We start from the raw sequence: 115343 nt of genomic DNA on the forward strand, positions 1-115343 counted from the left end.
GCTTGTATTTTGTGGACCTTATCCCCAGAAACGATTAAATGTTTTAAGGTGTCAATGATAGGAAGACCAGCTCCCACATTGGTCTCAAAAAGAAAAGGAGCATTGTATTTTTTGGAAAGGGACTTGAGTTCCTTATAAAAATCAAAATCTGATGAGCAGGCTATCTTATTGCATGTGACCACCGAAATACTGTTTTTTAGGTATTCGGGATAGGTCAATGCTATGGAATCGCTGGCCGTGTTATCAACAAAAACACTGTTTCTATAATTCAATTCCTTGATTTTTTCAAAGAACTGACCGGTATCCGCAGGAGCACCACTTGACAAAAGCTCAGGCCATTTTTTTAGAGATATCCCTTCTTCATCAAAAAACATGGTCCTCGAATTGCTTATTGCTATGACCCTTAGGTTCAACTTGAGTTCTTTTTTGATGTAGTTTCGTTGTTGTTTTATCTGCTCAAGAAATCGGGAGCCTACATTGCCAACGCCCATAACAAAAAGATTGAGCTGCTTAATGTTTTCCTCGAAAAATCGCTCATGTAGAGAGTTGAGCGCCTTTTTTACATCAGTCTTTTCAATGACCGCTGAAATGTTCCGCTCGGATGCACCTTGGGCAATGGCCCTGATGTTAACATTGTTTTTTCCTAGTGTGCTGAACATTTTTCCACTCAACCCCTGGTGACTTTTCATATTTTCTCCTACCAGGGCCACAATGGCCAGATCTTTCTCCACTTGAACAGGTTTAAGTTTACGGATGGAAATTTCGTAGGCAAAGGCAGCGTTCAAGGCCTCTTCTGCTCTTTCCGCGTCCTCTTCGGATATTCCAACACAGATGGAATGTTCTGAAGAGGCTTGTGTAATAAGAACAATACTGATGCCTCCAAGAGCCAAGGTTTCAAAAAAACGTTTGGAGATACCAGGAATGCCCACCATCCCCGGACCTTCCAGAGAGATTAAAGTGATTTTGTCCACATGGCTAATGCCACGAACGGATTTTCCAGTGCCGTTGGCACTTGCTGAAATATGGGTGCCAGTATCTTGAGGTGCAAACGTATTTTTAATTACAATCGGAATTCCTTTATCCAAAACAGGTTGAATCGTAGGAGGATAAAGCACTTTTGCCCCGAAGTGGGACAGTTCCATTGCTTCTTCATAACTGATGTGTGAAACACTTTTGGCCTGCTTTACCAATTTTGGGTTCGCTGTAAACATACCACTTACATCAGTCCAAATTTCTAGAACTTCAGCGTTCAAGGCAGCGGCATAGATTGCCGCCGAATAATCGGAACCGCCTCTTCCCAATGTTGTGGAATCTCCAAATAATGAGGAAGCTACAAAACCAGGCAATATGGTAATTGATTGGGAACTTTTTTCAAAGTATTGGCTACAGTTTTGATTGGTTTCTGAAAAATTCACAGAGGCTTTACCAAAATTTTTGTCTGTAACGATAAGTTCGCGACTGTCTTTAAAAGTTGCATCAAGATTCTGTGATTTAAGATATTCAGAAATAATAAAGGCGGAAAGCAATTCCCCATAGCTTACAATCTTATCTGAAAGTTTAGGAGTGAGTTCACCGATAAGGAAGGACCCCTCCAGCAACGTTTCCAATACGTTTAGGTCACTTTTCACCTTACTAAGAATGGCACTTTGTTTCTGTATGGGAATCAATTCTTTTATTGCGGCGATATGCCTGCTTTCAATTTCTTCTAAGCCTTTTTTATAGGACTCATCTTGATTGGCGGCGAACTCTGAAATATTGAGCAATAGATCTGTGATTCCGCCAAAAGCCGATACGACAACAGCTTGCCTACTTGCTTTGTTGTTTTCTAGGATATCTTTTACTCTTTGTATGTTTTCTGGACTGGCAACGGAAGTGCCACCAAATTTTAGAACTCTCATGTTTTATTTGAATTGGATGAATAAAAAGGTGGTAAGGACGGAAATAAAGAATAGACTACCCCAAAGGGGTGGTAGTAGTGAAGAAAAATCCGTTCGTTTTAATCATCTGTCGTTGCAGTCTATCAGTTTGCGGATAATACAAAATCAGGGTAAATGTAGTACTTTTGAGTGCTTCATCAAATCGTTCCAAAATTTTTGCGGAATCTATACTTTTAATCGCTTTTTATTGCTAAATGAAAATTTTATCGTCAGAACAAATCTACGAAGCTGATAAATTCACGATCAAAAAACAGGGTATTACGAGTGATGCCCTGATGGAAAGAGCGGCCTTAAAGATTTTTGAATGGCTCCATGGAAGACTGCAGGGTGCGCAGGTAAAAATTCATGTTTTTTGTGGAATAGGCAACAACGGCGGTGATGGAATGGTCCTATCGAGGCATTTGTTTGAACATGGGTACAACTTTCAGACCTATGTAGTGGACTTCAGTGAAAAACGCTCCAAAGACTTCCTATTGAATTTAGAAAGGCTAAAGGACCGTAAAATATGGCCCAGTTTTCTTGAGGCAAAGAGTCAGCTACCCCAGATTGGAATGGATGATATTGTGGTGGATGCCATTTTTGGAATAGGGCTGAACCGGCAGCCCGATAAATGGGTGGCTAACCTAATAAAACATATCAATACTTCACCAGCTTTTGTTATCTCAGTTGATGTTCCGTCTGGCTTACCCTCACAAAAAGTATCTTGGAAGTTCACCTCCGTGATAAAAGCAAACCACGTATTGAGCTTTCAGGTTCCAAAACTGGTATTTCTATTGCCGGAAACTGGCAAGTACTTGGATACCTGGGAGATTTTGAATATAGATTTAGATTCGGACTTTATCAGCGGTTTAGAGTCAAATTATTTTTTGACCCAAAGATCCAACCTTGTATCGATTTATAAGCCTAGAACGAAATTTTCCCATAAGGGAACTTATGGTCACGCCGTTATCATCGGAGGAAGCCATGGCAAGATAGGAGCGGTTCAATTGGCAGGAAGAGCTTGTTTACGGTCAGGAAGTGGCTTGGTAAGCATGTTTGTGCCTGGTTGTGGATATAACGCGTTACAATCCTCCTTTCCCGAAGCCATGATATTGACTGATACCGCAATGGATCATATCACTGAAATCGAAATTCCATTTACTGCGAGTGCCATTGGCATTGGGATGGGACTTGGCACCTTTAAGAAAACCGTGGTAGCTTTCGGCGAATTCCTTCAGAAAGCAAAACAGCCTTTGGTGATTGATGCGGACGGCATAAATATTTTGGCAAAACATCAGGAAATGCTTAAGCAGCTGCCCGAGAATTCCATATTGACACCTCACCCAAAAGAGTTGGAGCGTTTGATAGGAAGTTGGGACGATGACTTTGATAAGTTGGATAAGGCAAATGCCTTTTCAATGAAGCATGGTGTCATTTTAGTGTTGAAGGGAGCAAATAGTCTTATTGTGGATGGGGAGAAAGGCTATTTTAATACCTCAGGAAATCCCGGTCTGGCCACGGCTGGCAGTGGGGACGTACTTACCGGAATTATCACAGGATTTTTATCACAAGGGTATAACAGCTTAGAAGCCTCCATTTTTGGAGTTTACCTTCATGGATTAGCCGCAGACATCAAAGCGTCCGAAATAGGGTTTGAAGCTTTGATTGCTTCGGATATTATAGAGAATTTGGGAAAGGCCTTTGTGGAATTATTGAGGCCAAAACCTCCGCAAAACAAAAAGGAAACTTAGTTTTTATTTTTCTTCTTTTTGCTGTTTTTTAGACGCTTTTTTATCCAAGTGAGTGCATTGTCAAACTCGATAAAGAACTCCATGTTCTTTTTGTAGAAAAGCTTTTCTATTTTGAAATTGTGCATGTCAATTTCTTTTTTGGAAACGATGGCAAAAGCCTTTAGGTTTTCCATCCCACGCAAATAATTGTAGATGGTGGGATCTACCGCATAGGAATTCTTTCTCAGGCTGATGTAGCCGAAGTTTTTCTCCCTAAAGTGTATTTCTGAAATCCCGATGATCTGGTAGGCTCGCTCAAGTGTAAGCGTAGTGCCCTCATCGAAAGTGGAAACCATATAGTCATCATAGACTTGTACGGTTCCAATGTCCAACTGATACTCACGTACCACGATGGCATTTTTCCTATACGCAATTCTCATTCCCCGAAATTATAGTGTCTCATTACGAATGTATGTGCAAACGGCATTCACCAGAAAAAATATAGATTAACAGCGTAAATATCGTTTGTACGGTAGTTTTTGGGCTGGGCGCAAAAAAAAGCCGGCATTCACCGGCTTATATAAATTCGCTAAGAAATTCTATTGTTCCGTTTTGGGAGATTTTTCAGGTTTTTGGATTTTGATGGTGAGTTCATCTTTTTTCTCATCCAAGTCCATAAAAATACTGTCGCCTTCCTCCAATTTGGAGTTTACGATTTCCTCGGCCAGGGTGTCCTCAATATATTTTTGGATGGCCCTTTTCAATGGTCGTGCCCCATATTGCTTATCGAAACCTTTTTCGGCAATATAATCCTTGGCCTTTTCAGAAAGGCTCAGGTCATAACCAATATCCTTGATTCGATTGAACAACTTATCCAATTCGATATCAATGATTTTATGGATATCCTCGCGCTCTAAAGAATTAAAGACAACAACGTCATCTATTCTGTTGAGGAATTCGGGAGCAAACGCTTTTTTTAGTGCATTTTCAATCACACTTTTTTGATGACTATCGGCCTGGGCTTTTTTCGCAGCGGTTCCGAAGCCGACACCCTGCCCAAAGTCTTTTATTTGGCGGGCCCCAATATTGGAAGTCATGATGATTATGGTGTTCCTAAAATCAATTTTTCTACCTAAACTATCCGTTAGGTAACCATCGTCCAATACTTGCAACAGCATATTGAACACATCGGGATGGGCTTTTTCGACCTCATCCAGCAAGATTACGGAATAGGGCTTTCTTCTAACCTTTTCGGTCAGTTGTCCACCTTCTTCATATCCTACATAACCCGGAGGTGCCCCAACCAACCTTGAGATGGCAAACTTTTCCATGTATTCGCTCATATCGATTCGGATAAGTGCATCCTCGGAATCGAAAAGCTCTTTGGCCAATATTTTGGCCAATTGGGTCTTACCAACACCGGTTTGTCCCAAGAAAATGAAAGAGCCAATAGGTTTATTAGGGTCTTTTAGACCTGCCCTATTTCGTTGAATGGCCTTGGCCACTTTGGACACGGCTTCATCTTGCCCAATGACAAACCCTTTAATTAAATCGGGCAATTCAGCAAGTTTGTTGCTTTCCGTTTGCGCTATTCTATTAACAGGGATTCCACTCATCATGGAAACCACATCGGCCACATTATCCTCGCTTACGGTTTCACGGTGCATTTTACTTTCCTCTTCCCATCTTTCCTGGGCGGTCATTAACTCTTTTTCAAGACGCTTTTCATCATCCCGAAGCTTGGCAGCTTCCTCGTATTTCTGCTTTTTGACCACGCTGTTCTTAAGCTCGCGAACTTCTTCCAATTGGGTTTCAAGCTCCAAGATTTGCTTGGGTACATCCATATTCACAATATGCACCCTTGACCCAGCTTCATCCAAGGCATCAATGGCCTTGTCTGGAAGGAATCGGTCGGTCATATATCGATTGGTAAGTTTTACACAGGCTAAAATGGCCTCGTCTGTATAGTTCACATTGTGGTGATCCTCATACTTACCTTTAATATTCATAAGAATTTCGATGGTTTCCTCAACTGTGGTTGGTTCTACCATCACCTTTTGGAAACGACGCTCCAATGCACCATCTTTCTCGATGTATTGGCGATATTCATCCAAGGTGGTTGCTCCAATACATTGAATCTCACCCCGGGCCAATGCCGGTTTGAACATATTGGAGGCATCCAAACTTCCTGTGGCGCCTCCGGCGCCGACAATGGTATGAATCTCATCAATGAACAAAATGATATCGTCATTTTTCTCAAGCTCGTTCATCACCGCCTTCATCCGCTCTTCAAACTGGCCACGATATTTGGTTCCTGCCACAAGTGAGGCAAGGTCTAAAGTAACCACACGTTTGTTGTACAGAATTCTTGAGACTTTCTTATTGATGATTCGTAAGGCCAACCCTTCAGCAATGGCACTTTTACCCACTCCCGGTTCTCCAATAAGCAAGGGATTGTTCTTTTTTCTTCTACTCAAAATTTGGGATACCCGCTCAATCTCTTTTTCTCTACCTACAACAGGGTCCAATTTATTTTCTTCCGCCAAACGGGTTAGGTCACGGCCAAAATTGTCAAGGACCGGGGTCTTGGATTTTTTACTTCCCTTTTGGGAAGAGCTTGAGCCAAAACCACTGTCCTTCGTATCCCCGGCATCTTCGGGATCACTTGGGAAAGACTCCGAACGCGGAGTATCCAAATAATCATCATCGCTGGTAATCATCGATTTGAATTGTTCTTTTACATTATCGTAATCCACTTTTAGCTTATGCAATAGCTTAGTTGTCGGGTCGTTTTCATTTCTGAGAATGCACAACAATAGATGGGCTGTATTTATAGAAGAGCTCTGAAACAACTTCGCTTCTAAAAAAGTGGTCTTCAGTGCACGTTCTGCTTGTCTTGTAAGGTGTAGGTTCTTTTTGTCTTTTTGGGTGGTGCCTGTATTTGGATTAGCCGGACTTAGAATTTCCACTTTTCTTCTCAAATGGTCCAAATCCACATCAAGGGCATCCAAAATATTAATGGCTTTGCCATTTCCATCGCGCAAAAGACCAAGCATTAAATGTTCCGTTCCAATAAAATCATGCCCTAACCTGAGGGCCTCCTCCTTACTATATGCTATAACGTCTTTTACTCTAGGGGAAAAATTATCATCCATACGCTACCTTATTCAGCATTTAAAATTAATAAATCTATCCTTACGGTGTCCAAATACCGTACCCATATTCGATAAATATGAATTAAAAGTCGAAATAAAGCATCAATCCTCTATAGTTTAACATAGTTTTTAAACCATTTACCGCACCCTTATGGTGTTGATAATTTTTTTAATAAAGTACTTGCCTATTGTATTGAAAGGGTCGATTTTCCGTATATTGCCACGATGTTTTAACCTGTAAAAAGCAATAAGATTTTAGCATGGCGGAAGGAGAAAAGTTAATTCCTATCAACATTGAGGATGAGATGAAATCTGCCTACATTGATTACTCAATGTCGGTCATTGTGTCACGTGCTCTGCCAGATGTCAGAGACGGACTAAAACCTGTTCACAGACGTGTGTTGTATGGCATGCATGAACTGGGCGTTCGGTCTACAAGTGCCCATAAGAAATCTGCACGTATTGTAGGGGAGGTTTTGGGTAAGTACCACCCGCATGGGGACACCTCCGTTTACGACACTATGGTGCGTATGGCCCAGGAATGGAGTTTAAGGTACATGCTCATCGATGGCCAAGGAAACTTTGGTTCGGTGGATGGCGATAGTCCAGCGGCAATGCGTTATACGGAGGCACGAATGCGTAAAATTGCTGATGAAATGTTGGCGGACATCGATAAGGATACCGTTGACCATCAGTTAAACTTTGATGATTCACTTGAAGAACCTACCGTTCTTCCTACCCGTGTTCCCAATCTTTTAGTGAACGGGGCTTCTGGTATTGCTGTGGGTATGGCAACCAACATGCCGCCGCACAATCTTTCAGAGGTTGTGGATGGTACCGTGGCTTACATTGAGAACAACGATATCGATATTGATGAGTTGATGACCCATGTTAAGGCCCCGGATTTCCCTACAGGAGGAATCATTTATGGCTATGATGGCGTAAAGGAAGCTTTTCATACCGGTAGGGGACGTGTGGTGATGAGGGCCAAGGCCACTTTTGAAGAAGTGCAGGGTCGCGAATGCATTATTGTTACTGAAATACCATATCAGGTCAACAAGGCGGACATGATTAAAAAGACCGCCGACCTCATCAATGATAAGAAGGTTGAAGGCATCTCCACCATTAGAGATGAATCTGACCGAAAGGGAATGCGCATAGTCTATATTCTGAAGCGGGATGCCATTCCAAATATCGTATTAAACACACTTTATAAATACACGGCACTTCAATCCTCCTTCAGTGTCAACAACATTGCCTTGGTAAATGGAAGGCCAAAGCTTCTCAACCTAAAGGAAATTATTGGCCATTTTGTGGACCACCGGCATGAGGTAGTAGTCCGCAGGACGAAATTTGAACTGAAAAAGGCGGAGGACCGTGCCCACATATTGGAGGGGCTCATTATTGCTTCTGACAACATTGACGAGGTTATCGAGATTATTAGAGCTTCTTCAAATGTTGATGAGGCCCGGAGCAATTTGATGGAACGCTTCAAATTAACTGAGGTGCAGGCCAAGGCCATTGTGGAAATGCGATTGCGACAGCTAACCGGCCTTGAACAAGACAAGCTTCGTGAAGAGTATGACGAATTGAAAAAGACCATTGAGGATCTAAAGGATATTTTGGCCAAAAAAGAACGCCGAATGGAGATCATCAAAGAGGAGCTTCAAGAAGTAAAAGACAAGTATGGTGACGCTAGAAGGTCTGAGATCAATTTTGCTGGCGGAGATTTGAGCATAGAGGATATGATTCCAGATGAGCAGGTGGTCATAACCATCTCGCATGCGGGATACATCAAAAGAACTTCGCTTTCAGAGTACAAAACCCAGAACAGGGGCGGGGTAGGACAAAAAGCCTCCTCGACCCGTAATGAGGATTTCTTGGAACACCTTTTCGTGGGAACAAACCATCAGTATATGTTGTTCTTCACCCAAAAAGGAAAATGTTTCTGGATGCGGGTCTATGAAATTCCCGAGGGCAGTAGAACATCCAAAGGAAGGGCCATCCAGAATCTTATCAACATTGCACAGGATGACAAGGTTAAAGCCTTTATATGTACCCGTGATCTTAAGGATGAGGATTATGTGAACAACCATTATGTAATCATGGCAACCAAAAAGGGCACGGTGAAGAAGACCTCTTTGGAACAGTATTCCCGACCTAGACAAAATGGAATCAACGCCATCAATATACGAGAGGAGGATGAGCTGCTCGAGGCCAAGTTGACCACTGGAACAAGTCAAATATTACTTGGGCTAAAATCGGGTAAGGCGATACGATTTGAAGAGAGTAAGACCCGTCCTATGGGTAGAAATGCCTCAGGGGTACGAGGAATTACCCTAGCCAGTGAGGAAGATGAGGTTATCGGTATGGTTTCGGTCCATAACTTTGAGGACGATATTCTGGTGGTCTCAGAGAATGGTTATGGTAAACGAAGTACAATTGATGATTATCGAATTACAAACCGAGGAGGGAAAGGAGTTAAGACCATTTCCATAACTGATAAGACCGGTGGATTAGTGGCGATAAAGAACGTTTCTGATTCTGATGATTTGATGATTATCAATAAATCGGGAATTGCCATTCGAATGAGCGTCGAGGATTTGAGAGTTATGGGAAGAGCTACCCAAGGCGTAAAGGTCATTAACCTAAAAGGAAATGATTCTATTGCTGCGGTGGCCAAAGTCATGAAAGACGAAGATGCTGTGGATGAGACAGATATCAGGAATATTGAGGTGAACGGTGAAGATGGTACGGATTTTGAATCCCCTGAGGGTGAAACAAAAGAATAATCAGTAAACACTAATATTAATTGCACTACAATGAAGACTAAAGTTTTATTATTAATCGCTATAGGAATATCCGCAATTGGATTTTCCCAGAAGAGTGAAATCAAGGCGGCAGAAAAGGCGCTGAAGAGTGGGGATGCCGCTTCTGCGAAGGCAGCTTTGGATGGAGCCGCTTCGTTAATTGATGGCGCCGATGCAAGAACCCAGGCGCAGTATTATGCGGTAAGCGGAAACGTTTATTATGATATGGCCAAAAAGGGAGATACCGAGGCATTTCAACCTGCAATTGACGCTTACAATAAAGTAATAGCTATTGAAGAAGCCGGTGGTAAGGAAAAATATACTACGGTGGCAGCCCAACAACTATCACAAATGACAGCCGACTTGGTAAATGCGGCTGTAGAGGATAACAATAACAAGAAGTTTGATGATGCAGCTGAAAAGTTGTATTTAGGCTACAAGTTAAGTCCAAAAGATACGATTTATCTCTACTACGCGGCAAGCAGCGCTGTAAACGGTCAGAACTACGACAAGGCCTTGGAGTACTACCACGAACTGAAAGATATAGGTTACGATGGGAGCGGTGTAAAATACAGCGCCGTTAATATAAGCAGTGGTGAAGTAGAGGAAATGGACAAGAATACCCGCGACCTTTATGTAAAGGCAGGTACACATAACGATCCTAAAGAAGAAAGAACACCGTCCAAAAAGCCGGAGGTGGTTAAAAACATTGCCTTAATTTATCAACAACTTGGTCAAAACGACAAGGCACTTGCAGCCTATGCAGATGCCCGTGCGGTAGATCCAGATGACGTTAATTTGGTACTTGGCGAGGCCAATTTACATTATGCGATAGGGGATAAGGATAAGTTCAAGGAATTGATGTCCATTGCTTCTAACATGGCTCCTGATAACCCAGATTTATTGTATAACATTGGTGTTATCAATATGGAGCAAGGGAATATGGAAGATGCCAGGGCAGCTTATAGAAAAGCTTTGGAGGTCGACCCCGGTTATATCAATGCGCTGCTGAACCTATCTACCACTTATGTGAATGAAGGTAACGGACTTATTGACGAGATGAACAGTTTGGGTAATTCTCGAGCTGATATTGCACGATATGATGAGTTGAAGCGGAAAAAGGATGACCTGTTCGTAGAGGGTGCGAAGGTATTGGAGAAAGCTCTTGAGAGCAACCCCGACAATCAAAGTGTTCTTACCCAATTGAAGAATATTTATGGAGCACTGGGTGACAACGAAAATTTCATGAGAGTTAAAAAGCTATTGGAACAATAGAAAAGATTCAGCCAATGAAAAAAGCCCCGGTTCACCGGGGCTTTTTTTATATGACCTTTTTTATAACCCTAAGTTGATGCGAGTACAATTTGTTGTCCGTGTTAAAAATTCCGGTGTGGTCCAGACGATCAATTCGAACCTCCCCAAAACAATGGATGATATAATTATCTTCTAAAATGATGCCCACATGATTGATGATTCCTTCGCTATTGTCGAAAAAAGCTAAATCTCCGGGCTCACTTTCCTCAATAAAACTTAAAGCCTCGCCCTGCTTGGCCTGTTCTTCGGCTTCTCTTTTTAATTGATAGCCATTAATACGATAAACTTGTTGAACGAATCCCGAGCTATCGATACCAAAAGGGGTTCTACCTCCTCTTAAGTATGGTGCCTTTAAATAAAGCAGGGCAACATCCACCAATTTGGATTTTGGTAGTATACCCTCCATTGCGTTCCCCTCAAAGGTATGTTCCAAGCTTTTGGTGCTTGTGACCACAGAACCCAAAAGAACCGGCATTAGCATATGATTGTTTATGCAGATATGCGAAATAATTTCAGAGGCATATTTTAAGTTTTGGGCTCCATCAAGTGCTTCAAATTCTTTTTCGGGGATTTTGAGAATCTGAATATTGCGCACCCATCCTTCATAGCCATCATAGCTCAGTCGAATTCTGCTCCACTTCTTCCTACCTTCCAAAATCTTGAAATGCTCCCCATATAAAACCTGAGAACTCATTTCACTAGCATCATCGGGTGCTATTCTAAGAGCAACAACGTTTTGCGGACAAACTCCGTATTGCATGAATTAAGGAGGCTTTTGAGGTTAGTGTCTTTCCAAGACAATTGCAGATGCTCCGCCACCACCGTTGCAAATGGCAGCTGCTCCCAATTTGGCTTTGTTTTGTATTAGGACATTCAATAATGTGATGGTAATTCGTGCTCCCGAACATCCTAAAGGATGGCCTAACGATACAGCACCCCCATTTACATTTACATTGTTGTCTGATAGCTCCAATAGCTTCATATTGGCCAAGCCCACAACTGAAAACGCTTCATTAAATTCAAAAAAATCAATATCGCCAATTGCAACACCCGCTCGGTCCAAAGCTTTTGGCAGGGCTTTGGCGGGGGCCGTTGTGAACCATTTGGGTTCATGTGCCGCATCCGCGTATCCTTTTATGGTCGCCAAAGGAGTTAACTGAAGTTCCTTGGCTTTTTCTTCGCTCATCAACACAACTGCAGCAGCACCGTCGTTTATGGTGGAGGCGTTGGCAGCTGTTACTGTTCCCTCTTTAGTAAAGGCCGGTCGCAAAGCAGGAATTTTATCCATCTTCACGTTTTTATACTCCTCATCTTCGGAGACTACAATTGGCTCGCCCCTGCGCTGAGGGACTTCAACAGGTACCACTTCATCCGCGAATTTACCTTCGGCCCAAGCTTTTGCCGATCTCTCATAGGACTGGATGGCAAAGGTATCTTGCTCCTCCCTTGAAAAATTGTATTTATCTGCACAGGCATCTGCACAAACACCCATGGCATTTTGGTCATAAACATCCACCAGACCATCTTTTTGCATTCCATCTTCCATGGAGGCTGGGCCAAATTTCAATCCTCGTCGCATGTAGGCATAATGGGGAATCAAACTCATGTTTTCCATACCTCCGGCAACCACAATGGAATTTTCACCCAGTGCGATGGATTGTGCGCCCTGCATAATGGCCTTCATTCCTGAGGCGCAAACTTTGTTCACAGTGGTGCACGGAACCGTATCGGGTATTCCAGCATAAATGGCCGCCTGACGTGCAGGAGCTTGTCCAGTACCAGCTTGAACCACATTGCCCATCAATACCTCTTCTACCATTTCTGGCTTTAATCCAATTTTTGAAAGAGCGCCTTTAATGGCAATCGACCCAAGTTTAGGGGCAGGAATTGTTGATAAAGCACCCATAAAACTTCCTATCGGAGTTCTGACTGCAGCTACAATTACGACTTTGTTCATAGTTTGATATTTAACGCTGCAAATTACTAAATTTAAATGCAAAGCCCTGCACTGAAACTCTTCATACCTTCTTATTTATATTTTCTATTTTTGGCTTTTACCACTTCACGATGGGGAACACTTTGGATAATGTTTATAAATACCAATCACTAGCATACAAGTATTTTCTGTATCTCGCTTCCGTAGTACTGATTGTGTTCTTTTTTCCAAAAGGAGGCAAGTTCAAATATGAATTTCAAAAAGGGAAACCTTGGCAATATGAAAACCTTTACGCCCCAATAGACTTTTCTTTAAAAAAAACGGCGGAAGAACTGGAGGAGGAGCGAAAATCCATAGAGGACAACAAGACCAATTTTTATAGTTATGATGCCACAGTTCCTGCGGAGATAAAGCAATCCATTGAAGCGGAGCTCTCTCAAATTTTTGGGCAAAGAGAAATCGGTAGATCTACCCAAAACAGAATTAGAAATTCGGCTCTAGGTGCAATAGACAGTATTTACGCTTTTGGCATATTTCAGGAATCTCCCAGCTCTGATGCTATTTTTTTGGTAAAGAACAATGAAGCTCTGACCTTGGGCTCCAATAGCTACACCAATCTCAGCGATGCCAAGCAAAAGACTCGGGCTTTGTTGAATTCAACCAATTTTCAAAGGGATATTCCTTTGGCCAGCATACTGACACGGCTTTTGGAGCCCAATGTTTTTTATGACAAAGCTCTCACCGATAAAGCTTTGGCCGATGAATTGTCCAGAATTTCATTGACTAGGGGTGAGGTTTCAGAAGGCACACAGATCATAGCCAAAGGGGAAGTTGTGGAGGGGGACAATCACAAAATGCTATTTTCCCTTAAGGAAGAGTACGAATCTGAGCTCTGGAGAGGGGACAATTACTTTTACATTCTTTTGGGATATACCATTTTGGTGGCTTTGGTACTGATGATGCTCTTTTTGTTTATCAAGCGCTATCGCCCTGAAATTTTTAAGAACAACAACAAGCTCACCTTTATCTTCTTCAATATTTTATTAATGGTTTTGGCAACAACCTTAATGGTCAAAAACCAGGAGAGCTATGTATATGTGGTCCCACTTTGTATCCTTCCACTTATTCTTAAAAACTTTTTTGATGCGCGACTTGGTTTATTTGTCCACGTGCTTACCGTTCTTATTTTGGGCTTTGTCGTACCCAACAGTTTTGAATATATTTTTCTTCAGATTATCGCTGGAATCGTGACTATTTTAACAGCTTCGGAATTATATAAAAGGGCCAATCTTTTTATTTCCGTAGGGCAGATTACACTTATCTACATCCTTGGGTATTTTGCCTTTCATATCATCCACGAAGGTAATTTGGAAAGTATTGAGTGGATTCTCTTCGGAATTTTTGTATTGAACGGACTTTTGACCTTGTTTGCACAACCGCTGATTTACATCTACGAGAAAATCTTTGGATTGATTTCCGACGTGTCGCTTCTGGAACTATCAGATACCAACTCAAAGCTCTTAAAAGAGCTATCCAATAAAGCACCGGGAACTTTTCATCATTCTTTGCAGGTAGCAAATTTGGCGGAAGCGGCCGCCAATGAGATAGGTGCCAATGCCATGTTGGTTCGTGTTGGGGCGCTGTATCACGATATCGGTAAAATGAACAACCCCGCATACTTTACTGAAAATCAAACAACCAATATTAATCCACATGACGATTTGCCACCGAAGGAAAGTGCAAAAATCATCATTGACCACGTAATTGAAGGCATAGAAACTGCAAGGAAAAACAAGCTTCCCGACCGCGTTATAGACTTTATTAGAACCCATCATGGGACGACATTAGTCTTTTACTTTTTCAAAAAACAACAAGAACTTGAGGCATCGGTAAATGAAGAAGATTTTCGATATCCAGGTCCGATACCGTTTTCAAAAGAAACAGCAATATTGATGATGTCCGATGCGGTAGAGGCGGCATCAAAAAGCCTTAAGAATCCAACGTATCAATTGATTGATGGTTTTGTGGAGAAAATTGTGGAAGGGCAAATGCAGGCCAATCAGTTTGTAAATGCCAACATTACACTGAAAGAGATTGAAATTGTAAAAAAGGTGCTCAAGCGCAAACTCACCAATATTTACCACCTTAGGGTGGAATACCCCGAGTAGCAGCAAATCCCTATGGCTACCACTTTATTTTCATGTTAATAAAACTACAAACTCTTTGTGGTTTTGCGCTGTGACTACTATCTTTTAAAGAAAATTCAACCGATAATTCTCGAAAAATCAGTGCTATGAAAAAGACATCTCCTTTTCTTTCGAACGCTATCTTGTTATCTTTTTTACTTCTGTGCACAACTATGATGGCCCAAAAGCATGGCCCAAATTCTGAAGAAGATTTTGGGAACGACTTTAATTTCCAGCAAACAGCGCTTGACTCGTTATTGCTATGGCAAGAACAGGTGGTTCTCCATACGAACAAGGAGTTGGTATTGCCCAAGGATTTTATCTTTTTTAAGGCCTATGTGCTAACGGGCCCAAAGCATGTGAGGGTTAGTAGCAGTGCTGTCCTAAAGGTTGAACTATTGGACGCCAAGGGGAACTTGGTAAAAAGCCAGTATCATAAAATTGAGGAAGGCACCAGCAATGGCTCATTTGAAATTCCAAAAAAATTAAGGGAAGGAGACTACTACTTTAGAGCCTACACGCGATGGATGCTGAACTATGGCCCAGACTATTTTGCTACAAAAAAAGTAAGGATTGGTTCACTCCGTGATCAGGTCAAAACTACATTGATTGTTGATGAAAAGGCCCTTATTTTTCCTGAAGGAGGGAATTTGGTTTCTGGACTGAACAATAGAGTTGCGGTTAAATTAGATGATTTTGATCACCGGGATTTGCCTGTGGTCAATTCCAATAATGAGGAGGTAGCTTTTGTAAAGCACTATGGAAATGGTCTTGGCACTTTTTTGATCAAGCCAAAAAAGGGTGAGCAATATGCAATCAAAATCAGCGAAAATCAAAAGATTCCACTACCGGAGTTACAGGATATGGGATATACCATTCAAATGAACAATTTGAATAGCGAAAGTCTATTGGTTAGAATAGAAGCTTCTTCCGAATTGAAAGGTGAGTCATTGGTTCTTAAAGGCAAAGCTGGAGGTGTAAGCTATTTTGAAAAGAATGTTGACTTTAATGATCGCAATGTACTTGAAATCACTATTCCAAAGGAAAATATTCCAAAAGGGATAGGCTATTTGCAATTGGAGGATGAGTTTGGACAAATTTGGGCAAAACGACCCTTGTACCATGAAGGTAAAGAGCTTCAAATTCGATTGGAAGGCACTTCACAGGAGGGAGAAAAAAGTATTTTGGAGGTGAAAGTGACCGATACAGAAGGTAATCCGGTGCTAACAGAACTTTCAGTTGCTTTGGGAGCCCAGAGGAGAATCGACAAGGGCAACAAGGGAATCTCGTCATCGGGGATGAGCCTTCGAAACCAGAGGTATCTTAACGATTTATTGGTGCTCACCGGGCAGTCTTCTAAACTTTTTGTTGGAAATGTGACCAATGAACTGCCCTCAGAGATTCGCTATGATTTTCAAAATGGGTTGGATTTTTATGGACAAGCCTACGATTTGGACAAATCCTTGTTGATGAATTCAAAAATTCAGGTATTGATTTTGACGGAGGATGAGGCTATTGCCCAAGAAGTAGAGACCAACTCAGAGGGATTGTTTAAATTATCTGGACTCTCAATTGATGGAGAGGTAAAAATAGTGTTCAGAACCGTTGGGGAGGAAAGCAAAACAAAATTGGTTCAGGTGATTCCCTTTGAGTATGAAACTCCTCCCTTGTTCAAATCCAACCGGGAAAATGTTATCACCAGGGTTGACAACCGAAAGGCCAAGCAATCGAATCAAAGAAAGAAAGCGGTTGATTTCTTGTCGGGAGATAAAACAGAAGATGAACTCATAGCTTTAGATGGGGTTACTTTGATTGAGAAAAAGGGATATCAAAAGTTAACACCTTCCATATACAACCTCGAACCCAGCAGGGTGATGTTTCAAGATTATGAAAAACCCAAAACCATTCCACAACTCTTTTTGGGAATAGCTGGGGTTTATGTTACCGGTCTTGGGGATTTGAATCCAGAAGTAACCTTGTTACAGGCTGCCGGGGTAGGACCCGTACTTTGGGTTTTGGATGGTATGCCTTTGATTCAGCCGACATCATTGGTAGATATCATTAATCTGGTGAATTATCGCGATGTGGAAAGAATTGAAATTTTTTATGGGGCCAAGGCAGCCATTTATGGAACCCGGGCGGCCGGTGGAGCAATAATCATATACACGCGAAATGGATCAGATGAGAACCATATCGCACGAAAGTTGGCTCAACTGAGCTATGAAGGGTATCATAATTCCATGGATTTTGAAGCGTATGAGCAAACTGTTCCCAAGAAAATTCTCAAAGCAGAAGGTATTCCTACAACAGTTTACTGGAATCCTGTGTTAAAGACGGATGAAAATGGTAAGGCCTTCATTCAATTTGATACCCCTAAGGACATTGATACCTATTATCTTGATGTGCGGGGTATAACCGAGGACGGAAAAAGGGGAGCAGTGAAAACGGTTTGGTCCTTCTGAAAACCTGTAAATCATAATTGACAATCTACTATTAGTCCATTTGGTTTAGGGCTAGGGCCATACGCTCTTTGGATTTTTTTTACGATATGAGACCGCGCAAATAAATCAAAAAATAGTTGCGATCTTACGAATGAAAAGGTACATTTGCATCCGCATTTTCAGAATGTAAGTTCTTAAGATTGTTAGGAGAGGTGCCGGAGTGGTAACGGAGCAGATTGCTAATCTGTCGGCGGGTAACTGTCGCCTGGGTTCGAGTCCCAGTCTCTCCGCTTTTTTTCTCTTTTTCGGGGTGTAGCGTAGCCCGGTTATCGCGCCTGCTTTGGGAGCAGGAGGTCGCAGGTTCGAATCCTGCCACCCCGACCAAATTTATAAACCCTTGATAATCAATTATTTATCAAGGGTTTATTTTTTAGTTTCATCGCAAAAAAGATTCCATTTGGCACTATTTAACACCATTTGGCGCTAAATCCAAGTTTGGAGGTGTCCAAATCGGGAGTCCTTTCAGGGCACTTATTTTTGGTGTATATTGTGTAGAAATTTAAGCAGCTATTTGGCTTTCGTCTGTAAAACAAAATATATGAGCAGCCGAGCCACGTTATCAATAAATTTCTTTCCAAGAAAGCGGAAAAAAGATTCCGAGAAATCCACTATTTATTGTCGAATCACGGTAAATGGGGAACGTCTGGAGTTCAGCCTCCAGCGGAAACTTCAATGCCATCTATGGGATAATGCCCGTAAAAGGGGAATGGGGCGTTCAAGCCTTGTGAAATCACTGAACAGCTATTTGGACCAAGTGTATTTTGGGCTCCTTGAGGCGCATCGGGAATTGCTCAGGGAAGGGGAGAGGGTAACCCCATTGGCCATTAAATCACGTTATATGCATACTGGGGAGAATGGCAAGACCCTGAAGGACCTTATTGGCTATCACAACGGAACCATGCACACCTCCATAAAGGCCGGGACTAGAAAGAACTATTATAGCACGGAAAGGTGCATCGACCTATTTCTCAAAGAAGAACATAAATTACGCGACATACCACTTAGGGAACTTGATTACAAGTTTATCCTGGACTTTGAGCAATACTTGAGAAAATACAGACCATCCACCAAGAGCATATGCAACAACAATGGGGCCATGAAGCATATGGAGCGGTTGAAGAAGATATCAAGGCTGGGGGTAAGGCTCGGTTGGTTGGAAAGCGACCCGTTTTCGAATTTTAAGCTCAGGTTTGAAAGGGCCAACAGTGATTTCCTCACTGAAGAAGAGCTCGAACGTATCGAGAAGAAAAACTTTGGATTGGAGAGCATCGACAGAACCAAGGACATATTCATGTTCGCCTGTTATACCGGTCTATCCTATATCGATGTCAAGACCCTGACCGAGAACAGTTTGATTAGGGATATGGATGGGAATTACTGGTTATATCTGGACAGGGCAAAAACGGGAGAAAGCCTCAACATCCCATTACTTCCGGAGGCTCAGGACATCATTCAGAAGTATAACGGTGCAAATAGAGGCAATAAAGGCTTGTTTCCCATGCAGAGCAACCTAAAAGATGAACTCAAACCTGAAACTGATCAGTAGGGCCTGCAAAATTGATAAGCGAGTGACCTTTCATACCGCCAGACATACTTTTGCCACCACGTTGACCCTGTCAAATGGGGTGCCCATAGAGACCGTATCAAAATTATTGGGCCATTCGAAGATCAAGACGACCCAGGTCTATGCCAAAGTGTTGGACAAAAAGGTAGTGAACGATATAAGAAAATTGAGGAAAAGGCTTAAAGAGAAAAGACAGGACAGAAACAGGTAAAATCTTAATTGATCAATTCTTTTAGTTCATCTATTAATTCTCCAATGTTCTCCTGGATTATTGTCCACATGATTTCGTAATCAATTCCAAAGTATTCGTGAATGATTCGATTCCTGAATCCAGTAATCCTTTGCCATTCAATTTGTGGATGTGCACTTTGAAAGTCTGGGTCTATTCTGTTGGCCGCCTCTCCAATAATCTCAAAGTTGCGGGCGACCGCATCGATGACCATTTCATCGTCCAAAAATGATTCGTAATTAAGGTCAGAGGTATATTTCAAGATTTTTTCTGCTCCCTCAAGCATATCCAATAGTAAAAGGGAGTTATCTCTTTTAGACATAGATTAAATCTTGTTCAATTGATTTAAGGTATCTTTTTTTGATTCCCTTTTTTGAAACAAGGTCAACTTTTACCCCAAACAATTTTTCCAACTCATTGGCAAGATCGATAAATCGAACCCCAATCCTATCGTTGAATTCCACCAGAATATCCAAATCACTGCCTTCATCTTCCTCATTTCTGGCAAATGAACCAAAGATGGCCAAAGACTTAATATGGTAGGAATGGAATAAATTACTCCTATTGCCTTCCAATGTCGATTTTATCTCACTGAGTGATTTCATAATACTAAGTTAATCAAAAAACCTGCCAGTGTTATATTTTTCAATTTGCACCCAGTTTTCAATTGGTTTTAGTCAAGGATTTTAGAATAGTTACTTTCCCATAAATATGAGCCCAGTCAAGTGGTTAAACTTCTCTTAATAATGTAATTTCTCGGGTGGTTTTGCGTCAAATATACCGTGTAAATAGGGGTGCAAGTTGCATCCATCACAACCTAAGGAAAAAAGAAGTAAAGATGAAAGATACAAAGAGAAATAGTAATAAGAGCAGCGGAATTATCGATAGGTTACTTAACCGCCATGAAAGCTGGAGGAATTACCGAAGGCATACAGGACTAAAATTAATACGCTTTTCTTAAAAGCAACAAGTATTTAAAAAGGAGGGCTTTGGCCCTCTTTTAGTTTTACATTGCTTATTTAAACTTTTTGATTTTATTTCTAAGCTTTTTTATGACTATCCCATGAGGTGTAGTTCTACCTTCAAGACTGTCTTTTCTACTTCTTTTTAGAGCTAATTTCACTTCTACCTCTTTGATCGTTTTCATCGTTTTTTTGAACTTTGAATTAACTCAGTTCTTGGTTATGTGTTGGTAAGTTCTAGGCAATTAATTATTGTCCTTTTTTATCATGCCCAACTTTGAAATTGTATATGAATTATCTTCAAAATGGATTTCATTTTTAACCAAACTTCATCAACGATATTAAAATGACGCGTATTATCCATGTTTTTTAATTCTAGGAAACCGTACATTGTGAGTCCTCTTGTTTGAGCTATTTCTTTACTCAGGTAATTAATAATATTCGCATTTTCTAATTCAAAATACTTCTTTATTCTCTTACTTGGTTCTTGTTTATGCAACTCTTCTTCAAAGGATAAAATATATTCGTTGAGAGCGACTTCATTACCATTTTCAAGTCTAATTATCATTTGATTCGGCTCTATTTTGGACAATTCAGTATTTCTATCAACATAATCAAATTCAATATTTGATATTTTTGGTCTTTTACGTTTTATTTTAAAATTTAGGACCATTTCAGCTATAGGGAAGTTGGTTTCTTTTGCTTCCGTTTCATCTAACTCTCTTAGTTCAACAAGACCTATGTTTTTCTGTTTAGCGAAGGATTTTCCATCTTCCGTATATCCTCTTTTTGAAACTATTACTCCCTTATCTATGTTAGTGTCATCGATAATTGAAGCAACTTTCATTACAACATCTTTGTTTATCTTTTTCTCCCAGTATTTACATTCGATTGCTGTCTGATAATCATGAATTCCATCACTATGAGTCGTCAAAACATCTATTTGATGAGAAACGTTTGAGTTCCCTTTTACTTTAAAAGACTTTCCATATCCAATTATCTTTACTCCAGCTTCTCTCCCTAATTCTTCATAGATATACTTAGTAATATTTTCGTATTCTTTCCAATCCATTCTAATACCACCAGTTCTTTTTGAAGTTTAATGCTTTCTGACTGTTTACAGTCAACATAGGAATATAGTTCTTAATGTCTACATATCTCCTGTTTGCTAAACTAATTTAAGCAAATACTAAAGGGAAATAAGGGGAGCTTTACAATCGTTTAATTATACTTTTGGGTCGACGTAATATTCGCGAAGTACCATAAAAGATTGGTTTTATGGGAAAAATGAAATTGTCATTTTAAAAGATAGTCAATATTCGGTGCTCCGCTGTTGGAACGGAATCCCTTTGAAACTATTTGGTTAAGACAACTTTCTCATGAAAATAACAACACTATAACTGCCATTATGAAATTCTTCAATAGTTCTGAAGCTCTCCTAATAACCAACTGGTTTTATAAAAGAATGGTTCATTGGAACCATAATCTGGCTATTTTCACTTTTCCATCAACTTTGATAACAGCTGCACTGACAAAAACTACAAAAATTATTGCTCCCAGAACGACCAATGTAGGGGATAGTGAGTGATAAAAGAATCTACTTAGCCCAAATCCCGTAATACTGCCATAGAGCACCACAGAGTGCAATACATAAATGGGTAAGGTATTTTGTCCGATTCTTAAGAGCGGCTTGTTTTTAAAGAAGTGGCGAAACAGCATAAATAAAGCGAAAACAAATAACACAATTCCTAAGCGGGCAAAGAGAAAAGCATTTTGTAAAGCGTCTTGAAAAAATTGTAATCCGGTCAATTCTTTAATGTCTCTAATGATTTCATAGGAATTGGCAACCAAAACAAATCCCATACAAACAATGGTAATAATTGCATACCTGTAAAAATTGGGTCTTTTATGGTAGTTCGCGAATATTACGGCTAAAAAGCTCCCGAAGGAAACAAACCCAAACCATGGTGCTATTGTAAAGACCGAACCATTCGCCTTTGTAAAATAGTTGGAGAAAAAATCGGGAATTAAAGAATAATCCCATTGTTCGTAACTGGATTTGAAAGCAAACAACAGGATTGTCATAGAACACAAAAACAATGAAAAAACTGTTTTTTTTAGTTTGAAGAAAACCAGATAGACCACTAAGATCAATATGATGGACAAACCAAGACATTGAAGGACATGTACTATGTCATAAGAGTTATTGATGGATCCTTTATATACACTGGAGAGGCGAATTTGCAACAAATATCCTATGACCATCAACTGAACACCTCTTACAAAACCTTTCTTAACGCGAGGGTTGGAAAAGCCTTGATGATAATCCCTAACTAGTAAGAAAGTAAAGATGAAGCCTGAAACGGTAAAAAACAAGGGCGCGGTAATCCCACGCAAATAACTCCATATAGAAAAAATCAGATTACCCTTGTCCCGATATACGTCAGCCAATAGCGCTGCCACGAAATGACCTTGTAACATCATTAAAATTGCCCCGGTTCTAATGGCGTCTATGAAATAAAGTCTTTCTGTTTCCTCCTTTTTTTTCATAGTAGTCTTTCAAGTTCTTATAGACTAAATGCGTTTGAGGACGAAGCTACATTTATTATCCCCAATACAATAATAGAATCAATAAAAGATTAATCTTGAAAAACCTCGAAGAGGTCAACCCAGGCCATGTGGATAGGGCTTAATAGTGAAGGTTTTCAAGATAGGAGTCTCTTCCAAATACTGTGTTGTCTTAATTGACATGGTAATAGGACTAATCAATAAAGAGGAATGGATTCCTTTAAGATGTTCATTTTTCTAACCAAAATAATCCAGAAATCCGTTAATAGAATCCAATTTTTCTTGGTTTCCATTCTTAGATATACTACAAAAGAAATATGGTTGCATTCCACCCACATTTTCGAATGAATTTGAATCGGTATTAAAAAGCCAGGCACTTGGCTTGGCTTAATCATCAATCAAAAAACGAAACTTGGAAACTATCCTAGTTCCCTAAATTCCTCTATGGTAAAGAAGTCTTGGTCGGTGTTGTCGATAAAGTAAATGCCCTCTTTTTCAAATAACTGTAGGGAATTATCCTCCACCTTGATCGCAAAGCCTTTGTCAGTAGCAACAACCTTGAGCCTCAAGAATTCATTCTTGAGGCTCTAAGTCCACTAAAAATACTTGACTTTATCCACCAATCGGCATCAAGGGATGTACTTCGATGGTAGTTCGGATATCGTTGAAAATCGGATTCTTCTTTGCGATGGCCACGGCTTGGTCCATGTCTTTTGCATTGATATGAAAAAAACCGGCAACGAGTTCCTTGCTTTCATTGAACGGGCCATCCTTTAAAGTATCGTTGCTGCCCGTAACGACCCTACTACCTGTCTTTTCTACTGGATTTGCAGCCTTAATAACCCCATCTTTCATAAGCTCACCTATGTAGGCTCCGCCATGTTCCATATGTGCCTGTAATTCTTCAGGAGATAGGTCTGTCCAAACGCAACCATCTGTTTTGATGATCAATAAAAATTCTTTCATTATATATTTCATTTATAGTTTCTAATTGTGCATTCCACTATCTTCATAACAATTTGGAAATCAGTATAGGGACACACTTTTCTCAGTTTTTAAAATTGAAGTTTTCAAGTCGCTTTTTCAATGTTTCTTTTTCAATCTTCAATGGCGCCAATTCAATGGCTTTCTCCATCATGGCTACCGCTTGTTTGTTCCTTTTCAGTTTAAAGAGAAATTCACCGAATATGGAATAGTAAAGATGATGGGATCGTATCGCTTTGTGATTTTTAATGTTCTCCAATTCTTCGATTCCTTTTTCTATAGAATGTACTTTTGATATGATAATGGCACGATTCATTAAAACGATAGGCGAGTTTTCTATTTGAAGCAACTTATCGTAAAGCGTCAAGACGCTCTTCCAGTTGGTGGATTCAAAATCTTTGGCCATGCAATAGTAAGCAGAAACGGAAGCCATCAGGTGGTACTTTGAAACGTACTTATGGTGTGATTTACCCAGGTTCACAAACCCTTTTTCCATAATGTTCAGGTCCCATAATCTCCTATCTTGATCCTCCAATCTTACTATTTGCCCATTGGCGTCCTGCCTTGCGTTGAATCTTGAGGTATTTAACTGCATCAATGCCTTAAGGGCATAAACATTGGCTTTTTCAGCGACAAAATCTGTGTTCAATAAAATGTCGGTAAGGCGGATGGCCTCTTCGCACAGTTCCCTACGGATGATTGATTTGCCTTTTGAAGCGCTGTAGCCCTCGTTGAATATCAAATAAATGGTTTCCAAGACGGTCTCCAACCTTTCATTGATATCCATTTTAGAAGGCACATCAAAAGAAATGTTGTCATCCCTTATCTTCTTTCGTGCCCGTACCAGACGTTTGTTAACACTTTCTGGACTCGTAAAAAATGCTTTGGCTATTTCTGAAATGCTAAATCCGCAAAGCGTTTTTAATGTCAATGCAATTTGGGAATCTATTGACAAGAGGGGATTGCAGCATAAAAACATCATTCGAAGTTGGTCATCTTCAATATTTTTTGGTGAAAATATTTCATCAACCAAAATTTCTTCCCTTGGTATCGGCCTATGGTGTTTTGAGGATATATAGGCCTGCTTTATTTTTTCCCTCTTCAATATATTCAACGCCTTATTCTTGGCCACACGATATAGCCAGGCGTTGGGATTATCGGGAATGCCCCGGTAGGTCCAGGTACTGATGGCCGCTATAATCGTCTCCTGCACCAGATCTTCGGCCAAGTTGAGTTTTTCAGCACCAAAATACCTTGTTAAAACCGATATCATTTTTCCAGACTCGTGCCTAAAGAAATGCTCAATAAGGCTATTGATTTTTTCTTGGTTTTTCATTTTACAGAACCTCGGAGAATAACCATCTCGAAGCGGTTATTTCGTTTTGTGGCCTTATACCCAATCAATTACTATTTTCCATCAGTTTTTTTATATGGGAATCATTGGGATATTCTTTCAGGAACATGTTTCCCAGTAACATGGCCGGTCTGGTATGGCCCGACTCATACATGGCCATTATGTAAAGCCTCCTCATGTCTCTATGGTCACTGTTCCACATGGGTACCATACCCCTAGGGTCGAGTAACACATTTTCAATTTGATATTCTGACTCTCCAGTTATGGTCTCTTTGCTTTCTGTTCCCGAGGAAACATGTTTATAATTATTTCCTTGTGTATCAGTGATTTCGATTTCGATGGGGTAGTCGACCGTTCCGGCTTTGACCAAATCAAAGGTATACCTCCATATACTGTCATGGGCTTCATTTTTCAGCCCTGTTATGTTATATTCAATTATGGCGTTTCCCTTATTCCATTGATCTATGAACCTGCTTGCACCCTCCCATCCCCCTTGGACCAAAATGTTCTTAAAGTCTGGTTCATAAAAGGTCTTGTCACCAAACTCTTGAAGGATTTTCTTTTGGACCTTCAGAAAGGCATCAATTCCGATTTGATTGGCAATCAGATACAGTCCGGTCGCAGCTTTACCATGGGAGATATAACTGTTATAATCAAATTCCAAATTTTGTTGTGCCGCACTGTTCAATCCAAGCTCTTGTTCATAATTCGATACTACTGCGACCAAGTATCTCTTGAGCATTTTGGATTGTGAGGAAGGGTCTGTCCACAGTCTTTCGAACGGAATGTTTCGTTTTTCGGAGACGTAGAGTTGGTCAATCCAGATACCATTCGCCAACATTAAATGCCCCAAATTATCCTGGGCATCGGTCTGAACATGATAACCCCAATAGTAGTGGCCCAATTCATGTGATGTTATCCACTGGAGGAAGGCTTCAGATAAATTTCCCCTATGAATATAAAACATATTTTCAGATGGAAAACCGCCCCTCCATCTAGGATGCCCCATAGCGATACCTAAGTACTTTTTGGGAAAGAAACCATATTTTTTGGTAAACCAGTCAATGGCATCAACTACAACATCGGCTACCGTTTCATATTGTTTCTGATATTTTGGGTCACAGATATAGGTCAACTCCACCTCATCAACCGTGACGGTCTTTTTAATAAAGTTCTTCCCCACATTTAGCGCAAAATATTCTATGTTTTCCGCAAAATGGAATGTGGTAATGGAGCCGTTGTCCTTTGATTCCCCATCCCTTTTCCGGCCAGATGTCAATACGGTGATGTTGTCAGGATAGGTAAGCTCTAAGCCGAAGTCTTTTTGAAAGTTCCGACTTTTATCAATATAGATATCTGGATACCATGAATTGTTGCTATTATTGGATGGAAATACTGCATAGCCCATAGACTTGGTCCAACTTTTGGCATGGGCCAAGTCTATGCCGTATTCAATGGTCAACTTTCTTGTTCCTTTTGGAACGGAGAGCCAACCGTTACCTTTTTGCAGCACCACACCTTGGTCATCAATTACCAATTTAGAAACCTTGATGGCTGAACCAAGGGAATCTTTTCCGGCAGCATCTAAGAACAGTTCAATATCTGCCCCTTTTGTATCGCCAATAAATTCAATTTCAAATTTGGCCTCCAATTGAAGTTCGCTGTTGATCTCGGCATTGAGTTTGTATGTGATGTTTTGGGCACATATAGATTGATATGCACAGCCAATCGATAGGATTATGATGTTCAATATTTTCATTGTTCTAAAGTGGTTTTTCATAAAGTCAGAACTGTTCTGAAGTATATTTTAACCCAAAAAATGATACAGCGTATTTTTGATTGTATGGTCATATCTCATTGTTCAAAATGACCGTACCCGGAAACTTTCAAGATCTGGTAAGGGTCTTTGATTTCCAAAAGATCTACAATCGCCCGTTCTTTGTCAATAGTGTTTTGGTAGTATCCCTTAGCAATTTTATACCCTATGAAATAAGATAAATCTGAAGGCCACCCAATAGCTTTCTTTTTAGCATCCACACCGGCTATCCAGTTTTTGTGGTTTGTTATTTCAAGATTTTGTTTGAATTCTTCCCAGATTTCCCTTTCATATTTTTCACCATATATTCTGTAATCCAGCTCCACGTTGGGTGGTCCTAAAACAAGTTCGGTAAGAAAGTCGGCGCCACCCTCCATAATGGTGGCTCCCAATAAACTTCTGTGTGAGGTATTTTGATAGGTATGCATGAGCTCATGAATTAAAACAAAAGACAGGAAATCCACTCCTTTTGTTATGGACTGCCTATAATCTGGTAAGGTATGTACAGGGGTATTTTCATCAACCACGTTTTCAAGCCCAATTAGCGAACCATTCATACTTACCGTTCCAAAAGATGTGTGGCAGCCCATAAGAAAATAAGTATCCGCAAATGTGGCTTTGGGGATAAGTTGCTGTACTTTTTTTAGATGATTTGGATAGCTAGAAAGTGTATTTAAGGCCTTTTTATTTGCCTCTCTAATGCCATCATAATAAGGACGATGAGTTTCTACAAACTCGGTAAATTGATCGATACCGCCCTGTCTCATTTTAAGGAATGTGAAATCTTGAAGTCCTTTGGAACCCTTTATAAAGTACTCCTTCAAATAAATCTCCCGCTTCTCGCCAAGACTGTCCTTGACCTTGGCCAAATCATAGGCCCTCCAAAAATTGTCGATGTCAGACGTCACTATTTTGATATCATCAATGTTACCGTGGGTATCTCTATAGTGTTTTTCATTTTTTCGAATGGCAGTTTTCAACTTTTCCCAATCCGCATGCTCAGCCAACCCATTAAATGGTGGTGTCTGCATTTGACTGAAATCGCGAAAACCCTTATCTACTATTCTGAATGAAAGATTCATCGCCCCATCCAACAAGTTCAATTGCATGCTGTGATATATGGCCTCGGAAAAGGCCTGTCTGGGTTCAAAACCATATTCCGCAGCTTTAACGAAATTGTTGATTGCCCCTAAGGTGTCCTTCTTTTTTAAATGCTCCTTTGCGGTTTCATAAGCTTCAAATGCTTTATCAAAATCCACACGATTTTTACTAGTGTGATTTGGTTTGACATCTTTCTTGCAAGATGCCGTAAAAAGGACAAGTAGGATCGCGATGTAGAATATTGATTTTCTGTTTTTAAGGTGTATCATAATTATATCGGCTGGGTTTAAACAAAAAAATGAGAACGGCACAATGAAATTTTAGAAATTTGGCCAACCTTAAATTGATAATATTCAGTTGTGGACGCTTTACTCTCAATTGATACTATTTCTTTATTGATAATGACAAATAAGTTGTTTAAATAGGGACACCAAATTTTATTAAAGGTTACATCCCGATAAATGTTCCTATGGATTCACTGAAAATCAGTCCTTCTGCGAAATGTGATTTGAAGAAAACAATTTGAGGTTTTGCTGTATCCCTTAAGTGGGGACTACATCCTTACAAAGAAAATCTAAATTCACTTTGTAAATTATTACATTCTTCTTTACGTAGTTATTGTGTAGTTTTCCCTAAAAAAGATAAGACTTCAATGGTTGGTTTATTTCTGCCTTTTTGAGTTGAGAGTTACTTATAATGATTCACCAGATTTTGAAAAAAAATCCCTTAATACCTTCGTTTTAAGAGACTTTGGATATTTTAAGGAGTAACAAACGTTTGTTTCAAAGCTCCTTGAACAAGGTATCGACATTTGTTCATTCTAAGCATTTCTTTTTAAGCAAATGGTTAAATGCCTACTTTAGTTAGTAAACCAACCGCTATGAAAACTTTGCGACTATTTTTCCTTTCCCTATTTAGTTGTTTCATTTTAAAAATCCAGGCGCAGGAAAATAAAACACTTGATAGCATCCTACAAGCATATCAAAAACAACCCAACGACACAACAAAAGTATTTCTAGGTAATCTGCTATGCAAAGAACTAACGTATACCTCCCCCCAGGAGGCCTACAGATATGCCAATGAAATGGTCAGTATTTCCAAAGAGTTGGACTACAAACAGGGGATGGCCATGGGTAACTATGCACTTGGACTGTATTTTCGCAATCGCCACCAGATTGACTCTGCTGAATATTCCTTCAAAAAATCCCTTCAATTCTATACCGAAAACAATGATATCCGTGGTGCTATGTCAAACAACACGCAATTGGCCGATCTTAACATTCAAAAAACCGATTACGTGCAGGCGATGTCCTATCTTGACCAGAACATTGAATTATACGATAATAGGGCATTTCTTCCCAATGTTAAAAAGTCTGATTTTAAGTATATAGGAAGTACCTACCATACAATTTCCACGGTATATTACAACAAAGGATTGCTTCAACTATCGTTGAAACACCAATTAAGAGCGCTAAAACTATATAAGAAATATGCGGAGGAAATTTATGTTGCCGATGCATTGAATGGTCTTGGAACCCTTGAAAGCGATCTTGGGAATACAGCCCAAGCAATAAGGTACTATGAACAGGCATTGAAGATTTATCAAAAATTGGGAGATGTAAACTTTACTTGTTTAACCCTAGAGAATCTGGGAAATAGCTTAAAAACCCTCGGCAGACATACAGAAGCATTTGACAGTTATTTTAAAGCCTTGAAAATTAGCAAGGAAAATAAATATTCGTTATCGGAAGCAACCATTCATAATGGACTTGGCAGGAACTATTTGGCGGTGGATGACACTAAAAATGCGCTCAAGCATTTTGAACAATCATTACAATTGTTCAAAGAAATGAAATATCCAGCCGCTATCCAGTATACGTACTCTGGATTTGGGGAATTTTATTATAAGACCAATGATCCAGAATCATCTGTTTTTTACTTTACAAAAGGAATAGTCATAGCCGACTCCACTCAGTCTATAAAAAGCGCACTGCACTTGTACAAAAAGAGGTCCGAATCCTTTCAAGAAATTGGAAAATATAAAGAAGGACTTGATGATTATATGATGTACAGTGCATTAAAGGACAGTGTTTTCAATGAAACCAAGTCTCAGCAAATAGAGGAACTCCGAATTATTTACGATACTGAAAAAAAAGAACAGGAAATTGCTCTTTTGGAACAAAAAGCGGAAATAAGCAATCTGCAAAAACTACTCTTAAGATTGGGGCTTGGTCTGTCATTGTTCATTTTTGGACTGGGCTACTATGCACTGCGCCAAAAAATGAAGCGCAATAAACTGGAAAAAGAACATGTAGATGCACAGCTAGCCTTTAAAAAGAAGGAATTGACCACCCAAGCGCTTCTTTTGGCCAAGAAGAATGAAACCTTGGAAAGCTTAAAACAAAAAGCCGAAGAAATAAAATCTGCAAAAGACAAAAAAGGCATCTCTCAACTCGTTAATACCATCAATTTTGATTTGCAAGATGATAACAATTGGGAAAATTTTGCACGTTATTTTGAAGAAGTGCATAGAGATTTCAACACTACTATTAAATCAAAATTTCCTGATGTTAGCTCTAATGAACTCCGTTTAATGGCACTTTTAAAAATGAACCTTTCCACTAAAGAAATAGCCAATATCCTCAATATATCCCACGAAGGTGTAAGAAAGGCCTACTACCGATTACGTAAAAAATTGGGCTTAACCCCAGACGAATCGCTTAGAGATTTTGTGATTACCCTATAAGTAAGCTTGGTCGACTGTCCCTATTTTGGCTCACTTTTTTTAAAGGTGTCCTCATTTTGTCCGCACGACTTTTTTTAATCCTCAAATTTGGTGCTCTAGGTTTGTAGTGCCATCAGAATTCTATATGGAATCCTGGCAATCGTTTTGTGGTCTTGCTCGGTTTGGTACTGCAGACCAGTACCGGGCAGGTCGCACAAAACTGATTTAAAGTTTAATCCACAAAACAAAACGTGATGAAAACAACAAACAGATTATCAATTGGATTTTTTCTTGTTGCGATCATTCTTACAGGTTTAGCCTGCAGTAAGGATGATTCCACTGATGATGAAGCTACCGATCCGGAAATATCCGGTCCCGAAGGAGAAATTGAATATTATCCAGGAATTTCAACAAACGATATCGAGGAATACAAAGGAGATATTGGTTTAGTGTTCGATACCCGAAGATTTAAACAAAAAGGGTATAACACCCATAATGCGAAAATAACCGTTGATGCAACTCATAACAGTTTTTCCAAAACCATTGGTATCAATGAATATACCAACATTGCACAGTTATCTTTTAAGATAGACTCTTTAACTCAAGAAGCCTCTTCGGAGCTCAAAGAAGGGGTTCGTGTAGAATTGGAGATTCACAGCGATGACATGGGCAGTGTTATGTATTCTGAAGTTTATCCAAAATTATCTTTCAAAGAAAATGGTACCAGGGTTGATGTAGGCCCAGAGGATATTGAAGATACAAATGATTGGAACTCTTTTGGAAGTGACACCTCGTATTTTTTAAATTTATTTAAATATGACGGTTCCACTGGTCCTGGTGTCGTTCAAGCTACAGATCAACAGGGTGAAGCATTGGACATATTTACCGAAAAAGATTTGGCCATTAGTACAAAACTCAGTCAACAATTCAGGTTTCAGGCGCATCCAACTAAAGCGGACACTTATTATATCTTTTCGGCGAAGTCAAATAATTATATAGGTGTTTTACCTAATCCAGATCCTTTTAAACCTAAAACTTTTTTCTCCTATAGTCTTAGAGAATCCAATCTAAAGTACCCCCTATCTCCGGAAGAACTTACGCGTTCCGCATCGGATGCGCTTTCCAGTTTTGAATTTGTCATCAAAAAGGTTGAAAGGGGAAAGTATTTGATCTATAGTAACGGTTTTGACCTGAAATTTCAGATAAAGGAACCTACTCTGTTTAATCCTGGTGGTGGGTTTAGCCTAGGCCCTTTTACAGAGCTTTCCACAAAACAAACCGCATATTTTAGAATTTTATCCATGAACATTGATTGGGACATCCGACCAAACGGAATAATTCAGGAAAAACCCATACTCCCTCCGGCAACAACAAAATTTGCCTTTAATAGCACTCTTGTGAACTGCACTTCAAGTACCATAAGTACTGAGGCAGGGCGTGAAGAAAAATTGACCGTAAAAAGCACCGTAGGATTTGAAGAAACATTATCTGTTTATACCACGGAAACTTCCCGAACCCCTTTATCGATTGGATTGGAGGCCGGGGCAACCTTTTTTGGGGTTCCCGGTTTGTTTTCAGATTTATTTTCAGTAGATATGGAAACATCTTTGCAGATAGGCTCTGAAGCAACATATTCTGAGCAAATGGAAAAAAGTAAGGAAGAAACTTATTTTTCAAAACGTGAAATACCCGTTTTGCCAGGAAAAGCATCTTTGGTGTATGACAGTTATCAAACGTACTCCAATATTGAAATTCCGTTTGTGCAACGTTTTACAATAACAGGAAAGGATAAGACAAGTAATACTTTGCTCAGTGGAAAAGAATTAGAGACACAAATCAGTATAAGTCCGTTTGATGGAGTTGTCACAAATATCGAGGATAATTTTATAGAAGTAAGTATCAGAGGCACATCTTTCATAGAGAATGTCGCAGATAGTTTTAGTGTTGCTCGCGAGGTGTCTTGGGATTGTGAAAACTAAAACACAAACATTAGTTAAAAGCAAAAGCCCTGACAAGTTCATCAAGGCTTTTCGATTGTTCAAATTTCACCTGCGGAAGGTGCTTTAAGCAATCCAATAAAACGGCAGATTGATAGGACTATTTGGAAGTTACGATTGATTACTTTAAAACGTTCTTTTTATGGGACAATTGATAGTTTACAAATAACAGCTTTTAATATTTTTCACGGTAGTGTCCAAGTTCAAGTGACTTGAGTATTCGTGCTGCCGCCTCAGGGGTAATGTCCCGTTGCGGACTGGCCAACATTTCATAGCCTACCATAAATTTTTTTACTGTGGCAGAACGAAGAAGGGGCGGGTAAAATGACATATGTATATGCCATTCCGGATGCTCATTGCCATCGGTTGGCGACTGATGAATCCCTGCTGAATATGGAAAAGACACCCCAAAGAGGTTGTCGTACATTATTGTTAGTCTTTTGTAGGCATCTGAAAGTGACGTTCTTTCGTTTTCAGTCAACCCAAGAATGTTGGTGATATGTCGTTTGCTGATGATCATGGCTTCAAAGGGCCAAATAGCCCAGAAAGGAACTAGTCCTACAAAGTGTTCATTCTCAAAAAGTATTCGCTCTTTAATTAAAAGCTCTTTCTCTACATAATCCTGTAGCAAAGACCTTTTGTATTTTTCGAAATATTTCAGCAAATGTTTTCCTTTCTTTTTGGGGTTATCAGGAATGGATTCTTGTGCCCAAATCTGTCCATGGGGATGCGGGTTTGAACAGCCCATCATTTCCCCTTTGTTTTCGAAGATTTGTACGTGGTTTATAAAATCGAGACTTCCCAGCTCCAGATATTCTTTTACCCAGAGGTCAATCACTTTTTTGATTGACGCAAGGTCCATTTCGGGTATGGTAAGATTATGGCGAGGCGAAAAACAGATGACTTTGCATAGACCGCGCTCGCTTTTTGCGACAAACAACGAATCCTCTTCCTTACTTCCGGTCGGAATTTCTGGGAGCAAGGCAGAAAAGTCATTAACGAAGGAAAAGGTGTCCTGATAATCGGGATTTTGTATTCCGTTGGCCCGCGTATTGCCCGGGCAGAGAAAACATTTCGAATCATACCGTGGTCTTGAAGACTCGGTAACCTCCTCTACCTGCCCTTGCCAAGGTCTCTTTGACCGATGTGGTGATACCTGCACCCATTCACCGGTCAGTGGATTATATCTACGATGTGGGTGGTTTTCAAGATTGAATTGTTCCATATGGCCCTTGGTTTATAAGATGAGTGCCGTTTTGTAAACTCACTTTATAACACTCCAACTTTATTTTAAATTCTTCAAAATAGGCTTCTTCAAATTGTTCGATTACATCGTTGATGTGGGCTTCTTTCACAAGATTTATGGTACAGCCTCCAAAACCCCCTCCCATCATTCGCGCTCCAGCTATAAAGTTGTTCTTACGTGCCAATGCGACAAGAAAATCCAATTCTTCACAACTTACCTCATACTTTTCAGATAGTCCTTTGTGGGACTTGAATAAAAGAGACCCCAAGTACTGTATGTCCCCTTCAGTAAGCGCTGAACTTGCTTCAAGAACCCGGTTGTTTTCCTCAATCACATACATGCAGCGTTCAAAAATTACTTCTAAAAATTGCCCTTTCGATTGCTCCAACATTTTAATACTGACATCTCTCAGACCTTTCACTTCAGGGTGTTTTTTTTGCAAGGCTCTGATTCCTGTCTCACATTCCAATCTACGTTGGTTATATTGGGATTCCGCCAGAGAATGCTTCACCTTTGAATTGCACAGAAGAATCTGGTAACCTTCAATGGCCCACGGAAAATATTTATAGCCCAAAGACCTGCAATCCAGTTGGATCACATGAGCCTTCCTTCCCATGACACTTGCAAATTGGTCCATAATGCCGCAGCGAACACCTACAAAGCTATGTTCGGCTTGTTGTCCGGCTTTGATTATCTGTAACTTCTTTAGTTTTAATTTGAAAAGATGATTCAATGCGAATCCAACACCACTTTCCAATGCGGCGGAGGAGGACAATCCGGCACCGATAGGGATATCGCCTCCAAAAACCACATCAAATCCTAAAATGTTACACTTGACCTTTTGTATTTCATTGACCACCCCTAAAATATAATTTGCCCATGGTATGGAAATCGGTCGGATTTCATCCAAATCTACCACGGCTTCCTCCTTCAAATCCAACGAATACATTCTAATAATGTTCCGATGATTTTTGGCAAAGGCCATATAAATTCCTTTATCAATTGCACCGGGCATAACAAATCCGCCAGTATAATCGGTATGTTCACCGATCAGATTGATTCTACCTGGAGAAAATAACAATGCAAAGCGTCTTCCATAGTGTTCTTTGAACGTATTTTGTATTCGCTGTATAAGTTCTTTTTGATACTGCATTCCAACTATTGTGCAAAGTATATATAAATGAAAATGACAAGAGCGGATATGGATATGCCTATAGTGGTAACATATTTCCAAGGTGATATTTCAACATCACCGGTATAGTTTTGCTCGAAAGCTATTTTTCTTGGATAAAATCTCCCGATGGTCAACATGATTATTACGTTTAGCACAAATAAAAATGCCATGACATGCAAAAAATGTGGGAATTGGTCCTGCATAATCGTACTGTCAAGAACAACATAGGCTAGGTATAACAATGCTCCGGAAATTATAGCAATTTTGGCCGCAATAGCCGGTACTCTTTTGGTAAGATATCCCACGACGATGATGGTCAAAATGGGAATACTGTAGCAACCGTTAACCTGTTGAAGATAGCCGTAGAGTCCTTCAGGAGCGTTGGCAATAAAGGGAGCTATAAGCATTGCAAGAAGAGCCAGAAAAACACCGAAAACCTTACCAGCCTTTACAGTTTGAAGTTCTGATGCCTTTTTGTTGATATACTCTTTGTAGATATCAATTCCAAAGAGGGTGACCGAGCTATTGAGTGCACTATTAAAAGAACTCAATATGGCCCCAAACAGAACGGCGGCAAAGAACCCTACAAAAGACAAGGGCAACACTTTGCTGACCAAAGCTGGGTAGGCTTCATCTGGGTTTACCAATGTATCACCAAACATATGGAAGGCGATTATCCCGGGAAGCACGACAATCAATGGACCCAAAATCTTTATAAAAGAGGCCAAGAGCAATCCTTTTTGACCTTCTTTCAAGTTTTTTGCACCGAGAGCTCTTTGGATGATTGCCTGGTTTGTACCCCAGTAGAACAATTGGACCAGCATCAAACCCGTAAAAATAGTACCGAAAGGCACCGAGGCCTCGCTTGAACCTATGGAATTGAATTTTTCTGAATGCTCTTTAAACAATATTGACAGCCCGTTGCCAACATTCCCATCTCCAATTTCCAGTAGTCCGTAGATGGGAATCAAGATGCCCCCCACGAGTAGTCCAATGGCATTGATGGTATCTGACACCGCAACGGCTTTTAGTCCACCAAAGATGGCATAAAGTGAGCCTACTATACCGATGCCGAATACACATATCCAAATGGAGGCGGTTTTTGATACATTCAATAACTGAGGCACATCAAACATGGTGCTGATGGCCAAGGAACCTGAGTAGAGAACTATCGGTAAAAGAACTACGACATAGCCAGTCAAGAATAGTCCAGAGGTAATTGCTTTTGTAGTCTTATCGTATCTCCTTTCCAGAAATTGTGGCACTGTGGTGATTCCGCCCTTCAAGTATCTTGGAAGGAGGAAAACGGCGGTGATTACCATGGCTATGGCAGCAAGGGTTTCCCAGGCCATTACCAAAATGCCTTCTGTGAATGCTTGGCCGTTCAGCCCTACTATTTGTTCGGTTGAGAGATTAGTCAAAAGCAAAGAACCAGCAATTACAACTCCCGTAAGGCTTCTACCTCCTAGGAAATAACCATCCGAAGACTTTTCATCCGTTTTTAGAGTAGAAATGTAGGAAATAACACCTACCAGCAATGTGAAACCCAAAAAGGAAACTATACCCATAATTGTTTTTGTTAGATCCGCTGTCGTATTTTCATTTTGAATTAATGGGTGGGGCTATTCGCCCATTGATGCCGCCATTTTCTATCGGTTTGATAAAGAACCCATAACTGTAGTCTTTCGCAGGCACCCTAAATTCCTCATGAGACAAAGCATTCATGGACCAGCTGTCATCACCTCCCACTCCCATCTGCAACAAATCAATATTCAACGTAATATAATTTTCGGGTTTGAGATCGTAGGTATGCAATGCTTCATCTATGTTTTTGGTAGAGTAGGGCCATGCACTTACGCTAAGGTTGGTTTTAATACCTCCCACATATAGGCCCTTCCCCTGACTGTTGGAAAGTGTGAACCAGCGGACATCGGTTTTGTTTCCACTCTCTTGAGGTCTTATATATGATTGATAATCTTTTGAAACAGATTCGGAATAAAACCCAACAGCTGCTCCCAGATTTCGATCGCTATAATTTTCGTGTGGACCTCTTCCAAACCATTGAAAACGGTCCAAACCCTTGGCCACTTGAACCTGCATTCCGTACTTGGGAAGTATGGGAAGATTGGCATCTTTTTCCACTTTGCATAAATTTTCAATTCGTATAGTACCATCTGCGAAGATGCTATATTTTACATCCAAAGTTAGTTTTGATTGGGCCAACAAATAGGAAACATAAATAACATGGTGTTGGTCATTGATTTTATCATGCTTAAAGGATATCAACTCGCTAATTTCACTAGCCTCTTTCCAGATGGAAAGCTTTTTTGGCGTTCTGCCTCCGCCGCGGTCATTGTCTGTAGTGGGCCGCCAAAAATGGGGGATCATTCCTCCGACAATCATTGAGGAACCCTTATAGGTGTAAGAAACAAGTTCGCCTGTTTTTTGGTTGAAGGATACTGAAAAGGTATCGGTCGATAAAGTAATTTCCGTATCGGTCCTATTGACCTTGATAGGAGTCATTTTTTCAATTGAAGCGTCTTGTAACTCTATTTCGTAAGGAAGTTTGAACTGTTCCCATGCTACTTCGTGTTTTTCAGGTGCCCATGAGGTCCTGTCCTTCAGGTGAAAGGAAACTTTTAGATAATAGTCCTTCCCCGCTTTTACCTTTGGGTTTTTGATAGGTAGTTCGATTTCCATTGAAGCTTTAGGGGCTATGTCAAGGCTACTTATTTCTCCTGATTGGATGGTGGTGCCATCTTCTTGCACTTTCCAAATTAGTTCGAAGGCGTCAAGGTTGGTAAAATGATGTCTATTCCGGACTTGAATTATTCCTTCCCCGAGATTAACATCAATGACTTCTATGGACTGAAATATTTTTTTGCATTCCCAAAGTGCTGGTTGGGGGGTACGGTCTGGATTTACAATACCGTTCAAACAAAAGTTTTTATCGTTGATTTTGGTATCACCCATATCACCACCGTAAGCATAGTAAGGCATTCCATCTTTGGTCTTTTGTAGCAAACCCTGGTCCACCCAATCCCAAATATAACCACCGATCATCCGTTTGTTGGCGCGGATTGCATCCCAAAACTTGAATAAATTTCCGGTGGAATTTCCCATGGAATGTGCATATTCACACCAGATTACTGCCCTATGGTCATCTTGTAAATTGGCCATTTCGATCATAGGGTCTATGGGTATGTACATCCTGCTCATCATATCCACATAATCAGGGTCTTTTAAGAATTCCTTTCCTGAATGGTTCAAGGTCTGCGCCCCTTCGTAGTGTACAAAACGGGTATTGTCATAATTCTTTATCCACCCAGCCATAGCTTGATGGTTTGGGCCGGACCCCGATTCATTGCCCAATGACCAAAAAATGATGGACGGATGGTTTTTATCGCGTTCGACCATTCTTGTGGCCCTTTCCAAAAAAGCGCTTCCCCATTCCGATTGATTGCTAAGAAATCCTCCAAGTTGATGGGTTTCCAAATTGGCCTCATCCATGACATAGATGCCGTATTCATCGCATAGCTCGTACCACCTAGGGTCATTTGGATAATGCGAAGTTCGAACGGCATTGATGTTGAACTGCTTCATGGTTAGGACATCTTTAAGCATCAAATCCTCATCCACGACCTTACCATTTACAGGGTCATGATCATGTCTGTTGACCCCGTAGAGCAATACCGAAACGCCGTTGACAAACAACTCACCGTCCTTTAATTCAACCTTCCGGAAGCCAATTTTTGTACTTCGATATTCCTTCACTGAACCCACACTATCCTTAAGGTAAAAGACCAAGGTGTATAGATTGGGATGCTCAGCACTCCACTTTTTTGGGTTCGGTATTTTCGTTTCCAACAAGCCAAATTTTGGCTTTCCACGCTGGTTATAATATTCGCGGATTATTTCTTTTAGAGGCTTGGTAAGACTTTGGTCCAGAACGGGATTCCCTTCATCATCAAAAAGCTGAGCTTCAAGTTGCCAACCGTCTATGTTTTGTTCGTTAAAAACTTTGATTTTTGGACGGATCTGTAATGTTGCATCCTGATATTCTTCGTCCAGTTCGGTCTTTACAAAGAAGTCGTAGAGTTGCACTTTGGGTGAAGCGGTTATAAAAACATCCCTTTGAATACCACTGAGACGCCAATGGTCCTGATCTTCAAGGTAGACTCCATCACTCCATCGGTAAACCTGCACCGCTAGTTGGTTTTCACCTTCTTTGATATAAGGTGTAATGTCAAATTCTGATGAGAGCATGCTATCTTGACCATATCCTACATGTTTTCCATTTACCCAGACGTGAAATGCCGAACTTACCCCTCCAAATTGAAGTGAAATCTGCATTTCTTTCCAGTCTTCGGGAATCTCAAAAGTTGTACGATAGCTTCCAGTGGGGTTATTATCATCCGGCACTAATGGCGGATTTACAGGAGTGAAAGGATATCTGATGTTCGTGTAAATGGCCGTGCCATAACCTTGCAACTCCCAATTGGAGGGTACTGGTATTGAATTCCAGTCTGAATCGTCAAAGTCTTTTCGAAAGAAGTTTTTTGGGGCCTTTTCTGGGATAGGAGCCCAAGAAAATTTCCAATTTCCATTCAATGATTTATAGCGTTTTGATTCTTTTCTAAAGGCCTTGAGTGCTGCCTCTTCGTTTTCGTAGGAGACAGAGGTTGCTCTTGAGGGCAATCTATTGATTGAAGTGATTGTTGGGTCTTCGTAATAGTTGTTTTGAGACTGCTGAAAGCCAAATGTTGAAAAAGTCAGAAAGAAAATGCTTAAAAATGCAAGAGGTCTGCAAGTATAACTAGATTGATATTGATTCATAAAAATAAAGATACCTACGTATTAATGAATACTTATCCTGTACTCTCCTGTATTCATTTAAATCCTTCTTTCTGGAATAGTTTGCTGAAAATTAAATACAAAGCTCCACAGCATAACCAAGCGGGTAGTGTAACGAAGGAAAGAAACACATCAAATGTTTTCGATATGGTATAGAATATTCCGAAGCTGATGCCCCACGCCAATAGTACAGATATGTTGAAGGGCACTTTTGCCAACTCTGCATAAAAAGGCTGAATTCCAAATCGCTTTGCGAAAAAATGTTCAAACACAATTACCGCCCCAAAAGGAGCTAGGATAAAACCATAAAGTGCAACAAAGCCCAAAAGCTTCATAGCAAAGGCTGGAAAGATTCCAGCAATGGTTGCCACGGTTCCGGCTATAATGGTTACCCAGAAGGTCGAAACCTTGGGAATGATGGCTTGAAAGGCCAAACCGGCTCTATAAATAGTTGGGTTGGCCGTGGTCCAACCAGCAAGTACTACCGCAATGATCCCAAAGAAACCGATGGCATTATATGCCAATGGTCCCGGGGCGACTGGAGGCGCTTCATTGTTTGTAAGAAACCCTTGTGCCTCAGGTGATTTTAAGTAAACTGCATATAGCAAGGCTGCGGCAATCCAAGCCATGTAATGGCCCACGTACATTCCAGCCGCTGTGGTCCAACCTGAGCTTGGTTTTTTGGCAAATCGAAATACAGAAAGGTCGCTCATTCCAATATGCATGGCCGCATTACAAAACCAGGACCACAAGACTACATGCCAAAAAGTATATTTTATTTGTCCGGGAAACGGTTCTCCACCTTCACCCCAAATATTCCAAAAGTCTGAAAAGTTTTTTACCCCAAGTTGCCCTAAGGCAACAATTCCGCAAGCAACAAACGCAATTACAATAATGGGTGACATCCAATTGGCAGCTTTTGAAACCGTACTATATCCTTTTCCAGCGATAATAGAGATAACTGCACCTACCAAAACCACGATGATGATCCAAGTAGGCCCATTGGGCATAGTATCGGTTAGCTTTGGCATTTCAATATCCAATGGAACACCCACTGCCGTAGCGGAAACCGTAATCATTGCACCTGCGAGAAAACAAAAAAGAATTCCATTGGCAAGATTGTAGCCTATGACTAGTTTTTTACCACAAATTTTTTCTAGTTGATAATAGAGGGTCAATCGATGTTTTACTGCAATTTCTGCAGTGAGGAAACGCCAACTGAGAACAGCCAAAATGTTTCCAATTAGCAGGCCTACAATAAGGTCAAAGGCGCTAACGCCGGCAGTAAGAAATAATGGTCCGATCATAAACTCGGTACCTGCCGCATGCTCTCCCGCATACATGCCCAAGAAACTCTTCCATCCTTTCCATTTGTTCGATGGAACTGGTGTTCTTTCGAATTCGCCCCCTACAACCTCCTCAACCTCCTCTTCTATATTAAATTGACTCATATGTTTGTGCTAAGTTCCATGGACTGGTTGAATTCTTTGTTTTGTTTTTGTTCATGAATTGATCAAATACTTTGGAAAATCCTCTACCTTCTCACAGCATAATTGCTCCATTACCTGTTGAAGTTGAGTTTTTAGAATAGCAATGGTATGATCCCCACCCCGCTTTCCAAGTGCCGCTACTCCATACATAAAGGATCTTCCCAAAAAGGTAAATTGTGCCCCACTTGACAGGGCCCTTGCCACATCCGGACCGGAGCGTATCCCACTGTCCATCATTACTGTTATTTGATTGCTGTACTTAGATGCGATTCGGGTCAATGGTTTTATGGAGGCTTCACCTGCGTCCAACTGTCGTCCCCCGTGGTTGGAAACAATAATGCCATCCAACCCCAAACGAACAGCCTTTTCGGCATCTTCCGCATTGGCCACACCTTTCAAAACTATTTTGCCTTTCCATAAATCACGTATGGGCTTAATGCGTTCCTCATTGAGTCTTCCATTAAAGGTTTGGTCCATAAATTGTCCCAACTGCCTTAAATCCAGATTTTTGGGCATATAGGGTGTCAAGGTTTCAAAATTGGGTTGACCAACTTTTAAGGTCTCCAATGCCCATGCCGGCTTTGAGAGTATTTGTAAGATGTTTTTAAATGACATACTGGGTGGCATTGCCAGTCCGTTGCGGATGTCCCTTGGTCTGTATCCAAAGGTGGGAACGTCGCATAGCAATACCAACACGGGGTAGCCCGAACTTTCAGCACGCCTTAGAATGTCATCACGGAGTTCATTTTTAGCGGGATGGTACAATTGGAACCAAGCTTTACCCTCAGTTAGTTCTCCTATACGTTCTATGCTGCTGGTAGTCACTGTGCTCAAAATAAATGGAATATTGTGCTCAAACGCCGCCTTTGCGAGTATTTCTGGGGAGTTGGGCCACATCAAACCCTGCAAGCCCACTGGCGCTATCCCAAACGGAGCATCATATTCAACCCCGAACAACTTGGTCTTCATATCAGATTGAGTATGGTGGGCCAAATAACTTGGACGCAATGTTACTTCTCTAAGCTGCGCCGTGTTTTGATATAGATTAACATCTTCGTTGCACCCACCGTCCAAATATTCAAAAGCGAATCTTGGAATTCGTTTTTTGGCTTTTGCCCTAAGGTCTTCTATAGAGGGATATTTTTTATTGTAATTCCAGGTCATGGAAAATTTTTGTTGGTTTTTAACTATCGGTAAAAGCTTGTAATGGCATTAGTTTTTTCATTAGGTAATGGTCCTTGAAGAAACTCTTGTCCAACCGTTGGTTGCCCAGTACCATGGCCGCGCCCAAGGCCGAACCTAGGGGAGATTGGGTAGTACGGACTTTATAGTGCTCAAAGTGATGGGCCAAGAGCTTCACAAAAATGTCATTGTCCGTAAAACCACCATCGATATATATTTTTTTGATTTTGGTATTTCCGATTGCCCTTTCAATGGTTTCAAATTGAAGTACCAGAAGTTCGATCATCAATTGGTGGTAAGCCTCCTCATAGGTGGCAAACTTGCTTAAGTCTGTCTTTTCAACATATTCACGTTTGAGCTTAATTCCCTCAAACCTAAAAAAGGGGCCTTTGAAGGTTTGAAGTTTTTGATAGAGACCCATTTCAAATTTGATCTGTCGATGGTATCCCTCTGGTTTTTTATAATACTCGTTGAGGTGTTTAGTTTGTGCTTTGTACTCATTACCCATAAAAAAGCGTGAGGCCCTAACGGGGTTGCCATCTATGCGCATGTAGGCCAGACAATTCTGTTCAAGATCCTCTTCGGTCAAAGCATCTTCGGTAAAAGGATTCATTACAATTGACCATGTACCTGTTGAAAGTAGTAGAAAGGGTCTCCTTTCCGCCAAAAGATAGGGTAGAAGCGCCGATGAACTATCATGGATGCCCACGCCAATTATTAGTGGTTTGCCTTTATAATTGAGATTGATGCTGGTTTGTGTTGAAACAATTGGTGGAAGTAGTTGGTCGATGCCTTCGGCATAAACCCAATGGTGATAGTCTTGTTTTTGAAAATTCCACAAGTTTGTATGGCAGCCTATGCTGGTGTATTCGCTTAAAGGAATCCCTGTGAATAAATAAGAAAGATATTGGGGGAGGTGAAGGGAATACTTGATTTTTTTGAAAACTTCCGGTTTGGACCTCTTTAACCAAAACAGTTGTAGCCCAGAATTAAGCATGCCGGATTGTGGTGAAGCTGTTTCCAAGGCCACTTCGGAAGGCTTTCCGTACAGTATGTAGAACTCGTCCAATATTTGCTGGGGAATGGGCTTAAGATAATTGTACAGAGGGGTAAGCACTTTTCCATGCTTGTCCAAATGTACCAGACTGGCACCATAGGAGGAGAAATTGATACCTGATATGGCGTACTCTTCTTTGTCTAGGATTCTATCAAACAAATCGATGATCCAAGTTTGTAAGGCCGGAAGGTCTTCCGTGGGAACACCATCTTCATCCATAACCTCTTCAATTTGGATGTATTCTTTATACACTTCTTGATAGTTGGCATCAAAAAGAAAGAATTTCTTGTTGGTTTTACCAATATCAAATACGGCTGTTACCTTTTTGCTCGTCATGATGAAACCTTAAAGTCCGGAAGCTACGGTGTATGAACCCCTTTCCTTGATCAACTGACCACGAAGGTTCAACGCCCTATAGGTGAGAAGGGGCTCCAAGGCAGCGTTTGAAAGTAACCTAGCCTCTCGAATAAGTGGCCTTACATCAGTTCGGAAGGCATCCTGTAGAATTTCTTGGCTTAGCGTTACATCCTGTTGCCTTTGGGCTTCCCGCAGGCCGTTTTGGTCAACCAAAAGTGCTTGAACATACGCAATTTGGATGGCCTCAAGCGATTGCAAGAGGTCTTCCAACGGATCTTTGATGTTATGGCTGGCATCAATCATCCAGGCAGGTATCGGATTGTTGGAATTATTTTCCATTCCATAAACCAGTTCATTCCAAATCAAAAAAAGCGAATAGGGTTTTACAGAACCTACTGTAAGATCATCATCACCATATTTGCTGTCGTTAAAATGGAATCCACCAAGCTTACCCTTCATCATCAAGGTGGCCACAATTTGTTCGATATTCGTATTGGGTAGATGGTGCCCGAGATCAATCAAGGTGTACGCCCGATCTCCACAGGCCTCGGCCAGCATTAGGGAGGTGCCCCAATCTTGAATCACCGTACTATAAAAATTGGGTTCGTAAGGTTTATATTCGACAAAGAGTTTCCAGTCATCGGGCATGGACTTATAAATATGTTGTAAGCTATCTTGTGTGTTTTGCAAGGCTTCCTGGAAATTGTGTTGCCCGGGAAAATTACTTCCATCGGCTAACCATACGGTTAGACTTTTGGAACCTAGTTTCTTTCCGATATCAATAACCTCAAGGTTGTGCTGAATGGCAAGTTCCCGCACAGCGGAATCTGTATTGCACAAAGAACCAAACCGATAACTTTTCTTCATGTTCGGCTGGTCTTGGAAAGTGTTGGAGTTGACCGCGTCAAATTCAATACCCAAAGAAGCGGCCAATTCTTTGATCGCTTTTACATCTCCAGGCACATCCCATGGAATGTGCAAGGAAATTGCCCCCGCCGTATTGGTCAGAGCATGGATTAGACCGACATCACTTATTTTATCTTCCAGAGAAGCGGGTTCACCTTGATATGAAAATCTTCCAAAACGGGTTCCTCCAGCGCCCAACGCCCAACTTGGAATGGCCACTTGTAGTTCCTGTACTTTTTCAATAATTTGCTTTATGTCAACTCCTCTTTTTTCAAGCTTATCCGCAAGAAAATGGTACTCTGGCTCGTGGGTCTTGATAAACCTGCGATTCTGCTCGTTCAATATTTCAGCGTTCAACTTCATTTCTTTATTGCATATAGGCCAGGAATGTCGCTTGTTTTAAAGGTACGACATCCATGGATTTTGGTTCTGGCAAAACCCTTACCGTACAAATGCATTAGCCATTCCACCATCAACATTTATGGTGTTGCCCGTACTTTTATCCAATATGGCTACCAAGGAAAATACAGCATTGGCTACATCTTCCGGCAAAATAATCTCGTTCAATAAATTACGCTTTGCATAATGCGTTGGCAGTTCTTCCACAGAAACCCCATAGGCTTTTGCCCTTCCTTCGGCCCATTCGCCTTCCCATATTTTGCTTCCAACGATAACTCCATCGGGGTTTACGGTATTCACCCGTATTTTGTCAGCTCCGAGTTCGGCGGCCAAAAGTCGGGTCATGTGTTGTTGGGCTGCTTTTGCTGTTCCGTATCCTACATTATTGGGGCCAGCCACCAATCCATTTTTACTTGCAATATTGACTAGGTTTCCCCCTAAACCCTGTTTTTTCATGATATCAGCGCCGTACTGAGCCAGTAAAAACTGTCCTTTGACCAGTACATCTTGCAAAAGTTGCCAATCTTTTTTGGTAGTTTCTGCCAAAGGCTTAGAGATGGCCAAACCAGCAGAGTGAACCACAATGTCAACACCGCCAAAGTTCAAGCAGGTTAAGTTAAAGGTCTCTTCAATAGAGGTAGCATCCGTGACGTCACAAATGGTCTGTACGGCCTCATCTATGCTCATCGACTTTGTCGTTTCTTCCAGAGCTTCTTGGTTTACGTCGGTTATGACCACATTAGCTCCCTCGGCTACCAATTTTTCGGCGATGGCCTTTCCTATGCCGCCCGTAGCTCCCGTTATGACAGCTACTTTTCTAGAAAGCGGCCTTTCTTTGGGCATTCGTTGCAACTTGGCTTCTTCCAATAACCAATATTCAATATCAAAAGCCTCTTGCCGTGGAAGTGCCACGTAGGTTGAAATGGCCTCTGCACCTCGCATCACATTGATTGCATTGATATAAAATTCACTGGCAACACGTGCTGTTTGTTTGTTTTTGGCAAAAGTGAACATGCCAACTCCAGGATAAATGATGACCACTGGATTTGGGTCCCGCATGGCCGGACTGTTGTCGCGTTTACAACTTTCATAATAGCCTTTATAATCACTGCGATATGCTTCAAACTGGGGCTCAAGCTTTCCGATTATGTGATCAAAATTGTTGAGATTTTCTTCCTTATCCAAGGACAAAACCAAGGGCTTGATTTTGGTGCGAAGAAAATGATCGGGGCACGAAGTGCCAAGTGGAGCAAGCTTTTCAAGGTCATTGCTATTGATGAACTCCAGCACCCTATCTTCATCCGTAAAATGACCTATCATTATATTTTCACTGGAGCAAAGACCCCTTAAAATAGGTGCTAATTTGGTGGCCTGAGCTTTACGTTGTTCTGAAGGGAGACTATCAATTTTTTGTCCACCAAACACTTGTCCATTTTTCTTAATGTGTTCTTTAATATATTCTGAGGCCATCTCAATAACTTCAAGGCTGTTTACATAACATTCATAAGAAGTATCTCCCCAGGTAAAGAGACCATGACTCTCCAACACAATCCCCCTAATACCAGGATTTTCATTCAGGCACTTTTCAAGTTGTAGTCCCAAATCAAAACCAGGTCGTTGCCAAGGTACCCAGCCCATGGTATCACCCCATATCTCTTGGGTGATTTTTTTGCTGTCCTTAGTGGCGGCAATGGCAATCAGGGCGTCGGGATGTAGATGATCGATATGTTTGAATGGAAGGAGTCCGTGTAACGGAGTATCAATGGAAGGTGCTTTACTGTTCAAATCAAATAGGCAATGGTTGAACAACGCTACCATCTCATCTTCATGGTTCGGACCACGGTATACGTTCTTTAGATTTCTGAGTCTTTCAGTATAGAGCCCTGCAATGCCTTGTCGGGTCAGCGTACCAATATCTCCTCCAGAACCTTTAACCCACATCACTTCTACAGATTTGTCGGTCAATGGGTCTTTTTCGATGGTCTTACAGCTTGTGTTTCCACCCCCATAGTTGGTAATGCGTAAATCGGCACCTAGGATATTGGATCGATATAAAAAAAGGGCCACTTCATCATTTTCTAACGAAACGGCCTTTGTATCATCCCATAAATAATCGACATGATTATATGTTCTTGTTTGCATAGTTTTGAAGTGTTTTATACCACTTTCAAGACGAAAATAGAACAAGCGATGGGTTTAGGCATCCTGTACTATACTGTCTCGTCAAGATACTTAAAACTTATGAATCTACTTTTTATTAATACTTTTGAATGCCTATATTTTCTAAGGTAAACGTGATTAGTTTTGTGAACGATGGCCATGAATAGTATCGAGTATATAAAAGTGGATGTGAATTCCAGGATTCCAAAATACAAACAGATTGTGGACTCCGTTATGGATGCCATTGGAAAGGGTCTTTTGGAAAAAGGGGAGAAGATTCCTTCCATAAATGAGGTGAGTGAGGAGTGTTTGCTTTCGCGTGATACGGTTGAAAAAGCCTATGGTATTCTTAGAAGGCAAAACATCATTGAATCAGTAAAGGGAAAGGGGTACTATGTGGCAAGGGCCGATTTTTCTTCGAAGATTAAAGTGCTGTTCCTCATTAATAAATTGAGCACTTACAAAATGAGAATCTTCAACTCCTTTGTGCAGACATTGGGATCAAAAGCCCAAGTCGATTTGTTTATCTATCACTGTGAACCTTCGGTCTTCAAGGATATATTGGCAAAAAGGGCCAAGGAGTACGATCAGTTTGTAATCATGCCCCATTTTAAAAATGAGCATTTGCAACATATGGGATGCACTGGGGAGATTTTAGAAGTCATTCGAAAAATTCCCGAAGAAAGACTGATTATCCTAGACAGAAATATTCTTAGCCTCTCCATGAAGGCAGGACGCATCTATCAAGATTTTTCTGAGGATATTTACGTTGCTTTGTCCAAAGGACTGGACAAGGTAAAGAAGTACCAGAAAATCATTCTTGTCTATCCATCAAAGTCGGTATATCCATACCCTAAGGGAATTGTCTCAGGATTTATTAAGTTTTGTGCCGAACATGCCATTGATTATGAGGTTCTTGATGAAATCTATGATAGTATGGAATTACAACTGCACGACCTTTTTATCATCATAGAGGAAGCCGATTTGGTAAACCTGGTCAAGCAACTGAGAGACCGGCATTATAAATTTGGGGAGGATATTGGTATCATCTCCTATAACGACACACCACTGAAGGAACTTTTGGGGATTACCGTAATCAGTACCGACTTTACAAAGATGGGAACTGAGGCTGCTGAAATGATATTGCAGGACAAAAAGATTACCCAAAAAAATGACTTCAATCTTATAGATAGGCATTCTGTATAATTCTTTCTTGCCATTACAAACCACAGAAAGGTCTTTCTGGATTCCCATTGTTACCTAAACAAATTACCCCACAGTACAGTACAGGATGGATAGTTTTTTTCTAGGTTATATTATTGTTAAGTATTGAGGAATGCGCATTGAAACCTGTAAGTTTTTGATTACATGAAAATTTTTTAGGCGTATTTCCGGTTTTTTTTCAAAAAAATTCAAACGACTAAACAAAACTAAGCATGAAAAAAAAGCTAATTGGGAAAGCCGTTTCTAAGCATCTTTCCTTTCTTTTGGTGCTTTTGGCACTGGTCCTCAATGGTTTTTCAGCTATTAGCCAAGACAGGGTCATAACGGGCACCGTAACCGCTGAAACCGGAGAACCATTGCCGGGTGCCACAGTTATTGTCACAGGGACTTCCATCGGTGTCCAAACAGATTTTGACGGGAATTACTCCATTACCGTGCCTAGTGGTGTTACGGTCCTAGTCTTTTCTTTTGTGGGCTATGTGGAAAGAGAGATTCCGATAGCAGGCCAAACCATTATCAATGTGGCACTACAAGAAAGCCAAACTCAGTTAGATGAGGTAGTGGTCATAGGTTATGGTACCAGAAGCAGAGAAGATTTGACCGGAGCCGTATCTACAATACAGACGGAGACAATCGCGGAGTTACCTGTAACCACTTTTGAACAGGCCCTTTCAGGACAGGTTTCAGGGGTGCAATTAAGGCAAAATGGTGCTCCGGGCGGAGGACCGGAAATCTTGATACGGGGTGTTGCCTCTACTGGGGATAACAACGCTCCTTTATACGTAGTTGATGGTATTCCCTTGGGGAATGTCAACAGTCAACGTGATAATTTTGTGCTCAGTTCCATAGATCCCAATAGTATTGAATCCATTAGTGTACTTAAGGATGCTTCTGCAAAGGCCATCTATGGTTCGCGTGCTTCCAATGGGGTGGTGATCATTACAACCAAACGGGGCAAAATAGGCAAACCTACCATTACTTTCGGTACGTCTACAGGTTTTCAGACCATTCCTGAATTTGAACAACCCAATGTATTGAATGCGGAAGAATTACGACGATACAGAATAGAATTATTCGAAGACAGGCTTTTTGCTTTAGGTGCTTTGGGACAAAGCGAGATAGCGGATTTAGACCGTTTGATTACTTTGGGCGATTTGGGAGAAGGTACCAATTGGTTTGATGAGATTACCCGAAGCGCTCCCATTACAGAATACAATATTGGCATCAACGGCGGTACGGAAAATGTGCGCTACAATATTTCAACGAACTACACCAACCAAGATGGTACATTGATCAACACCAATTTCAAAAGATATAGCATCAGGGCAAACATCGATTTCAATGTAACGGACAATATTCGATTTGGTTTGAACCTGGCACCCACACAAACCGTCGCGACAGGGGGTAGAACGGATGCTGGAGGAGATAACTTCAACATTTTTGCGGCGGTACCGTTATCACGGTGGACAGACCCTTCGGCACCCGTCTTTGACGAGAATGGTGAGTTGACCAACGTAGCTTTGGGTGATGTGATTCCATTTTATAATGTGAATCCAGTCTATTTGTTGACCGCCAGGGAAGACAATCGACGTACCAATCAAGTATTGGCAGGGTCATTCGTGGAGGTTGATATTTTGGAAGGGCTGACCGCTAAAACCTTTGGATCCATCCAATACACCGATAGAAGAAATACCTTCTTTGAGCCTTCTGATTTTCCGGGTTCGGGTAATACGACCCCTAATCTTTTGGGTACCCGTCAAGCACGAGCGGGCATCGATGAATTGACCAACTTCAATTGGATTTGGGAAAACACCTTGAGCTATTCTACCACCATAGCCGATGACCACAGGATTGATGTTTTGGCAGGTTTTAACATGGAAAATAGGCGGTTTGATAATACCATTATTAGGGCGGTAAATATTATCGACGAATCAATTCGAATTCCGGATTCTGACAACGTTGATCCTGAGAATCCTAACAATTTTACGGGTCGAGGTGCCGCTGGAGAAAACAGCTTGGTCTCCCTTATCGGTAGATTGGATTATGCTTACAAGAACAGATATTATGTTACAGGAACTATACGTAGGGATGGCTCCTCACGGTTCGGTGCGAATACCCGATACGGTAATTTTCCATCTGTGGCCGCAGCATGGCGAATTTCAAACGAACCTTTTTGGGAAGGGATAAAAAGTACGGTGTCAGAATTCAAGCTTGAGGGAGGTTACGGTATCAGTGGTAGCAATGCCAATATCGGAAACTTTCAAGCGCAGGGAAGAATTAACCCCTCTGATCCCAATACACCTAATCCTGACTATGTTTTTGGAGGAAATAATGCTCCAGGTAGTGCTGTTACTGCCCTGCCCAATTCCTTGTTGACCTGGGAAGAGGCCAAGGAACTTAATCTGGGTCTGGACCTCGGATTTTTAAATGACAAAATATTCTTGGGTATCGATTACTATGATATTGAAACAGAAGGCTTTCTTTCTGGACTTCCGTTACCAAGAACCTCGGGTTTCAGCGAAATCTTGACCAATTTGGGAAGCATCGAAAATAAGGGTTTTGAAGTCGAACTTCGCTTAAACAATGTATTCGGTGGTAAGGATTTTCAATGGGATGCCAACTTCAATTTTACCCGAAATCGTAGCAAGGTGCTCGATCTTGCCGCTGAAGCAGGATTTATCAGACGGGGTGCCATTGCGAGACAGTTTACCGAAACTGCAATAGGTGAACAGGTAGGTTTGTATAGAGGTTTTAACGTAACGGGTTTGTTCACCCAAGCTGAGATTGATGACCCCAATGTTCCTAAGTATCCAGGAGCGGTTGAGGGATCATTAAAATATGAGGATGGTAACGGTGACGGAGATCTTGGGGATCAAGAAGATTTTGTGATTATCGGTAATCCAAATCCTGATTTTATTTACGGTATGGTGCATAACTTTCGATACAAAGATTTGGACTTGAGCGTCATCTTCGCAGGTACGGTCGGTCAACAAATTTTTAATGGTACCAACCAGTACAATGGCAATCAAGACGGGGTGTTCAACGTAGATAGAAGGCAATTGAACCGTTGGAGGCCGGGTGATGACCCCACAACCAAAACGATACCCGGTACCGCTAGTGATCTCAGCAGGCAACGTTTCCGTCTTCCGAACTCACTTTCTGTTGACGATGCCGATTATCTATGGGTCAGAAATATTACCCTTGGCTACAATATCAGTGGTGACGCGGTGGGCAACGTTTTCAAAAATGCCAGGATATATACCAGTATCCAAAATCCATTTTTGTTCACGGAATATGACATGGGGAATCCCGAAATCAACCGTTCTGCTGATACCGCTCTGGTCAGGAACGTGAACTATGGGGCATATCCCATTTCGAGAATCTACACATTGGGCGTAAATGTTACATTTTAAAAATACTGTGATGAAGAACAACACGATATTATCAATTCTAGTATTGACAACTATCTTCCTTTTTGTAGGCTGTGATGATTTTTTGGAGCAAGCCCCTGAAACCTTTCAGACCCCTCAGAATTTCTTTGAGACCGAAGATCAAATCAACGAGGCGATAGCAGGAATCTACAATACCAATCGAGGATTAATGAATAGTGAGCATTGGCGATTCGGTGAAAATCGGTCTGACAACAGTTCTTTTCAATTTAATCCTGCCGATAGGGGTGGCATCAGCAATGAAGAGGTTGATTTATTCTTGATGCTCTCGGCCAATCCCAATCTCGGTGATTATTGGAATAAAAGCTATTCAGGCATTTCTAGGGCCAACTTTGCTTTAGAGAATATCGATGGAGTCACTTTTATCAATGAAGCCATCAAAGAAGTGCGTAGGGGCGAGATTTTATTCTTACGTAGTTGGTTCTATTTCAACTTGGCGCAGCTTTTTGGCGACGTACCCTTTGTTACTTCGGCTGGGGATTCTCCGGATGAGATTTTATCCGATGAGTTTTTGGAGCGGGTACCGGTAGGCCAGGTTTATGATAATATTTTGGCTGACATTCAAGAGGCCATTGATTTGTTGCCGAATCAGAACAATACAGAAAGTGGAAGGGCCACAAGAGGTGCTGCACTTATGCTAAAGGCAAAAATGCATATGGCCTTGCAAGAGTTTCAAGCAGCAGAGGCATTGTTGGAGCAAATGCAAAGTCTGGGCTATTCCTTACAGGCTGACTATGCCAGTATTTTTGCACCTGACAACAAAAACAACAGTGAAATGGTGTTTGAAATACAATACTCTTTTGCGCTCGGTCAGGCCTCCAATTTTGTATCAAGGTTTGTGCCGTTCAACAGCGGTAGTGACATTTTGGGAGACAGTGGTCCAGCCGGGTCAAGGGCAGGGCAAAACCAGCCTACCCAAAACCTCATCGATTTATATGATACAGATGACGCCCGTTTTCTTCACAACATTTCTTTTTATGATGATGGCACGACGGTTGAGCCTTGGATGAGCAAATTCAATTATGGTTTTGAAGACCAAGGATTACAGGATGTAAACTTCCCAATGTTTCGCTATGCCGATGCCATGTTAATGCTGGCAGAGTGCTACGAAGAAACGGGTGGTGGTGACCCCGTTCCATTATTGTTGCAGGTTAGGGCCCGATCCATGCCAGACTCAAGCCTAAGTACAGAAGAATCATCGGATTTGGAACAGACCATTGCGGATGAACGCCGCAGGGAATTGGCTTTTGAAAACCATCGATGGTTTGATTTGCTTCGCACGGGAAGGGCAGTGGAAGTAATGACCGCGCATGGGATTGAACAGAAAGCAGAAAAGGCAACTGTTCCCATGGAGGCCTATACCAATATCAGAACATTGCTGGGAATTCCCCTGGGGCAAGTAGAAGAATTTGGTTTTACGCAAAATGAAGGCTGGTAGTGATCATTTTTTGCCAAACTATACATATTAACTCGATACAAAATATTACGACATGAAGACTACATTTAATGCTGCAGTACTTCTTCTTTCAATCCTATCACTTGCTTTGGTCTCGTGTGAGGATGACAATGAGCCAACCGTGGAGGGGCCATACACCCTATTTACGTTTGATCTGACTGACCTTACCGTTACCTTCAGAAATAGATCGGTGGATGGTCCGCAAAGTTACAGCTGGGATTTTGGGGATGGGCAAACCTCTACTGAAGAAAACCCGACCCATACCTATGAAGAAGGAGGTACTTATACAGTTGTTCTAACTGCTGGCAATAGTACAGGAGAAGATCAATTTCAAAGGACAGTTACAGTTATTGAACCCGTAGCACCGCTACCACCGATAGTTTTTGAAACGTTCGATAGTTTTACGGCCGATGCTACTGTTGATGGGCAGGGTGCCGCTGCTGATGGATGGGCAGGGGCCTGGACAAAATTGGATGGAGATGATGTAAATGTGGTGTCAGGTGGAATTTTAAATAATTCACTTGCGGTGGAATCTTCAGGAAATGCTCTCTTATTGGATGCAAGCGGTGCCAATACACGCTACAAACGCAATTTCTCAACACCCTATTTGGATAATGGCAATACATACTGGTTCGCTTTTCAAGCGGAGTTTAGTGATACAGACCTGGACGGAGGTGAAGTACAGGTAATGCTGGTCGATAATGATGCTGAAAGTTTTGGAGCAGGTGGTGGAGATGGCCAATTTTTGGGTATAGGTAAAACCATTACTCCAGGCGCCCTGGGTATAATGACCTTTGGGCCTTTTAATAATGTAGAGGCAACAACAGTGACGGCGGATGGTGCGCTATGGTTGCTAGCCAAGATAGAGACCAATGGAACTGCTGACCCCGACCTTGTCCGACTGTTCGTCAATCCTACTCCTGGTACCGAACCTGTGGATGGTACGGAGGCTGTGTCCTTTGCTGCCCCTGAACTCAGTGGTGGATGGCAGGGAGTTGGCTTTAAGTATACCGGCGGGAATGCCTCCTCAGTAAAAATTGATGACATCTACGTAGGCAATACGTATCAGGATGTTACTCCCCTAAATTATCTAGACCTCCCACCCGTAGCTTTTGAAACCTTCGATAGTTATACTGTTGATGCTACCGTTGAGGGACAAGGTGCTGCCGAAGATGGATGGTCAGGCCCATGGGCTAGATTATCGGGGGGCGACGTAAATGTAGAGGCAGGGGGAATTGTAAACAATACACTCTCAATAGAAACAACGGGCAATTCCTTATTACTGGACGCAAGTGTTGGCGCAACACGCTACAAAAGGGGATTGTCGGAAACCTATCTGGATGATGGGCGTACGTACTGGTTTGCTTTTCAAGCAGAGTTTGCCGGTGCAACCGATGACACTGGTGAATTGATCGTCATGCTGGTCGATAATGATGCAGAAGACTTTGGCGGGGGTGGACCGAATGGCCAGTTTTTGGGAATTGGTAAGACCATATCACCAGGTGCCCCTCTTGGTATAATGACCTTCGGACCTTTCAATAACATAGACGCAACAGACGTGTCAGTAGCGGATGGTCCACTATGGCTCGTTGCCAAGATTGAAACCAATGGAACCGCAGACCCCGATTTGGTTCGGGTGTTTGTCAATCCTACCCCAGGTAGTGAACCCGCTAACGGAACAGAGGCAGTATCCTTTGCCGCTCCTGAACTGAACGGTGGCTGGCAGGGAATCGGTTTTAAATTTAATGGAGGTACCACTACTGCCAAAATTGATGACATCTACTTAGGTTTTCGCTTTGCAGATGTTACGCCTGCAAACTATTAAGAAATATAGAAGCATGCATATACCGACAAAAGCACTTTATTGGGGATACCCTTGGGTCAAGTGCAGAAATTTGGATTTCAATAAACTCCCGGATGGGAACAAAGAGAATCTCTTAAGTAATTTGGGTTAGTTTAGTTTCAATCTTAGCGGTGCAATCTAAAAAATAGGTTGTACCGCTTTTAGCTTAAGTATGAAGATATTTTGGTAATCGGATTTGAAGAATTATATGACCTCGCCAAAAATCCTGAAGCAAAGAATAACCTTATTCAAGATTCCAATGTAAAGGAACTATCAACCTTTATGATAGACAAGTACTTTAAATTAAAAAAAGAGCAGAGTAGTATGTTCAACTTCCGCAGATGTTATTGGTCTTATTTGCAGAACATGCTACTTCTGTTTGCTTTGATTCAGGTTTCCCATTCGCAGACCAAGCCCCATTGGCAAAATCCAGAGGTTGTTAACGTCAATAAACTACCAGCAAGGGCCACATCCATATCCTATCCCCATGAAAAACTTGCCATTACGGCAGATAGGGATGCTTCACCAAGAAAACTGTCATTGAACGGCATCTGGAAGTTTCACTTTGTTGAGGTGCCATCCAAAGCACCACAAGATTTTTTTCAACCCGCCTATCCTGACAGCAATTGGAAGGAGTTGCCTGTGCCGTCTAACTGGGAGCTGTACGGTTATGGCAAACCATGGCACCGGTTAACCCATCAGATTTGGGAAAAGAAAGGGGTGGACCAACCCAATGTTCCTGAGGACTACAATCCCACTGGAAGTTACCGAAAGCGTATTACCCTTCCCAAGGGATGGAAAAATATGCAAGTGACTTTGCACATAGGGGCAGCATCTTCCGCGCTTCGGGTATGGGTCAATGGGATTTACGTTGGGTACAGTGAGGACAACCGTCTTCCTGCCGAGTTTGATGTTACCCCATTTCTTACGGAAAAAGAAAACATAATTGCATTACAAGTTATGCAATGGTGTGATGGCAGTTATTTGGAAGACCAAGATCATTGGCGCATGAGCGGAATTACGCGTGAAGTCTATCTGGAAGCAGCACCCAAAGTACAGTTGTATGATTTTGAAGTTCGAACGGATTTAGATGAAAACTATGAGGACGCAGAACTGCAGATACGTCCAGAAATTGTAAAGTTTGTGAATGTTGACACCAAGGATTGGACAGTCGCCGCACAGCTCTATGACGAAGAAAGTCAGCCTGTGTTGTCCAAGGCTTTGGAAATACCAGTGGAAAAGATTTTGAAAGAGCATTATCCGCAAATTGGAAACCGACCCTTCGAAAACCTGATGAAGGTCGATGTAAAGAACCCGAAAAAGTGGTCGGCCGAGTTTCCTAATCTTTACACATTGGTACTATCCCTAAAAGATATCAAAGGGAAGTTGGTTGAAGCACGCAGTACTCGTGTAGGTTTCCGAGAGATTGATATTTCAGATGGGCAATTTAAGGTGAATGGTATTCCGGTGTTGCTCTATGGTGTGAATCGCCACGATTGGGATGCCATTACTGGAAAGGCAGAAAACAAGGAAGCCATGCGCCGTGATGCTGAGCTCATGAAACAGCTTAATGTAAACGCTTCACGTTCCTCCCACTATCCAAATCCGCCGTATTGGTACGAGCTTTGTGATGAATACGGCATCTACGTTATGGACGAGGCCAATATTGAGAGTCATGGTAAAGGCTCTTTGTTCAGTAACATTCCGGCTTGGCATACCACTTTTTTGGAACGTGGTATCCGTATGGTAGAGCGTGACAAGAATTATCCGAGCATTGTGAGTTGGTCCCTGGGGAACGAAGCCGGTTTTGGGCCCAATCATGCGGCACTATCAGCTTGGATAAAGGAATTTGACCCCACACGTCCCATTCATGCCGAAGGAGCACAAAACATCTATGGCTATAACTGGCCGAAACCCGAACCAAAAGACCGAGTTTATACCGATTTTTTGAGCAGAATGTACCGCCTTACCGATGACATGATTGACCTTTCCACAAAATCTGATGACAATCGACCAGTGATTTGGTGCGAATATGCCCATTCCCAAGGCAATTCCACAGGAGATTTAGAAGGGTATTGGAAAGCTATTCGGAAATATAGACGACTTGTTGGGGGCTTTGTATGGGATTGGAGGGACCAATTGGTTTTTAAGGAAGGTGGAGACACAAAGCCATTGTGGAAACATGGTAAAGACTTCGGTCAGGCACAGGCTGATTTGAATCCTGTTCAAAAGGGATTGATTTCTGCTGATGGAAGAATAAAATCTGCGGGATGGCAGGCCAAATACGTATGGCAGCGGGTCAAAATAACTGCCGATAGTATTTCCAAAGGACTATTCACGGTTGAAAATCGTCATTTCAGAACAAATTTGAACGCCTATGATCTTGTTTGGGAAATTCTGGAAGATGGAAAGCCCATCCAAAGTGGCACAACAGATTCGCCTGATGTTGAAGCGGGGATTTCAGGGAAGTTACGGCTAGAACTTCCCCAAATAGATGTGAAACAAGGGTTTCACTATCACTTGAAGATTTCCTTTATATTGAAAGAAGATAAACCCTGGGCCAAGAAAGGCTATGCCATAGCCAGTGGACAGTTTTTACTAACACATGCTCCCCACTTAAAGATTACTGAGAAAAACTCTGCTCCCCAACTCATGGAGTCCTCATCTGAAATCATAATCACCACACAAACCGCCAAATTAGTATTTGATAAAAGAAGCGGTAGATTGGTGGTTTATGAGATGGATGGCAAAAATCTCATTAGTGCTGCACCCAAGCCCAACTTTTGGCGTGCACCCACAGACAATGATCTTGCTTCAGGCATTATAAAACGTCAAGGGTTTTGGAAAGAGGCATCCGCTCAACAAAAGCTCAGTAGCATCTCCACATTCAAGACCGAAGAGGATATCAAAGTAATTACTACCCACCAATTGGCAAATTCCAAAGCAATAGTGACGCAGACCTATGCTTTATGGGGTGATGGCACTTTGCATGTAAACTATCATTTTCAACCTGAAGCTACTATGCCCGAAATGCCAAGAGTGGGTTGGCAGTTGCAGATTCCTTCGGAATATGACCAACTGAAATGGTTTGGGCGAGGACCCTTGGAAAGTTATGCAGATAAAAAAACCGGTGCCTTTTTTGGTAATTACACGGAATCGGTAAAGAATGATTTTACCTACTATGTACGTCCACAGGAAAGCAGTAACAAGGCTGAAGTATACTGGGCAGAATTAACTAATCCAGATGGAAAAAGCCTTCGCATTGAATCCGTTGATAATCCAGTAAGTTTCAGTGCCTGGCCCTTCACCCAAGAACAGATTGAAAAGGCCAACCGCATTGAGGAATTGACTTTCGGAGAAACGATTACCTTAAACATCGATTACAAACAAATGGGAGTGGGCGGAGACAATACTTGGAATTTGGATGCACGTCCACATAAGGCTTTTCGGGTCGATGCAAAACCGTGTAGCTACTCATTTAAAATCATTCCATTACAATGAAAATGGTTAAATCACATAGGATTAAATTTGGGGTTGGTTACTTGTTTGTTCTCTTATTGATTCTTGGATCCTGTGATTTACGAAAGGACATCCAAAAGGAGGCCTATCCAAAGCAATACAATTATCATCCAATCATTACAGCCAATTGGCGGGCCAGTTGGATTACTACTCAAAATGCTTTGCCGGAAAAAAATGCTTGGATTGCTTTTCGAAAGCAGTTTGTGATTGAAAACACAGGAACCCCTACAACGCTTCGTATTGCAGTGGATTCAAAGTACTGGCTGTACCTCAATGGTGAGATGATTTTGTTTGAGGGTGGTTTAAAACGTGGTCCCAACCCTGATGACACCTATTATGATGAGGTAGATTTGAGCGGGAAACTTCAAAAAAGTGAAAACACGTTGGTTGTTTTAATGTGGTATTTTGGTAAAGAGGGAATGACGCATAAATCCAGTGGTCAAGCCGGAATGATAACTGAATTGTACCAAGGCGATAGCCTGTTGATGACAAGTGATGACTCTTGGAAGGCTATTCCACATCCAGCCTATGTTTCTGAAAGCGAAGACCCTCAACCAAACTGGCGATTACCCGAATCCAATGTGGTTTTTGATGCACGGGAAGATATTCCTGAATGGGTAAATTCTGATTTTGACGACAGCAACTGGCCTTCTGCAAAAATACTTGGTACAGGAATCGCCCCTCCTTGGAACAATTTGGTGAAACGCCCAATCCCCTTTTGGAAAGACGTCGGACTAAAAAACTACGAGAATACCATCAGTTTTCCTTTTGTGAGCAATGGAGATACCATTAAATGCAACCTCCCTTATAATGGTCAATTCACCCCCTATTTCAAAATCAAATCCAAAGATGGTAAAAGAATCACGATGCTTACTGACAATTATAAAGGTGGTTCAGAATATAACATGCGGGCAGAGTACGTCACCAAAGAAGGCCAACAAGCCTATGAATCTTTGGGTTGGATTAATGGGCATGTAATGTATTATGTGATTCCCGAAGGGATTGAGGTCCTCGATTTAAAATATCGTGAAACAGGATTCGACACTGAGTTTGCAGGGAGCATTCAGGTGGATGATGATTTTTATAATCAAATGTGCAAGAAAGCAATACGTACGCTGTACGTTACGATGCGAGATAATTATATGGACACTCCTGGCCGCGAGCGTGCCCAGTGGTGGGGCGATGTGGTATTGGAAAGTGGTGAAGCCTTTTATGCACTAGATCGCTCGGCTGATGCATTGATGAGAAAAGGAATGTTGGAACTGATGAACTGGCAGCGCCCTGACAGTACTATTTTTTCTCCCATACCCGCTGGGAATTGGAATCAGGAATTACCTGGACAGATGCTTATGAGCGTTGGGTATTATGGCTTTTGGAACTATTACTTGAACACGGGTAATCTTGAAACGATTAAAAAGGTACACGAACCGGTTAAGCGCTATCTCTCACTTTGGAAACTTAAAGACGATGGTACCTTAAATGTTCGAAGAGGGGATTGGACTTGGGGCGACTGGGGAGACAACCGGGATATTCCTCTCTTAATGAATACCCAGTATTATTTGGCACTCAAGGGCTATGCCAAAATGTCGGAAGCTATGCGAAAGCAAAAAGAGGCAGATTCGGTCGCATATCTTATGAAAGGACTTAAGACTGCTTTTAACGAACAATTTTGGAGGGATGGTCACTATAGGTCAAAAGATTACAAAGGCAAGACCGACGATCGTTCGCAGGGTCTGGCTGTCGTTTCAGGTTTAGCGGATTCTGATAAATACGAAGCCATCTTTCAAGTCCTTCAAACCGAAAAACATGCCAGTCCATATATGGAAAAATATGTGCTTGAAGCTTTGTACATGATGGGTTATGAGGATTTTGCCTTGCATCGTATGAAAGAACGTTTTTCCAAAATGGTACTCGATACCACCTATACCACCTTGTGGGAAGGTTGGGGTGTTGGCGCAGAAGGTTTTGGAGGGGGAACCACCAATCACGCATGGAGTGGTGGGGGTCTTACGTTATTGTATCAGTATGCGGCAGGCATAGAACCTACTTCGGCTGGATGGGAAACATTTCGGGTTAGATCCCAACCCGGATTTTTGAAACATATCTCTGCTTTGGTTCCCACGGTGAAAGGCACTGTTAAGGTGGAGGTAAAAAATGAAGAAACGTATCAGCTGATTATAGAAGTCCCAGATGAAACAAAGGCAATGGTTTATATTCCTTCGAAATACAAAGGCATAATGGTAAATGGAGTGGAAGTGGTTTATGCCGAAGAAGAAGGTTTTAAACTATTCGAAATTGATTCGGGCTATTACAAAGTCGAAGCAACAGAATAAAAAGCTTCAAATAGGAATTTTTCAGATTACGTATTAAGTAGACTATAGGTAATGATTAAAACAGGATTATTTGGTATTGGATTAGATACCTACTGGGGGCAGTTTGAAGGTTTGCAAGAGCGATTGATCGGATATCAGAATATCATAAAGAAAAGAATTGAAGATTTTGACGTAGAAGTTATTGATGCTGGAATGGTTGATGATCCTTACAAAGCAAATGCAGCAGCTACTCTTTTTAATACAAATGATGTTGACTGTATTTTTCTGTTCATTTCTACCTACGCGCTTTCCCATAATGTGTTGCCCATAGCTCAAAAGACCAAGGTACCAATCATTGTGCTTAACCTTCAACCAGAAAAATCCATCGATTACAAAAAAATCAATGCTATGGGTGATAGGGGTAAAATGACGGGTGAATGGCTTGCCTATTGCCAAAGTTGCGTTGTCCCGGAGATCTCAAGCGTATTTAATAGGGCTCGTATTGACTTATACCTAGTTTCTGGTTATTTGGAGGAAGATTATGTTTGGAATGAAATCAAGGAATATGTTGATGCCTTTACGGTCCTCAAGATTATGGGTAACAATCGTGTGGGGGTTTTGGGCCATTACTACAATGGCATGTTGGACGTCTATAGTGATTTGACCCAACAGGCCGTTGTTTTTGGAAATCACTTTGAGATTTTGGAGTTTGGCACGTTGAAGAATATCAGAGAACAGGTCTCGAATGAAGAAATAATTCGAAAACTAGAGGAGTTCAATACATTGTTTGAAGTATCAAAGGATTGTGATGATTACGAATTGAAACGGGCGGCACAAACATCGGTAGCTTTGGATAAGCTAGTGGAGAAGTTTCAACTTGGCTCATTGGCATATTATTATGAAGGAGATGGAGACCCTGGTTATGAAGATATTGTCACTTCCCTGATTCCTGGTTTTACTGCCCTTACAGGAAAAAATATACCTGTTGCCGGAGAGTTGGAAATCAAGAATGTTCAGGCCATGAAAATTATGGATATTCTAGGAGCAGGTGGCTCTTTTTCAGAGTTTTATGCGATGGATTTTGAAGATGATGTCATTCTTCTTGGGCACGACGGGCCTGCGCATTTTACGATAGCCGATGGCCGGGTGGGTTTGGTCCCTTTACCTGTTTATCACGGAAAGCCAGGAAAAGGATTGTCCATTCAGATGAAAGTTGCTAGCGGTCCCGTAACACTGCTGTCTGTATGCCAAAACAGCATAGGAGAAATCTATTTACTGACCGCCGAAGGTGAATCCGTTGATGGTCCAACACTGCATATCGGAAATACAAATTCTCGATACAGGTTTCCAATTTCCATAAGGGATTTTATAAATCAATGGTCAATGGCCGGGCCATCACATCATTGTGCAATAGGCGTAGGGCATAAATCTTCAACCATTAGCAAAATTGCGGATTTGTTAAGCGTCAGACATGTCACCATTTGTTAAGGATACAGGAACCTATCGCTTCATACATATCATTTCATGATAAATTCAGTATTAGGAATAGTTTTTCATGCCATCGGAGGTTTTGCTGCGGGCTCTTTCTACCTTCCTATTAAAAAAATTAAAAGGTGGTCCTGGGAAAGTGGCTGGCTGGTCAATGGCTTTTTTGCTTGGTTGATCGTTCCATGGGTGGTTTCGCTCATTACAGTGCCACAAACTATTGCCATTCTATCCGAAACAGAGTCCTCAACTATCCTTTGGACGTATTTTTTTGGGGTGCTTTGGGGAATCGGGGGATTAACCTTTGGAATGGCCATGCGCTATTTGGGAATGTCTCTGGGGATGGCATTGGCTTTAGGACTTACTGCGGCTTTTGGAACCTTAATACCTCCCATTTACGAAGGAAAATTCAATTCGCTGTTGCAAACCACTTCAGGCCAGGTGGTGTTAGTAGGAATTGGAATCTGTCTTATCGGAATCGTTATTTGTGGAAGGGCTGGGATTCTTAAGGACAGAGAACTTTCTGATGAAGAAAAACAAAAAGGTGTTAAAGAATTCAATCTCAAAAAAGGAGTTATCGTTGCCATTTTTGCGGGTATTATGAGTGCTTGCTTTGCTTTTGGGATTGCCGCGGGAAGCCACATTTCTGAATTAGCAGTCCATAACAATGCTCCAGTATTATGGCAAAACGGCCCTGTTTTTGTTGTCATCCTTGCAGGAGGTTTTACTTCCAATTTGATTTGGTGCGGCTATTTGAATATTAAAAAGAAGAGCTATAAAGATTATAGTGACAAGACAACACCATTAAAAATAAATTATCTCTTTGCAGCTATTGCTGGTACCACATGGTATTGCCAGTTTATGTTTTACGGAATGGGCTCTACACAAATGGGTGAACATGACTTTGCCAGTTGGACACTGCATATGGCCTTTATTATCATTTTTAGTACAATGTGGGGCTTAATCACCAAAGAGTGGAAGGGTGTAAGCAAAAAAGCCATTCTGATATTGAGCGTTGGCCTAGCTATATTGATTGCTTCCACAATCATCATAGGTATTGGGAACCAGTTGACCTAGCCTTTATTTTTTGGCTTCTACCGACCAGGTGTGCTGCCACTTCATAGGTTTAATTGAGCCATCCTCGTAAAATTCCAAAGGTTTACTCCAATATTGGTAATCATGCCCCTTGATATTATCTGAAGCCGAACCCCATAGATCACCCATCCATATAAATTCTTCACCTTTATCCGTATTCAATTTCATAACGTAGGTCTGTTGTGCGGGAATAATAGGTCGTGGCCTTATTTTTTTACCGATTATAAAGACCTCAAAATCATCCCGTTTAGTTTTATGGTTGTCTTTTTGGATGATTTCCACCTCATTAACATATATTTCATCAAAGGCATAATCGATAGTGGATGGTTGAATTTTAAGGTGATTGGCTTCTGTGGTTTCCAATGTTAATGTCAGCTCGCTCTTTAAAGCACTTTTCTGAATGTTTTGCGAAGTGATTTTCACTTCGGACCATTCGCCATTTGCTTTTTTGAAAACCTTGAAAGAAGGAATCTCTATTTTAGGATGCACCCGTGGATTGCTCACATCGCCACAATTCTCCGGGCGATTTCCAGTGAACAAGTGAATATTCAACGCATTTACTTTTACATTTTTTTCAAGCCTAATTTCCACAGCATCAAAAGCATCCTCATGCTTAGATAAGGTTTCGTATAGCGTACCGGTGTAAATTCCATCATTCAAAATACCTGAAAATTTACCAGGATAGCGATTTATGTTTCCTTTAAGTTTGTATCCCGTCATAGGGTTTTCTGAGATATACACCCGTGCCCCGGAACCATAATTGCAAAAGCAACAAGTATAGTCCGTAAGTAAATAATATTTACCATTCCTCTTAAACATTGCACCAGCTTCCATGTGCTTGGCTATGAAACCGCCATTCTCTTTAGTTGAAGACAGATAATCATCGGAAAGCTTTTCTACTGAAACTTGGTGGTCTTTAATAGTGTTGTAACTGACATAGGCAGAGCCATCATCATCCACAAAGAGCCCCAGGTCACCCAAGCCAATATCAGAATGCGCCATGGAAGTGTTATCATTGACAATAGTAAATGGCCCCTCGGGGTTTTTACTAATGGCCACTCCGAACTGACCATCCCATAATTTGGGGTACCAATTGTACCATAGCACATAGTTCTTGGTTGTTTTATTATAGATCACATGAGGACGATAGTGAACTCCAATAGGCTGATTTTTCAATAAGGGGCCATGACTTTTCCAGTTCTTTAAATCGGAAGAACTGTAAGATACATACTGGTTTTTGGTGGTAAATCCATTTGTGTTGCCGTAAGCGGTACCATACCAATAGTAGCGGTCACCAAATTGAATGATTCTACCGTCATGCGCATCAACAATTTGGCCTTTTTCATCCAATCTGGGCATAGTGTTGTCCACAGTAATTTTTTGGGCAATTAATAGCAAAGGACAGAAACATAGAAATGCCGAGAAGACATTTCTTAACAAAACTTTCATAGTGCAGGAGTTTAGACTTTAAAATTCCTACTTTATTCTTTGAAAAGTATCCTGTAGCATACGGTGCACAATTATACAGGAGAGTACATGATGCAACTTCGTTTACGCTTCACTACTTTTAGGCGTATAACATTCTCAATCAAAGTCCATAATGACCATTCGTTGCTGTAAGATTTTTTTAAAAACGACACTGTTTTTATGTTTTTTAATCTCCTGTGGTGAAGAAAAAATGCCCGAGAACCCAAACATCATCATGATTGTCGCGGATGATTTGGGGTGGTATGACTTGGGCTGTTACGGTAATGACTTTATAGAAACTCCCAATCTGGACAAATTGGCTTCCGAAGGTATCCGATTTACCGACGCCTATGCTGCAGCACCACTTTGTAGCCCTTCAAGGGCAAGCTTGATAACAGGATTACATCCTATCACAGTTAATATTACGGAGCACATCCATGGCAACCATCCCGCAGGACCCAATCAAAAACTCCAGACGCCGCCCATTGCACAACAACTTAATTTGGAGTTCGAGACTATTGCTGAAGCACTGAAGGAAAAAAAATATCATACGGCCTTTATAGGTAAATGGCACCTTGGTGGTGGAAAATTCAAGCCCGATAATCGTGGATTTGATTTGAACATTGCCGGTGCATGGAACGGTCTTCCGCAAAGTTTTTTCTATCCTTTCTTTGCCAAAGGCGAAAAACCAGAAATCCAAGATTCTTCGAAAGAAGGGGATTATCTTACTGATGTGTTGACAAACCAGGCTATAGATTATATCACCAAAAAAAAGGATTCAACTTTTTTCATGAGCCTCAATTACTATTCGCCTCATGTACCCATTGAAGCCAAGGACAGTTTGGTGGAAAAATATCGAAAAAAAAGAGGTGTCGCTGATGAATCGCTATTGCCCAATATTCACTATGCGGCCATGGTGGAAAGTATTGATATCAATGTAGGTCGAATTTTAAAGAAGCTAGATGAACTGGAGATTAAAGAGAATACAATAGTCATCTTCACATCAGACAATGGCGGGCTTTCGGTAAGGGAAGTGCCTGCCTTTGCCAAGCACACACCGCCTACGGACAACGGAATGTTGCGTGAGGGAAAAGGCTACGTCTATGAAGGCGGTATTCGCGAACCTTTATTGGTACGTTGGCCCTTAGTAATCAATGAGGCTAAATTGGATTCAACACCTGTGGTGGGCCAGGATTTCTTCAATACCCTTATGGAAGTTGCCAGTATTGGGAAAAGAACTTCCGACGGGGTTAGCCTTGTTCCTTTGTTTAATGGCGATACCCTGCAAAACCGGGGTTTACTGTGGCATTTACCCCATTATAGTCCGCAAGGAGGTAAACCGTCCACCGCCTATCGCGAAGGTGATTGGAAGTTAATCCATCATTATGAAGATAAGCGTTATGAACTTTTTAATTTACGAAAAGACCTTTCTGAGAGTTATGATCTTACCAAGGAGTATCCTGAAAAAATTGAGGAGTTGAAGAAAAAAATGGATGCAATGTTACTGGAAATGAACGCTAAATTGCCTGAACCAAATCCGAATTATCAAGGTGACGGGAATTCTAGATCGAACTAATGAGAAAGCTAATTTTGTTGTTTTTCTGCCTATTGGTAGGGCAGGCGCATCAAGCCCAGAAAGAGACATATTCATCTATTTTCAACATTCGTTATTATCCGGATTCCATTAATAAATCTGATAGTTATGCAGCCGAAAAATGTGTCTTGGATATTTACCATCCAAATAATAAAAAGAATTTCGCTACAATAGTCTGGTTTCATGGAGGGGGATTGGAAAGTGGTGATAAGTTTATTCCAGAACGACTTAAGGGACAAGGAATCGCCATAGTCGCTGTCAATTACAGATTATATCCCAAAGTCAAGAACCCAAAACATATAGAAGACGCAGCAGCGGCCATAGCGTGGGTCTTTAAAAATATTGGGGACTATGGGGGTGCTCCAAACAAAATTTTTGTTTCGGGCCATTCAGCAGGGGGCTATTTGGCCAGTATGATTGGCTTGGACAAAAAGTGGTTGTCAAGGCATAATATGGATGCCAATAACCTGGCTGGGATAGTTTCACTAAGTGGTCACACCGTAACACATTTTACCATCAGAAAAGAAAACGGAATTCCTGCGACGCAACCCATAATCGATGAGTTTGCCCCATTATACCATGTTAGAAAAGATTCTCCCCCAATTTTGCTCATTACGGGCGACAGGGAGCTTGAATTATTAGGTCGCTATGAAGAGAATGCTTATTTCATGCGAATGATGAAAGTAGTGGGGCACCCAAAAATCAAATTGTTGGAATTGGATGGGTATGGTCATCAAATGACCGAACCTGCTTTCCCATTCCTATTGCAATTTATGAAAACCAATGCAGATTCAACAACGACAAAACAAAGAATGTTAAAACTTGCTTGGTCAGATGAGTTTAATGGTCCTGCCTTGGATACGCTTAACTGGAACATAAGGGAAGCCAAGCCTGGTTGGGTAAACAATGAGCTGCAGACCTATGTAAAAACGGGGACCATTGCAGTAGAAGACGGAAAACTTATCATCACGGCACGGAAGGTTGGGGACACCTATCTTTCTGGAAGGATAAACTCTCAGGGAAAACGGGAATTTCAATATGGTCGGATGGAGTTTCGTGCCAAATTACCTTCGGGCAATGGTACATGGCCCGCCCTTTGGATGTTGGGAAGTAATATCGGGGATGTAGGTTGGCCTACCTGTGGGGAATTGGATATCATGGAGCACATTGGAAGACTGCAAAATAAAGTACACAGTACTGTTCATAATAAAATGGCACATGGGTCGCACAACCATACCGGAAGTCTAGAGGTAGACACTGCCACTGAGGCATTTCATGTCTATGCGATGGAGTGGAACAATGAAAAGATTGATTTTTTTGTGGATGACACCCTCTACTACACCTATCAACCGCAAGAAAAGACCAAAGAAAACTGGCCATATAATCAACCATTTTTCTTCATTATCAATTTTGCCATTGGGGGGAATTGGCCTGGTTTTGACATTGACGATAAGGTGTTACCACAAAAGTTGGAAGTAGATTATGTAAGGGTCTATCAGTAGACAACACTCTTTTAAAGATATAGAATTTTAAGGGATTCAAGTGGACGTTATTAGGTTTTGCTAAATAGCTCCCGCAACTGTACTTAGAAGATATTGGGTTAATCTTTGCCAATTGATTTTACCGTCCTAAACCCCAAGTGCTCTTGAGCTGAATCCGACGTATTGGCCATTCTCGCAGATACCCGATAACTGGCACAATAATTTTCATTACAGAGAAACGACCCGCCTTTGATTACTTTCTCTTCAGCATATGAGTTATATGCATTGTACGCCTTATTGGCTCCTTTCGGATTGATGATTTTACCTTCTGTTGCTGCAATTTTTTTATAATAGGAAGTATTGTACCAATCTTGGGTCCATTCCCATACATTTCCCACCATGTCATACAATCCGTAGTTGTTGGCGGGGTAGGAAGCAACCGGTGCTTTGTTTAAATATCCGTCTTTGGCATCATTTTCTGACGGAAAAGTACCTGTCCAAGTATTTGCCAGTCGGGATAAATCCTTTTTTTCATTGCCCCATGGAAATCTGGAGTCCTTGGTTCCCCCTCTTGCTGCATATTCCCATTCTGCTTCCGTTGGAAGTCTGGTACCGGACCATTTGCAGTAAGCCACCGCATCCTCATAGGCAATGTGGACCACAGGATGACTCTCTTTGCCCGTTAAATCACTGCCAGGGCCTAAGGGATGTTTCCAATTGGCCCCTATTTTCCATTGCCACCACTGTGTGTAGTCACTGAGGTTTTGTACGGCCTGTTGTGGCTTCCCAAAAATCAAGGAACCTGGCTGAAGAATTGAATCTGGTGGTTTTGGGGTGTCAGCAGGTAATTGGTCTTTCATATTCTCCCAATCAATTTCCCTTTCGGCAACTGTGACATAGCCGGTCTCCTGAACGAATTTTCCAAACTGTGCATTCGTCACTTCCGTACTATCCATAAAAAAACCATCAATCCAAACCGTGTGATTGGGTTTTTCATGTGACATGGCCAAGGAGTCGAAAGCTACTGCACCCATGGTAAAGGAACCTCCAGGAATCCAAACCATTCCTTCTGGAGTTTTATTATCTTTTGGTTTTTCTATCAAGACATCGAAATCATTTTCCACGGATTGGGAAATATCTGGATTTCGCTCGCTTTTTTTATTTTTTTCAATACATTGGGTCAAAGTCAAGCTAAGCCATAACCAAAAGAAAAATGTTGGAACCTTTCTCCAAAGAAATGTTTTAGCCTGATTAAAAGAGTTTCTCCGTGAGCGCATTACTCTTTTTTGCCTTTAAGATATTCAAAATGACTGTTATCTTTTCCAGTTGTAACAATCAATGATTTTGGCAAGGGTCCCAATTGCCGATATTCTTGTTCCATTTTGGAAAAAAGCTCCAACGCTAAAGATTTGTTTTCTTGATAGAGGTTTTTCATTTCGCCAGGGTCTTTGCTTAAATCAAATAATAACGTATCATGTGCGGCAACAGGTTTTTGCCATGGACTGCCCTTTGTCCCTTTGTACGGTTTTTTGATTTTCCACTTGCCCTCACGGAAGGCTTGAAGTCTGCTTCCATCAAAAAAAAGAAAAGTGTTGCCCATACGTTTCCCACTTTGAAGCAGAACGGCTGAAATATCCGAACCATCAATTTCCCTATCATTCGGAATGGGGATGTCCAAAAGATGGGCAAAGGTGGGAAACCAATCCATTTGAGTGGCCAATCCGTCATATACTATTCCTGGCTTGACCCTTTTCTTCCACATTGCTACCGTTGGAACACGCATTCCTCCATCAAAGGTAAACTGTTTTCCCTCCCTTAAAATCCCAGCGCTTCCTCCGTACTCCTCCATCACCAACCAAGGGCCGTTATCACTTGTAAAAACAACTATGGTATTATCGAGAAGTCTTAGTGACTCTAGTCTGTTCAAAATTTGTCCCACGCTCCAATCCAGTTCCTCAATAACATCCCCATACAACCCTCTTTGCGATGTATTCTTAAAATCCTCAGATGCGTGAATGGGAACATGGGGCATATTATGGGCCACATATAAGAAGAAAGGATTATCCTTGTTCTTCTCTATAAAACTCAAGGCTTCTTCGGTATAGGTCTTCGTCATTTGGCTTTGGTCTACATGGTAATCCACAACCTCGTTATTACGCATATAAACCACACTGGACATGTCATTGCTATAGGGAATCCCAAAGTAATGGTCGAACCCTTGCTGTAAGGGTAAAAACTTCTCACGATGGCCCAGGTGCCATTTACCGATGATCCCGGTCTGATATTTTTTTTCTTTCACTAGTTCGGCCAGTGTAATCTCGCTTTGGGCCATACCTGTAAAACTATCAGGAAAGAATACGTTGTTGATGCCCATTCGTTGGGGATATCGTCCGGCCAATAATGCCGCTCTTGAAGGGCTGCAAACTGAAGAGGCGGAATAAAAATCGGTAAACTTTATTCCTTCTTGGGCCAAGCGATCAATATTGGGGGTTTTAATGTCAGTGGCCCCAAAACAACCCAAATCGCCATAGCCCAAGTCATCCGCAAAAATAAAAACGATATTGGGGGTTGAATCTTTATGTTGCGCCCATGCCTGAAAGAATAGCAAAAGACACAGTAGTGTTACCATCAATTTGGGAATGTCACTCTGCAGAACGTATTTCACTTCGCTTGGATATGCCATTTTCATTGAAAGCTTCAATTTGAAAGTAATATTTCTGTTCTGTGTTCAATGCGCGCAACTCATAGTTGGGAAAATCGTATATCTGTGCTGAAAGATTTAATTTTTTGGGATGAATGCCCCAGTAAACCACATACCCCGTTGCACCTTTCACCTCGCCCCAAGTGAGGTTGACATTTCTCCTATCTTCTTGCCGGGCAACCTCAAAATTTTTCGGAGTTCGAGGTGCTTTTCCTTTTCCATTCCCAAAAACCCTTAATTCAGAAATAGCAAGATGCTTGTTGGAACAATATACGTGTTCATATCTAATATAGCGTGCCGTTGCAGGACTATCCAGTTCTATGTAGCCATGGGGCATATCACGCTGGTTCTTGGAATAATCCGAAATGGTTTTCCAGCTTTTTCCATCAAGGGAGGATGTAATCCTGAACTGTTGTCTTAAGTTGTCCGGTCGACCAAAAATAGTACTCTTATAATCCTGAAAATTGATTTGAACCGCCCTCACATCACAGGTATTTTCCAGGTCGATTTCTACATAAATGGAATCGTTGTTCGCCTTGGAAACCCAATAGGAACGAATTTCCTCATCATTGATTCGACCGATTCCGAAACCTGTAATCTGTTCCTGCATATAGCCTTGATCACTTTCGTCGACCACATTTGGAGAACCTTCAACTAAAGGCGAATTGGTTTTAACGGGTTTATCATAGGAAAGCAACATCCATCCGGTAAAACGGTTTTTATGGTTTTCCACCTTGGTTTCCGGCAAATAATGGGGATAATCACCATAAGCAGTGTTTACATACATTTGACCGTCTTCCGGTTCAAAACCTGCCGGGTACATGCCCAACCTACGTTCAAACTTGTAATTAACCGAAATGGCCATGGTGGCAAAATGCCAGTAGTTGCCATTGTTATCTTTTACCGTACTTCCGTGACCAGAGCCTTTCAGGAAACCTCCCGGTTTGTAGGAAATAGGATTGTACGGTGCATATTCAAAGGGCCCAAGCGGATTTTTACTCGTGTAAACCCCATCTGCATACACGTTCCATTGTGTTCCTGGGGCACCATATTCCAAATAGTAAGTATCGTTGTGTTTCATCATCCACGGACCTTCGATAAAGGGTTTCAAATCAGAGTGATGGTCTTGCCCAAAGCGTTCCCAACCATGTTTTTCCGGTTGAAGGTTAAAAAGATCGGTCTGCTCCCCTTTGGGGATGTAATAGTTGTTGGCATCCAATTCCACACCTCTGATGGGCCACTTATTGGAAGATTCTTCAAACAGGTACACCTTGCCGTCATCATCCACAAAAAGATTGGGGTCTTGTACCCCTCCACGAACATTGATTACCGCAAAATTGGTTTTCCAATTTCCTATTTCAGGATTTTTTGTTTCGATGACAGCACCACGGCCTGAAGGATCTCCCATAAGTATGATTTTATCATCCTTTACGGCAGCTGCTGGTGCATTGCAGCCATTAAAGTACCAACTTTGGGGCCTTACAAAAGTCCAATTGCTCATATCATTTGAGCTCCAATAGCCATGTGAACGTGTAACGAACATATAGTATTTACCCTTAAAATTTATCACCGCTGGATCGGCTCCTGAGCGATAGGAAACATTGTTCTTGGCCCGATAATGGGACATGTACGAGTAGTCAATGTCTATGGGATTGCAATAGGTGCGGTACTTTTTAGTAGAATCCCTGGTTTGGGAATACAAGCTAAAAGCAGTTAGGAACAAAATGCATAGCGTGATTGAAATCGCCAAAGAAACTTTTGCCAAAGTAAGGATTTTACTGGGTTAGGTTAACCTCAAGATAGAAAATATGGATTACCCATAAAACAATAGAATTACATATTAAATACATCAGAATAAAAGAGTTGAAACCAAAAGGGCCGAAACGAACTTTTTTTAGAGTTTTTGTTACTAGGGCCAAATCTGATGTAGTAATGATGTAGAAAAACCTTCTCTGTAGCTACTACTGAACTATCTTTTGAGTTTTTCAATACCTAGTTTTGTATATTGATTTTAGGTTAACCTATGGTTTTTAAAACTTAAGCATTGCCCGCATTGATGACCAAGTCTACAAAAGCAATAATATTTTTTGTACTGTTCCAGGTAATGGCTTCAGCGCAGAATCTGTTGCCTCCGGTCTACAACTATTCCCTATTGGACTATAAAGGGGCTGGTAAGAATTGGGACCTAACGACCAATGAGGGTGGGGAGTTGTTTGTTGCCAATAACAAAGGGATGCTCCATTTTGATGGGGAGGAATGGAATTTGTACAAGTTGCCGAACAACACAATAATTCGCTCCATTCTTTCACAGGAAGAGCGGATATATACGGGTTCTTATGAAGAGTTTGGGTATTGGCAAAAAAATGATGCCGGTCTCTTTGATTATAATTCCTTGACCCAGCTATTGCAGGACCATACGTTTACAAGTGAGGAATTTTGGGAAATACTCCCTATTGGGCAGGCCATTGTTTTTCGTTCGTTCTCTTCCATTTATATCTACGAAAAGAACCAAATAAGAGTAATTGACCCTCCCCAAGTTGTTTCGGATTTTATTGAATTCCAAGGAAGAATCATTGTCGCAACAGGAAGTGAAGGTCTTTTTGAATTGAAGAATGATGTTTTGGAACCTCTGGGAAATCAGGAACTGTTAAACAACAAAACCTTGACCGACATGGTTGTGGTTGATGGCAAGCTGTTGATCGGGTCTAAATTGGAAGGCTGCTTCATTTTCGACGGGAATGAAATACAACCCTGGCAAAACGACCTCAATACTGAGCTTAAATCCCATCAGTTGAACAAACTACTGAACTTGACCAATGGGAAACTCGCCTTTGGCACCATCAAAAATGGTGTCTATCTATATGACTCCAATACCGGAGCTTCACAAATTCTAAACAAGAAAACAGGTCTTGGAAACAATACGGTACTCTCCATGCTTCAATACAAGGGTCAGCTTTGGTTAGGCCTTGATAATGGGATAGCCAGGGTAAAACTTAATAACTCCATTACATATTATACTGATCATTCAGGGGCTTTGGGAATGGTGTATGATATGGCGTTGTACGACGGAAAGATCTACTTGGGAAGTAACACGGGAGTATTCTATTTTGATTCTGATACATTGAAATTCGTTAACGGCTCCCAAGGTCATGTTTGGGATTTGGAAATCATAAATAACGATTTGATATGTGGTCATAATACAGGGACCTATAAAATTGAACAAAATGAGTTCAAACGCCTTTCCAGATTTGCCGGAGGATATGAAATAGTGAGAATACCCGAGCAAAGGGATAAATACATGCAAGGCCTATATACAGGACTTGCGACCTACCACAAAGAAGCCGATGGGCAATGGGAAGTAACCAAAGTGGCGGGAATTGGGTTTCCTATCAAGCAGTTGTGTTTTGAAAACCCGTTCGTGCTTTGGGTGGCGCACCCCTACAAAGGGTTTTATCGTGTTCACCTGAACGAGGATTATTCCAGAGTCTCAAAAATTGATGAGTTTAATGGTGAAAGCGTTCCAAGTAACTATAACGTAAAGATTTATAAGATCAAAAATCAAATCGTGTTCTGTAGTCAGGGCAATTGGTACAAATACGACGCTATTCTTGGAGAGATCGTTCCTTTTTCGGAGTTTGGACGGTATAACAATCAGGAGTTGTTGAGCTTTGAAGACCAACATTTTTGGTTTGTGGACGGGGATAAAAATAAACATGTCGTTCGAACCAATTTAAGAACCGACAGTTTGGTAATTGCTGATTTACCCCTGCGTAGACGTTTGGTGCCTGATGCCCAAAGAATGATCAAAACAAATGATACCGTTTCATTTATAACCCTTAGCGATGGTTTTGCCAAAGTAAATGTGGCCCAATTGCAAAGGCAGTTGGACAGCTTTAAGCTGCCAGTGCCTAAACTTACTTTTCTAAAGGACAAAGACGACTCCTACATTCCAGTTCATCAGAATTTACCGTCCTTGTCGTATAAGAAGTCGCGAATCATTACTGTTGGATTCGCTACGCCAAAATCGATTCAACCGCGATATTATTACAATTTATCAGGGGAGGAGAAACACGCTGGATTTGTTGAAGAAGGTGTTGTTGCATTTCAAAATCTTCCTCATGGTGATTATAGATTTGATGTTTCCACAGTGGGTATCGACAACAAATTATCTCAGCGGAGTACCATGGAATTCAAAATTGCTGCTCCCTGGTTTTTGTCAAACTGGAGCATTGCTCTTTATGTCCTTTTGGTAATCGCTTCCATTTTCTTGGTAAGAAGATATAACCGTATAAAGCTAAAAAGAAAGCAAACCGAACTTGAGGAACAGATGCAGAAGGAACAAGATCGCCGAATTGCTCAAATGGAAAGAGAGGAATTGGCAAAAAAGGTCAAACTAAAGCAAAATGAACTGGCCAGTACTGCACTGAACATTGCTCGGAAGAACGAAATGATTTTAGAGCTGAAAAATATGCTGGTTCTCAACAAGGACAAGTTTCCCAACTCTCAACGCTACCGCTCATTTATCAAAAAACTTAATAGTTCGGTAAAGGACACCGAGGACTGGAAAAGGTTCGAAATCAGTTTTAAGGAATTGCATGAAGACTTTTTCGAGCGACTTTTAGTGGAATACCCCGAGCTTACCCCTAAAGACCTGAAACTCTGTGCTTACCTTAAGATGAATCTTTCTACTAAAGAAATTGCGCCACTCATGGGAATCACGATAAGGGGAGTGGAAATTCACCGCTACAGACTACGAAAAAAATTAAGACTGGAAAGTACCAAGAACCTTTCTAATTTTCTTATCACCTTTTCGTAATGAGCAAATAGGTTCTTTCCGATGTGTTTTTCCTAGTTGTGTACTACATCATAATTACATCATTGTGTTAATTATTTATTAGAATTTTTTTTATCCTACTACTGCAAATGCCTTGTTTTCTAGCCATTTTGATTGCCTGAAGGAGTGATGTAGTTTTTATGTAGGTCACTACATCGATTTCGGAAAAGCTCTTTATTAAATTAGCAATTAACTAACACCTTTGCTAAACAATTATGAAAAAAAAGAGTTTATTTTTATCAATCTTTCTATTATTGATCAATGTAACCGTTTTCGCACAAGGTACAATTACAGTTTCCGGGGCGGTTTCGGAAGCGGGTGGAGCACCTTTACCGGGGGCAAGTATAGTAGTGCAAGGTACTTCAATTGGTACACAAACTGACTTTGACGGTAATTATGTATTGAACAATGTGCCAACTGATGGAACACTTGTTTTTAGCTACATTGGATATGTAAGACAAGAGGTAGCGGTTAACAACCAAACTTCAATCAGTGTTTCTCTTCAGGTGGACACTCAACTTTTGGATGAAGTTGTTGTTATTGGATACGGTACCCAACAAAAAGCGGACATCACGGGTTCCATTGAAGTGGTTACCGGTGATGAGGTCTCAAATCAACCCAATGCCAACCCGCTGAGTTCAGTTCAGGGTAGAGTGGCCGGTGTGAACATTACAAACTCCGGGCGACCGGGTGAAGCCCCTAACGTTCAAATTAGAGGTGTTGGTAGTGTCAGTAATGCAGAAATTCTTTATGTAGTTGATGGAGTGCTAACCAATGATATACAATATTTGAACCCTGCCGATATTGAAAGCATGAGTATCTTGAAAGATGCGTCCAGTTCGGCCATCTACGGTATTCGGGCGGCCAATGGGGTCATCGTAATCAAGACGAAAAAAGGAACACTCGGTGAGGCAAGAACATCCGTCACCTATGATGGTTTTATAGGTTTCCAAAAGACAACTAACATACCAGATTTGGTCAATACCGAGCAATACGTGCAGCTCTTCAATGAGAAACAAGCCTTTGAAGGTTCGGATGTCAGACTTGATGCCAATGATTTTGATGGCAACACAGATTGGTTCGACGAAATTTTACGGGACGCCCCTATTACTACTTCCCATAATATTTCTGTGAACGGTTCCACTGAAAAAACCAGATACTATTTGGGTCTAGGTTACTTTAACCAACAAGGACTTTTGGATGCCGGAAGCAACATCAACTCTGGAGATGACTTCAGAAGAATTACAGGAAGAATCGGTCTAGATATTGATTTGAGCGACTATTTTACCGTTGGAGGTTCAATTGCATACACAGATACCCGTAACAACCTTGCGAATGAGCCCTTTTATCAGGCCTATATAGCACCTCCTTTATTTAACGCTTTTAATTCTGATGGCTCTTACGGAAACCCTGAAGCTGTTGGAAACTTTGGAAATCCAAGGGCGACTTTGGACTTTTTTAGGGGGAAAGCCCAAGGCAATAGGGCGCTCTCCAATGTATATGCACAAATCAAGCCCATTGAGGATTTACAGGTGCGTATAAGCTTTTCGGGGGATTTCTCTTCGAGCAGAAACTTCAGGTACACTCCAGAGTTCTTTGTAAGTGATGCGCAACAAAGTCCCGTAAGCAATTTGGAAAGGAACCAATTTGAAAATGATAATTGGCTTTGGGAAAATACGGTCACGTGGAACAAAACCATTGGCAAACATGATCTCACATTGCTTGGTGGTTTCTCCCAAGAGGAACGTATTTCCTTTAGAATGCAGGGCAGGGCCAATGAAGTGGATTTTACAGGTGATGATGCCGTACTGTTTTTAGATTTAGGTAATGCCGATACCGAAACGGTGGATGACCAAGGCTCAAAAATTAGGTTTCAGTCCTTTTTCGGAAGACTTCAGTACAAATATGACAACAAATACTTATTAAATGCCACGGTCAGAAGAGATGGCTCTTCTAGTTTCCCCGCCGACAACAATACCGAAATTTTTCCTTCTGTGGGTATTGGTTGGGTAATCAGCAATGAATCTTTTATGGAAAATTCAGGTTTTAACAGCCTGAAATTAAAAGCCAACTGGGGACAGTTGGGTAATGCAAACGTTCCCAGAGGATTTGATGTTACCGCCTCCGCCCCCGGAGTCGCCTTTTTTGGTAATGAAGGAAATCAAGCCGCGGTCAGTAGATCTATCAGTGAATTTTCCGATCCCAGTATTTTCTGGGAAATTGTGGAGGAATATGGCTTTGGCTTGGAGTTTGCAATGTTCAACAACAGACTTAGCGGAGAAGTCAACTACTTCAATAGGGAGACTCAAGATGCCGTATTCCGTGTCGCTCAATTGGCATCTTCAGGAGCTACAAACAGTGAATTGCTTACCAATGCTGGAAGCTTCAGAAATACAGGGGTAGAGTTATCCCTTAATTGGTCAGAAACAGTTTCCGATGACTTTCAATATAGCATCTATGGAAATTTAACAACCATAAACAATGAGATCACCGAGATTCTAGGAGGGTCTTTCTTGAATACGGGTGGTGGATTGTTCGGAAATCCAATTATCAGATTGGAGGAAGGGGCCGAAGTAGGTTCATACTACGGTTTTATTACAGATGGTGTAGTACAGACAGAAGCTGAATCAACTGAGCTTGGTTTGCCTCAAGGTGCTTTTAAATTCCGTGATTTGAACGGTGATGGCTTGATTGGCGAGGACGACAAAGCTTTTTTGGGAAGTCCTGTACCAGATTTCACTTATGGCTTTGGTTTTGCGCTTAACTACAGAAACTTCGACTTCAACATGGATTTTCAGGGAGTGGCCGGTAATGAGATCTATAACTTTAACCGCAATGCCCGATTTGGTAACGAAAGCTGGGACTTGGATTTCTTTGAGAACCGTTGGACTCCAGGTAGCAATGTAAATGATTATCCAGCGCCAAACTCAGACCAGAACTCTTCACGACCCAGTGATTTTTACGTGGAAAAAGGTGACTATTTTAGAATACGGACCATTCAATTGGGCTATACGTTGCCGAATGCCATTTTTGGGGATAAACCGCTATGGGAAAGTTTACGAATCTATTTCAACGCACAGAATCCGCTGACCCTGTTCAGTTACAATGGCTTTTCTCCTGAAATAAATGGTGGTGCCGGTCTTACCAATTCAAACCGAAGCGCCAATAACTTTATTCCAGACAATAACAACCCTGAAAGGGTAGTTGTTGCCGCTGGTATTGATAACAATGTATATCCTTTGGCGGCTACCTATAATCTAGGTGTTAATATCAAGTTTTAACGATGAATTGCTTTCTATATCATATAAAAACAAAAAACATGAAAAGAGAATTGATTATAACCTTTTTGTTGATGGCAACAATAGGTTGCAACGATGACTTTTTGGAAATTCCTTTGGAAGACGCCGTGCCAGCCGAAGAATTTTTCGCGACTCAAGAACATGCCCTTGAGGCAACGAACCAAATGTATGCCTATCAGATAGAATGGTTTACCTCGGGTTTTCCATATACTGGAGTGCTACAGATACCGTCTGACGACTCAGATAAAGGCAGTAATCCCGGAGATGCGGCTTTCCTAAATGATTTCAACAACTTCACATTCAATTCTTCCGCTTTTCTCTTTGATAATTATTGGACGGGACAATTCCGGGGTATCAACTTTGCCAATCAAATATTGGTCAATGTACCAGGTATCAACATGGATGAGACTTTAAAAACAAGATTACTGGCGGAAGCTAGGTTCTTTAGAGGATATCATTACTTCAATTTGGTGAGAGCTTTTGGAGGTGTTCCCATATACGACACCTTGCCTGAAGATGGGGTCTATAATATCCCAAGGAACTCCGTGGATGAGGTTTATGACTTTTTGATTGCAGATTTGGTTGCAGCAGCAGAAGATTTGCCTGTTTCTTACTCTGGTGAAGACATTGGTAGGGCCACCCGTGGTGCTGCCAAGGGCTTTTTGGCAAAAGTATACATGTACAGAGGTGATTGGACACAAGTACTGTCATTGACTGAGGAGGTAAAAGGATTGGGATTTGACCTGTTTCCTGATTACTACCAATTGTTCCGACCAGAAAACGAGTTCAATGTGGAATCAATTTTTGAAGTGCAGTCTATCGCGGATGCGGGCTGTTTGGGAGATTCACAATATGGCCAACACCAAGGAGTTCGTGGACAATTCGGATGGGGATTCAATTCTCCATCGGAGGATTTGGTGAACGCCTATGAGCCAGGCGATTTGAGAATGGATGCCACCATCTTGTTCGTAGGAGAGACTACACCGGAAGGGGATTTGATAACAGCTGGTAATAATCCAGATAATCCTACGCGATACAATCAAAAAGTATACATCCCAGAAGCCCAGCACAGGAGAAACAATTGTAGGCAAAATGCCGATGCCAATTTGAAAATCTTACGTTTTGCCGATATTCTTTTAATGAATGCTGAGGCCAATAACGAATTGGGCAATGCCAGTGCTGCACTGGAAAGTCTCAACAGAATAAGAAATCGGGCTGGACTTGCCGATATCAGCGTCACAGATCAAAATGACCTGCGAACGGCCATTTGGAGGGAAAGACGTGTTGAATTGGCTTTGGAGGGGGATCGTTTCTTGGATTTGGTACGTCAAGGCCGAGCTGGAGAAGTTCTCAAGGCTCACGGAACACAGTTTACCGATGGGGTGCATGAGATTTTCCCTATACCTCAAAACCAAATCAACCTGAGCAATGGTGTTTTGGTACAGAATCCGGGTTATTAGTTAATATAAGTTTGAGTTAGTTTATTTCATGAGGTTACTGTTAAACCTAATGGTCATTGCATCTTTAGTAGCGGGATGCAATGGCCATAAAACTGTCGAAGAAAAACAAACTTCTTCCGAAAAGGGCACTAAAATTTCCCTTTCCGATGAGGAACTGATGGATATTGTTCAAAAAGAAACCTTCAACTATTTCTGGGAAGGGGCAGAACCTGTTTCCGGAATGGCCCGGGAGAGAATACATATGGACGGTATTTATCCCTCCGATGACCGAGACGTGGTGACCACGGGAGGTTCGGGCTTCGGTCTAATGGCCATTTTGGTTGGTATTGAACGTGGTTTTGTTTCCCGTGAGGATGCCCTAAAACGTTTCGAGAAAGTAGTGGACTATCTGGCAAGGGCCGATCGTTTTCATGGCGCTTGGCCACATTGGCTTTATGGCCCCACTGGGGAAACCAAACCCTTCAGCCCAAAGGATGATGGAGGAGATCTAGTAGAGACAGCGTTTCTTATTCAAGGCCTACTCACGGTAAAACAGTATTTCATGGAAGGTAACCAAAGGGAGAGGCAACTTGCTCAAAACATACAAAAGTTATATGAGGAAGTGGAATGGGATTGGTATACCCAAGGAGGAAACGGTTTGTTTTGGCATTGGTCGCCAAATTTCGGTTGGGAAATGAACTTTTTGGTCAGGGGTTATAATGAAGCCCTGGTCATGTACATTTTGGCAGCGGCTTCACCTACCCATCCAATTTCAAAAGAAGCCTATGACATAGGCTGGGCCAGAAATGGTGATATATCCAATGGGGTAAACTATTATGATCTGGATACGGAATTAGATCACTATTCAAGTGATACTTCTCCCGTAGGGCCACTTTTTTGGGCACATTATTCATATTTGGGATTGAACCCCAAAGGCCTTAAAGATCAATATGGGGATTATTGGAAGTTAAATACCAATCATGCTGCAATTCATTACAGGCATTGCATTGAAAACCCAAATGATTATGAAGGATATTCCGAAAAGTGCTGGGGCCTTACTTCAAGCTATTCCATGAAAGGTTATGCGGCACACCGGCCCGATAGGGATTTGGGGGTAATTTCACCTACAGCTGCCTTGTCATCGATGCCATATACTCCCAAGGAGAGCCTTGATTTTTTACGGTTTATGTATGAAGAACAGGACCGTCTGATTGGAAAATATGGCCCCTATGACGCTTTTAGCCTTGAACATAATTGGTATTTGCCACGATATCTTGCAATTGATCAGGGCCCGATACCTGTTATGATTGAAAACTACAGAAGCGGTATGCTCTGGAAATGGTTCATGAAAAATGAAGATGTGCAAAGGGGACTTGCCAAATTAGGCTTTACCCATGAGCAGTAAGAAGCGTTGGATAGATTTTCGTAGTAACTCATAATTTCCATTAATAAACATTATGAACTTGACCAAACCATATCTAGTTGTCTTTTTGTTTAGTATTCTCATGCATGTACGTGCCCAAGAAAGAAGCACAATTCCAGTTGTCCAAAAACTTTTGGACAAGATGACCTTGGATGAAAAAATAGGCCAACTTAACCTACTTACGCCGGGCGGTGGAGTTGCTACGGGTTCTGTCGTAAGCAAGGATGTGGAAAAAAAGATCACAGCGGGCCAAGTGGGTGGCCTTTTTGGGGTGGCTGGACCGGATAAGGTGAGGGTCGCCCAAGAACTGGCGGTGAAACATACCCGTTTAAAAATTCCCCTATTGTTCGGTTCTGATGTCATTCATGGCTATAAAACCACATTTCCGATTCCCCTGGGAATTTCATGCAGTTGGGATCCAGAATTGATTGAAAAAACCGCACGGGTAGCGGCAGTTGAAGCCACAGCCGATGGTATCAACTGGAATTTTTCCCCTATGGTGGATATTGCAAGAGATCCCAGATGGGGACGTATTGCCGAAGGAGCAGGGGAGGACCCCTACTTGGGCTCGGCTATTGCAGAGGCCATGGTTCAAGGGTATCAAGGAACCAATCTCTCTCATTCCAATACCATGCTGTCCTGTGTGAAGCATTTTGCCCTATATGGAGCATCACAAGCAGGTCGCGACTACCATACCGTGGATATGAGTAAAATTAAAATGTTCAATCAATACCTACCCCCATACAAGGCAGCTGTGGATGCCGGGGTGGCATCTGTCATGAGCTCCTTTAATGATGTCGATGGAATACCAGCTACCGGGAACAAATGGCTTTTGACAGATTTGTTGCGAGACAGATGGGGATTTATTGGATTTGTGGTTTCCGACTATACCTCTTTAAATGAAATGATTCCCCATGGCTTTGGAAACCTTCAGGATGTATCGGCTATTTCCCTGAAAGCAGGTTTGGATATGGATATGGTGGGTGAGGGTTTTTTAAAAACACTTAAAAAATCGGTGGAAGAGGGAAGGGTTACGGAAAACGAAGTGACCGAAGCCTGTAGAAGAATTTTGGAAGCCAAGTACCGATTGGGCTTGTTTGATGATCCTTACCGCTACTTGGATAGCGAAAGACCAAAAAAGGATATTCTTACGCCGGAACATCGCCAGTTTGCCAGGGAGGTTGCTGCGCGCTCTTTTGTACTGCTAAAAAACCACAATGGCATTCTTCCCATAAAGAAGAACGCCAAAGTTGCTTTGGTGGGTCCCCTGGCAGATAGCCGTAAAAATATGTTGGGAACCTGGGCCCCTACTGGAAATCCGGATTTAGCGGTAACCGTTATCGAGGGATTTAAAAAAGTGGTGCCCAATGCCACCATCTCATATGCAAAGGGGTCCAATATAACTGACGATAAGGAGTTGGCGAAAAAGGTGAATGTATTTGGCCAAAGGGTAGTTATCGATAAGCGCTCACCGGAAGCCATGATTGAGGAAGCAGTGGATGCAGCAAATACCTCGGATGTTGTTGTAGCAGTGGTGGGTGAAGCTACAGAGATGAGTGGCGAAGCGGCCAGCCGTACAGATATTTCAATTCCAGAAAGTCAAAAGAAACTGATCCGTGCTTTGGTTGCCACAGGCAAGCCTATTGCCCTTGTTTTGATGAGCGGCCGCCCGCTTACAATTCCAGAGGAGTTTGACATGCCCGTGGCTATACTACAGGTTTGGCATTCCGGTGTGGAAGCGGGCAATGCGATTGCCGACGTTGTTTTTGGAGATTATAATCCCTCTGGAAAACTGACCACAACTTGGCCCAGAAATGTGGGACAAATACCCATTTATCACAGTGTGAAGAATACCGGAAGACCAAATCCAAAGGGAGGCTACGAAAAATTCAAATCGAACTATTTGGATGTGCCCAATACCCCATTGCTGCCTTTCGGATACGGCTTGAGCTATACTTCCTTCGAGTATTCCAACCTCCGCTTGGACAAATCAGAGATTAACCAAGGTCAGGGCGTAAACGTTTCGGTAACCATAGAAAACACAGGAGATTACGATGGTGAGGAGGTAGTACAGCTCTATTTGAGCGATGTGGTCCGAAGTATAACCCCACCAAGACGCCAACTTAAAGGGTTTAAGAAAGTGATGCTCAAAAAGGGTGAGCGAAAAGAAGTAACTTTAAGCTTAACAGAGAACGACCTCAAGTTTTATAACAGTAATTTGGAGTATATAGCGGAGCCGGGAGAATTTGTGGTGTATGTTGGCCCAAATTCAAATGCGGAGCTTTCCCGCTCATTTGTATTGAAGTGAAAGTGATTTTTGGGTTGTCTTTAAAGTGTGCCACATAAAAAAGTTGGTATTGACTTAGCTTTTGCATAATCAAAAATTCATCTGGAATAAAAGAAATAACATGAAAATCAGATTCTTATCATTTTTGCTGGTGCTCTGTTTTTCCGCATGTAAGGAGAAGGAAGTAGAGAAAAAACGGACAACACCCAACATCGTTTTTATCATGTCCGACGATCATGCCTATCAAGCTATCAGTGCCTATGGTCACGAAATCGGGAAAATTGCACCCACTCCCAACATTGACCGAATTGCGGAGAACGGTGCAAGGTTCAACAGGGCTTACGTAACAAATTCAATCTGTGGCCCCAGCAGGGCCGTAATACTTACAGGGAAACATAGTCACCTTAATGGGTTTAGACAAAATGGGGAGCGTTTTGACGGTTCTCAAGCAACCTTGCCCAAATATCTTAAAACAATGGGATACCAAACGGCAATAGTGGGGAAGTGGCACCTTCACGACTGGCCGCAGGGATTTGACTACTGGAACATTTTACAGGGCCAGGGTAATTATTACAATCCCAACTTTGTAGATAATGGGGATTCCATAACAGTGGAAGGCTATGCAAATGATATCATTACCGACAAAGCACTTTCTTGGTTGAAACAAAAAAATGACAGCACTCCTTTCCTTTTGATGATACAGCATAAGGCCCCCCATAGAAATTGGATGCCGGCTCTCCGTCATGCCAACAAATATGACAGCATCAACATTCCTATTCCAGACACCTATTTTGCCGGGCATGATGATCAGCAAGCCGCTAAGGAGCAGCAACAAACCATATACAAGGACATGTACGAAGGGCACGATCTAAAATTGAACAAAGCTGCAGGTAGTTTGGAACTGGCCAACAATCCTTGGCCATCCGATTTTGAACGAATGACCGAGGAGCAACGTACTGGATGGAATGAGGCCTATCAACCCAAAAACGAATCCTTTCACAAAGCCAATCTTGATGGAAAGGAGCTTGCGTTATGGAAAGGCCAACGTTATCTTCAGGACTATTTGGCCACTGTGGCGTCTGTGGACGAAGGGGTTGGAAAAATTTTGGACTATTTGGAAGCATCTGGTTTGGATGAGAACACTATTGTCGTGTATACCTCCGATCAGGGTTTTTACCTAGGGGAAAAAGGCTGGTTCGACAAGCGTTTTATGTACGAGGAATCGTTTAGGACCCCTCTTTTGATACAATACCCCGGTGTAGTCGAAAAAGGGAAGCAAGTTGACGCCATGGTACAAAATCTAGATTTTGCCCAGACCTTGTTGGATTTTGCAGGAGGGAGCGAATACAGCTCCGAGATGCAGGGAGAATCTTTGGTTCCTTTGTTAATGGATACGATGGAAGAGAAGGATTTTAGGGATATCATCTACTATCACTATTACGATTACCCAGCGTTTCATATGGTAAAGAAGCATTATGGAGTGAGCACAAAACGATACAAGTTGATGCACTTCTATGACGATATCGACAGTTGGGAGTTCTATGATCTGAAAGAGGACCCCGAAGAGTTGGACAATAAGATAGATGATGAAGCGTATGGAGACATCATTGAAAGGATGAAAACAAGACTTGATTCGGTACAAAAACTATACAATGTGACGGAAAAAGAATTTGAACAAGCTCCCAAAGAGAAAGTGGACAAAGCTTTTGAAGCATTTGAAAAATTAAGAGGTGCACCAATGAAATGAAAAAGGGAAACTTCTTTGCATTTGTTTTGTTAATAGGTTTAACCTGCTCCTCGTTTGGCCAGCAATTTAGCGTTTTGACCTATAATATTCGGTTTGATAACCCTTCTGACGGGATCAATACATGGGATTCAAGAAAGGCATGGGTCGCATCGCAACTGGACACATATCGTCCAACGATATTTGGAGTTCAGGAAGGATTGAAGCACCAAGTGGTTTTTTTGGAAAGCCATCTTGAGCAATATTCCTATTTTGGTGTTGGTAGGGACGATGGTAAGGAGAAAGGGGAACATACTCCTATCTTTTTTGACACCACCGAGGTAAAACTCTTGAAGAATAATACCTTTTGGCTCTCCGAGACACCCCAAAAACCTTCTAAGGGGTGGGATGCAGCTATAAAACGCATCTGCACCTACGGACTTTTTGAGGATTTAAAAGGTGGAAATCGTTTTTTGGTGTTCAACACCCATTTTGACCATGTTGGTGGGGTGGCCCGGTTGGAAAGTGCCAAATTGATTTTGGCAAAAATGGAGCAGTTAAACCCTGATGGTTTGCCCGTACTATTGATAGGCGATTTTAACCTTGAACCTGATAGTGAAGGAATTGGGTTGGTTTTAAAAGAACTGAAAGATGCGCATAGCATTGCCAATTACAAAGCGGATGAGGCCCAAGGTACTTTTAACGGATTCGATGCCCAAAAGCCGGTTACTAGAAGAATTGATTATATTTTTTTTGATGATTCCACACTTAAAGGCCTGAAATGTGACATTTTAAGTGATTCCATACAAGGTCGGTATCCATCTGACCACTTTCCAGTGTACGCTGAATTTGCCTTTAAATGAGAAGTATGGGAAAACGACTCTTTTTTTTGCTTGGGTTGGCAACAGCGATGCATATGAATGGTCAGCGGACGCTTTTATCCGAATGGACTTTTTTCACAGAAAAAGATTCTGCTTTACAAACCATCACGGTTCCGCACACTTGGAATTTAAAAGATGCCTTTGACGATGAACCAGGCTATTGGCGGGGAAAGGGAATTTATGAGACCACCTTTGAAGTAAATGACCTGGAACAGGCCTATTTCCTTCATTTTGAAGGAGTAAATCAAGAAGCCAAAATCTTTATAAATGGCAAATATGCTGGAATACATTTAGGGGGTTATACGGCTTTTGATATCGATGCATCTGACCTTTTGGAAATAGGAGAAAATGATTTGAAAGTCGAGGTGACCAATGCACATGATGATACCATTCCGCCTCTGGATGCTGATTTTACGTTCTTTGGGGGGATATATCGGGCGGTTTATCTGGAAATGGAAAACGCTGTTCATTTTCAAAAAAGGCATGGAGCCGACAACATAAAGATTGATGCGCTTCTGGATGAGACCTTAAAGAAAGGAACCGTGCAAATACATGGGAGCGTTACCAATCCCCAAAAGGACAGTTTGTGGGTGGCCGTTTCTTTGTATGATAATATAGATGGACATCCAGTATACTCTACACAATTTTCAATTGTGGACACTTTACAGCACAGGTATGGTTTGAACTTACCCAAACTTTGGTCCCCCGAGTTGCCGAACCTATACCATTTGACCATAGAATTGAGCGATGGCGCCCGAACCATAGATACATATGAGCATCAAATCGGATTTCGAAAATTCGAGGCAAATACCTCAGGCTTTATACTCAACAACCAGCCATTGAAACTATTAGGTGTTAACCGGCATCAAGACTTCCATGGTTATGGTAACGCTGTTCCGTTAGACTTGCAGTTGAAGGATTTGGCCACTATCAAAGAAATGGGAAGCAATTTTCTTCGATTGGCGCATTATCCACAATCAAAAGAAATCTATGAAGCAGCGGATAGCCTTGGTCTCATCCTATGGTCCGAGATACCTGTTGTGAACAAGGTGCCCATTGGTGATGATTTTGATTCATACAGCAACAACAGTATAGCAATGCAGACTGAGCATATCGCTCAAAATTACAACCACCCTTCACTTATTTTTTTGGGGTATATGAACGAGATATTTCTTCGCATGGTTTTTGACCGACTGGATGAAAAAACTGAAGAGGCCATCATTTCAAATACACTGGACTTGGCTACTGATTTGGAGCAGCTGACCAGAAATCGGGCACCCAATCACATCACGGTAATGGCACTTCATGGAAACTCAATCTATAATGAAACAGGAATTGCTGACATTGCCATGGTCATAGGTTGGAACCTATACAAAGGTTGGTATGAGGGAAAGATTTTTGATCTTGGTCCTTTTTTGGATTTAGAAAATCAAAAATTTCCAAATAGACCCTTGATTATTTCGGAATATGGAGTTGGAGCCGACCCTAGGATTCGGAGCGAGATTCCCAAGAAATTTGATTTTTCTGAAGCCTACCAGTTGGAGTACCATTTGGGTTACATGAAACAGATACTTGAGCGGGACTATGTAATGGGTGCGACTGTATGGAATTTTGCCGATTTTGCTTCAGAATTTAGGGGGGATGCTTTGCCTCATATCAATCAAAAAGGTTTGGTAAACTATGATCGTACCCCAAAAAACACCTTTCATTGGTATAAGGCGGTCTTGGATTCCACAAATCAACACATTCGATTTTTCAGGGATAGTGATCGGCACGATCATTCCTCAAATCAGAGAGAAATCGAGGTCATTGCCAACCGGGCTTTCCGCTTGCAGGCAAATGATTCTGAATATTTATTCGAAAGGCCCCAATGGGGTGTTTCAAGTCAAACGATTTATTTGAGGGAAGGCAAAAATGTCCTAAAACTTTATGATAAGGAAGGCACACTTACGGATTACTGGAATATCGACTATAAAAAGCCCAACTTAAATAAGCTGGGGGATAGGTTAAACCTTAATCTGGGAACGGATATTGAATTTCTGTCCAAGGATGGAACATTGTGGATTCCTATAAAGAACACTTCAAACGTGACGACCGTGGGTAAGGTTTCCATGAAAAAAATAGCGACAAACATACGAGGTACAACCAATGACCCCATTTACCAATCGCAATTAATCAATATTGAAAAAATGGTTCTGGAGGTTCCCGAAGGGGATTATGAAGTTTTATTGCACTTTTCCCGATTTGGAAATGAAAATGAATTGATTTTCGAACTTGGGAAAAATACCAATCCCTTAAGGGGTGACTTGGCGCAACAGCTTTATGTAAATGACAAGCAGGTAGAGGTGCCTCCTTTAGGTACATTTCAATGGGCCACAAAAAGGATATTGGTCCCTTCCGCAGAAAAGTTGGAAGTCAAAGCAAATCCAAGAACCACTATCTCATTAGCTGGAATATCGATAATGCGGTTAAGATAATGGACTGGCAAAGTCTTAAAAAAGGTTGGTTTTACGAGACTTTATAAAAATCTTAGCGAGGCATTGTCAGTAGCTGGCATATTTTTCATCCATTTTAACCAGCTTTTCCTGAATTATTACCTAGGCCGAAAGGATCTTTGCCAAACTTCAAATCATTTGGTGCCATTGATTGTTTCCATAATTTCCTTTCCATGCACATCAAAATGATTTGGAATTTGATATGTGAATATTTTGAGCATCGACAAAACCCTGTCATTCGGTTTGGGTAGGGAAGTTTTCAATGACCATTCCTCTTCAAAAATTTTTATTACCTCTGCAATCAGTGACTGATGGGCAATATCATATTCAATGAGCATCAATTCCAGACTTTTATTTTTTCCAACATACTCGGAATATTTATACGAAAAATAGTGCCCCAATTTAGTGCCAAAGAAAGAAGGCATGGCTTTTGATTTTTTGGCTTTTTTGACAAGCATGGGATAGGACTTTTCCATAGAAATAAGAAGGTGCGTGAGAACACCACGGACAGTTCTTTTTGTGAATTTTGAAGGAATTATCAAATCATCTTGACTCAACGCTTTGATCAGTGCATGAAATTTTTTTTTGGTTTCTTCGAGTGATCTTATTGCCAACTTTTGGTTCTTATCATATGCCATTGTCCTTGAGATTTGGTTGGTCTACACAATTTTTTCAATTTTTTTAGCGAGACTCCTGAGCGAATTTATTTCACCGGTCGAAACGGTTTTTAATATGTCGTCCTCCAATTTCCTTGTAATATGATACAATTCATACGCAGTGTTTTCACCTCTTTTCGTGAGTTGGATTTCAAAACTTCTCCTATCCCTTGGAGAAATTTTCCGCTCCAGAAGAGCCTTTTTTTCCAAACGGTTGAGAATGGAGGTGAGGGTGGAATTCTTTAGACCAAAAACTTTTATCAACCTGTTTATAGGACTAGGAGCATTATTGATCAGATAGCCCATTAAATGGGCTTCGCTGATGGAGAATCCGAGCGGCATGAACTTTTTTTCGAGATACATATCAATGCTGCGCAAAGACTTATGGAGAGGCGAAAGAATTAAGAATGGACGGTAATCGTTCATAGTTCGTAATCAAATTCTTTTCCTATCAGCCTTCTTCCAAGGCCTATCTGCCCGGTATGGTATCCTTCATGATATAACAGTATGGAAAACAGCTTGCCCATGGTAGGGTCTTCAATCGGCACGGGAAGACCATCCCTTGGTATGGGACTGTTCAGGAAGGCTTCATCAACACCTGAAAGCTTTTTAATCAAGGAATCGAATGTCCTTTTCAGGCCTTGATTTATTTTTTCAATCGATATCCTATTGGAATTTTTGCCAATTGGTTTGGATCCCGAGGCATAATAGGAAGTCTCCATTTCTGACAAAAAGGTAGTGCCATCCAGCATGGTGAGCATTTGATCCCTTACCACCAAAATGTGGCCAGCATTCCAATTAATGCAATTCCCCTTTATTTTTGGCTGGATGACACTGTCGGAATCTGAAATTCCCTTTAGGTTTCTTTGCAAGGTAAAATTGGAAGCAGAGAATCCAGTGATAAAATTTTCTTTCATTTCTTCAGTTTATTACGAAGAATATGATATTACGAAATCGTAATAAATTATCCAAAGAATTTAGCTTCTAGTTGTTACAAATTTCTTTACCATCTACTTCGACCCACTTTTGACTTATTTCCCATAATTGCTTAGAGGCTTCAGGGTTGGTAGCCCAGGGTTTTGGTTTTTTCTCCTTACAACCTCTAAAGTTCCTCCCTGAGATATCCTTCACATTTGGTGAGGTACACACGTAAACAGAGGTTCTTGCACCTTTCTCAGGAGATTGGAGAAATGGTTTCATGAGCCGTGAAATAACTCTGCCCAAAAAACTATTTTGGGTTCCAAGGCCGGTTGCCACCTCTCCAGGGTCCACCGAGTTTACAGTAACCGTGCTTGCCTCAAGACGTCTTGCCAATTCATGCGTGAAAAGTAGGTTTGCCAGTTTTGAATGACTGTATACTTTCAATGGCCGAAAACCTTTTTCGAAGTTCAGGTCAGCAAAGTTTATTTGGTTTACCAGCATATGGGCCCCAGACGCTACGTTTATTATTCTTGAAGGGCCACATGCCTTTATTCTATTGAGCAATAGGTTGGTCAATAAAAAATGGGCTATATGATTGACCGCAAACATTTCTTCATGTCCATCGATGGTGATTCTGCGTTTTAGGTTGAATACGCCTGCATTGTTCAACAAAATGTGCAGCGGCCTATTGTAGGAAAGAAATGATTGGGCGATCTGACGAACTGAAGCCAAAGAAGAAAGGTCTCCCATCAGCAGATGAAGTCTTTGGTTTCCTGTTTCCGATTTTATCTCATCTGAAACCTTTTTACCCTTTTCAAGGTTTCGGGACACCAAAAACAATTCAACTCCCATTTGGGCCAAAGCCTTTGCAGTGGCCAAACCTATTCCATTAGTGGCGCCGGTGATGAGGGCCACTTTATCCATCGGTCTTTGTTTGTTTCTCATAGAGAATCGACGCTTTGGTTAAACAAAGGAAACTTAATTCATACAGCGAGAACATTAGGTGTTATTTGACAACACCTTCCCTTCCATATGGCCCAAAGAATAATCAATAAAGACTATGGAATGATAGCCATGGAATAGCTCATTCAAATTATTGGTGCCATTTTCCAAAATCATCGCGCCAGTTAGAGGGGTAACACTGATATTCGATCAGAGACCGATTTTGGGGGGTTGAAAATCCCGATAACAGGATCATTGATATGTTCATTTCAGCCATACATCCTACAAAAACCATTCAGGCACCTATTCTTTCAGTTTTATTGACCATTTCTTTCAAATTGTCCCTTCCGAAAAATTCGAGAATGTCACAGAACTATCGACTGAAAAGAATTAAAATCAATCGGCTCAAGAGTTTTGCGTACATTTCGAAAGGAATTTTGCTATCACAAAACTACCTTTGTCCGAGCTGAATTTCATTCACCTCGGTTAATTTCGAAACCTTTGGGCTTCATTAACAATCCTTTATGACGAGCCTTCTGCGAATACGACTTAAGGATTGAGGTTTTATTCCCAAGTAGTTTGCAATCATGTATTGAGGAATACGATTGGATAATTTTGGTCTTCCTTTAATAAACTTAACATAACGCATCTCTGGTGAAAATAACCGGTATTCGTCAAACGAAATTCGTTGTTTTGCGATTAAGTCGTTGCTAATCTGCATGCAGACCTTTGACAATCTCGGGAAAAGCTTTACGAAATGATTAGCTCCTTCAATAGTTCCTGAAGAAACCATTGCGTCCTCTAAACACGAAAGAAAATATCTGGAAGGGCTTTGTTGAGCATATCCGGTCGGAACGATTAAGTCGTTTTCTACGTAAAATTCGGTAATATATTCATCCCCATTTTCTAAATAGAAACTTTTTATACATCCCCTTAAAACCAAATACGTATTTTTTGCATCTTGTCCTTGCCTTAAGAGAATATCCCCCTTTTTATACGCCCTTACCTTACCATTTTGTTGGATGTAATTGATTTCATCATTGGTCAGATCTATAAATTGAGCTAGATATTCCAATAGATAATTATTCATTCACAAAGGATTTAATAATCTATAATATAGTAATATGATGTCTATTATGAGAACAGTAATCTAATGGCATTCCAAGACCACATATCAATAGGATAAAAGGTACTAATAACAGTGAGTTAACATTGTTGACTTCAACTATTCCGTAGCTGGCTGAATAGCGAAATACATTAAAAACCAATACCCCAACGGTCACCGCTATGGTAAGAAATACCAAGACCTTATTTTCCCTAATAATTTTTAACATGGTCTTTGAAACGCAATTGGACTCATCTTAACTGTAAAGATATGGATTGCAAAATCCATACACATTCTGAAGTTCATTGAAATTGGACGAAACTCTTGGGTCAAAAAGAAAATCCAATAAAATGGTAGGTTTTTGAAACAATTTCCGAAATTCAATAAAGTGCTATAATAAGTTCCATTTAAAAGACTTCTCTAAGTTAAGATCAAAGCGCTTCTATATTTTATAGGTCTTAATGGCTAAAGGCTGGTTCTGAGAGCCACCGCAAGCTTATGGGGTTTGTCGATCCATGGCAAGTGCCCTGCTTTTTCAATACTTGTAAATTCGGCATTTGGTATTTCTTCGCTCCATTTTCGGGTAATGTGGTTTCCCATATCCAAAAAGTCATGGTCACCAATAATTATGGAGATTGGGTACGATTGGTTTTTAAATTCCTCGATAAAGTCCCAACCGTTCTCGGGATAGGTGTTCTCTGTCAATCCATAGACATTGCCCTTGTACAATGCCTTTCCATTATTTAGCTTATACCAATTACCTACATCATGAAGCATTCTCGTGGCAAAACCGATCCTATTAACTATAGTCTTCTCCTTAGAGGAAAGACTGGAATCTTTCCTTATCAGATTATGTTTCTGAAGTTCCTGTTTTACCTCAGGTCGCTGTCTAAATTTTTCAAAGGTTTTTTGTGAGGTTTGCAGCAATTCGATATCCTCCTCAGGAAAGGGATTTTTGAGATAGGCCGGACTGACCAGAACGAGTTTTTCCACATGTTCTGGGTATCGCTGGGCATAGGCACTCGCAAGTACAGCCCCCATGGAATGTCCTAAGAGTATGAGTTTTTCAATCCCTAGCTCCCTCCTTAAAAGCTCTACATCCTCGATATGGTGTTCATAGGTGATAAGGGAATCAGGGAAGGGCGAACGCAGGGAACCCCGCTGTTCATGGGCGAAGAATTTGTATTCCTTTCCCAATTCACGAACCATATCGACCATGCCACTATGTTCTGCACCCCATCCCCCATGGAGCAATAGCACGGTATCGGGACCGGTACCAAATTCCCTCACATAGATCTGCGGGTCCATTTTCCAATCGCCAGTGGACAGGAACCAGCTTTCCATTATCGGGGTGCCATCCACGGTTTCCGCAATGGTGTTATGTACCTGTTCTGTGCTCCGCTCCGTACAGGAAACGATACCGAGACATAGGAACGGTACAAGACCATTTATTATCTTATTTTTCATGGTTTGATCAATTAAAGTCCGTTATTCATTTCTTTTTTCCCTCCACCAAAAGCAAAGCCAGGTCATCCGCCAAAAAATTACCCGTATTGGAATTGGTAAAAACGACAAAGCCCATGTTCAAATCCTCATACATACGGAAGAGGCATTTGAAATCCCCACTGTTGCCACTGTGGTAGAACATCTTTCCAAACTTGGATTCTGAGATGGCGATGCCGAGACCCATACCTTCTTTGGGGTGGTCCGTCTCCCTTCTGTTTTCGGGAAAAGGGGAATGGATCCGCATCATTCTATTATAAGTTTCAGCTTTAAGCCCACGGCGTTCCAACAAGGTCAGCGCAAAATCTGTATAGGCTCGAGCCTCGGTATGAAGACTATAAGCCACCTTGGGCTCCTCTGGCACTGCACGTATGCTGGGTGTACCATCGGTATGGCCCCTGGAAAACACTTGGCGTAGAGCTGGACTCCGTTTAAACTCCATTCTGCCAATATTTTGTGGTTTAATCAGTTCCTCACGGATGATGTCTTCGATGTCACGAGAGGTGATTTCTTCGATGACCCGTTTGAGATATTCGAAGGCCTCGCCGGAATAGCCGTAGGCTGTCCCTGGTTCGCGCAGCAAGGTTCGTCCCCAATTGGGCATTCCCGACTTGTGGCTCAGTACATTGTAGGCGGTCATTTTTTTATAGTCGGGATACTCCTCCAGTTCAGGAAAGGCCAGATATTCGTGAAGGGGCCGTTGCAAATCCAGTTGATTCCTTTCTACCATCAAATTGACCACATAGGCAAATATGGGCTTGGTCATCGAAGCTCCCTCGAACAGTGTATTTTCGGTGATGGGCTCCCCGGTCACCCTGTTCTGCACCCCATAGGTTTTATAATACCAAGGTTTACCTTCCCGAATGACCATCAATGACACTCCTGGAACCACATCATGATTCATATAAGCCTTCACAAAATTGTCTATCGTTTGTGTGGTAGTCGCATTGGGTTCATGTAACAGACCCTTTTTAGGAATCAACTCAGCTCTGGGCACCAATTTTGTCATTCGGGGCAGCTCCAAATGAGAAGATCCACTTTTTCGGAGGGTCACTGTTTCTTGCCCCACTGCTTTCAAGCGGTACAGATGTAGAGGGTCTTCCCAGAACAATCGGTCGGGCTGCAACAGTCTGTAACTGCCCGGCAACAACTTTTGTCTAAAAGTACCCGCGCTGTCTAAGGTAACGTCCAGATGGTTTTCGATTACCGTTGAAGATTCCAAACGCAAAGTGGCACTCTCGACAAATTTCTGATCAACATCCACTTTCCCTGATAGGGTTGCCAATTGTGCTTCGCTCGGAACCAACAGCACATCGCCCAGACATTGGGAACATTCGTGCTTGATACCATTGTTCCTGCCCCAACCCAGGGTATCAGGATATCCTTCCGTTGCATCTTTGTCAAAAACGGTATAATCGAACCCTAAGGTTCTGCCTGGTGTGATGTGATCCCCAAGAATGATCTTCCACTCATAGCGGGTACGATTATCCACCCTTATCACTTCACATTCGACCATATTCCAGCCTGCATTCTTAACATAGGGGTCCCAATTGAGGTTTTGCTCAACAATCTTTGAATAGTAGGTAGTGGCCTCAAGGGCCAGCACACCAACAGGTTCCTTGCTATGGCGGGGCTCCAAATACAGCACCTGCATATCGTGGACCCACCACCGTGAATCGCCAGGATTTTGAACAAAGTGATTGTCCGTGACCTCTACAGCCACGTATAGCGCCCGTTCGGTCAGGTTATACCCAATGCGAAAATAAGCTGCGAGGTCAAGCTTGCCCTCACTTTTAAAGCTTGTATTATAATGCGAAAGGGGATATTGCAATGCAGTATCGGGCCAATCCCCAAAATCTCCATCGATGATGATATCCTTTACGGGATGTGCCAAGGCCACCGAGCCATTGTTTGCGCTTACAACAAGACCGACAGCAAAAAACAGAAGTATTGAAATATGTGTGTGTTTCATATGATTTTGATTGATTATGGTTTGATTTTGGCAACGAAGCCCCAATTCGTATACTGGTTCCTTCCAAGATACCTGAACCCCTTTCCGAAAAAGGCGGCATCCCCCTCTGCGATTACAACAAGTTCATTATCGCCCTTTTTGAAGGGAAGCCCGACCGTATATGTACCATCAAAGACCCTTTCAAACTTTATTTTTTTGTTTGCAAAAAGGGTATTGCCATTAAGTATGATTTTGATACGTCCCACAAAATCAAAATCGAGGTGTTGGACGGCTGCTTTATCAGATTCGATATTTGTCTTCGCTACAACCACTCCGTTTGGATATTCAAAGTATTGGGCAAAGTTCACATAGGCATCCTCAGGGATATGGATTGACTTCCAGTCATCGAGAGCTTGGGCCTGCTCCAGAATACCTTCAAAATGCTGGGCAGTTGTGTCTTGAGAAAACTGTCGGGATATTTCCCATTGGGTCAAAAAGCCTGTTTTAGTTTGTGAATTTTCTTCCTTTTCAGGAATAGCCAATGGTCGATAGGTAATGTTCGCAAAATAGGATGGGCCGAAAAGGCTTCTAAGTAAGAGCCCTCCACCATTTATAGGGTTTTCCAAAATAGGGATGTCCATTTTGGGCTCGGGCTCACCATTGACGAAGACCTTCAGGTTGTTGCCCCTGACCTCAAAAGCGGCATGGAACCATTCTAGGGATTTTATATCCGCCTTAGTCTCATACACCGGATAATTATAAAAGACCCAACTCAGGGCACCGTTATAGATGGGTATGTACTGAATGGCTTCCTGTGTATTTCCTAATCCGGGCCGAAAGTAGATGAACTGATAGTTCAATCCATCCTTGGCATGGAACCCCAGCCCTGACATCACCTTTCCAGCAATATCCATTTCCACCCTGAAGTTTTTGGTGTTCATCCCTTCCAGTAATGCGATGGAACGGCGATTGCCGTCCAACATCAAGGCCTTTCTCCCTTTGAAAAGGGTATCCATCACCATTACATCTTCATTGTCTTCGGAGTATACCGTATATTCCTCTGATTGGAAGATGGATTTTTGGGCATTCACGAACATCGTTGCCAAAAAGACGATAAACAGTAAATTAGTGTAACGGATTTGCATGGTGGTTGTCTTTGTAGATATGGGGCCAAAACTATAAGCACTTTTGCATTGGGCAGGGTCATTTTCAAACCATTTTTCAATCATTTTAGATTCACTTGCACAAACCACTGATAATCAGCAAAATGACAATATTGGATAAAAGGCTTTTACAGGATGTTAAAAAGAAGATTGCTGTAGAAGCCAATCTTAAGGACACGGAGGCTTGGTCCCAAAAAGACTTTGACTTTCTTTCCTATTTCATAGAGGAACGGAGCGATTGCAGGTTGAGCGTATCTACCTTAAAACGGATCTGGTCAAATGACCGCCAACGCCTTCCCCACATTTCTACGCTGGATGCCTTGACCATTACGGCGTATGGAAAAACCTGGCAGGTGCTCAAATCTGCTTCTTTGTCAAATATAGCTGTGCAACAGAACAGCTCTTCAAAACCCACTTTTGTCAGACACTTTAAAAAATTAAATAAAGTGGGGGTGGTACTCTTGGTGGCTATCCCGGTATTTTTAATCCTTATCGGGGGTGATGGAATACTTCAAAAAAAACGGTACACCACGAAGGAAACTGCCAATGTGACTTTTGGCCATAGAAAAACACTTGAAAATGAATTGCCAAACACCGTGGTCTTCACCTACGACATTGAGGCCATTGATGCCAATCGCTTTTTTCTACAGCAAAGCTGGGATCCCTCTAGAAAGGTGGAAATTTTCAAGGGTACTCAGCAGCGTACGGACATCTATTATGTTCCGGGCTACTTTACGGCCAAGCTCTTTGCTGATGATGAAATTATCAAAGAGATGCCCGTTCATGTGGTATATGAAGATTGGTTCATGGCGGCAAGACAGCCGATGTCTAAAATCTTCACTTTTGACAAGAACCTTTGGCCAAAAAAAGATTATTTGTCAATAGACAAAGAAACACTTGCTAAGAAAGGAATCGATGTGCATAAGGAATTTCAATTGGCCTATTATTATGTCAAGGATTTTATGGTCAATGGCGATAATCTTACTTACAAAGGTTCGTTCAAAATGGACCCTCTCGAAAATGTAGATTGCCCCATCTTTAATGTTCATCTACAGGGAACCGAGGGCTATTATTGGATCATGATAGGCAATAGGGGTTGCGGAAGTGAACTTCAGGTTAGGGTCGGTGACACCTTACATGATGGAAAAACCCAAGATCTTACCCAACTTACCATCCCGATATACGGATGGAACGGTTTTGAAGTCCAGACCATCGATAAGGAAATGCAGTTGAGCCTGAACGGAACCGAAGTTTTGACGACATCGTATGAGGAAGCCATCGGTGATATTATGGAAATCAGCTTTTTCTTCAATGGTTTGGGAATGGTGGACGATATTGAACTTACCGATGGCAAGGGCAACATCAAATTCTCAGATGACTTTGAGTTTGGTATTGGTCAAGTTCCATAAATAGGCCGCTTTAAGGAACTTTGAACTTAAACAAAAAAGGTCTTAATTGTTTATTTTTATTCGGTATGTAGTGCGTATATAACTAATAATCATATAAACTTGTTGGCAAACATTTAGATCAAATTGATGAAAACTAAAAAAGCCCTTTTGGTAATTGATATGCAAAAAGGTTCTTTCACACCTAAAACTCCACGATTTGATACAAGCGGAGTTGTAAACCGAATAAACGGACTTGCGGACTTATTCCGAAGGATGGGCTTTCCAGTGATTTTTATCCAACATGACGGAAATGGAACGGGGGAATTTGAAAAAGACACTTGGGAATGGGAATTGTTGGACGAACTTCAAACCGAAAAAACGGACATCAGACTGGACAAATATGTAAACGATGTTTTTTACGAATCTGGACTTCATAGAAGGCTGATGGACTCGAATGTAGGGGAGTTACTAATTACTGGTTGCGCAACGGACTTTTGTGTTGAATCCACAATCCAATCCGCTTTGACCAAAGATTTCGATATTACCGTGGTATCAGACGGACATACAACAGGAGAAAGGCCTCATTTAAGGGCAGAAAAAGTAATCGAACATTATAATTGGGTGTGGCAAAATATGATTCCAACAAACGGAAAAATAAAAGTAGAAAGCTACGATGGAATTATAAAAACGTTTGCCAACAACTTGTATAGCTAATTACGGCTGAATTCTTAATCGGAATACCTTGCAATATGCTATATTCGGTTATGGAAGAAAAGTCCGTTGGACGTTTTCCGCAACGAACCATACACCTAACGTTGTGAGCAACCTCAAATAAAAAAGAATTTATTCAGATTCTAATTTCGCAAACCCAACCGTCTTTCTATAAATATCCGGTGAAACTCCCACCTTCTTTTTAAAGAATCGGCTAAAATAAAACTCATCATCATAACCTAAATAAGCAGCTATTTGCTTAATAGGCTTAGAGGTTAAATATAGTTCTCGCTTAGCTTCTATGATAATCCTATTTGAAATTAAAGAAGAAGGTGTCAGATTCAAGTATTTCTTTACAATTCCTGCTAATGTTTTTGAACTAACACATAGTTTGTCAGCATATTCCTGGGGAGAGTGCAACTTACAATAGTTGCTCTCAATTGCATCTACCAAGTTTTGTAAAGTCTCTGATTTAAAATCTGAAGTGCGTAGTACTATCTCCTTATCAAATTGTTTCTTTTGCCTTACCGCTTCTATCAAAAATACTTTTAAAAATGCCACCAGTACTTCATGCTGAGCGATTGAGTCTTTGTCCATCTCTTGCGAAATTTGATCAATCAAATTAATAAACAGACTTTGATCACTTACGGTGAAATAGGGCAAACCATGAAAATTATTGAAAAGGAGTCCCTCAGTCTCTATTTCGTTTTGATGTCTGTACGTGCAAAAGAAATCGGGATGAAAATTTAATAAATGACCATAGCACTTTTCTTTAGAACTAAACATGAATGGTTGATACGGAGCCAAACAAACCATTTGATTTTCTTGCAATTTAAAACTCTGAAAATCAACACTTAGTTCATAGCTAATTCCATTTAACAAAACGATGGAATAATAATTTCTTCTTTGTAAATGATCAAACTGACTTAGGTCATTGAACTCCTCTAATCTAAAAGCAAGTTCTCCGTTTTGTTTGTCTATGATTATTTGGGCCATACTAAATCAAAATTTATGTTTTTAGCACCATTCAAAATTAAAAATAAAGGAGCGCAACAAGCACTCCTTTCTTAAAGCAAATATTTATTTTGAAGCTAAAATGTTTACTTTTTGAATTGCCGAAGGTTCAAAACCTTCCAATATTGCAGGTGCATTCTCCATCAATGCTGCTGCTACTTTTCCTGTCAAATGCGCGTCTCTGCCGCTATCATTTGCAAACGTATCGAAAATGGCATATGTCTCTTCATTGATTTTGAAAGCATACCAGGATAAAGTCGCTGGCTCATCACTTACTAAAGACTTCCCTGCTCGTAAGAAATCTTCTACTGATACTGTTTTTCCTTCTTTGGCTTTCATAATCACCAACAATCCATTATTCTGATTCCCGGCTTTATGATTGCTTGCAATAACATCAATAGTTTTAATGTCTCTGCTAGCTTCAAAATCTTCTAAAATATCTGCTGCATTGGACAATAAGGCTTTTGCCACTTCTCCTTTTAAGTGCATTTGTCTGCCTTCCTCAGCTTCAAATGTGTCATAAATACCGAAGGTTTGTTCATCTATTTGAAAGGCAAACCAAGATTCAGTTTTTGGTTCAGCATTCGCCAATGATAAACCACCCAGAAGAAATTCTTTTACTTCTTGCTCTTTACCTTTATTAGCTTTCATTATTACTAATAATCCGATTTTTTCGCTCCTTGTGTTGTCCATAATATTACTTTTTTGAATTTGAGAAAATGATTGAATTGATATGCCTAGAATTAGGGCTAGGCCAGTTAACTTGATTAAATTTTTTACTTTCATTTAGGCTTGATTTTTGTTACACTGCAAATGTGTGCCTAATCAAGAAGCCTTGGAATGGACATTAGAAACTAAGGCATGGACAATTTTCCGGAAACATTTACAAATGAAGAAAGCTCATAACAAAGTGTATAATTAATTGCGGTCGGATTTCCCAAAATGGAAATCCTTGCAATTAACTATCTTCAGTACAGACGGACATTTTCCGTTGGAAAAGTCCGCAACTAATAATACACATGACTGTTATCGGTAATTTTTTCCAGTGTCGTAAAAGGAACCATTCTTAGGAATCTATACCTTCCTTCCAAAGAGTTTCGTTAACTCGCCACTTTACGGCACTATCCCAAAGAAAATTGAGCAACCTGCTTGCGCGTGCCATTTTTGGTCTTTTTTAGTGGTTTTGTTAATTGACTTTTTGTAAGACACTTTGGACTTAGAAACTCTATTCAATAGAAATAACCAGAAGATAATGGAGCTTTTGAACCGGTATATTTAAAATACGTCATGACCATTTTCAATTAAAATGGTTTCAATTGGAATCATTTGGAACGATTTGGTATTTTTACCCTAGCGAAAGCCGATTTTTGTCGGTCAATATGCCCAATCCGTAGCCCTATCGGCAAAAAATTATTGTAAGGGTTTGGTTTTCAGGGTTATAGAATTCAAAATCGAATCCTGCCACCCCGACTTTTACATAGTTTTATCATTTTAAAGTCCTGATTTTCAGGACTTTATTTTTTTAAAAACTACAAAGGCGACCAAAAATACCCTCGAAAGTTACCTATTCGGTTACCTTGGATATTTATTGGTTTCACAGGGCCTATGTTTATGAGCCCCTACGGGATTTGGATATTTGGCATCCTCGTCGAAATAAAGTTATGGTTGACTAACCATCTTATTTTAATTCTTTAGTTGATTCAACTACCACTAAGTTTTGGTAGTTCCATTTAATATGAGGCAATTTATTTCTATTTGTCAATAAGGTTCGTCGGGCAAATCTCCCGACTTTAGGTTAACCCTTTTATCTGCTTTTTTGAAGTGTTTAGTTTAGGGTAACTAAGTAGCCAACCCAACTGCTAGATACAAATGGTGTTGTGAGCGAGCAATTACATAAAACTTTGGTTTTCTGCTGTTCTATTTATCTAGATACTATTTAATCTAAAATAGTCTCCATAGTTTCCGATGATTCCAAATAAATCATGCTCAAATTGTAAACCAGATAGACCTATTTCAGAACTTTCTGCATAAAGTCTTCCTTATAGGCTCGACCTAAGGGAAGTTTTACCCCTCCTTTCAGGCAGATTTGATTACCTACAATTTTTTCAATCTTATCGGTATTTATGATGTATGATCTGTGAATACGACAAAAGGTATTGCCAGGCAGTTTTTCCAACCACAGGTGAAGGGGGTCGCTCGAAACATATTTTTTGTTGGCCGAAATAATCTCTGTGTAGTCCGAATCTGAGGTGATATAATGGATGTCATCGATGTTAATCTTTACGTGCTCATATCCTGACTTGATATAAATTTCTTTCTTGGGAGATGAAAGCTCGTCAAAACTATCTTCCTTTTGTGTTGCTCCTGTCTTACGTTCCGACACCTTGGTTATCGCTTTCAAGAACCTTTGGAAGGAAAAGGGCTTCAAAAGATAATCCACGACATTGAGCTCATAACTTTCCAAAGCGTATTCTGAGAATGCTGTGGTCAATATGACATGGGGAGGATTGGATAAAGTCTTCAAAAAATCAAGGCCAGAAAGTTTTGGCAAGTGGATGTCAAGAAAAACTAAATCGATAGGTTCAGACTTCAAAAATTCCATGGCAAGTAAGGCATTTGAAAAAGTGCCCTTCAATATAAGGGTACCTGTGTCCTCGATATACTTTTTGAGTATACGCTGTGCAGGCGGTTGATCTTCAACAATAATGCAGGTCATGGGCCAATCATTTTTTCCAATTCCATAGACAGGTTCACCTTGTAGCTCTTTCCGTCATTATGGATTTTCAGTTCATGTCTGTCAGGGTATAGCAATTGCAGACGTTTCTTGACATTTTTAAGCCCGATACCGGTAGCTATTGTGTCCAAGCCTTCGCTTGGCGCATAGTTATTGGCGCTATGAAAGTGCAAAATATCCTCTTTCATTTCGAGCTCTATTGCAATTTCAATGTTTTCCGACTGACCCGCTTGGCTATGTTTAAAGGCGTTTTCGATGAAAACTATTAAGATCAATGGGGCTATCCTATAACCTCGTTCAATACCTTTTGCATCGAATCGGACAATGCCCCTATCCTCAATCTGTAATTTGTTCAACTTGATAAAGTTATGTAACTGTTCCACTTCTTTATCCAATGGAACAAACTTTTCCTTACATTCATACAGCATGTAGCGCAGCAGTCCACTGAGTTCGAGTATTATTTCTGGAGTCTTTTTGGAACCTTCAAGGGCATGGGAATAGAGATTGTTCAGATTATTGAAGAGAAAATGAGGATTGATCTGCGTCCGTAAAAACTGAAGCTCGCTTTCCTGTACGGTACTTTTAAGTTCTTCAATCTGTTCCTGTTTTTGGAGTGCATCCCATCCGAATTTAAATCCAGCAAGTATGGTAATGACGGGAAGAACGCCCATCAATGAGAAGACAATACCGGGAAATGATTTGGCCCTTCTCGTTCCCGGATAAAAGATTTGTTCAAGGAACAATTCTTCCAACCCAATGACAGCTGCAACAATCAGGAATACGTACCCAAAAAACAGCCAATATTTCTTACGGTACAAAAAATGGGGCATTAGCCAATACCCAATGAGCCATGCGGCCATCACATGTGTTGTAAAGAAGGCCACTTGGGACCAACGGAGTCCAGGATTCTCCCGGTCAAAAGAATAGAACAGAAAGACCAGAACAATCAAAACTATCTGAAAGATAAGTTCCCTTCTTGAAATAGACATAATCATTATAAGATTGGTCTAAAAGTATTCCAATCAAGTTAGAAAAAGAAAAGATATCCAGTGAACGACGGATATTACACCTTATACCGCAAAACTTTACTTGTATTTTCATCCTGTGCCGTTTGCGGCAAAAGGTGAGTCGTTCGCGGTAAAAAGTTTTCTTTCCCTCTATTTCTTGTTGATTTTTGACCCAAAATTTCACAATCATGAAAATCTGGAAAGCATCGCTTTCGTTTACCCTCTTTTTCTTGTTCCTGTCCACCATAAAGGTTACTGCGCAGCAAGGCACGGTTACCTATACCGGAAGGGTAGTGGACAAAAGTTCGGGCCAACCCGTTGCCTATGCCACCGTAATGATAGCTGACAACGAAACCCAGGAACCCATAACAGGCAGTACAACGTTGGAGGATGGTAGTTTTTCGTTGGAAACCAGTGCTTCCAACTATTACATAGAGATAAGTTTTATTGGTTTTGAAAAGAAAGTGATGCGTCCCTCGGTGTCAAATGGGAAAACAATCGATTTGGGTATTATTGGAATTGAAGAGGACGCGCAGCAATTGGAGGAAGTGGTTGTTGAAGGCGAGGTATCACAAACGGTCTTCAAACTTGATAAAAGGGTGTTTAATGTGGGAAAGGATCTGAGCACAACGGGGGCAAGTGCCTTGGAAGTGTTGAACAATGTCCCCTCTGTCAATGTGAACATAGAGGGACAAATCAGTCTACGGGGTAGTGAAGGGGTCCAAGTACTTATCAATGGCAAGCCCTCTATTTTGACCAGTGATGAGAACAATGCATTGGGTACCATTACAGCCGACATCATTGATCGGGTAGAGGTTATAACCAATCCATCGGCCAAATATGACGCTGAGGGTACTTCGGGCATCATCAATATTGTGCTTAAAAAAGAAGAGAAAAAGGGATTGAACGGATCTGTTTCCGTGAATACAGGGGCACCCAACAACCATAGTGTTGGCATCAGTTTGAACCGCAGGACCGAGAAATTCAATTTGTTTACACAATTGGGTGCGGGCTATCGAGAACTCCCCAATGAGGTCACCGTGCGCAACACAGACCTTACGACAGGGAATGGCATTCTGTCCAATGGCGATGAGTTCCGCAATGAGACGTTTTATAATTTCATCTTGGGAACCGATTATTATTTCAACCCTACAAGCGTACTTACCCTATCTGGAAATTTTGCCCTTGAAATAGAAGATCAGCCCTCCACGACCAATTTTGCAGCTCTGGACAGTTCAGGAGATTTTACGTCAGAATGGGAACGAACAGAGGTTACCGATGCCAGAAATCCCAAGTTTCAATATGAGTTGCAGTACAAAAAGGATTTTGAAGATGATGAGGACCATGACCTGCTTTTCAGCGCTTTGGGCAATTTCTTTGGTAAGGACCAAAGTTCAGAATTTTTGGACGTCACCCTCTCTGGAGAGGACAGGGACGCAGAGCAGAATACGCGTACGAATTTTCAGGAATCAATATTCACCTTTAAACTGGACTATACCAAACCGTTCGCGGATAAATTTTCCGTGGAGACAGGCGCTCAGTATATTCTCAATGATGTAAGCAACGATTTTGAAGTGCAGAATCTTGAGAATGGACAGTTCGTCACCAACCCTGGATTGACCAACATATTTGAATTTGACCAAAACGTACTGGGAGTCTACGGGACAGCTGCTTATGAAGGAAAGAAATGGGGGTTAAAAGCTGGCATGCGTTTGGAAAATACCGATTTGGGCACCCTTTTGGTCAACACGGATGAAGCAAATGACCAGAACTATACCAACCTTTTTCCGAGTGTACATACCTCATATAAGTTTTCGGAGAAAATCTCCCTTCAAGCAGGATATTCCAAAAGGATTTATAGACCAAGATTATGGGACCTGAACCCTTTTTTCAACATACGGAACAATTTCAACTTTCGACAGGGGAACCCCAATCTGCTTCCCGAGTTCACTGATTCCTATGAAGTCACGGGCATCTTTTTCATAGGGAAGACCTCACTGAATCTGGGATTATACCATAGGTACACCACCGACATAATTGAGCGTATCTCGACTTTTGAAAACAATGTGAATATCCGAAGACCGGAGAACATAGGAACCAACAATGCTTGGGGAGTAGAGTTCAATACTAAGTACAGTCCTGCCAATTGGCTGACCTTCAACCTAGATTTCAATTACAACACCTTTGCCCGGGAAGGTAGTCTGGATGATACCGTTTTCGATTTCAGTGCAGAACAGTGGTCTTCTAAACTACTGACCAAAATAAAGCTACCTTGGGACATCGACTTTGAAACTACAGGCAACTACAGATCTGCCTTTCAAACAGTGCAGGGAGAAATAAACGAAATTGCCTTTTTGAATTTTGGGGTAAGAAAAAAGATAATGAAGGGCAAGGCCGTACTGAACTTAAGTGTCCGCGATGCGTTTGCATCCAGAATACGTGAAAATCAGATTGTACAAAATGATTTTGAAGTGTTCAACCGAAGCTTCAGGGCAAGGTTTGTTGCTTTTGGGTTCAGCTATGGTTTTGGGAAAGGTGAGGCCATGCAATATTCAGGAGGAAGAAGAAGATAACCCAGTTTTATTTCTCAGGATACTTCTTATAAACTTCTTGACAATTAATAATGGCAAATTAAAAGACTTTCGCCACCGAATAACATCTTTCCTCTAATAAAAATTGTGCATCAAGCTAAATAAGAAATAAAACAAGGTATGGCAAAAATGAATCCATTCTGTTTTAGCATAAACGCAAATAAAATTTTCATTCGAAGCTATGAGTGGATAATAGAAATGGTTTTGTTCTCAACAAAGAGACTTATTTCTTCCTCTTCCAGACGGTTGCCAACGAGGAACCAGAAATATTCATAAGTGGACCAAATACAGCGGGTGCCAGCCCCATGGTGGCGAGGCGCCCCATCTCCAAAGCGATTCCGGAGGCGAGGCCGGAGTTCTGCATACCTACTTCAAAAGCCACTGTACGGGAAGATTTTTCATCAAGCCCCAGCAGTTTACTCCCGTAATAACCCAACAAGTATCCAGAGAAATTGTGAGCAATTACGACCACGATCAATACGAAACCAATGGATAGAAGGGAATCCCTTCCCGAAGCAGTAATAATGGTTATAATAATCGCAATTGCAGCCATAGACACAATAGGCATGGCTTTGTCCAACCATTTGAACCTGCCGTGGGCGAAATGGTTAAAAAGAAGTCCCGCCAATATGGGAAGAATTACGATTTTGATAATACTCCAAAACATGGCCAAAAAATCAATAGGAACAAGTTCATTGGCCAAGAGCTGCATAAAAAAAGGCGTCAACAAAGGTGATAACAAGGTTGAAACCGCGGTTAGGGTAAGGGATAGGGCCAAATTTGCCCCAGAAATGTAAGCCATAACATTTGATGCCAATCCTCCAGGAGAACATCCTACTAGAATGATGCCCGCGGCAATTTCAGGAGGTAGCCCAGATAATTTGGCGAGCCCAAACCCAATAAAGGGCATAATGGAAAACTGTGCAATCAAACCGATTAAAACCCCTTTGGGCATCTTAACTACCCCAACGAAGTCTTTGATGCCCATAGAGGTTCCCATACCGAACATGATGATAATCAACATGGGAACAATCAATCGTGTTAGTTTGAACGACCCGATTTCAAGAAAGAATTGAGGGTAAAATAAAGAGGCGGCAACAGCCGCAAAAATCGAAATGGTAAATGAAAACCCTTTTAATTTTTCAAAGGCATTGAATGCTAGTGCCAGTACCATGAAAAACACGATGACTGCTGGAGCTAGATAATCATATTGATCAACAGACCATAGTAGGACAGCTATTAGCCCTATTAGGAAACCTAGTCTTAATGCCCATTTTCCAATATTCTTCATTTTCATAGAGAAAAATAAATCATGCTTTTAGAAGTTGTAAATGCTATCTTTTGATTGCACCGGAAGTATCCCCTTGGGTTAAACTAGTTACATTTTTCAAAGAAACCAAGTTGACGTCACCAAGTACGGTGTGTTTAAGTGCACAGGCGGCCGATGCAAAATTTAGTGCTTCCATATCACTTTTATAATGTAGTAACCCGTAGATAAGTCCTGCAGCAAAGGCGTCACCGGTGCCCACGCGATCTATTACAGGAGTGATGTTTAGGGTATCCGTTTTGATATACTCGCTTCCATTCCACATTTTTCCCTGAATTTGCTGATGGGAGGCGCTTACGGATTTTCGAGTTTTTCCCACTACTTTCTCAATTTTTGGAAAAGCATCCATAAGTGATTTGGCAGCTACTCGAAACTTATCACTCGATTGTCCAAGCCCGAACATCTCTCGAATGCCCCTGCTACTGGTAATGACGATATCGCAGTCTTGGACCAATTCTGGCATTACCTCTTGCATGGTCTTTCCATATTTCCACATGTTGTCCCGTGAATTAATGTCGCCGGAGACCCTTACGCCCCTTTTCTTTGCGACCTTGATGGCATCCAAGCAACATTGGGCCGCTCCTTCGGAAATGGCAGGAGTGATACCTGTCCAGTGGAACCAATCTGCATCTTTGAGCACATCTTCCCAATCAATCATTTCCGGTTTGATCAACGAAAAAGAGGAGCCTTCCCGTTCATATATCACTTCGCTAGAGCGGTGTACCGCTCCTTTTTCCAAAAAATACTTACCGATCATGGTGTCCCCATAAATAACATGTTCTGTACTGAGCCAATGCTTTCGCAGAAATTGGGTGGCAGCTTTTCCCAAAGCGTTGTCAGGAAAGCGGGTCACGTGTGCAGCCTTCATCCCGAGATAGGCGCATGAAATAGCTACATTGGCCTCTCCGCCCCCATATACAAGTTCTAATGAATTGGCTTGGGCAAATTTTTCGTATCCCGGTGGCGAAAGACGCATCATTACTTCGCCAAATGTGATTACTTTTTTAGGTAGAGAGTTCATTTTTATTTTTTTTGGCCAAAATGATGGATGTTCAATACATCAATTTTAATGGCAGGTTTTGTTCAATTATAATTTGACCTGAATTTTCTAAGGTATTATTGGATTCAGAGTTGTTCTTCGCACCCCACAAAAGAGCTACCAATTTTACCCTGTTGTTCTGAAATGTATTGTTTGAAATGTCAACATTGATTATACCGTACGTATGGATCAAAATGCCATTCTTTTCACCTGCACCAGAATTTTTGAATGTTGAACCCTTTACAATCAGGTTTCCACCAACCGTGGATTCGTCATACCCACCTCGGTAATAATCGATGACGTTTTGATTCACTTTTTCAAATAAACAGTCAATAACATGTAGGTTTTCAGCATTGTACTCACCCCTATCATCGTCTTCGGAGGAGAGTTCCAGTCCGTTTTTGCAGCTTCTTAGGAGAGTTGACTTGAACTCAATTAACTCTGAGAAGGAGTGCTTGTAGGCCTTCAGTACATATTCAAAGTCCGATATTTCAGAATCCACAACTTTTAGATTATAGAGACTGCCCATGTTTTCTTTTAGGCTGGCAAATGCATAATTTTTGCCTGAACCCTGCAGTCGAAGAGCCTTTAATTCAAGTTGACCTTTAGGATTCATTTCAAAGGCTGGGGTACCATTATCTCCATCATATACAATTAATGATTTTTGACGTCTATCCGCCGATTGAATTGTCAGTGTTCTATTGATTTTTAGGGGTGAGTGAATTTCGTATAGGTCCGAAGCTAACAGAATTATGTCTCCATCATCGGCGTTGGCAATAGCCGCGACCAGCTCTTCAGAGCTATCTACGATATGTGCTTTTGGGTCTGCTTCCTCAGGATTGGGATTGAACCATTCAGGGCCGTATAAAGAAAGGTCCATAATGTTTGGTGGTACTGGATCAGTATCATTTACGGCACCTATCATATTTTCATGTGCTCTAGAGTGACCCAGTAAGTCTTTGGAGATCTGGTCGAACTCGAATCCCTGATAGGCTTTGAAACCCGGTACGTTTGAAGAAGGTGTCCAAATATTTTCTTCCAACTCATCCATGGAAAAATCCATCAATTTGAGGCCTTCAACATCTTCAAACTCCACCTCTTGATTGTTTATGACATTGCTTCTAAAATCAATACCATCTATTGAATCGTACCGCATAATAGGCGTTTGATCTCCCTTGGAATTAAAAATAATATTATTGGCCATAAGGGTTCGTATAGGTGTTTCTGATCTAATCTCAGAAGGAGGGAGGACATCTTTCTGGTCAACATTGGAGCCTACTCCAATCTGCCAAGGCGATTTGCAATCGACCCAAGTATTATAGGCTACCACCACATCGGTAACTTGAATATATCGGTTTATGGCAGACCTTCTAATTCCATTCATTAATGCCAAGGGGGCCCTAAAGACCTCTCCATGAAGGTTGTAGAAATAATTATTGGTCACCCAGTGGCCGGTTCCTATGAGCCGTATCCCGCCAATATTGGGTGAATCTTCCGCTCCAATAAAATAGTTGCCATCAATAGTACAGTAGTTTCCATGGCGAGTAACTAAAGACCCCTCACTTTTATAAAAAACATTGTTTCTAAATTCATTGAAGTTGCTTTTGCTAGATATGATTTCCACTTCGCCATTGCATTTTTCAAAAAAATTGTTGGCCACCAAGGTATTGCTTGGCGACATTGAGGTGCTGCTGTTGCCAAGTTGTATGGTTTCAGCGCTGGGGCCTCCTTTTGGGGGCCTTGGGCCAAAATGGTTGTTGATAATTTTGTGGTAGTTTTTAATATTCTGATTCCCCTCGATATCTACTCGTACTGTTGGCCCCCTATTTGATTTGCCCGCTAAATAGCAATGATCGAATTGATTATGGCGACCTTTAAAAAGCACCCAGAGATCTTGTATATTTTTTTGGGATTTGTTATAGTCCTTTATTACGCAATTGGTCACTCTGCTGTGGTTGGCCACTGTATCTTCGTTGATGAAGAATTGAATGACCGACTGGGAGGGGGAAGAACCATTTTTAAAGTAAAGTCCGTTAACCACCAAATAGTCACCCCCTAATTTCAAATCTGAATGTCCCGTTAGGATGACTTCACCTGGAGTTTCTGCGCGAAGTGTAACGGGTCGGTCTTTGGTGCCATGCGCAACAAACCGGATTTGTACATCTCGCCAAGATCCGTTGGTCATAACAATTTCAGTTCCGGCTTCGGCATTTGAAATCGCTTCGCTCAATTCATGCGCATTTGAAACCAAAACCGAGGTATCGGTGTTTTCTGGACTGCAATTGACTATTACAAGGAACAATGCTAGTAGTGCTAGGTATTTCATATTGATTAGTTTAAGCTTCTTCCCAAAATTTTTGAATGGCGTTTAAGTCTTTTTTTATGGCGTCGAAGACCACTTTTTTATCTACGGTAATTTTGTTTCTGCCTTTTTCCGCTCCACCCAAAGGATATTCTAGATGTAATGATGTAGGTGGATTTAGACCATAACCTTTCAAGAGTTTGAAATAACCATTAAAGTCTACCATGCCTTCTCCAATAGGGACATTTACAACTTTCCATTGGCCATCTACTTTTCCCCACTTAAAATCTTTCAGTACAATGGTCTTTATGGAACGATGAAGTAATCTAAGTCCGTTCCTCCAAGACAATCCACTGTCGACCATAGCATGACGAATATCGTACTGCGTTCCGAAATAGTCTAGGTCAGCGGCTTTGAGCAGTTGTTCCACCTCCCAAAAGGAAGCACCAATTTTTGTTCCCGCATGGTTTTGGTAGCATCCTATGATATTGTACTGTTTATTTACCTCTCCCAGTTCCTTTATCCTTTGTTGGAAAAAGGCCATAGATTTTTGCATGGACTTACCATCTAGATATTCAAACCAGTTACTGCGATAGAATTTTATGCCAAGTTTGGCTGCCATTTTTATGGTTTTAATATCATGGTCGTTAGCAACATCACCAATCGCAGTGGTTATAAGTTCACATACCGCCCCAACCGCTTTAATATCTTCAACGGCCTTGGGTAAATCGGTTTCCACATTTTCGGGTAGTACATGACCTTTGGGGCGAACGGTCAAATCTAAACCATCGAAGCCCAATTCTGCCGAAATTTGAGCTGCTTCCTTTACATTCAAAAAGTGCAAATGCTTGGAAAACAAATGCACATTCAGTGGCCTATGGATTTTTTGTTGCCCAAACAAATACAATGGAAAGGGGGCCAATGGGGTCAACGCTGTGGCTGCCCCTAAATGCTTGATGAACTTGCGTCTTTTATTAATCATATCTGTTAATGGTTTATTGCCTTTATAACTAGTATTAAAAGTGAGATCCTCTAAGCATAAAATGGCAAAAAAGATAATTATGGTTGTATTTAAGACCTCTTGATAAAGAGTGCACTAAGGGTAAATTCACATGTCTTAATTCATTTTTTTCCACGTCTCAAATTCTTTCAAGGTTTTTGCATGGGTAGGTGGATAAAGCCCTATAATGGATTTTCCTTGATTAACTTTTCCCATCACAAATTCTTCAAATAAGGTCATTTGCAAACATTCTTCGGCGACTTCCTTGGCTATGTTTGCCGGTATGACCATAACCCCATCATCATCACCAACAATAAAATCCCCTGGAAATACGGCTACATCGCCACAACCAATCGGCTCATTTACTGCAATTGCCTGGTGAAGAGTTAGATTCGTGGGCGCAGAAGGATTTTGGTGAAAGGCCGGAAAATTTAAATCAGCAATCTCAGCCGAATCGCGGAAACCACCGTCGGTAACGATTCCTGCCGCTCCTCTTATCATAAGTCTGGTTGCCAAAATGGAACCTGCCGAAGCAGCACGGGCATCTTTTCTACTGTCAATCACCAGCACGTGTCCTTCAGGGCACTCTTCAACTGCTACCCGTTGCAAATGTTTAGGATCTCTAAATACCTCAATGGGGTTTAAATCTTCACGAGCAGGAATGTATCTTAAAGTATAGGCTTGCCCCACCATGTTGGGTTTCCCCAGTTTGAGTGGTTTGACTCCTTGAATGAATTGGTTTTTTAGCCCTCTTTTAAACAGACAAGTGGCAATGGTGGCAGTACTCACTTGTCTCAGTTTTTCAGCTGTTGATTTTTTTGCCATGTTTTCTAAATTCTGTTGTTGTTTGAAAGCTTTTTATGTTAAAAATTTGTTAGTGTTACAAATATATGTATTTTTGGTAAACCAATCTGGTTAACCAATTTTTATGAACAAGCTTATATTCCCCATATTGTGCAGCTCTTTTTTACTGATTATAGGATGTAAAAACTCTAATAATGTTTCTAAGAAGGATGTTGCAACACCTAATGCAAATGAGGTTATACCCTTTTTCCAACATTGGAATCTAATCTTAGGTGATGGTTCCAATGTAGGTCAGGCAATGGAATATGAGAATGAAGATTTCTTTTTCACCGCCCAGGATGACCAGGGCGATTGGGTCGTGTTTAAAACCCCTAATGCAGGGAATACCCATGGCACTTCCAACAATACAAGAACAGAACTGGCACAACTAAAAAAATGGACGCCGTTGACGGAAGCTAAAATGAATGCTACCTTGAAGGTAATGAATGTGTCAAGTACAGGTGATGCCCGCGTTGCTTCCACATACTCCGTTGTGGTTGGGCAGATTCATAGCGCGGATGGGCATGAGAACGAACCGCTAAAAATATTTTACAAGAAATTTCCAGGCCATACCAAAGGTTCCGTCTTCTGGAATTACGAAATCAATACTGCGGGTGATGACAATTCAAAAAGATGGGATTATTCCATTCCTATTTGGGGTTATGACATGTCTGTTGTTGGAGCAGATGAAAACACTTTTCCACCAGAACCAAAAGATGGTATCACTTTAGGGGAAGAGTTCAGTTATGAGGTTGAGGTTAAGGACGGAATAATGTACCTTAAATTCACCAGTGAAGGGCATGAAACCAAAACATTTACCAAAAATCTTATCTCATCGGAATATGTAGAAAAGGTAAATATACCGGAGCAAGTCCAAAACCTCTTTGTACCTGTGGGGCAAGACGGTATTGAGCTTGAAAACGCATATAAAGATGAAGGGCTCTTTTTTAAATTGGGATGTTATAACCAAACCAATGGAAAAGACCCTAAAGTAAATAAAGTCTGGTGTTCAGGCGCCGAAACCCATGGTGGAGATATTCAAAAACAATATGCGGACGGGAACTATGCTGAAGTTTGGTTCAAATCAGCAAGTATCAAAGTCAGTGATGAGGCTATTTCGAATGCGGGGTATTTCAAAGCAAATGACGGCTTAAGTTCAAAAACAGTTTATCCAAGTGAGGTGATTCCCTTCATGGATAAATTTAAAATGCTTACGGGAGATGGAACCAATGTGGAAAATCTTGTCGACTTCGAACATAAAGACTTTTTCTATACTGTAATTGATGGTACGAGACGTTGGGTAGTCTATAAAACACCAAATTCTGGTGTCACTTCACCAAATTCCAGCAATACAAGAACAGAGTTACAGGAAAAAAGAGAATGGACGCCCGAAGAAGGAGGTAAGCTAACAGGCACCTGCAAGGTCATGCAGGTCTCCGTTTCCGGTGATGCCAGAGTTGCTGCCT

Annotated in this window: 75 protein-coding genes and 2 tRNA genes (2 of these 77 cut by a window edge); 33 read left to right on the top strand and 44 right to left on the bottom strand. The window is 41.3% G+C overall.

Annotated elements, in window-relative coordinates; translation table 11 throughout:
• Window positions 1-1898: the 5' portion of a bifunctional aspartate kinase/homoserine dehydrogenase I gene (gene thrA / locus EW142_RS00550; RefSeq protein ID WP_130608159.1), read on the bottom strand. The gene continues 547 nt to the left of window position 1, outside the view; the window shows 1898 of its 2445 coding nt (coding positions 1-1898); its start codon is at window positions 1896-1898; its stop codon lies off the left edge, out of view.
• Window positions 1899-2131: 233 nt separating this feature from the next.
• Between thrA and EW142_RS00555 the strand changes: the two genes are divergently transcribed.
• Complete coding sequence (locus tag EW142_RS00555) at window positions 2132-3667, top strand: NAD(P)H-hydrate dehydratase (RefSeq protein WP_130608162.1); 1536 nt, start codon at window positions 2132-2134, stop codon at window positions 3665-3667.
• Here EW142_RS00555 and EW142_RS00560 read toward each other — a convergent pair.
• On the bottom strand, window positions 3664-4086 hold the full coding sequence (locus tag EW142_RS00560) for an STAS/SEC14 domain-containing protein (protein WP_130608165.1): 423 nt from the start codon (window positions 4084-4086) through the stop codon (window positions 3664-3666). The genes EW142_RS00555 and EW142_RS00560 overlap by 4 nt on opposite strands.
• A 159-nt stretch (window positions 4087-4245) precedes the next feature.
• Window positions 4246-6801, bottom strand: a complete 2556-nt coding sequence (locus EW142_RS00565) for an ATP-dependent Clp protease ATP-binding subunit (RefSeq protein ID WP_130608167.1) — start codon at window positions 6799-6801, stop codon at window positions 4246-4248.
• A gap of 260 nt (window positions 6802-7061) precedes the next feature.
• Between EW142_RS00565 and gyrA the strand changes: the two genes are divergently transcribed.
• Window positions 7062-9593, top strand: coding sequence for a DNA gyrase subunit A (gene gyrA, locus EW142_RS00570; protein WP_130608170.1), 2532 nt, complete (start codon window positions 7062-7064; stop codon window positions 9591-9593).
• Between the two features lie 30 nt (window positions 9594-9623).
• The gene (locus EW142_RS00575) at window positions 9624-10886 is read left to right on the top strand and encodes a tetratricopeptide repeat protein (protein WP_130608173.1); all 1263 of its coding nucleotides are present in this window, start codon (window positions 9624-9626) and stop codon (window positions 10884-10886) included.
• A gap of 46 nt (window positions 10887-10932) precedes the next feature.
• Here EW142_RS00575 and EW142_RS00580 read toward each other — a convergent pair whose 3' ends face one another.
• On the bottom strand, window positions 10933-11685 hold the full coding sequence (locus tag EW142_RS00580; protein ID WP_130608176.1) for a C40 family peptidase: 753 nt from the start codon (window positions 11683-11685) through the stop codon (window positions 10933-10935).
• Window positions 11686-11706: 21 nt separating this feature from the next.
• A complete protein-coding gene (locus EW142_RS00585; RefSeq protein ID WP_130608179.1) occupies window positions 11707-12882 on the bottom strand; it encodes an acetyl-CoA C-acyltransferase in 1176 nt (391 codons plus the stop codon).
• A 110-nt stretch (window positions 12883-12992) separates the two neighbouring features.
• On the opposite strand from EW142_RS00585, the gene EW142_RS00590 reads away from it, so the two are divergent.
• The 6 genes from EW142_RS00590 to EW142_RS00615 all read left to right on the top strand — a co-directional run bounded on the left by EW142_RS00590 (window position 12993) and on the right by EW142_RS00615 (window position 19323).
• Window positions 12993-15029, top strand: coding sequence for an HD family phosphohydrolase (locus EW142_RS00590; protein ID WP_130608182.1), 2037 nt, complete (start codon window positions 12993-12995; stop codon window positions 15027-15029).
• A 125-nt stretch (window positions 15030-15154) separates the two neighbouring features.
• Entirely contained in the window at window positions 15155-17509 is a 2355-nt protein-coding gene (locus EW142_RS00595) for a TonB-dependent receptor (protein WP_130608184.1), read from the top strand.
• Between the two features lie 185 nt (window positions 17510-17694).
• Window positions 17695-17778, top strand: a tRNA-Ser gene (locus tag EW142_RS00600).
• 16 nt (window positions 17779-17794) lie between these two features.
• Window positions 17795-17872 (top strand) — tRNA-Pro (locus EW142_RS00605).
• Window positions 17873-18086: 214 nt separating this feature from the next.
• A complete protein-coding gene (locus tag EW142_RS00610) occupies window positions 18087-19094 on the top strand; it encodes a site-specific integrase (RefSeq protein WP_130608187.1) in 1008 nt (335 codons plus the stop codon).
• Window positions 19066-19323 carry a tyrosine-type recombinase/integrase gene (locus EW142_RS00615; protein ID WP_130608190.1) on the top strand — a complete coding sequence of 86 codons (258 nt, stop codon included), beginning with the start codon at window positions 19066-19068 and terminating at the stop codon, window positions 19321-19323. The genes EW142_RS00610 and EW142_RS00615 overlap by 29 nt, the downstream gene beginning before the upstream one ends.
• A 4-nt stretch (window positions 19324-19327) precedes the next feature.
• Here EW142_RS00615 and EW142_RS00620 read toward each other — a convergent pair whose 3' ends face one another.
• The 9 genes from EW142_RS00620 to EW142_RS00655 form a co-directional block, all read right to left on the bottom strand.
• Window positions 19328-19663: a HepT-like ribonuclease domain-containing protein gene (locus tag EW142_RS00620; RefSeq protein ID WP_130608193.1), complete on the bottom strand. Its 336-nt coding sequence runs from the start codon at window positions 19661-19663 to the stop codon at window positions 19328-19330.
• On the bottom strand, window positions 19656-19946 hold the full coding sequence (locus tag EW142_RS00625) for a nucleotidyltransferase family protein (RefSeq protein ID WP_130608196.1): 291 nt from the start codon (window positions 19944-19946) through the stop codon (window positions 19656-19658). The genes EW142_RS00620 and EW142_RS00625 overlap by 8 nt, the downstream gene beginning before the upstream one ends.
• Before the next feature lie 622 nt (window positions 19947-20568).
• Window positions 20569-21375, bottom strand: a complete 807-nt coding sequence (locus EW142_RS00630; protein ID WP_130608199.1) for a restriction endonuclease — start codon at window positions 21373-21375, stop codon at window positions 20569-20571.
• 398 nt (window positions 21376-21773) lie between these two features.
• Window positions 21774-22853, bottom strand: a complete 1080-nt coding sequence (locus EW142_RS00635) for a heparan-alpha-glucosaminide N-acetyltransferase domain-containing protein (protein ID WP_130608202.1) — start codon at window positions 22851-22853, stop codon at window positions 21774-21776.
• Window positions 22854-23290: 437 nt separating this feature from the next.
• On the bottom strand, window positions 23291-23440 hold the full coding sequence (locus tag EW142_RS16615; protein WP_165395189.1) for a hypothetical protein: 150 nt from the start codon (window positions 23438-23440) through the stop codon (window positions 23291-23293).
• Window positions 23441-23483: 43 nt separating this feature from the next.
• Complete coding sequence (locus tag EW142_RS00640) at window positions 23484-23837, bottom strand: YciI family protein (RefSeq protein WP_165395190.1); 354 nt, start codon at window positions 23835-23837, stop codon at window positions 23484-23486.
• A gap of 82 nt (window positions 23838-23919) precedes the next feature.
• Entirely contained in the window at window positions 23920-25191 is a 1272-nt protein-coding gene (locus tag EW142_RS00645) for an RNA polymerase sigma factor (RefSeq protein WP_130608208.1), read from the bottom strand.
• 64 nt (window positions 25192-25255) lie between these two features.
• Window positions 25256-26968 carry a gluzincin family metallopeptidase gene (locus tag EW142_RS00650; protein ID WP_130608211.1) on the bottom strand — a complete coding sequence of 571 codons (1713 nt, stop codon included), beginning with the start codon at window positions 26966-26968 and terminating at the stop codon, window positions 25256-25258.
• Window positions 26969-27063: 95 nt separating this feature from the next.
• On the bottom strand, window positions 27064-28395 hold the full coding sequence (locus EW142_RS00655) for a DUF2268 domain-containing putative Zn-dependent protease (protein WP_130608214.1): 1332 nt from the start codon (window positions 28393-28395) through the stop codon (window positions 27064-27066).
• Between the two features lie 611 nt (window positions 28396-29006).
• Between EW142_RS00655 and EW142_RS00660 the strand changes: the two genes are divergently transcribed.
• Window positions 29007-30872 carry a tetratricopeptide repeat protein gene (locus EW142_RS00660; protein WP_165395191.1) on the top strand — a complete coding sequence of 622 codons (1866 nt, stop codon included), beginning with the start codon at window positions 29007-29009 and terminating at the stop codon, window positions 30870-30872.
• 233 nt (window positions 30873-31105) lie between these two features.
• Window positions 31106-32830, top strand: coding sequence for a hypothetical protein (locus EW142_RS00665; RefSeq protein ID WP_130608220.1), 1725 nt, complete (start codon window positions 31106-31108; stop codon window positions 32828-32830).
• Between the two features lie 193 nt (window positions 32831-33023).
• Here EW142_RS00665 and EW142_RS00670 read toward each other — a convergent pair whose 3' ends face one another.
• From EW142_RS00670 to EW142_RS00710, 9 genes are all read right to left on the bottom strand, one after another.
• Window positions 33024-34073, bottom strand: a complete 1050-nt coding sequence (locus tag EW142_RS00670) for a UDP-glucose--hexose-1-phosphate uridylyltransferase (protein ID WP_130608223.1) — start codon at window positions 34071-34073, stop codon at window positions 33024-33026.
• Window positions 34054-35247: a galactokinase gene (galK, locus tag EW142_RS00675; protein WP_130608226.1), complete on the bottom strand. Its 1194-nt coding sequence runs from the start codon at window positions 35245-35247 to the stop codon at window positions 34054-34056. The genes EW142_RS00670 and galK overlap by 20 nt, the downstream gene beginning before the upstream one ends.
• A 5-nt stretch (window positions 35248-35252) precedes the next feature.
• Window positions 35253-36836: a solute:sodium symporter family transporter gene (locus EW142_RS00680; protein ID WP_130608229.1), complete on the bottom strand. Its 1584-nt coding sequence runs from the start codon at window positions 36834-36836 to the stop codon at window positions 35253-35255.
• A 31-nt stretch (window positions 36837-36867) separates the two neighbouring features.
• Window positions 36868-40104, bottom strand: coding sequence for a beta-galactosidase, LacZ type (gene lacZ, locus EW142_RS00685; RefSeq protein WP_130608232.1), 3237 nt, complete (start codon window positions 40102-40104; stop codon window positions 36868-36870).
• A gap of 53 nt (window positions 40105-40157) precedes the next feature.
• A complete protein-coding gene (locus EW142_RS00690; protein WP_130608235.1) occupies window positions 40158-41573 on the bottom strand; it encodes a purine-cytosine permease family protein in 1416 nt (471 codons plus the stop codon).
• A 51-nt stretch (window positions 41574-41624) separates the two neighbouring features.
• Complete coding sequence (locus EW142_RS00695) at window positions 41625-42776, bottom strand: alpha-hydroxy acid oxidase (RefSeq protein WP_130608237.1); 1152 nt, start codon at window positions 42774-42776, stop codon at window positions 41625-41627.
• Window positions 42777-42795: 19 nt separating this feature from the next.
• Window positions 42796-44187 carry an FGGY-family carbohydrate kinase gene (locus tag EW142_RS00700; protein ID WP_130608240.1) on the bottom strand — a complete coding sequence of 464 codons (1392 nt, stop codon included), beginning with the start codon at window positions 44185-44187 and terminating at the stop codon, window positions 42796-42798.
• Between the two features lie 9 nt (window positions 44188-44196).
• Complete coding sequence (locus EW142_RS00705) at window positions 44197-45477, bottom strand: sugar isomerase (protein WP_130608243.1); 1281 nt, start codon at window positions 45475-45477, stop codon at window positions 44197-44199.
• A gap of 78 nt (window positions 45478-45555) precedes the next feature.
• Window positions 45556-47655 carry a bifunctional aldolase/short-chain dehydrogenase gene (locus EW142_RS00710; RefSeq protein WP_130608246.1) on the bottom strand — a complete coding sequence of 700 codons (2100 nt, stop codon included), beginning with the start codon at window positions 47653-47655 and terminating at the stop codon, window positions 45556-45558.
• A 177-nt stretch (window positions 47656-47832) separates the two neighbouring features.
• Between EW142_RS00710 and EW142_RS00715 the strand changes: the two genes are divergently transcribed.
• The 8 genes from EW142_RS00715 to rhaT all read left to right on the top strand — a co-directional run bounded on the left by EW142_RS00715 (window position 47833) and on the right by rhaT (window position 64038).
• A complete protein-coding gene (locus EW142_RS00715) occupies window positions 47833-48879 on the top strand; it encodes a GntR family transcriptional regulator (protein ID WP_130608249.1) in 1047 nt (348 codons plus the stop codon).
• Between the two features lie 230 nt (window positions 48880-49109).
• Window positions 49110-52310 carry a SusC/RagA family TonB-linked outer membrane protein gene (locus EW142_RS00720; RefSeq protein ID WP_130608251.1) on the top strand — a complete coding sequence of 1067 codons (3201 nt, stop codon included), beginning with the start codon at window positions 49110-49112 and terminating at the stop codon, window positions 52308-52310.
• Between the two features lie 10 nt (window positions 52311-52320).
• Window positions 52321-53784, top strand: a complete 1464-nt coding sequence (locus EW142_RS00725; RefSeq protein ID WP_165395192.1) for a RagB/SusD family nutrient uptake outer membrane protein — start codon at window positions 52321-52323, stop codon at window positions 53782-53784.
• 52 nt (window positions 53785-53836) lie between these two features.
• The gene (locus EW142_RS00730) at window positions 53837-55627 is read left to right on the top strand and encodes a PKD domain-containing protein (protein WP_130608257.1); all 1791 of its coding nucleotides are present in this window, start codon (window positions 53837-53839) and stop codon (window positions 55625-55627) included.
• A 201-nt stretch (window positions 55628-55828) separates the two neighbouring features.
• Complete coding sequence (locus EW142_RS00735; RefSeq protein ID WP_130608259.1) at window positions 55829-59146, top strand: glycoside hydrolase family 2 TIM barrel-domain containing protein; 3318 nt, start codon at window positions 55829-55831, stop codon at window positions 59144-59146.
• Window positions 59143-61497, top strand: a complete 2355-nt coding sequence (locus EW142_RS00740) for an alpha-L-rhamnosidase-related protein (RefSeq protein WP_130608261.1) — start codon at window positions 59143-59145, stop codon at window positions 61495-61497. The genes EW142_RS00735 and EW142_RS00740 overlap by 4 nt, the downstream gene beginning before the upstream one ends.
• 51 nt (window positions 61498-61548) lie before the next feature.
• Entirely contained in the window at window positions 61549-62964 is a 1416-nt protein-coding gene (locus EW142_RS00745) for an L-fucose/L-arabinose isomerase family protein (protein ID WP_130608264.1), read from the top strand.
• A gap of 36 nt (window positions 62965-63000) precedes the next feature.
• Window positions 63001-64038: an L-rhamnose/proton symporter RhaT gene (gene rhaT, locus EW142_RS00750; RefSeq protein WP_240740121.1), complete on the top strand. Its 1038-nt coding sequence runs from the start codon at window positions 63001-63003 to the stop codon at window positions 64036-64038.
• 3 nt (window positions 64039-64041) lie between these two features.
• On the opposite strand, the gene EW142_RS00755 is transcribed toward rhaT, so the two are convergent.
• A complete protein-coding gene (locus tag EW142_RS00755) occupies window positions 64042-65505 on the bottom strand; it encodes a family 43 glycosylhydrolase (RefSeq protein ID WP_130608267.1) in 1464 nt (487 codons plus the stop codon).
• Window positions 65506-65734: 229 nt separating this feature from the next.
• Between EW142_RS00755 and EW142_RS00760 the strand changes: the two genes are divergently transcribed.
• Complete coding sequence (locus tag EW142_RS00760; protein WP_165395193.1) at window positions 65735-67099, top strand: sulfatase; 1365 nt, start codon at window positions 65735-65737, stop codon at window positions 67097-67099.
• Window positions 67099-68619: a family 16 glycosylhydrolase gene (locus tag EW142_RS16940; protein ID WP_165395194.1), complete on the top strand. Its 1521-nt coding sequence runs from the start codon at window positions 67099-67101 to the stop codon at window positions 68617-68619. The genes EW142_RS00760 and EW142_RS16940 overlap by 1 nt, the downstream gene beginning before the upstream one ends.
• Window positions 68620-68717: 98 nt before the next feature.
• Here the strand turns inward: EW142_RS16940 and EW142_RS00770 are convergent, their stop codons facing one another.
• From EW142_RS00770 to EW142_RS00780, 3 genes are read right to left on the bottom strand one after another with little or no spacing between them, the layout of a single operon-like run.
• On the bottom strand, window positions 68718-69875 hold the full coding sequence (locus EW142_RS00770; RefSeq protein ID WP_130608273.1) for a formylglycine-generating enzyme family protein: 1158 nt from the start codon (window positions 69873-69875) through the stop codon (window positions 68718-68720).
• Window positions 69875-71287 (bottom strand): sulfatase-like hydrolase/transferase, encoded by a 1413-nt coding sequence (locus EW142_RS00775; protein ID WP_130608276.1) that lies wholly within the window; start codon window positions 71285-71287, stop codon window positions 69875-69877. The genes EW142_RS00770 and EW142_RS00775 overlap by 1 nt, the downstream gene beginning before the upstream one ends.
• Window positions 71241-73064 (bottom strand): family 43 glycosylhydrolase, encoded by a 1824-nt coding sequence (locus EW142_RS00780; RefSeq protein ID WP_240740122.1) that lies wholly within the window; start codon window positions 73062-73064, stop codon window positions 71241-71243. Before EW142_RS00780 ends, EW142_RS00775 begins: the two co-directional genes overlap by 47 nt.
• A 291-nt stretch (window positions 73065-73355) precedes the next feature.
• On the opposite strand from EW142_RS00780, the gene EW142_RS00785 reads away from it, so the two are divergent.
• The 8 genes from EW142_RS00785 to EW142_RS00820 all read left to right on the top strand — a co-directional run bounded on the left by EW142_RS00785 (window position 73356) and on the right by EW142_RS00820 (window position 89662).
• Window positions 73356-76115, top strand: a complete 2760-nt coding sequence (locus EW142_RS00785; RefSeq protein WP_240740123.1) for a helix-turn-helix and ligand-binding sensor domain-containing protein — start codon at window positions 73356-73358, stop codon at window positions 76113-76115.
• A gap of 233 nt (window positions 76116-76348) precedes the next feature.
• Complete coding sequence (locus EW142_RS00790; protein WP_130608278.1) at window positions 76349-79414, top strand: SusC/RagA family TonB-linked outer membrane protein; 3066 nt, start codon at window positions 76349-76351, stop codon at window positions 79412-79414.
• Window positions 79415-79452: 38 nt separating this feature from the next.
• Window positions 79453-80892 (top strand): RagB/SusD family nutrient uptake outer membrane protein, encoded by a 1440-nt coding sequence (locus tag EW142_RS00795; protein WP_205783204.1) that lies wholly within the window; start codon window positions 79453-79455, stop codon window positions 80890-80892.
• A gap of 28 nt (window positions 80893-80920) precedes the next feature.
• Entirely contained in the window at window positions 80921-82276 is a 1356-nt protein-coding gene (locus EW142_RS00800; protein WP_130608281.1) for a glucoamylase family protein, read from the top strand.
• A gap of 52 nt (window positions 82277-82328) precedes the next feature.
• Complete coding sequence (gene bglX / locus EW142_RS00805; RefSeq protein WP_130608284.1) at window positions 82329-84602, top strand: beta-glucosidase BglX; 2274 nt, start codon at window positions 82329-82331, stop codon at window positions 84600-84602.
• A gap of 100 nt (window positions 84603-84702) precedes the next feature.
• Entirely contained in the window at window positions 84703-86328 is a 1626-nt protein-coding gene (locus tag EW142_RS00810; protein ID WP_130608287.1) for a sulfatase family protein, read from the top strand.
• Entirely contained in the window at window positions 86325-87167 is an 843-nt protein-coding gene (locus tag EW142_RS00815) for an endonuclease/exonuclease/phosphatase family protein (RefSeq protein WP_130608290.1), read from the top strand. Before EW142_RS00810 ends, EW142_RS00815 begins: the two co-directional genes overlap by 4 nt.
• A gap of 5 nt (window positions 87168-87172) precedes the next feature.
• Window positions 87173-89662 carry a glycoside hydrolase family 2 protein gene (locus EW142_RS00820; protein WP_165395195.1) on the top strand — a complete coding sequence of 830 codons (2490 nt, stop codon included), beginning with the start codon at window positions 87173-87175 and terminating at the stop codon, window positions 89660-89662.
• A gap of 152 nt (window positions 89663-89814) precedes the next feature.
• Here EW142_RS00820 and EW142_RS00825 read toward each other — a convergent pair whose 3' ends face one another.
• The 8 genes from EW142_RS00825 to EW142_RS00860 form a co-directional block, all read right to left on the bottom strand.
• Window positions 89815-90318 carry a hypothetical protein gene (locus EW142_RS00825; protein WP_130608296.1) on the bottom strand — a complete coding sequence of 168 codons (504 nt, stop codon included), beginning with the start codon at window positions 90316-90318 and terminating at the stop codon, window positions 89815-89817.
• 21 nt (window positions 90319-90339) lie between these two features.
• On the bottom strand, window positions 90340-90678 hold the full coding sequence (locus tag EW142_RS00830) for a MarR family winged helix-turn-helix transcriptional regulator (protein ID WP_165395196.1): 339 nt from the start codon (window positions 90676-90678) through the stop codon (window positions 90340-90342).
• 80 nt (window positions 90679-90758) lie between these two features.
• The gene (locus tag EW142_RS00835; RefSeq protein WP_130608302.1) at window positions 90759-91253 is read right to left on the bottom strand and encodes a DinB family protein; all 495 of its coding nucleotides are present in this window, start codon (window positions 91251-91253) and stop codon (window positions 90759-90761) included.
• 67 nt (window positions 91254-91320) lie between these two features.
• Window positions 91321-92202 carry an SDR family oxidoreductase gene (locus EW142_RS00840; protein WP_205783205.1) on the bottom strand — a complete coding sequence of 294 codons (882 nt, stop codon included), beginning with the start codon at window positions 92200-92202 and terminating at the stop codon, window positions 91321-91323.
• A 508-nt stretch (window positions 92203-92710) separates the two neighbouring features.
• Window positions 92711-93289 carry a Crp/Fnr family transcriptional regulator gene (locus tag EW142_RS00845; RefSeq protein WP_130608305.1) on the bottom strand — a complete coding sequence of 193 codons (579 nt, stop codon included), beginning with the start codon at window positions 93287-93289 and terminating at the stop codon, window positions 92711-92713.
• A 480-nt stretch (window positions 93290-93769) separates the two neighbouring features.
• Window positions 93770-94771, bottom strand: a complete 1002-nt coding sequence (locus EW142_RS00850) for an alpha/beta fold hydrolase (protein ID WP_130608308.1) — start codon at window positions 94769-94771, stop codon at window positions 93770-93772.
• A 25-nt stretch (window positions 94772-94796) separates the two neighbouring features.
• Window positions 94797-96779: a serine hydrolase gene (locus EW142_RS00855; RefSeq protein WP_130608311.1), complete on the bottom strand. Its 1983-nt coding sequence runs from the start codon at window positions 96777-96779 to the stop codon at window positions 94797-94799.
• Between the two features lie 14 nt (window positions 96780-96793).
• A complete protein-coding gene (locus EW142_RS00860; RefSeq protein ID WP_130608314.1) occupies window positions 96794-97987 on the bottom strand; it encodes a LamG domain-containing protein in 1194 nt (397 codons plus the stop codon).
• Between the two features lie 38 nt (window positions 97988-98025).
• On the opposite strand from EW142_RS00860, the gene EW142_RS00865 reads away from it, so the two are divergent.
• Together EW142_RS00865 and EW142_RS00870 are read left to right on the top strand one after the other, a co-directional pair.
• Window positions 98026-99330 carry a hypothetical protein gene (locus EW142_RS00865; RefSeq protein WP_130608317.1) on the top strand — a complete coding sequence of 435 codons (1305 nt, stop codon included), beginning with the start codon at window positions 98026-98028 and terminating at the stop codon, window positions 99328-99330.
• Window positions 99331-99456: 126 nt separating this feature from the next.
• Window positions 99457-100023 carry an isochorismatase family protein gene (locus EW142_RS00870; RefSeq protein ID WP_130608320.1) on the top strand — a complete coding sequence of 189 codons (567 nt, stop codon included), beginning with the start codon at window positions 99457-99459 and terminating at the stop codon, window positions 100021-100023.
• A 129-nt stretch (window positions 100024-100152) separates the two neighbouring features.
• Here EW142_RS00870 and EW142_RS00875 read toward each other — a convergent pair whose 3' ends face one another.
• From EW142_RS00875 to EW142_RS00890, 4 genes are all read right to left on the bottom strand, one after another.
• Window positions 100153-101016 carry a helix-turn-helix domain-containing protein gene (locus EW142_RS00875; protein ID WP_130608323.1) on the bottom strand — a complete coding sequence of 288 codons (864 nt, stop codon included), beginning with the start codon at window positions 101014-101016 and terminating at the stop codon, window positions 100153-100155.
• Window positions 101017-101100: 84 nt separating this feature from the next.
• Window positions 101101-101820 carry a putative quinol monooxygenase gene (locus EW142_RS16825; protein WP_130608326.1) on the bottom strand — a complete coding sequence of 240 codons (720 nt, stop codon included), beginning with the start codon at window positions 101818-101820 and terminating at the stop codon, window positions 101101-101103.
• A gap of 1222 nt (window positions 101821-103042) precedes the next feature.
• The gene (locus EW142_RS00885) at window positions 103043-103750 is read right to left on the bottom strand and encodes a LytR/AlgR family response regulator transcription factor (protein WP_130608329.1); all 708 of its coding nucleotides are present in this window, start codon (window positions 103748-103750) and stop codon (window positions 103043-103045) included.
• On the bottom strand, window positions 103747-104757 hold the full coding sequence (locus EW142_RS00890) for a sensor histidine kinase (protein WP_205783206.1): 1011 nt from the start codon (window positions 104755-104757) through the stop codon (window positions 103747-103749). Before EW142_RS00890 ends, EW142_RS00885 begins: the two co-directional genes overlap by 4 nt.
• A gap of 206 nt (window positions 104758-104963) precedes the next feature.
• Here EW142_RS00890 and EW142_RS00895 point away from each other — a divergent pair, with 206 nt between their 5' ends.
• The gene (locus tag EW142_RS00895; protein WP_130608334.1) at window positions 104964-107348 is read left to right on the top strand and encodes a TonB-dependent receptor; all 2385 of its coding nucleotides are present in this window, start codon (window positions 104964-104966) and stop codon (window positions 107346-107348) included.
• A 241-nt stretch (window positions 107349-107589) separates the two neighbouring features.
• Here EW142_RS00895 and EW142_RS00900 read toward each other — a convergent pair whose 3' ends face one another.
• From EW142_RS00900 to EW142_RS00920, 5 genes are all read right to left on the bottom strand, one after another.
• The gene (locus EW142_RS00900) at window positions 107590-108663 is read right to left on the bottom strand and encodes a bile acid:sodium symporter family protein (RefSeq protein WP_240740124.1); all 1074 of its coding nucleotides are present in this window, start codon (window positions 108661-108663) and stop codon (window positions 107590-107592) included.
• A 37-nt stretch (window positions 108664-108700) separates the two neighbouring features.
• A complete protein-coding gene (locus EW142_RS00905; RefSeq protein ID WP_130608337.1) occupies window positions 108701-109714 on the bottom strand; it encodes a sugar kinase in 1014 nt (337 codons plus the stop codon).
• Window positions 109715-109745: 31 nt separating this feature from the next.
• Window positions 109746-112058 (bottom strand): chondroitinase-B domain-containing protein, encoded by a 2313-nt coding sequence (locus EW142_RS00910; protein ID WP_130608340.1) that lies wholly within the window; start codon window positions 112056-112058, stop codon window positions 109746-109748.
• A gap of 10 nt (window positions 112059-112068) precedes the next feature.
• Entirely contained in the window at window positions 112069-113016 is a 948-nt protein-coding gene (locus EW142_RS00915) for a sugar phosphate isomerase/epimerase family protein (protein ID WP_130608343.1), read from the bottom strand.
• Between the two features lie 135 nt (window positions 113017-113151).
• On the bottom strand, window positions 113152-113859 hold the full coding sequence (locus tag EW142_RS00920; protein WP_130608346.1) for a ribonuclease activity regulator RraA: 708 nt from the start codon (window positions 113857-113859) through the stop codon (window positions 113152-113154).
• A 103-nt stretch (window positions 113860-113962) separates the two neighbouring features.
• Between EW142_RS00920 and EW142_RS16945 the strand changes: the two genes are divergently transcribed.
• Window positions 113963-115343: the 5' portion of a polysaccharide lyase family 7 protein gene (locus EW142_RS16945; RefSeq protein WP_130608349.1), read on the top strand. The gene runs 647 nt beyond the window's last position; 1381 of the gene's 2028 nt are visible here — the first part of the coding sequence; the start codon lies at window positions 113963-113965; the stop codon falls past the right edge of the window.

The organism is Flagellimonas allohymeniacidonis (genome assembly GCF_004296335.1).
GTDB lineage: Bacteria > Bacteroidota > Bacteroidia > Flavobacteriales > Flavobacteriaceae > Flagellimonas > Flagellimonas allohymeniacidonis.

What these genes read in the sequence shown, in the direction of transcription:
- EW142_RS00555 (WP_130608162.1), top strand. Translation starts at nt 2,132, where the DNA reads ATGAAAATTTTATCGTCAGAACAAATCTACGAAGCTGATAAATTCACG.
- EW142_RS00560 (WP_130608165.1), bottom strand. Translation starts at nt 4,086, where the DNA reads ATGAGAATTGCGTATAGGAAAAATGCCATCGTGGTACGTGAGTATCAG.
- EW142_RS00565 (WP_130608167.1), bottom strand. Translation starts at nt 6,801, where the DNA reads ATGGATGATAATTTTTCCCCTAGAGTAAAAGACGTTATAGCATATAGT.
- gyrA (WP_130608170.1), top strand. Translation starts at nt 7,062, where the DNA reads ATGGCGGAAGGAGAAAAGTTAATTCCTATCAACATTGAGGATGAGATG.
- EW142_RS00575 (WP_130608173.1), top strand. Translation starts at nt 9,624, where the DNA reads ATGAAGACTAAAGTTTTATTATTAATCGCTATAGGAATATCCGCAATT.
- EW142_RS00580 (WP_130608176.1), bottom strand. Translation starts at nt 11,685, where the DNA reads ATGCAATACGGAGTTTGTCCGCAAAACGTTGTTGCTCTTAGAATAGCA.
- EW142_RS00585 (WP_130608179.1), bottom strand. Translation starts at nt 12,882, where the DNA reads ATGAACAAAGTCGTAATTGTAGCTGCAGTCAGAACTCCGATAGGAAGT.
- EW142_RS00590 (WP_130608182.1), top strand. Translation starts at nt 12,993, where the DNA reads ATGGGGAACACTTTGGATAATGTTTATAAATACCAATCACTAGCATAC.
- EW142_RS00595 (WP_130608184.1), top strand. Translation starts at nt 15,155, where the DNA reads ATGAAAAAGACATCTCCTTTTCTTTCGAACGCTATCTTGTTATCTTTT.
- EW142_RS00610 (WP_130608187.1), top strand. Translation starts at nt 18,087, where the DNA reads ATGAGCAGCCGAGCCACGTTATCAATAAATTTCTTTCCAAGAAAGCGG.
- EW142_RS00615 (WP_130608190.1), top strand. Translation starts at nt 19,066, where the DNA reads ATGAACTCAAACCTGAAACTGATCAGTAGGGCCTGCAAAATTGATAAG.
- EW142_RS00620 (WP_130608193.1), bottom strand. Translation starts at nt 19,663, where the DNA reads ATGTCTAAAAGAGATAACTCCCTTTTACTATTGGATATGCTTGAGGGA.
- EW142_RS00625 (WP_130608196.1), bottom strand. Translation starts at nt 19,946, where the DNA reads ATGAAATCACTCAGTGAGATAAAATCGACATTGGAAGGCAATAGGAGT.
- EW142_RS00630 (WP_130608199.1), bottom strand. Translation starts at nt 21,375, where the DNA reads ATGGATTGGAAAGAATACGAAAATATTACTAAGTATATCTATGAAGAA.
- EW142_RS00635 (WP_130608202.1), bottom strand. Translation starts at nt 22,853, where the DNA reads ATGAAAAAAAAGGAGGAAACAGAAAGACTTTATTTCATAGACGCCATT.
- EW142_RS00640 (WP_165395190.1), bottom strand. Translation starts at nt 23,837, where the DNA reads ATGAAAGAATTTTTATTGATCATCAAAACAGATGGTTGCGTTTGGACA.
- EW142_RS00645 (WP_130608208.1), bottom strand. Translation starts at nt 25,191, where the DNA reads ATGAAAAACCAAGAAAAAATCAATAGCCTTATTGAGCATTTCTTTAGG.
- EW142_RS00650 (WP_130608211.1), bottom strand. Translation starts at nt 26,968, where the DNA reads ATGAAAATATTGAACATCATAATCCTATCGATTGGCTGTGCATATCAA.
- EW142_RS00655 (WP_130608214.1), bottom strand. Translation starts at nt 28,395, where the DNA reads ATGATACACCTTAAAAACAGAAAATCAATATTCTACATCGCGATCCTA.
- EW142_RS00660 (WP_165395191.1), top strand. Translation starts at nt 29,007, where the DNA reads ATGAAAACTTTGCGACTATTTTTCCTTTCCCTATTTAGTTGTTTCATT.
- EW142_RS00665 (WP_130608220.1), top strand. Translation starts at nt 31,106, where the DNA reads ATGAAAACAACAAACAGATTATCAATTGGATTTTTTCTTGTTGCGATC.
- EW142_RS00670 (WP_130608223.1), bottom strand. Translation starts at nt 34,073, where the DNA reads ATGGAACAATTCAATCTTGAAAACCACCCACATCGTAGATATAATCCA.
- galK (WP_130608226.1), bottom strand. Translation starts at nt 35,247, where the DNA reads ATGCAGTATCAAAAAGAACTTATACAGCGAATACAAAATACGTTCAAA.
- EW142_RS00680 (WP_130608229.1), bottom strand. Translation starts at nt 36,836, where the DNA reads ATGGGTATAGTTTCCTTTTTGGGTTTCACATTGCTGGTAGGTGTTATT.
- lacZ (WP_130608232.1), bottom strand. Translation starts at nt 40,104, where the DNA reads ATGAATCAATATCAATCTAGTTATACTTGCAGACCTCTTGCATTTTTA.
- EW142_RS00690 (WP_130608235.1), bottom strand. Translation starts at nt 41,573, where the DNA reads ATGAGTCAATTTAATATAGAAGAGGAGGTTGAGGAGGTTGTAGGGGGC.
- EW142_RS00695 (WP_130608237.1), bottom strand. Translation starts at nt 42,776, where the DNA reads ATGACCTGGAATTACAATAAAAAATATCCCTCTATAGAAGACCTTAGG.
- EW142_RS00700 (WP_130608240.1), bottom strand. Translation starts at nt 44,187, where the DNA reads ATGACGAGCAAAAAGGTAACAGCCGTATTTGATATTGGTAAAACCAAC.
- EW142_RS00705 (WP_130608243.1), bottom strand. Translation starts at nt 45,477, where the DNA reads ATGAAGTTGAACGCTGAAATATTGAACGAGCAGAATCGCAGGTTTATC.
- EW142_RS00710 (WP_130608246.1), bottom strand. Translation starts at nt 47,655, where the DNA reads ATGCAAACAAGAACATATAATCATGTCGATTATTTATGGGATGATACA.
- EW142_RS00715 (WP_130608249.1), top strand. Translation starts at nt 47,833, where the DNA reads ATGAATAGTATCGAGTATATAAAAGTGGATGTGAATTCCAGGATTCCA.
- EW142_RS00720 (WP_130608251.1), top strand. Translation starts at nt 49,110, where the DNA reads ATGAAAAAAAAGCTAATTGGGAAAGCCGTTTCTAAGCATCTTTCCTTT.
- EW142_RS00725 (WP_165395192.1), top strand. Translation starts at nt 52,321, where the DNA reads ATGAAGAACAACACGATATTATCAATTCTAGTATTGACAACTATCTTC.
- EW142_RS00730 (WP_130608257.1), top strand. Translation starts at nt 53,837, where the DNA reads ATGAAGACTACATTTAATGCTGCAGTACTTCTTCTTTCAATCCTATCA.
- EW142_RS00740 (WP_130608261.1), top strand. Translation starts at nt 59,143, where the DNA reads ATGAAAATGGTTAAATCACATAGGATTAAATTTGGGGTTGGTTACTTG.
- EW142_RS00745 (WP_130608264.1), top strand. Translation starts at nt 61,549, where the DNA reads ATGATTAAAACAGGATTATTTGGTATTGGATTAGATACCTACTGGGGG.
- rhaT (WP_240740121.1), top strand. Translation starts at nt 63,001, where the DNA reads ATGATAAATTCAGTATTAGGAATAGTTTTTCATGCCATCGGAGGTTTT.
- EW142_RS00755 (WP_130608267.1), bottom strand. Translation starts at nt 65,505, where the DNA reads ATGAAAGTTTTGTTAAGAAATGTCTTCTCGGCATTTCTATGTTTCTGT.
- EW142_RS00760 (WP_165395193.1), top strand. Translation starts at nt 65,735, where the DNA reads ATGCCCGAGAACCCAAACATCATCATGATTGTCGCGGATGATTTGGGG.
- EW142_RS16940 (WP_165395194.1), top strand. Translation starts at nt 67,099, where the DNA reads ATGAGAAAGCTAATTTTGTTGTTTTTCTGCCTATTGGTAGGGCAGGCG.
- EW142_RS00770 (WP_130608273.1), bottom strand. Translation starts at nt 69,875, where the DNA reads ATGCGCTCACGGAGAAACTCTTTTAATCAGGCTAAAACATTTCTTTGG.
- EW142_RS00775 (WP_130608276.1), bottom strand. Translation starts at nt 71,287, where the DNA reads ATGAAAATGGCATATCCAAGCGAAGTGAAATACGTTCTGCAGAGTGAC.
- EW142_RS00785 (WP_240740123.1), top strand. Translation starts at nt 73,356, where the DNA reads ATGACCAAGTCTACAAAAGCAATAATATTTTTTGTACTGTTCCAGGTA.
- EW142_RS00790 (WP_130608278.1), top strand. Translation starts at nt 76,349, where the DNA reads ATGAAAAAAAAGAGTTTATTTTTATCAATCTTTCTATTATTGATCAAT.
- EW142_RS00795 (WP_205783204.1), top strand. Translation starts at nt 79,453, where the DNA reads ATGAAAAGAGAATTGATTATAACCTTTTTGTTGATGGCAACAATAGGT.
- EW142_RS00800 (WP_130608281.1), top strand. Translation starts at nt 80,921, where the DNA reads ATGAGGTTACTGTTAAACCTAATGGTCATTGCATCTTTAGTAGCGGGA.
- bglX (WP_130608284.1), top strand. Translation starts at nt 82,329, where the DNA reads ATGAACTTGACCAAACCATATCTAGTTGTCTTTTTGTTTAGTATTCTC.
- EW142_RS00810 (WP_130608287.1), top strand. Translation starts at nt 84,703, where the DNA reads ATGAAAATCAGATTCTTATCATTTTTGCTGGTGCTCTGTTTTTCCGCA.
- EW142_RS00815 (WP_130608290.1), top strand. Translation starts at nt 86,325, where the DNA reads ATGAAAAAGGGAAACTTCTTTGCATTTGTTTTGTTAATAGGTTTAACC.
- EW142_RS00820 (WP_165395195.1), top strand. Translation starts at nt 87,173, where the DNA reads ATGGGAAAACGACTCTTTTTTTTGCTTGGGTTGGCAACAGCGATGCAT.
- EW142_RS00825 (WP_130608296.1), bottom strand. Translation starts at nt 90,318, where the DNA reads ATGGCATATGATAAGAACCAAAAGTTGGCAATAAGATCACTCGAAGAA.
- EW142_RS00830 (WP_165395196.1), bottom strand. Translation starts at nt 90,678, where the DNA reads ATGCCGCTCGGATTCTCCATCAGCGAAGCCCATTTAATGGGCTATCTG.
- EW142_RS00835 (WP_130608302.1), bottom strand. Translation starts at nt 91,253, where the DNA reads ATGAAAGAAAATTTTATCACTGGATTCTCTGCTTCCAATTTTACCTTG.
- EW142_RS00840 (WP_205783205.1), bottom strand. Translation starts at nt 92,202, where the DNA reads ATGAGAAACAAACAAAGACCGATGGATAAAGTGGCCCTCATCACCGGC.
- EW142_RS00845 (WP_130608305.1), bottom strand. Translation starts at nt 93,289, where the DNA reads ATGAATAATTATCTATTGGAATATCTAGCTCAATTTATAGATCTGACC.
- EW142_RS00850 (WP_130608308.1), bottom strand. Translation starts at nt 94,771, where the DNA reads ATGAAAAATAAGATAATAAATGGTCTTGTACCGTTCCTATGTCTCGGT.
- EW142_RS00855 (WP_130608311.1), bottom strand. Translation starts at nt 96,779, where the DNA reads ATGAAACACACACATATTTCAATACTTCTGTTTTTTGCTGTCGGTCTT.
- EW142_RS00860 (WP_130608314.1), bottom strand. Translation starts at nt 97,987, where the DNA reads ATGATTGAAAAATGGTTTGAAAATGACCCTGCCCAATGCAAAAGTGCT.
- EW142_RS00865 (WP_130608317.1), top strand. Translation starts at nt 98,026, where the DNA reads ATGACAATATTGGATAAAAGGCTTTTACAGGATGTTAAAAAGAAGATT.
- EW142_RS00870 (WP_130608320.1), top strand. Translation starts at nt 99,457, where the DNA reads ATGAAAACTAAAAAAGCCCTTTTGGTAATTGATATGCAAAAAGGTTCT.
- EW142_RS00875 (WP_130608323.1), bottom strand. Translation starts at nt 101,016, where the DNA reads ATGGCCCAAATAATCATAGACAAACAAAACGGAGAACTTGCTTTTAGA.
- EW142_RS16825 (WP_130608326.1), bottom strand. Translation starts at nt 101,820, where the DNA reads ATGAAAGTAAAAAATTTAATCAAGTTAACTGGCCTAGCCCTAATTCTA.
- EW142_RS00885 (WP_130608329.1), bottom strand. Translation starts at nt 103,750, where the DNA reads ATGACCTGCATTATTGTTGAAGATCAACCGCCTGCACAGCGTATACTC.
- EW142_RS00890 (WP_205783206.1), bottom strand. Translation starts at nt 104,757, where the DNA reads ATGTCTATTTCAAGAAGGGAACTTATCTTTCAGATAGTTTTGATTGTT.
- EW142_RS00895 (WP_130608334.1), top strand. Translation starts at nt 104,964, where the DNA reads ATGAAAATCTGGAAAGCATCGCTTTCGTTTACCCTCTTTTTCTTGTTC.
- EW142_RS00900 (WP_240740124.1), bottom strand. Translation starts at nt 108,663, where the DNA reads ATGAAAATGAAGAATATTGGAAAATGGGCATTAAGACTAGGTTTCCTA.
- EW142_RS00905 (WP_130608337.1), bottom strand. Translation starts at nt 109,714, where the DNA reads ATGAACTCTCTACCTAAAAAAGTAATCACATTTGGCGAAGTAATGATG.
- EW142_RS00910 (WP_130608340.1), bottom strand. Translation starts at nt 112,058, where the DNA reads ATGAAATACCTAGCACTACTAGCATTGTTCCTTGTAATAGTCAATTGC.
- EW142_RS00915 (WP_130608343.1), bottom strand. Translation starts at nt 113,016, where the DNA reads ATGATTAATAAAAGACGCAAGTTCATCAAGCATTTAGGGGCAGCCACA.
- EW142_RS00920 (WP_130608346.1), bottom strand. Translation starts at nt 113,859, where the DNA reads ATGGCAAAAAAATCAACAGCTGAAAAACTGAGACAAGTGAGTACTGCC.